We start from the raw sequence: 89,743 nt of genomic DNA, 5'->3' as shown, positions 1-89,743 counted from the left end.
TATCCCCTGTGTGCCTTGCGGGGTGGCGGGGTCGAGCGTGACGAGATCTATCGCGGCGGAAGTGGAGGGAAGCGGGATGCCCGAGGCATCCGTCAGTCCCAGGTTTCGCACCGTCGGCGCCACGTCTTCGGGGACCGGCGTGCCCTCGGCGGCCGCGCGAGCGACCGAGGCGAGCTCGGTCGCGGTCAGCCCCTGCAGGGCCCGTGCGACGAAGGACGGCTCGGTGAGCGCGTCCGCGGCGTCGAAGTAATCGCGCCAGGCGGCAGTGGGTGAGACTCCCCGCGCCGCGAGCAGGGCGGCGAACTCCGAGTCGTCGAGGGTCGCGAGGCGCGCGGCGAGCTCCCTCGTTCCCTCTGTCATGGTCGGCTCAAGACGAAGCCTGATTCGCGCGCTTGCGGCGCACCCAGGTGATGACGAGGAGCGTGATGATCAGCACGAACGCGAGCGGAAGCCCGATGTTCGGCAGGATGGCGACGAGCGGCCAGATTCCCGACGAGAAGTCCTCGCGGGACATTCCGGTGGCCGTGCCGATGATGATCGCGAAGAAGCACACGATCGATAGGAGCGCGATTCCGAGCGACATGAACGCGAGGATGCGTTCGGCGCGCCCAGGCGGCACCTGTGAAGAATCGGGAGACGTGCTCATTCGTCCGAGCCTAGTGGGCGGGGCGCTCGTATTGATCGCGCACGTCGGGAAGTGGTGCCGTAGGCTGGGATGTCGGGGGTTTCCCCGGATTCTTCAGCGCCCGCGGGTGCCAGACGCAACGAGGTAGTTCACGATGCCCACCGGCAAGGTCAGGTTCTTCGACGAGGAGAAGGGCTTCGGCTTCATCTCCACCGATGATGGCGAAGACGTCTTCCTGCACGCCACCGCACTGCCCGCGGGAACGCCCGCCCCCAAGCCCGGCACACGCCTGGAGTTCGGGGTTGCGGACGGCAAGCGCGGCCTGCAGGCGCTGTCGGTGCGCGTCCTCGAGGCGCCGCCGAGCCTGTCGAAGGCGCAGCGCAAGCCCGCCGACGACATGGCGATCATCATCGAAGACCTCGTCAAGCTGCTCGACGGCATGGGCGGGGATCTGCGTCGCGGCCGCTACCCGAGCAGCTCGCACAGCAAGAAGATCGCCGCGGTCCTGCGTAAGGTCGCCGATGAACTCGACGCCTGAGTCCGAGCTGCCCGACCCCGAACTGCTGGGTGCGCGCGATCTCGCGCTCGCCGCGCTGCGCGAGATCACGGAAGAGAAGACGATCGGCGAGGCCGCCGGGTATCGCCAAGAGCCCGGCGGTGCGCTGTCGCTCCGGTTCGCCAACCGCATGGTCGGCTACCCCGGGTGGTTCTGGACCGTCACGCTCGCGCGCGTCGAGGGGTCGGCCCCGACCGTGCTCGAGGCCGAGTTGATGCCCGGCGACGGTGCGCTCCTCGCGCCCGAATGGACGCCGTGGGCCGAGCGCCTGGCCGAGTATCACGCCCACCAGGCCGAGCTCGACCAAGAGGCGCTCGCCGCCCAGGCATCCGGCGACGAGTCCGGCGACTCGGACGACGATGACGCCGAGGACGACTCGGACGATGACCTCGACGACGACATCGATGACCTTGATGCGGCCGACTTCGACGAGGACGGCTCGCCGATCCTGCACTCGGGCGACGTCGACGGCGTCGACATCGACAACTTCTCGGACGACGCGGAGTCGGACGACGATGACGACGACGACGATGAGGACGCCGACTCCGACGATGAGTCGGATGAGGATGACGAGTCGGACGATGACGACTCTGACGACGAAGAGTCAGATGACGAGGACGACTCGGACGACGACGACTCGGACGACGACGAGTTCGACTACCAGGACCCGCGCGTCGACCGCAGCTACTAGGCCTTCGGCATCCGTTCGAGCGTGTACTCGATCGCGCCGATGAGCTGACGCACGTCGTCGGGCTCGATCGAGACGAACGTCGCGATGCGCAGCTGGTTGCGTCCGAGCTTGCGGTAGGGCTCGGTGTCGACGATGCCGTTGGAGCGGAGCGACGCCGCGAGGGCGGCGGCATCCACGCTCTCGTCGAAGTCGATCGTGACGACGACCTGCGAGCGGTCGGCCGGGTCGGCGACGAACGGCGTGGCGACGGCGGATGCCTCGGCCCAGTCGTACAGCGCAGCCGACGACTCGGCGGTGCGCGCCGAGGCCCACGACAGTCCGCCGTTGTCGACGATCCACGACAGCTGTTCGCGCAGCAGGAACAGCGTCGCGAGGGCGGGGGTGTTGAGCGTCTGGTTCAGGCGCGAGTTGCTCACCGCGTTGACCAGGCTGAGGGAGTCCGGGATGTACCGGTCGGACTTGCCGATGCGTTCGATCCGCTCGATCGCGGCGGGCGACGCGAGTGCGAGCCAGAGCCCCCCGTCGGATCCGAGGTTCTTCTGCGGGGCGAAGTAGTAGACGTCCGTCTCGGCGATGTCGACGTCGACGCCACCCGCGGCGCTCGTCGCGTCGATCACGGTCAGGGCTCCGTCGTCGCCGTGCACCCGTGTGACGGGGGCGAGCACGCCGGTCGAGGTCTCGTTGTGCGGCCAGGCGTAGACGTCGACTCCGGCGACGACCTCGGCGGTAGTGCGCTGACCGGCGGGTGCATTGCGCACATCCGGGGCCTCGAGCCAGGGCGCCTTCGCCGCGGTGGCGAACTTGCCGCCGAACTCACCGAACACCAGGTTCTGCGCGCGGCGCTCGATCAGGCCGAAGGCCGCGGCATCCCAGAAGCTCGTCGATCCGCCGTTCGCCAGCAAGACCTCGTAGCCCTCCGGAGCGCGGAACAGCTCGGCGAGCAGGGAGCGCACGTCGCCGACGAGGTTCTTGACGGGGGCCTGGCGGTGCGACGTGCCGAGCAGCTCTGCTCCGGTGGTCGCGAGGGCCGCCAGCTGGGCGGGGCGAACCTTCGATGGTCCGCACCCGAAGCGTCCGTCGGTGGGCAGGAGTTCGCTCGGAAGAGAGACGTGGGGCATGCCCTCGATTCTAGGGTCGCGCGTGGGGTGACTCAGGCCGCGTTACGGCCCACTGGGTTAGGCTTACCTTCGCAACCCGGACGCGAGGAACCAGCCGCCATGACCGATCTGATCGATACGACAGAGATGTATCTGCGTACCATCCTGGAGCTCGAGGAAGAGAACATCATTCCTCTGCGCGCGCGCATCTCGGAGCGCCTCGGCCACTCGGGTCCGACCGTCTCGCAGACCGTGGGACGCATGGAGCGCGACGGGCTGGTCGTGGTTTCGGAAGATCGTCGACTCGAACTCACCAACGCGGGTCGCCAGAAGGCCATCGATGTCATGCGCAAGCACCGTCTGGCCGAGCGGCTCCTCTCGGACGTGATCGGCCTGGATTGGGCCTACGTCCACGAAGAGGCGTGCCGCTGGGAGCACGTCATGAGCGAGCAGGTCGAGCGCCGGCTCGTCGAGCTTCTCGGGCACCCCACCGAATCCCCGTACGGAAACCCGATCCCCGGGCTCGATCAGCTGGGCGATGTGCCCGCGGCGGTCTTTTCACAGGGAGTTGTCGGACTCGTCCGTCACCTGAACGAGGTCGGCGGTCCGGTCGAGGGCACCGTGCGCCGTCTGGCCGAGCCGGCGCAGGTCGATCCCGAATTGCTCGAACAGCTGCGCAGCGCCGGGGTTATGCCGGGTGCGCGGGGCAAGTACCGCTACAACGAGGGATACGTGCTCGTCGAGATGGACGGATCGGACGAGGGTCTCGAGCTTCCGGTCGAGGTCGCCGCGCACATCTTCCTGGTCGACACGTCTGTCTGAATCGGATGCTCGAGGGCGCAATTCGTCCACAGCGCCCGCCTGTCGAAGTGACAGAACCGTTACCTTCCGGTAATCTCGAAAAGTCCACCGCCGAGAAGCCAGGCGATGGAACTCCCGGCCCGAACGCCCCTCTAGGCTCGTCCACTCGGCCGGCTGAACCACGAACATCGTGGCGACGAGCCAACACCCCTACGCGGGGTGCCGGGGCAGGAGGAAGCGTTTGGCTGAAGAGAATGACTCGCCTGTTAGCGCACCCGACGCGCAGGTAGCGAGCCGAGACCGCAGGGGACGGTCGGCTCGGAGCGAGACACAGAAGCCACCCCGCCTCGATCGATCGACGCGCCGAGCGACCAAACTCGAGCGTCGCGCCGCGCGTGCAGAGCGTGCCCCGAAGACTCAATCCGGACGACGTGGGCCGGTTCGCAGCATCCTGACCCTCGCGGTCGTCACCGGACTCTTCGCCACCGTCGCGATTCCGGCCTATGCGGCCTGGCAGCCCGAAGCCGACGCGATGACGTTGCAGCAGCTCGCCACCGACGGTGCACAGACGCTCGTCGTCGCGTCGGACATCACCGACTCCACCCTGGCCCGCGGCTCGTATTCGGCGACGACGCCGGACGAGATCTCGAAGAAGAAGGCCGAAGAGGCCGCCGCAGCGCGGGCCAAGGCCAAGGCCACTCGGGCCAGCGCCTCGTCGTACGCGATCCCCGCGGGTGTTCCGCTGGTCGCACCGGGTTCGGGCATCGTCCGTCGCCCGCTGCCCTACTTCAACAACTTCGGAGCGCCCTACGCCGGTCACCGCGGCACCGACTACATGGTCGAGCGCGGCACGCCGATCTACTCCGTCGCCGATGGCGTCGTCACGGCATCCACCGACGGTGGCGGGGGACTCGGCGTGACGATCACGATCATGCACAACATCAACGGCCACGCCGTGCAGTCGGTCTACGGACACATGCTGCCGGGCAGTCGCACCGTGGGTGCCGGGGCGACCGTGAGCGCGGGTCAGTTGATCGGACAGGTCAGCGATACCGGCCTGGCGTTCGGCACGCACCTGCACCTGATGATCCATGTCGACGGCACGCGTGTCGACGCTGAGGGCTGGCTCGCCGCGAACGCGGGTTGATCGACTCTTCCGTCATGCCTGACAAGCTGCCGACTGACTCTCCCCAGCACACGAGCCTGGAGTCGGCGCAGCCGAAGGGTTCGCTGTGGCGCAAGCTGCGGGTTCCTCGAGCGGCTGCGACCGCCGCGGTGGGTGGTGTGCGTCGCCGCCCGGCCCGCAGCATCCTGACTCTTGCCGTCGTTGCGGGGCTGGTGGCGACCGTCGCGATCCCGGCCTATGCGGCGTGGCGGCCCGAGACCGGGCCGAAGACGCTGCAGCAACTCGCTGCGGACGGGGCGCAAGAGATCGTCGTGGCGTCGGATGTCGGGGACTCCACTCTTACCCGCGGTTCGTATTCGGCGACCACGCCCGAAGAGATCGCGAAGAAGAAGGCGGCGGAGGCCGCCGCGGCGCGCGCCAAGGCCGCGGGCAGCATGATGAACATCGATCTGAGCAGCATCCCGGCCGGATCGGGCGCGATCGGATGGCCGCTGCGCAACATCTCGAACATTAGCGACCGCTTCGGCGCGCGAGGCGGGTCGCACAAGGGCGTCGACATGCTCGCCCCGGCGCTATCACCCGTTTACGCCTCGGCGGACGGCGTGGTCAGTCAGTCGACCGAGGGCGGCAGCGGCGGCTACGGCGCGTACGTCCGCATCGAGCACGTGATCGACGGCACGCGCATCAGCACGCTCTACGCGCACCTGTCGTACGGCACCCGCACGGTCGAGCCGGGTCAGACGGTGACGCGCGGGCAGGTCATCGGGGGAGTGGGGCGCACCGGGTACGCGACCGCGAACCACGTGCACTTCGAGGTGTTCGTGAACAACGCCAAGGTCGACCCGATGCCGTGGCTCGGGCCCTACGGCACCTGAGCGCACGACACGGATGAACCTTCGGCATCCGTGAATCTTGCACCCCGAATCGTGGGGTAATCTGACCCCGAACGCTTGCTCGAGCGATTGGAAAATGCCGATGGACACCACGCCTCGCATCCGAACCCGGAATGCGCACGGTCGTTACGTCCTTCGGCATCGTGTGGACGGATGCCGCGGCGTGACCGTGGCCGCGAGGCGCTGCCCCTAGGGGCAGCGCCTTTTTTCGTCCTCGCAGCCTGTCGCGCCCGCGGGCGTTGCTGTATCGAATACCGCTGAAGCCGTCACGGGCTATTCGAGAGGACACCCGATGCGCACTCTGGTGCTGAACGCAGGATACGAACCGCTGGCCGTCGTGTCGTTCAAGCGAGCTCTGGTGCTCGTGATGAACGCGAAGGCGACCATCATCGAGCGTGTGGAGGGTGATCCGGTATGGGGCGCCCGCGGTGCGGTCGATCGCCCGGCGGTGATCCTGCTGACACGCTACGTCCGCGTTCCGCAGTCGCGTCGCGTGCCGGTCACCCGCCGGGGCGTGCTGCGTCGCGACGGCAACCGCTGCGCGTACTGCGGCAAGGGTGCCACCACGATCGATCACGTGCTGCCGCGCTCGCGCGGGGGAGCGGACTCGTGGGAGAACCTGGTGGCGTGCTGTCTGCGGTGCAACAACCTGAAGGGCGACCGGACGCCCGCCGAGATGCGCTGGGACCTGCGGTACGCGCCCCGGCCGCCGCACGGCGCGCAGTGGACGGTGCGTGGCACTGAGCGCGCGGACCCGCGGTGGGAGCCGTACCTCGAGCTCGCGGCGTGATCCCTTCGGATCCGGATGCTCGGGCTCGGTAGACTTGGTGGCCTAGCCTCTGTAGCTCAATGGAAGAGCAGTTCCGTCCTAAGGAAAGGGTTGGGGGTTCGAGTCCCTCCAGGGGCACTGCTGTGATGAGTCGTGACATAGGAGACATCTGAGTCGTGACATAGGAGACGTCAGAAGAAGGAGCCCGGCCATCGGCCGGGCTCCTTCTGCGTGTTGCGCCAGTAGGTTTTGTTGGGGTCGATGTTGTTGGTGGCGATGATCTCGCCGGTGTCTAGGTGGACGACGGTGACGGTGCGTTCGTCGGCGATGAGGATGCAGCGTTTGCCCCGGTGGTCGGCGCCGATGCCGAGGTGGTGCATGCGGGCGGCGCGGCGGAAGCTGATCTTTCCGTTGGCGCCGACGTGGTCGTGACGGACCCGATAGTGGGCGCGGTCGTGGTGTCCGGCGGGGACTGCTTTCGGTGTTGTGGCGTAGGCCGTGGCGGGGGTGGTCCCTCGGGCGCGATGCGGCCGGTGGTGGTTGTAATGCTCCCGGAATAGGTCGAGTTGGGCCTGCAGTTCGGCGATCGTGGCCATGTGGGGTCGGGCGGTCAACCATCGTTTCAGGGTCTGATGGAACCTCTCGATCTTCCCTTGGGTCTGGGGGTGGTTCGGGGCTCCGTTCTTCTGGGTGATGTTCAGCGCGGCGAGGACGTATTCGAACTCGTTGCGTCCGCCGGCATGGCGGGCAGTGTAGACGCGGCCGTTATCGGTCAACGTGGACGCGGGTGGGCCGTAGGTGTCAACGACGTTCCGGCCGGTCACGGGTCGGTGAACGGTGCAGGACAGCAGGAGTCGGGAGTGGTCGTCCAGCCAGTTCAGGATCTCCACGTCCGAACCGTCGGCGAGACGCCAGTGGGTGAAATCCGACTGCCAGGTTTCGTTCGGTTGCGCGGCTTCGAGCCGGACGTAGGAGGACTTCGGTCGTTTGCGGGGTTCGGGGGTGATCAGTCCGGCCGCGTGCAGGATGCGTCGGATCGTGGACGTCAACGGGACGGTCAGTCCCTCTTGGCGCAGGTGCCAAGCGACCGTGACCGGACCTGCATCGGTTCCTGCGGCGGTTAATGCTTGCCGGAGCTGCACGACCCGCGCACGGACCCTGTCGGTGGTCACGTTCGGGTTGGTCAGCGGGGCTCGGGATCGTGCGTTAAGCCCGTCGAGGCCCTCGTCTCGGTAGCGGGTGAGGAGCTTGTGCAGATACTGACGGCTCATTCCGTACTCAGCCGCCGCGGCGCTGACCGATAGTCCTCCGGCGATGATCTTCAACATCACTACCCGATGCTTCGACGACATGAACCACTGTCGCCTATGACGCGACTCACGTGTCGCCGATCACCTGTCGCCTATGTCGTGAACCCGCACACCTCCAGGGGCACTGTCTCTTTTGGATCTGACCAGGAGTTCTTCTGGGGGCAGATCTCGCGAGATCCGGGCGAACTCCGTACCTGACGCTGAACGACCTGTGCCATGGGAACGCCCGGCCGGACTGGTCGCGACCATCGTCGCGACCAGCCGCAAGGGTCAGGTCAAGGACGGCAGCCTCCACCCGCGGCAGTTCGCGGGTTGTCTCTTCAGATTCAGGCCTCAAGCCGGGTGAGGCGGTATCTCGGGTCTGGATGGAGCGGGACTCATACCGGCCGCTTCTTCCATCTCGATGACGCTGAATGCGATGCAACGGATATCAGCGCGCTTCGGTGTATGCCAAGATCGAGAGCGGGGAGCCGTCATCGCGCCCGGGTTAGGGTCCGGCTTCGCGAAGCGCAGAGATCTATCGCGGCGGGAGGCCTTGGTGCGCAAACTCGCTTTGGTGGTCGCGATTCCTAATCCAGGCGGTCTGGGCGACGACAGATACGAGTCGCTGGAGGACTTTTGTCATCACGTTGACGGGGTCGCAGATTCCCTTTCGGACCTGGGGTACGAGGTCAATGTTCCCTCTTCGACGTGGAGTTGGGGTGCTGAAACGCTGGCCGCACACGCTCGGGACTTCTTGGGTCAAGGCGACTCCGCCGATGTCCGGCTCATACACATTCTTTCGCACGGAGAAACCAAAGTTGGCGGCTTATTTCCGGTGGGCGCCGATGGTGTAACTCACCGCGACGGAAATGTTGACGAGTGGCTGCGCGGTATCGAGCACGACGGGCCCAAAGCGCCCTCGACCCTGGTTGTCCTCGATATGTGCGGGAGTGGCTTAGCGGCGAGGACTACATGGGGAATTGAAGTTCTCCCCGAGGAGCGACGTAGCTGGGTTTTCGCGGCGTCGGCACCCCACCGAGCGGCCTACGATGCGCGCCTCTCGATCGCTTTCGGAAGTGTACTCCGGGCCATATTCAATGGAGACCTGGACGTTCATTCGGAAGTTGAGTGGATTCCATGGTCACTGGTGCAGAGGACTCTCAAGGCGGAGGTCCGAGAACTCGCGCAGGGAAGTATCGAGCAGCGTTTGCACTCCACGCTGATCGAGACAGACGAAGACGCTCGAGTGAGGTTCTTCGAAAACCCGGCATATAGGCCGCCCGGAGAAGTTGCGCGGGCTTTGCGGGATGCAGAGCCTGGAGTTCGGGAACTCATTGAATCTTCGGGCAGGTTGGACGAGGGGCACTTTGTCGAGCGCGCAAGCGGGAGACGGGTGCCTGTGGCAGCCGGCGCGTTCTCGGGGCGCGAAGCCCAGTTGAACGCAATTGTCGATTGGATGGAGGCTGCGCCGCCAGATGACAGCGTCCGTGTCGTGACTGGGAGCCCGGGGTCCGGGAAGTCGGCCATTCTGGGCATCGTGGTTTGCGCTTCTCGACGCTTCCTCCGCAATCGCACCGAATCCATTTGGAGGCATGCTGGTGCAGCGCCCGGACCGAAACGCTTCGTCGCGGGAATTCATGCCAGAGGCTTGAGTGCCGCAGTGGTTGTCGACTCGATCGCGACACAGTTGGAACTGTGGCCAGACGACACCGATAGGCGGTTTCCTCCCGAGCTATTGCCAGGGGCGATTGCCGAGCTTCCAGAACCGGCTTGGGTGATCATTGATGCAATCGATGAGGCCACCGCGGCGATGGACGTGCTCGACATTATTGACGCGCTGAAGCAATCTCGCCGGAGCGACGGTCGGCCAGCCTGTTTCGTGTTGGTGGGTACGCGGTCAGGCGGTAGCTGGCAGCAGATCGAAAAGTGGATGGAGAGCCTTCCTCCGACTGCGATGCTGCACCTCGACCACGTAGCTCGCGAGCAAATCGAAGCTGATCTCGCTGGCTACGTTGCCCGGATCATGGCGGCTGAGGGAATTGAAGTTCAGGAAGGATTCCCAGGCGATCTGGCGCAGAAACTTACTGAGGAACCGGGCGCGGAGTGGGGCTCATTCCTGGTTGCGTCTTTGTATTGTCAGGTGCTCGTTGATCGCGGATTCAACGGATCATCGAGCGAGATCGAGATGGTGATCTCCAACGTCCCGCGCTCACTTCCGGATGTACTCGAGCTTGACCTGAACACAGCGAAAGACGGTCCGCTGAGGCGCGCAGTTCTCACTTGTCTGACCTGGGCGCACGGCGTCGGCATGCCGCAATCTATTGTGCAGGCGCTCTGCGAGGACGTTTTCTATGACGATCGGGCGACGCCGCAAGCCGTGAGAGATGCTCTGGACGGTGTGCTGTTCTATTTGCGCTCATCACCAGATGTTTCCGGGGAATCGCTCTACCGTCCGTTCCACCAGGGTCTCGTTGACGTCTTGCGGGGGACCACCGTCGGCGCGGACACAATGCCATTAAGGATCCTCGAAGCGCTGCTGGCGCGGCGCGAGAGCGACGATGGCATGCGGCTCTGGGATACAGCGGAGACATACCTCTTGCGCCACGCCCCTCAGATGGCGTTGGAAGCGGGAAGCCCGGACGCGGTTCTCGGTGACGTTGAATATCTGGCCCATGGCGATTTGGGCGAGGCTCTGGCGGCTTTCCACCGAGTCGAGGCAGGCGAACAGGAAGAGGGAATCGAGGGCAGTGAGCGGCTGATGCTGCTGCGCGCGATTCTTGCCGCGTCCGTTCACATGACCAAGAGGATGGTGCCGCCTCTTCGCCGGCAAGTAATGATGGTCGACGCTGCCCGCTACGGCACGTCCATATCCAGTCTCGATACCGTTCGTAGGTTGGGGAACTCGTTGCTCAGGATTGACTGGGCGACTGGGAATGGAGTTAGCCCGGCTCTCGTTGCAGAGTTCACTGGCGCATCTGGAGACGCGGACGCCGTGACTATGGCTCGCCGTGCGGATGGCCGCTACGTGTCGATTTCAGGCGGACGCGACGGGACGCTTCGGTTCTGGTCGCTCGACGCTCATTCCCTGATCGCGCAAGATTCGGATGCGCATGCTGGTCCAATCAATGCGATTGAAGCGGTCCCAATCGCTGGCGTAATGACAGCGGTATCGGCGGGAGAAGATGGCCACCTGCGGTTGTGGGATGTTGACAAGCTTCGGGCGGTAGGAGCTATTGACCTTGGCGAAGGCCCGATCGTGTGTTTCAGCGTCGCCAATGTCGCTGGCGAGCTTGCGGCGATCTGCGGATACGAATCGGGCAGAGTTACGGCCACGTCGCTATCCACGGGCGCGCGTCTCGCGGTTCTTCCGGCCGGGCCGTGGGAGGCTTCGGAAGGCGTCGCGGCCATCGCGGTCGTCGGGGGCACCTTCGAGGGGATCCCTGTCGTTGCGGTAAGCAGAGTCATGGGCAGAGTTGAAGTGTGGGATCTCCTTGCGGGAATCTGCCTTCGAGTACTTATTGACGAGACGGCGGCGGGAAGGATGGTCTCGTGTTCGGCACTTGCTGTCTTGTACGCGGGCGGGAAGATGCGGCTAGTCGCGGGTGGCGTTGATGGCTTTTTACGTCTTTGGGATGTCGCCAACAACAAGATTATTGAGCGCTCGAGTGATTCCCACGACGGCCCCATCTCGTCCGTCCGGATCACGAGCGTAGACGGCGGACACACAATTGTTTCCGGCGGCGACGATGGGACACTTCGGGCCTGGACGGTGGAACTCGGACCGACAGTACAGGGCCTAGTGGGGTTCAGTGCGGCCGTGCTCAGTATGGGCGCTACTGGACAAGTGGGGACGATCGCCACTGGGGGAGCGGACGGAACGCTAAGCATCTGGTACCTAGGCCATCGGGGCGAGGTGGGTATGCGGGTCAGTGTTCATCGTGGCTCAGTGCTCAACGCGCGTCTCTCTATGTATCGGGCGCACGAGAGAGTCTTGACGGTGGGTGCCGACGGCACGATCCACTCATGGACAGCGGATTATGGCGAGGCTCTTGAAGAAGTCAGGGCCCATGGCATGGGATTGAGCGCCTTCGTAGTTGGCAATCTCGATGGCAAGTGGCTTGCCGTCTCGGGAGGAGCCGTTGGGAACATCCGGCTTTGGGACGCGAGCACGCTGGAGCCTATCGGTCCAGAGTTGACCGCGCTGGATGGAGTCATCCGCGTTCTGGAGATTGTGCAAGCGGGGAGTCGCGCGATTTTGCTGGTTGGAGGAGAGCGCCGGGGCATCGAGCTTTGGGATGTGACGGCATGGGTGAGTTTGCGGCGGCCCGTCTCCCCGAATGACTTCGGTGACCACTCCACGGTCCTGACTGTCGTGGATGGATTTCCCGTCAGCGTAGATGGCGCGTGGGATCTGAAGGCTCTACGGGAGGAGCTCCGTCTGGGGAAACTTGATTCGGACTCGATCTTGTCTGCCGCCGCATGCGAAGGCTCGGCTGGGACGATTGCATGTCTTGTCGGCTCGGACGGCGCGCTGACCGCGTGGGACCTCGAACATCGGACGACAAGGTGGCGATTTCAGCCGGAACGTAGTCGGGTGTCGAGCGTCAGCTGTGTCGCGCTCGAGGACCGGGCGGTGGGAGTTGTGGCACTTGAGACCGGAGAAATGCGGGTAATCGACCTCGCCGACGGCCAACAGATCGTTGAGTCTGTCGCGAGTGCCCATGATGGAACATTCGTCGTTAAGGTCGTTGTCCCGTACCTTGACTCGACTCCAGTAGTTGTGACGGGTGGCTCTGACGGAGTGGTGCGCGTTTGGACGTGGGAAGATTCGCTCATCGAGGTTGACTAGCACGCTGTGCCAGATGTGGTCACATCCTTGGACATCGTTTCTGGGCGTAGGTTATTGGCGGTTTGCGGCCCGGACCTTCTTGTTTTCTCGCTTGGGGATGTGCGACGCCATCGCTAGCTCCGCGCGAGCTCGCGATCCAAGATTGCAGCCACCTCGGGCGATTCGAGGTAATAGCTAACTCGATGGCATTCGAACGGATTGATCGAGATCTCCAATTCTTCGTCGACTCCCGCGAAGAAGGTTGACAAGCCTTTGGGTACGGCGACAACGTCGCCGACATCCGTAACGTTGATCCAGCGGGTTACTCCCGGGGGCTTGGTGTTGGCGTTCGCGGCCTCGGGTAGGAAGCTCCCCCTGAATGCGCCCGGGAGGGCCAGCGGCGATCCAATTGTTAGTAGGCAAGGCACCGTCAACCCAGCTGCCGCCCAGAGAGCCTCGTAGGCGACGACAGACCCCAGCGAGTGTGCGATCACTATTCTTGGTTGGTGCGTACGGATCGCCTCCGCCACTATTTCCTTGGCATTCTCACGTGGTTCGGTGTTGCTCAAATCCAGGTATGTCGCGACCTCACGAATGATCGATTGGGTCATCGCCTTCGTGGCTCCCCGGGCCATGCCGCTCAGTATTAGCCAATCGAGCGAGTCTCGCACCCACGCTGTTAGTCGCCCCTGAGCGACGGCGCCCGGCGCCCCAGCTGCCAGGAGCCACTGCGCGGCGAGCGCGGCTTCCTCTCTGTTCAGTTCGACAATTTCATCGCCCATAGCGGATGCCCGATGAAGCGTGGGCGCGAAATAAGCGAGATCCAACTCCGCGTCGATTCCCGAGCGTTCGAGGCTAGCCCTCCACAGATTAGTGAGAATCTCTGGATCGGAATGGTACTTGTATTGAAAGATTCCGTGGATGCCAATTATGTCGGTCACTACAGATTGATATCACGGCAGACAAGGAGCTTGTTCTCCCGCCTTTGTTGACGAGAGATCCAAAGCCGGCGCTCGAGCTCGACCCGGCTGCTGGCTCGGAGCTTACGCGTCCTCCGTGGAGTGGTCGGATTCGGGGGCGCTCGACGGAAGTCCCCTGCAAGCTCGGGGAGATGCCAACACCGTTCTACGACTGACCGACGCGTTTCGCGCAGGTTGCTTCATCTGGGGCGAGCATCCTCGCGTGGGGCGACCGGGTCAGCAGGTTGGCCGCAGTCCGGTCGGTCATGGCAAGGCCGTTACGCCTCGTGACGGCAACGCGTTGAGCGGCGTCGTGGAGGGCGACGGGCAACGGTTTACAAAACGCGGCAAGCCTTTCGCTCTAATCGGCGGCAGCCTGATGGTCACCAGCACTCGCGGGCGGCTCGAGCGCCCCAAGGAGCTCCTCGAGGGCACGGGCCTTGCTTGAGGCGTCTAGATAGTCCTGGTATTGGTTCTTGGCAGAGTCGATCAGCGCGTCGTACTGAATCGGCCTGACTTTCGTTCCTATCGGGAGCCTTGTCCAGCAGGTGCCGGATTGGCTGATTCCAGGTCAGCGTAGTACGCGTCTTCGACCTCGATCGGGGTGCGCATGTCGAGCTCGCCGTGGAGGCGCTGATTGTTCCACCACCACACGTACTCAAGGGTTGCTAGCTCGACCTGCTCGACGGTTCGCCAGGGGCCGCGCTGACGGATCAGCTCGGTCTTGTAGAGACCGTTGACCGCCTCCGCGAGGGCGTTGTCGAACGAGTCGCCGACGGTCCCGGTGGAGGGTTTCGCGCCGAGTTCCTCGATCCGATCGGTGTAGACCACGGCGAGGTAGTTCGATCCGTGATCGGCGTGATGAACCAGGCCGTCGAGGCGTCCGCCGGCGTCCCAGGCGGCCATATCGAGCGCCCGTAGTGGCAGGATGTCGGACTTGAGCGTGGCTGCGACGTTCCAGCCCACGATGCGACGCGAATAGACATCGGTGACGAACGCGACATACGCGAACCCGGACCATGTTGCGACGTATGTCACGTCAGCGACCCAGAGGCGGCGCGGGCCGGGGGCAGTGAACCGGCGTTGCACGAGATCCTTCGGCTTCTCCGCTGCCGGGTCGGACTTCGTCGTGAACATCCGCTTGGACCGCTTCACGCCCTCCACCCCGGCGAGCCGCATGAGCCGTTCGGTCTGATCGCGACCGATCTCCCACCCTTGCCGCCGCATGAGTGCGTGCATCTTCCGGCGTCCGTAGACGCCGTAGTTCTCCGCATGTAGGCGAGCGACCTCCGGCACCAGCAGGTCGTCGCGCAGCTGCCTCGCTGACGCCGCACGGCTGACAGCGGCGCGGTAGCCGCGCGCGGTGAGGAAGCCCTGGACTGCCGGTTTGAGGACCCGGCAGATGAGCTCGACCCCGAAACGATCCCTGTGTTCATCGATGAACCGGACCATCTCGGTCAGGGGCGGTCGAGCTCCTTCGCGAAAAACACGCTCGCAGCCTTGAGGATCTCGTTGGCCTTGCGCAGTTCGGCGTTCTCCTTCTGCAGCCGCTTGATCTCCACCGCCGCGTCCGTCGTCAGCCCGGGCTTGACACCGGCGTCGACCTCGGCCCGGCGCTGCCACAGTCGCAACGTCTCCGGGCTCATCCCCAGCAGCCCAGCCACATGCCTAACCGCGCTCATCATCGTCGGGTGCGACGGCCGCGTCTCCGCGAGCATCCGCAACGCCCGCTCACGCATCTCCGGCGAATACTTCCTGTTCATCGTGTTCCATCCTTGCTTGAAGAACGGAACGAAAGTCAGGCCGATTCATACAACCTAAAGGAGCCACGGGAGGACTGGAACGTCGCTTCGTAGAACTCCTGCTCGGTCTGTGCGGGGCCCTTACCTTGGGTACCCGGTTTCTTACCGAGTACAAAAACGACCTCTATGTTGGGAATTTCGAATTCGCGCTGTGTCTGAGTGAGGACGCTGGCCAGTGCGATCGCATACTTCAGGCCCTGCTCTGCGAGCACCCGCGCATCTACTGTCAACTCATACCGCTTGAGTTCGACAATCACGTGTCGGCCACCGACTGTCGCATACCGAATGTCGATGCGCCCAGTGACCTCTTTCTGCTCATCGTTCATGGCGAAGATGCCAGGCTCGATTTTCCGGAGGTTTTCTTCCATTCGAGGCTGAATCGTTGCCCGTTCCCACGAGGGGTCGAGCAGCCAGAGGTGTTCAAACAAGTGTTGCTGGAGAACCTTCTCTTTCTCGTTTGCGTCAGTCAGGTCCTGAAGTTTGTCGATCGCCTCAACGCGCGACTTCAGGATGTCAACCCAAAGACCAGCTTCGTAAGCGTCCTGTTGGCCGAGGAGGGGGAGTAGATCCTCCGCGGTGACGTTCGAGAGCAGATCAAGCTGCTCAGTGCTCTTGCGTAGTCCAACGCGCTCGAACGCGAGAATCCCGGAGCGGAATAGGTCGCGGCGATCGGACTCTTCAGTTCCCTTTTCGGACAACCCTGCGGAGGACCTCGCTGGTGCTCTGGCCGCCCCGTCGTCCGGCGGGCGTGGCACGCTGGAACCATGAAACGTCCCGCACTTCGCGCGCGGCTGCTCACCGCGCTCGCGGGCGATCCGGATGGCACGCCGCGGTGGGTGCGTGACATCGCCAATGGCGATGACGACGGGTACTTCCCCGATGGGGGCGCGGCCTGGACGGTCCACGCGGGAACCGCGACTTTTGTCGCTGGCATCCGGGCGCTGCTCATTCAGGCCCTTCATCCCGGCGCAATGGCCGGCGTGCACGACTTCTCGCGCTATCGCGAGGATCCGATCGGGCGCCTGACCGGTACCGTGCGCTGGATCATCTGCGTCACGTACGGCTCGACGGCGCAGGCGCAGCAGGAGACGGCGCGTGTCGGACGGATGCACGAGCGAGTCGCGGGGACCTATGTGACGGATGCCGGCGCTCGTGCGTATTCCGCGTCGGACGCCCGCCTCGTGGAATGGGTGCATCTCGCGTTCACCGAGGCGTTCCTGGGCGCGCACGAGCGTTGGGGCGGTCCGATCCCCGGAGGCGCCGACGCGTATGTGCGCGAGTGGGCGACCGCCGGGCGTCTCATGCACGTGGCGAATCCGCCCGAGACCGAGGCCGACCTGCGCGAGAGGATGCGCGGATTCCTCGTCAGCGGAGAGCTCCGCCGCGACGAGCGCGTCGACGAGGTGGTGCGATTCTTGCGTGACGTGCCCTTCACCGGCTCGATGCGAATTGCCTATCGCGTGCTGTTCGCCGCAGCTGTTGCGAGCCTGCCGCGGGAGTTTCGACAGCTGCTCGGTGTGCGCCGCACGGTCCTGCCCGTCGTGACGGCGACGCGCCTCGTGCTCGCGATATCGCAACGCGCTCTCGGCTCGGGTCCTCGCGCACAGGACTTCGCTCGAGAACGGCACCGCCGCCTCGCGCTCGAACGTGCCGGGGTTCATCCCGCAGGGTCGCCCCTGAGCGAAGGTTAGCCGCGGTCAATCGGGCCGAACGAGTCCGGATCGTGTCCGGGCGCGCTCAGGGCGCCGAGCCGGGGCCGCTGGCTGATCCGTGACGGATCCCGGAGTCTTTCCCCGCCTAAGGAGCGACTCGGTTCGGCGGCCAACGGAGTCTTGTTGACGATGCTGTCGTAGGGCAGTGGATCTCTACCGTGAGGCGTCGGAGGTCCGGCTGGGGTCATCGCGGATCGATGGGGGTCAGCATCCTCACATGCGACTCGATCGCTTCGGCAACGCCGAGGCAGCTCTGCTCGCGAAATCCCGCACCGATCACCTGAACTCCGATCGGCAGTCCCTGTGCGAAGCCGCCGCGAACTGCGACGGCAGGAAGGCCGAGCGCGTTGCAGGTGCTGGTGATCGACATCCGGGCGAAGGTCGCGGCGACATCGGCGAGACTATCCCGAGCCGCGAAGGGGAGGCCTCCGTAGACCGGAGCGACGACGACTCGTCCGCCGGCCAAGAACTCGCCCCATGCTCTTTGCAGGCGTTGCCGTGCGACGTACGCCTCCAAGGTCACGGCCGGTGCGGGCGGTTTCGACAGCGCGAAGAGCCGTTCGACGAAGGTCGCCTGCTCGCGGCCCCAGGGCGGCTGCAGCGTCTCCATCGCGGTGCTCATGTCTGATTTCAGGATGTCGAGCCAGACGCCAGCCGCCTCCTCGATGCCGGGTGGCTCCGCTTCTTCGACGACATAGCCGGCATCCGCCAGCGCCGCGCCGATCTTGCGGAGGGCCTGCTGGATCTCCGGGGCCGTCCCCCCGGGCAGGGGATCGGCAACGAGGGCGATGCGCACCGGCTGGTCGTCGGCGGCGGTATGCACCGGCACCGGCACCGACCAGGGGTCGCGCCAGTCCTCGCCTGCCATGACCTCGAGCGCGGTGCGCAGATCGGACACGCGGCGGGCGAGGGGCCCTTCGGCGAGCATCAACTGCAGACTGATCGGCTGTTCCGCCGGCGCCTGCATCGCCGCGCGGGGGATGCGCCCGAGCGTCGGCTTCAGCGCCGCGATCGCGCAGCACGAGGCCGGCCACCGCAGCGAGCCGCTGAGGTCCCCACCGACGCCGAGCGGGCTCATGCCCGTCGCGATGGCGACGGCCTCGCCTCCGCTGGATCCCCCGGGTGTCACCTCGGGGTTCCACGGGTTGCGCGTGGCACCGTGCAAGGTGCTGATGGTGTGCCATCCGATGCCGAAGTCAGGACAGTTCGTGCGCGCGATCGGAATGGCGCCTGCGGCGCGCAGGCGCCCGACGTGCGGTGCATCGGCCGATGGAATGGCATGGGCGAGCGCCGGCACGCCCTGTGTCGTAGCCGAGCCGGCGAGGTCGATGTTCTCTTTGACGGTGAACGGCACGCCGTGCAACGGCCCCATCGGGGCCCCTTCGGCGACCACTCGATCGGCCCTGTCGGCAGCGTCCCTCGCTTGATCGACGAAGACCACGGTCGCGGCGTTGACGTCTCCGTTCACGGCGGAGATGCGGTCGAGATGGGCATCGACGACCTCGCGCGACGAGAACTCGCGCGCTCGGATGCCAGCCGCCAGTTCCGTGGCGCTCAGTCGCCAGAGCTGCCTCATCGGGTCGGTCATCGTTCGTCCTTCGTCGTGGCATACGAAACCTCGTCGAGTGCAGCGCCGGAGGCGATCATGTCGACGAAGGTCCGCACGAAGCGCGCTGCGGCCGCTCCGTCGACGATGTCGTGGTCGAGAGCGACCGTCACGCACATGTGTTCGCGCTCTCGCACCTCGCCGTCGACGAGCACGAGCCGTCGGGCGATACCGCCCAGCGTCACCTCGACGCTCATCGCGCTCGGCGCGAAGCCCCACCCGGGCACGCCGCCGCTTCCGGCCCCGACGTTCGAGATCGCGATGACACCCGACTCGGCGAGGAACCGGGGATTCCGCGCGAGATAGCGCACGGCGGGTCTGAACAGGGCCACCGGCAGATGCCGCAGAACTCGCGGAGCCGGGGCACCGTGAGCCTGCCCAGCGCGCAGCCGGGAAGTGAGCTCGCGAACCGAGGCCCGATCGGCGGTGCGCAGGGTCAGGAATCCGACGGTCGGTTCACCTTGATGCATCCGTTCCAGGTAACAGACCACGTTGACGTCTTCGCACAGCACCAGCTTGCGACCATGACGTGCGGAGTTGAGCGCTGGATGCTGTGCGATCGCCCGTGCCAGACACGCGGCGGCATACGCCGTGAGCGAGACCGATTCGCCGGTGTCGCGCCGACTCTCGCGAATCATCCGCCGCGGCTCGGTCACGTCGGCCTCGGTGAAGGCCAGGATGAGCCGGCGCCGGCTCGCAACGTGCATGAGCGCTGACATCACACGGCGGCCGCGAGACAACGCGACGATGCGATATCTCGCTGCGTGGATGCCGATCGCTTCCGGTTCCCTGCTGTCCGACGCTCTCACGAATGCCCCCGATCTGAGCGACGGCCCAGCCAGCCGTCTCCGAGCAACGATTCAAGTCCGCTCGTCGCGTCTGCCCCAGGGCCGAAGGTCCCGAGCGGTCGACCTCACCGCTTGACCCCGACAACCCCTGGTTGACAGTTCTCCCGCATCGGCGCATAGTAGCTCCCAGATTCCAGCACACGTCCTTGGCGGCGAGAGCATACGGGTCAGCCATCCTGGCGTGATCTCCGTGGCTCGAAAAGGGAATGCATCCGCATTTGCCAACGCCAACAAGGAGACGTGTCATGGCTGCTCATCCGTCCGGTGACGGACCCTTCTCATCAACCCCTCAGACTGGTTCTGCGCGAGAGTCTCTGCGCCCGGCCTGGGTGGCCCTGCTCGGCCTCTCGGCAGTGTTCCTGTTCGAGATGCTCGACAACTCGATCCTCAATGTCGCGCTGCCCACCATCGGCCGGGAGTTGCAGGCCTCCACGACGGGACTGCAGTGGGTCACGGGTGTCTACTCCGTCGTGTTCGGTGGCCTGATGCTGTTCTTCGGTGCGCTCGCCGACCGCGTGGGACGGCGACGCATCATGTTGATCGGACTCCTGCTGCTCGGTCTCGCGAGCCTCGCCACGGCGTTCGTGGCGACAGCCGAGCAGTTGATCGCGGTGCGAGCGGTGATGGGTGTCGCCGCCGCGATGACCACCCCGGGTTCACTCGCTCTCGCGTTCCGCCTGTTCCGCTCCGACGAGGCCCGCGTGCGCGCCACGACCCTCATCTCGACGGTCGGTCTCATCGGACTCGCGATCGGCCCCGCGGTCGGCGGCTTCGTGTTGTCGTTCGCGCCGTGGCAGGTGCTGCTTCTCGTCAATGTCCCCGTTGCGATATTGGCTGGCACCAGCATCCGTGCGGGTATCGCCGCTGACGACCCCACCGACCTGCACCGAGTCCCGCTCGATGTCGTGGGGGCTCTCGCGGGTACGGTCGCGGTGATCCTTCTGCTCGCCGCGCCGACGTTGTTCGTGCAAGAAGGTGTCACCGCGCCACTGCCGTGGGTGCTCCTCGCGGCCTCCCTCGGCGCACTAGCATTCTTCGTGATGCGCGCTCGCAGGGTCCGCCATCCGATTCTCGATCTCGAGCTCGTGGCGCGGCCGCTGGTCTCGAGTGGCCTCCTCTACAAAGCCGCCACGGGCCTCGCGGCTGCGGGCATCGGTTTCTATGTCACGCTGCAGCTGCAGTTGGACTGGGGGTGGTCGCCGTTCTGGGCGGCGATCGGGATGCTGCCGCAGGTGGTCGTGCTGCTCGCCGGTGGCCTGTTCGTCAGTCCCATGGTCCGCCGCCTCGGTCTCGACCACGTCGCGTGGCTCAGCGCCGGTGCTGTCGTGGCGGGTTTGGCGATCTTCGCCGTTCTCGGTCACTACGGGTACCCGTGGGTCGCGCTGGCGCTCGTGCTCGTCGCGTTCGGGATTCGCCTCAACGGTGTCGTCGCGGGCACCAACGTCATGAAGGGGATGCCGAGCAACCGCACCACGATAGGTGCCTCGCTCGTGGACACCGCCACCGAAGTCGCCACCGGAATCGGCGTCGCCGTTGCCGGCACCGTGCTCGCGGCGATCTTCACCGGCAGCGTCGCCGCCGACAGCTGGACGCCCGCGCAGGACGCCGAGTTCGAGACCGCAACCACGATCGGTGGCCTCATCCTCACGCTCCTCGCCGCGGGGCTCGTCGTGTGGGGATACCGACGGTCGCGTGCCGCCGCCACATCCGTTTCGGCGACTCGCCAAGAAGCATGAGCGGGAGTGGCGGGGGAGACGCAGCTACTGCGCCCGCTCCGAGACGAAGGTGCCTTGATGAAAGCGCATCTGTAATCGCCCCTCGTCGACCCTCCAAATCGACGAGTGGCGGCTGTCCCCGCTCGCGCCATGAATGACATAGGTGACAAGGCCGAGCCCGGGTGCGAGCTCGATGAACCTCCACTCGTCAGTGGCGGGCGCGTCACGATCACCTTCGGCAGCGAGAGTGGCGATGATCTCGTCGCGCGTCCAGCGACGCCCCGAGCGACCGATCTCGACGAAGTCCGGGTGCAGCAGTTCTCGCATCCGCATTGAATCGCGACGACATGCTGAACTGAGAAGCTCCATCTCTGCAGCTTGTATGGCAGACAGTTCCATAGCTCTAGATTCTCACTGGCGTCTACCTATTTCGTCGGACTCTCCTCCGCTGACTCCGTCATCATGGCTCGCCGGCGGTCAGATCTGGCGCGAGGCGAGAGCGAGGAACCATCGACGCGCGCGGATGCTCTGTCAAGCGCTTTCTCGAGACGCCGGAGCGCGCGACCGTAGCGCGTTCGGGCGGTGGATTCGTTGATCGCGAGGAGGCGCGCAGCATCGGCGATTGCTTGAAAAGCCGTTCCCAAAATTGGACGAGCGTTTTACGAAGTTTTCACGGGATCGCCTGTCGAGAGACGCAACGGCCTTTCTGACCTCCGATGCGCGCATGCTCGCTTCGGCGGTCGTGTCCGCCGCATTCCCATGCAGCGTCGTGTCGCGCAGTTGATCGCGCAACTCGTCGGCTAGAGCGAGGCGCTTCACGGTATGCCGAAAGTGCTCGCGGAGGACATTGCGTGCGATCCCGAAGCACCACATTCTCGCGTCCGTGTCGCTCGTGGGGACCCGTGAGCCGTTCTGCCACAGCGCGAGGAGGACGTGCCCCAAGAGGTCCGCCGCCTCCTCGGGTTCGGCGACGCGTCTTCTCAGGTAGCGGAGGACGTCGTCAGCGTTGTCGTCGACAACGACCTCGATCCAGTCGCGAAGTTCTTGAGGAAGAGGAGCCCGGCGCATCAACGCAGCCGTCCCGTGCAGTCCGAACTTCCGCCGGCGAACTGGCCTTCCTGCTGCAGCTCGGCAGGGATCTCGGCCCAAATCAAGTCAACTGCGCGAAAGAAGGAGAAGCTGTCGCGGGTCTCCTGGTTGTCGACTTCCCAGTCGTCGTCAGGTCCGGGGACGAAGGGATTGGCAATTGCTTCGTCATAGATGCGCTGGCCGATTCCTGTCCAGTCGTGCTTCTGGACGAACTCGGCGAGCTGCTCGTCGGCAGCGGTTCGGTTGACGGGGTCTCCGAAGTAGATGCCGAAGCGGCAGCGCACATCGACGCCGGTATCGGTGGTGTAGATGATCGGGATCTCTGTATCAGGATCGACCCACGTGTCGTTGATTCCCATACTGAGGGGAACCACGAGGGCAGCTCCGGTGAGCGCCACGACGCTGGCGATCCCGAGGGGAATCATCGTCCGTCGCCGCCGCCACCACGGTTTGCGCCCACGTGCATCCGCCGTGGCCGCTTCCCGGGCCTCAGCGGTCATTCGCCCCACGGGACCATCCAGCATCGCATCGTCGCTCCCCGCGAGGGGATCCGCCGACTGGAGGTCGGACCGCAGCCAATCCTTCATCATGAGCTCCCTCTGTCATCGTCACTCACATAAGGCATGACAGAAAGGCGCCGGATCGTCTCACTTTCTCCCAAGTGCGTCCGGTTGCTACCCAGGCGAGTGAATCTGTCGGCGCTGCACCACGTCCAGCTGACTTCGCGTAGATCGTAGGCGGCAGGAGCGGAGCGCCACGCTCCCCGCTAACGATGAGGGCTACGCAGACGGGCCGTCGTCTGCTCGCGATTCGAGGATCCAGGCGTTCACGTCGAGCTGTGTTCCCCGAAACGGCCAGACCTCGGTGCCGCGGAGTCGGAAGCCGGCACGCTCACAGAGTCGGTTCGACGGGACGTTGCTCGTCGCCGGGAAAGCGGCGAGAGGTCGACCGTCGCCATGGCGGGTCACGTCGTCGATCGTCGACGCCAGTGCCGACGCCGCCACGCCCCGTCCCTGGGCTTGCGGGATCACGAACCAGCCCGTCTCGTACATGGGCGCGTCTCGCCACGTGATGTCCCACCATCCGATCCCGCCGACAGATCCGTCGTCGACGATCACGAACATCCGCGCAGACCCCTGTTGCCACAGGCGCAAGTACCGGTGATGTCGCTCGATGAGCACCTCATCACGCTCGGGACCGCCCAGGTGCTCATTCATCGAGGGTTCGTTTCCTCGTCGGAGCAGATCGAGGTCGCCTTCCGCCCAGCGTCGCAGGAGTACCATCCAGGCACCCTATCCGGATCTCGCGGAGAGGCGCGGGGCGTCGCGAGCGAATCGGACCGCAAAGATCGGGTGTCGACGAGGATCGACAAGCAGGCTGGACGGTGAAGGGGGAGAACCGTGATTGCAGCTCTCAACCAGGTCATCGAGCACATCGAGGAACACCTCGATGACGAGCTCGACATCACCGCCATGGCGACACGCCTCGGCACGACGGAGTACCACCTACGGCGGATGTTCTCGTCGTTGGCCGGCATGCCGCTGTCGGAATACGTCCGCCGACGCCGGATGTCGGTCGCCGCGGCCGAGCTCGTGGGTGACGGCGACCTGCTGGGCATCGCGGTGCGCTACGGCTACGGCTCGACCGAGGCATTCGCTCGGGCGTTCCGGGCCGTGCACGGGGTGAGCCCAGCCGACGTGCGCCGCGACGGTGGCCCCCTTCGCATTCAATCGCAACTCAGGTTCCGCCTGACCGTAGAAGGGAACATCTCCATGGACACTCGTATCGCAGACCGGCCCGCTTTTCGGCTCATCGGCCATTCCGCCCGTGTGCCGCTCATCCACGCGGGCATCAATCCGCGCATCCAGGCGCACATCGCCTCGATCCCGGCCGCCGAGCACGTTCGCCTCAAGGGAATGAGCAACAGCGAGCCGGCGGGCCTGCTCCAGGTGAGCGCCGACGTCGACCCCGACTACACCGAGGGCACCGACCTGACATATCTGCACGGCGTCGCGGTCGACAACGCGACACAGGTACCCGAGGGCCTCGACGCCATCGAGGTTCCGCACGGTACGTGGGCGGTCTTCCGCACCTCGGGCGAGTACCCGGCAGCGCTGCAATCCACGTGGGCAGCGACCGCCACCGACTGGTTCCCCTCGAACCCGTGGCGGTTGCGACCTGGCCCGTCGATCGTGGCGGTCCTCGACCGGGCCGAGGACTTCAGCACGGCTACGTGTGAATTGTGGCTATCTGTCGAGCTCGCGTGACCGTGACCCGGGCACCGGGGATGAGTCATTCCGCAGGGGGAGGGATTCAGATCTCGTGCGCGATCGAGCGCGTCGAGGAGTTCGTGGAAGGCCCTACCAGATCGTGCCTCCGCCGATCGAGATGCCGCCCCACGTCAGCGCGATGAAGATCGCGGCGAACACCACGGGCGCGATGCCCGTGCCGCTGCGGGCCAGTCCCTTCAAGAGAGCGATCACACCGAGAATCGCGGCGACGATGGAGAGGCCACCGCCCAGGATCAGGCCGATGAACAGCGGGATGGGCATGAGCACAAGGCCGGCCAACGCGATCCAGAAGGCAGCCCAAGCAGACGGATTGGAACGGCGTTCGACGGAATATGACATGCGTTCGATTATGAACGACTTGGCCGGCATGCGATCTCCGCCAGGACGCCGATTCTCCGCATCAGATGCGCGACGAGCGCGTCCCGCATGCCGGCCGCAGCGCCGAGCGGGCCTACTGGCTGGGCAAGAGCTTCAGCGCTTAGCGGCTCTCGGACGCAGCGCCGACCTATGGAAGGTGCTGTGTGGAACGCCGATAGGGCAGCGGAACCAGCAGTTCGTTCGTTGCTCCGAGCGCGTCCGCCGCGCGTCTCGGCCAGTACGGGTCCTTGAGCATGGCGCGCCCGATGAACGCGAGGTCGGCGGCCCCGGACCGGAGCGCTCCATCCGCTTCGTCGGCCGCGATGATCTTGCCGACCGCACTCGTGAGAACGTCGGCGGATCGGCGGATCGTGCGGGCGAATTCGACGTGATACATCGGCGCTTCGGGGATCGACTCGCCGGGGACGACGGCGCCGCTCGAGCAGTCGATCAGGTCGACGCCGGCATCCTTCAGCCACGAGGCGATCTGGATGCTGTCATCGATGTCGAGTCCACCCGGTGCCCAATCGACCACCGACAGGCGGACGAAGAGGGGCAGGTCGGCAGGCCAGGCGTCTCTGACCGCTTCGATCACCCGCAACGGGAACCGCGCGCGGTTCTCGAGTGTGCCGCCGTACTCGTCGTCGCGGTGGTTGGCGAGCGGCGAGAGGAACTGGTGGAAGAGGTAGCCGTGACCGAAGTGCAGTTCGAGCACCCGGAATCCCGCGCGCGCGGCGCGTTCCGTCGCCGAACGGAACTGCTCCGTCACAGCATCCATGTCCGTCCGATCCATCGCTCGCGGCGGTGACCAGTCGGGCTTGAACGGAACGGCCGACGGCGCGAGGCGCTCGCCCCACTGGCCCGGAGAGAGGGGCAGGTTGCCCTCCCAGGGCAGTGTGCGCCCGCCCTTGCGCCCGGCATGCGCGAGCTGGATGCCGGGTACCGAGCCGAGGCTCGAGATCAAGCCCGCCAGTCGGGCATGCGCATCTTCCTGAGCCCGATTCCACAACCCGAGGTCGCCCAGGGTGATCCGCGCGTCCGGCGACACCCCGGTGGCCTCGACGAAGACGAGCCCCGCCCCACCGACCGCGCGGGAGCCGAGATGCACGTCGTGCCAGGGAGTGGGGACTCCGTCCGTGCCCGCCGAGTACATGCACATGGGCGAGACGACGACGCGATTGGCGAGGTCGACCGATCGGATGCTGAGCCCGTCGAAGAGCCCGGCGGAATCGGCCGTGCCGACGTAAGGCATCGCGGTGCAGGAGACGCCCGAATGCCGTCGCTGCGCTCGCCTCCGCGTTCCAGCTCAACGGGCGAAGGTAGGACGGATCCCCGGGGCCCCACGATCCTCCGGCGTATGACGCCAGCGTCCCCTTCGTGTCGGTGCCCTGAGGTGCCTCGGCCGTCCAGTCGACGACGACCACACGTTCGACGATGCCCCAGGTGCCGTCGCGCTTCTCCCAACGATCGATGTAGCGACCTCCACTGATGTCGACAGAGGGCTCGTCGCGCTTCCAGAGCACGAAGAGGACGTACACCTCCGAATGGGCACGATCCCCATCCAACTCGATCGTCGGGTTGGCGAGGAAGTGCTGATGACTGCGGGTATGGGTACTGTGCAGGTCGTTGCCCCACGTGCTGAGTTCCTGAGGGCCGCGCATACCGTCGCCGTGGTGGTCGACCCCGTCGGCGTGGAAGGCGCTTTCGATGAGCGCCTCATCGTGCCGGTCGATTCCGCGCGTGTAACGCGTCAGCGCCTTCACGATCGCGTTCTCGTCCAGCAGCGCCTGCAGTTGGGATTCGAGTGTCTGGCTCATCGGCCTCACCTGTTCTGTCGATGCATCGTCGCGTTGACGAACGAACTCCCGCCTCGTTGCGGGCGAACGGATTATCAGCCTGCCTGATTATCGGTGCCGGGGTCAACCCTTCACGAGGAAACAGGATCGGGTGCAATTCAGCTCTTGACAATCATCAGTCTTTCTGATGATCTGTCCTCAGCCAGACTGATGAATTCGCGCCACGCCCATCGTCCGTCTCGCACCGCCTGCTCATCGACGAACAGGCGGCTTTCATGGCGTCATTGGAGACACTTATGAGCACTCAAAACTTCGTCCGCCGTTCGCGTCCGTTGATCGCCCTCGCAGCGGGGGCATCACTCTTGATGGTGGCCGGATGCGCCAGCTCCGGCGGAGCCGAACCCAGTGGATCGACCACGCCCGCGGGCGGGAACGAGACGATGGATCAGAGCATCCATGATCTGCTGCCCGAAGACGTGCGGTCGAGTGGGGTCGTCACGATCGGAGTGACTCCCGAGGATTCGCCCTTCCTGTCGAAAGTCGACGGAGAGTACGTCGGGATCATCCCCGAACTCATGGACGAGGTGAGTGCGGTGATGGGCGTCGAGTTCAAACTCGAGGAGCTCCCGTTCCCGGGCCTGATCCCGGCGATCCAGGCGGGCAAGATCGACTACGCATGGACATCGATGTTCGACACCGTCGAGCGCGAAGAGGTGCTGGACTTCTCCAGCTACGCGGCCGCGAACTTCGGGTTGCTTGTGCAGAAGGGCAACCCGAAAGACATCAACTTCCTCGAAGACCTCTGCGGAACCGTCGCGTCGACGACGAAGGGCACCGTGATGGCCACCGCGCTCGAGGAGCAGAAGGCGAAGTGTGCCGCCGAGGGCAAGCCGGACATGCAGATCAGCCTGTACGACAGCCAGAGCGCGGCGCACGTTCAGTTGAAGGCGGGTCAGGTCGACTCGTTCCTCGGCACCGCGACGCCCTTGACCTATCTGGCGGAGAACGCCGAGGGCGGTGCGGTCTTCGAGATGGCGGAAGGGTCGTACCCGGCCGGATATCTCGCCGTCGGGTCCAGCAAGACCGAGAAGGGATTCGCCGAGGCGATGACCGCGGCGCTGCTCGCGATCGAGAAGGACGGCGCCTACGCCGCGGTCTTCGACAAGTACAGCGCTGCGAACGATGTTCTGCCGACGGACCTCATCGTGGTGAACGGTCGTACCTCGGGAGTCCTGAAGTAATGAGCTCCGCACCCACACGACGTCGAGCGCACGCATCCCCCGGGGACGCATCGTCGGTCGACGCGTTCGTTCCCATCCACTCCGTACCCGTCCGGCACTGGGGTCAGATGGCCACGGCCGCGATCATCGTCGTGCTGGGTGCGGCTTTCGTCTACTCGCTCGCCGAGAATCCGAATATCGCCTGGGATGTCGTCTTCGAGAATCTGACAGCGACCGATGTTCTGGAGGGACTCGTCGTCACCTTCCAGCTGACACTGGTCGGCATGGCGATCGGTCTCGTCCTCGGTGTTCTGCTGGCGATCGCCCGCCTGTCCAACAACCGCGTGCTGCAGAGCATCAGCGCGACGTACGTCTGGTTCTTCCGGGGCGTTCCTCTGCTGGTTCAGATCCTGATCTGGGGCAACTTCGCGCTGCTGTTTCCCCGGCTCGGTCTCGGCATCCCGTTCACCGACATCATGTTCTTCTCCGTCGACACGAACGTGGTGCTGACGACGTTCGTCGCCGCCTGCGTCGCCCTCGGACTGCACGAGGCCGCGTACATGGCGGAGGTCGTGCGCGGTGGCATCCTCGGGGTGGACACCGGGCAGGCCGAAGCGGGAGTCGCCCTCGGGATGACCAGCGCACAGTGCATGCGACGGATCGTCCTGCCACAAACGATGAGGATCATCCTTCCGCCGACGGGCAACCAGTTGATCACCCTGCTCAAGTCGAGCTCGCTGGTGTCGGTCATCGCGGGTCAAGACCTGATGACCGCCGTCACCAGCATCGGCGCCACGAACTACCGGGTCATCGAGCTGCTGTTGGTCGCGACGTTCTGGTACCTCGTCATCGTGTCGATCCTCAGCGTGGGTCAGCGGATGCTCGAGAAGCGAGCCTCGAGGGGGCACCACCGATGAATGCAGATGTCCAAGCCCAGGATCGTCGCGAGTTCATGGTGTCGGCGGAGGGCGTGCACAAGCAGTACGGCAGCAATCACGTGCTGCGCGGCATCGATCTGCGGGTCGCACCGGGAGACGTCACGTGCGTGATCGGACCTTCCGGTTCGGGCAAGTCCACGCTGCTTCGGTGCATCAACCGCCTGGAGGTCCCCGACGCCGGACGGATCTACGTCAACGGCGAATTGATCGGCTACCAGGAACGCGATGGACGTCTCTACGACCTGGGTCCGCGCGCCCTCGCAAAGCAGCGCCGGCACATCGGGATGGTGTTCCAACGGTTCAACCTGTTCCAGAACATGACGGCGATCCAGAACATCATGGAGGCGCCGATTCACGTCGCCGGTGCGTCCAAGAGCGATGCGCGCGATCGAGCCCGGGCGGCGCTCGACCGGGTCGGCATGCTCGACCACCAGGATCACTACCCCCTACAGCTCTCCGGGGGCCAACAGCAGCGCGTCGCAATAGCTCGAGCGCTGGCGATGGACCCCGCGTTGATGCTCTTCGACGAGCCGACGTCCGCACTCGATCCCGAGCTGGTCGGGGAGGTGCTCGATGTGATGCGTGGCCTCGCCGACAGCGGAATGACGATGATCGTCGTCACCCACGAGATCGGATTCGCCCGTGAGGTCGGCGATCAGCTCGTCTTCATGGCCGACGGTCGCGTGCTGGAGAAGGGCGACGCCCGAGAGGTGCTCGCTCACCCCGACAACCCCCGCACACAGCAGTTCCTTCGCGCGGTGCTGCCGTGATCCCGCGCAAACCCGCGAACGCCGTCGGACGACGACAGGCTCTTCTGGAACGAGACTCCACAGTTCCAGAGGGGCTCGACGCTCACGCCGGCCAAGCACGGGCGCGGACCGATGACGTTGGTAGCTTTGACGGCGTGGATCACGTCGCAGCGGAGGCGCCCCAACAAGCCGGGTTCATCTACATCATCAAGCAACTCGAGCTCGGGTTGAGGCCGCGGCTCTTCGACGCGTGCGCCTCGTCCGGCCTCACGGGTGCGCAGTACACCGCGCTCACGGTGCTGAACAGACGAGCCGGAATCACGGGTGCGGAATTGGCGCGGAGGTCCTTCGTACGGGCTCAGACGATGTCGACTACTCTCCAACCACTCCTCGACGCGGGCCTCGTTCGACGCGAGCACGATGACGCCGACCACCGGCGCATCCGTCTCTACATCACGGAGAAGGGCTCCGAGGCGATTGCCGAGCTAGACCCTCGCGTGATGGATATCGAAGAGCTGCTCGTCTCGCAGCTGTCGAAGCGGGAGCGGCGACAGTTCGCCGAGTACCTGCGCAAGTGCCGGAGCGCGTTGGACGCGGCGGGTCACCGGAACGAGGAGTAGGCGTAGAGCGTGATCGAGGCTCTGCGCTTCGCGTTGGCGCGCCATACCGTTCTTTTTCGATCGTCTTGTCGATGTCGTCGGTGCGTGGTTGGGTGACGAGATGGAGATAACGACATCCGCGGATGGAACGGAGATCGCTTTCGAGCAGGTCGGCGATGGCCAGCCCGTCGTCATCGTCGGTGGCGCTTTGTCGACCGCGGCCGACGGCGCCGCCCTCGCGGCAGCGCTCGCCGACCGTGGTTATCGGGCGATCACGATGGACCGGCGGGCGCGTGGATCGAGTGGCGACAAGCCTGGATCGACCCCCGACGACGAGGCGGACGACCTCGCCGCCGTCATCCAGGCGGTGGGCGGCGACGCGGTCGTCGTCGGCCACTCGTCAGGAGCCGTGCTCGCGCTCTACGCGGCCTCGCGTGGCGTGCCGGTTCGCGCGTTGTTCCTCTCCGAGCCGCCGTTCCGATTCGGCGATGACCGGCGCAGCCCGCTGCTCGCGGACCGACTGCAACGACTTGTCGACTCGGGGCGGAGCGAGGACGCGGTCCTCACATTCCAGCTCGAGGGCGTGGGGCTCCCGCGCGACATGGTCGAGTCGATCCGGCAGAGCGACATGTTCCCCCGGCTCGTGCGGCTCGCGCAGTCGACCGTCTATGACGCGCGGCTGACCGCGCAGGTCTGGACACCGTCATCCGAGATGCTGTCGGTGTCGCGGCCGGTCACGATCCTGCGCGGGGAGCAGACGTTCCCGTTGCTCGTGACGGCCGCCGATCGACTGGCCGAGCGGATGGATGCGGCCGAACTCGTGATCGTGCCCGAGTCGGTCATGCACAGGGTCGATCCCGTCGCGACGGCCCGGATCGTAGGGGAGCGGGTGGTGCGGGGTTGAGTGCACCCCGAGACTTCTCCGGATTCCGTCACCGGGCCGGGGTTCGCGTCGGTGTCATGCTCGCGATCTTCGTCGTCGTCACCGTCCTCACGGGGGTCGCGGGGTCGTGGGTGTTCGCACCGGCGGTCGGATGGATCGTGGCTGCCGGCTGGCTCGTCGTGTGGGTGTGGGTGGCCATCATCCGGCTCGGCCCGGAAGAGACATCCCGTCACGCCACGCGAGAGGATCCCACCGAGGCCGTGGCGCAGACGCTCCTGATCGCGTCCAGCCTGGCAAGTGTCGGCGCCATCGCCCTGCTGCTCGTCGAGTCTCAGAGCCTGCAGGGCGGCGCGCGTTTCGGACTTGCCGCTGCCGCGCTCGCGACCGTCGCGGCATCCTGGTTCGTCGTCCACGTCCTCTTCACCCTGCGCTACGCCGGGATCTACTACCGGTCCGGGGGGACGGGGATCGACTTCAATCAGGCCGAGCCGCCGGAATACCGCGACTTCGCGTATCTCGCCTTCACCCTGGGCATGACCTACCAGGTCTCGGACACGAACATCACGAGCTCGCTCATCCGTCGAGAGGTCTTGCGGCACGCCCTGCTGTCGTTCCTCTTAGGCGTGATCGTGCTCGCCGCGGCCATCAACCTGATCGCCGCCCTCGCACGCTAGTCGCACCGATCAGGCGACGCGGCGGTAGCGGATGTGCGTCGCCAGAGGCGAATGCAGCACCTCGACCGGCTCGAACCCGAAGGACTCGATCCCGGAGAAGATGCTCTCGCCTGACCCGAGCAGCACGGGCGCGATGTCGAGCGTGAGCTCGTCGACGACCCCGGCCGCGAGTGCCTGACGGGCGGTCGACGCGCCGCCCGCGATGTCGACACCCGCGTCTCCGGCGACCTCGAGAGCGCGGGCATAGGCGGCATCGAACCCCTCGGTGACGAAGGCGAAGGTCGTGCCGCCCTTCATCTCGATCGGATCGTGGGCGTGATGCGTGAGCACGAAGACGGGTGCGTGATACGGCGGCTCGTCGCCCCACCGTCCGCGCCAGTCCTCGTCCCACTCGCCGCGGATGGGTCCGAACATGTTGCGGCCCATGATGTACGCACCGCGCGGGCGCCCGAGCCACTCGCTCGCGGTCGCGTCGGCGTCGGTGGCGCGGTCGTCACCCAGGTGCCAGCGGTGCAGCTCGAGTCCGCCGACCCCGAGCGGGTTCTCGCGACTCTGATCCGGCCCGGCGATGAACCCGTCGAGCGAGATCGAGACGTGGCAGGTGGTGTCAGGCATTGCCAGCCGCCCTGCGGATGTGCTCGGCGATCGCCCGCTCCGTTTCGGGTGTCAGCGCGATGAGCGCGAAGGACGTCACCCACAGGTCGCCGTCGTCGAGCTGCGCCGCTTCCTCGAAGCCCAGGGTCGCGTACCGCGTGGTGAACTTCGACGCGGCCTTGAAGAAGACGACGACCTTTCCGGCGGCGTCGGTGTACGCGGGGAAGCCGTACCAGGTCTTCGGCATGAGGTGCGGAGCGACCTCGGAAACGATGCGGTCGATGCCCTCGGCGAGAACGCGGTCGTGGTCGGGCATCGCCGCGATCGCCTCACGGACGGCCTTCTCGCCGGCCGCGCGTGACTTGCCGGCTTTCTCTTCGGCACGCAGCTCGGCGGCGCGCTGCTTGACGGCTTCGCGCTCCTCCTGGGACAGCCCAGCGGTCTTCTCTGCCATGTTCGCTCCTCATCCGTTGCTTGCGGGCGCCTCTGCCCATCAACACGCTACGACGTTCGCTCCGCAAGCACTTCTCGAATCCTGATCGATCACGAGCCGACCGGCGGAAGCCGAACCGTCACCCGGGTGCCGACCCCCGGCTCTGACGCGAGCGCGATCGTACCGCCGTGCGCGGAGATGATCGCCTGCGCGATCGCGAGCCCGAGTCCCGTCCCGGTGCGGCGATCACCCGTGACGAAGCGGTCGAAGGCGCGTCGGCGCAGGGCCGGCGGGATGCCGACACCGTCGTCCGCGACCGTCAGTTCCACGCCCTCCGGCCCCTCGGCGAGAGTGATCGTCACCGACGCGGTGGCGCCCGCATGGACCACTGCGTTCCCCACGAGATTGCGCACGACCTGCGTGAGCGCGTGCGGATCGCCCCGGACCTCCACGCGTTCGGGGGAGTGCACCTTGATACGGCGCTCCGGCGCGAGGAGGGCCGCATCGTCGGCGGCGGCGCGGCACACGGCGGCGAGGTCGACGGGCTCGGAGATCGTCGGCGCGCCCTCGGCACGGGCGAGCTGCGCGAGCCGATCGACGAGAGAGCGCATGCGCTCGGACTCCTCGACGATGCTGGCGAACGCCCGCTCCGTCGTCCGGGCGTCGTCGGGGCTCTGGAAGTGCAGTTCCGCCCACCCCTGAATCGTGGTGAGCGGGGTGCGTAACTCGTGCGACGCATTGGCGACGAAGTCCCGCAGCTGATGCTCCGTGGCATCCCTCCGCTCGTCGAGGCGCGCGATCGCAGAAGAGATCGCGCGGGTTTCGGAGTACTCGGCGGCGGGGGATGTGACCAGTGCCTCGAGCCGGCCCCGTTCGACCCGCTCCGTGAGGTCGGTGAGTGCACGGGTCGTGCGCGACACGACCAGCGTCACGACGCCCCACACGGCGATCAACACGACGGCGAGGGTGCCCGCTGCGGCAAGCGCCAGGGCGGCCACGAGGCGGTCGGATCCCTCCACGCCGATGCCCACGAGGGCGCGCTCGACCGGCGTGCGTGCACCGTCGTCGACGACCGTCCCCGCGGGCAGAGCGATATCGGTGAACAGGATCGTGCGTCCGCCGAGGTCCGCGCGCACGGAGCGGCTCTCGCTCGCCTCGGCGGCGACGCGTTCGAGCGCGGCGACCGTGACGGCGGGCGCGGAACTCGCCGCGACTACCCCGCCATCGGAGTCCAGGAGTGCAACGACGGTGGACAGGGCGTCGACATCCGCCAGCCGCCCGCTGTCGATGACCCGGTCACCGCCCTGGTCGGTTCCCCAGGTCGCCACCGACTGCGCGGCGATGTGCACCTGTCGTTCGGCGTTGAGGTCGGTGACGATCCGGATGCCCCACACGCTCGCGATCCCGATGAGCACCACCGCGACGGCGACGACCGCGAGGATGCGGCGCCGGAGCGCACGCACCATGGACGCCGGCGCACGTGCCGGTGTCATGCGCGCTCCGTGCGGAGGCAGTACCCGAAGCCCCGCACCGTCTGGATGAGGGGTTCGCGTCCCGCGTCGACCTTCTTGCGCAGCGTGGAGATCGCCTTCTCGACGACGTCGGCACCCGTCGAGAGGTCGTACCCCCAGACGTGTTCGAGCAGCTGCCCGCGCGACAGCACGCGCTCGGCGTTCTGCGTGAGGAAGGCGAGCAGCCTCAGCTCGGTGGGGGTGAGCGTGAGCACCTCACCCGAGCGTCGGGCGCGACGGCCCGCCAGATCGATCATCAGGTCGGCATACAGGAGCGTGTCGGACTCGTCGACGCCCGGCCGACCCCGCCGGCGCACGGCGTCGATCCGTGCGATGACCTCCGACACGTGGAACGGCTTCGTGAGGAAGTCGTCCGCGCCCGAGCGCAGCGCCGCGACCCGCGCGTCGACGTCGTCCACGGCGCTGAGCAGGACGAGCGCGGCGGCCGGAGCGGCGGCGCGGAGCGTGGGGATGATCTGCACGGCATCGACCTCGGGCAGGAACCGGTCGAGCAGGATCGCGTCGAACGACTCGGCGCGCGCGAGCCTCAGCGCGTCGGCGGCGTTCGCCGTGCCCACCGCGTCGAACCGCGGTGCCGACAGGATCGACTGCAGCAGGAGCCGGATGCCGTCGTCGTCGTCGACGATCAGCACGCGCACGCGTTCGTGCGTGTCCGGTGGATGCTCCATCCGCCCATGGTAGGCACGCCGACCCGTCGTGCTCACGGTCGCCTGCCTGGCGCGGGGATCGTCAGGAATCCGTCAGCCTCGCGTCCGATTCCCGGGAGCTGAGTCCGCTGGGGTGGCTTCATGCTCACCCGCCGCTCCCGGTCCTGGATCATCGCGACCGCCGTCGTCGCCGTCTCGCTGGTGGCGATCGGCGTGATCGGCGAGGTCGCCCTGCGCGGGCGGCTGTCGGAGCGCGTCGACACGCTCGCGGCGACGATGCCCGGGGTGGACGTCTCGCTCGCCGGTCCTCCCGTGCTGTGGCAGATGGCCACGGGGCGCGTCGAGATGGAGCTGACGGCGACGGATGCTGCGCTCGACGCTCTCGCGGCGTGTTCGAGCGAGCAGGAGCTCGGCGTGCGCGCCGTTCCGGGAGGGCTCGTCGTGTCGCTCTCGCGCACCGTGCGGGGCATGTCGGTGCCGATCGACGTGATCCTCGTGCCCCACCGCGAAGCGGACGGGGGATGGGTGCTCGTCGCCGACTCGGTGAGCGCGGGCGGCATCACCATTCCCGCCGAGCGGGCCCTGAACCTTCTCGAAGGACGGGACGGGGCATCCGCCGGCTTCGCCGCCCGCCTGCGTGACGGCATCCGACTCCCGCACGACGCCGACACGGAGGTGACCCACGTGGAATTCACCGAGGGCGTCGCCCGTCTCGACCTCGCGCTGCCCGTGACCCCGAAAGAGGACGCCGAGGACGGTGCGCTGTCGCGCATCCGCTCGTGCGTGGACGACCCCGAGAGCCCGGAGGGCTGACCATGAAGAAGACCGTCTCGACCATCGCGCGTTTCTGCGCCCGTCATCGCTGGGGCACGCTCGTCTCGTGGCTGCTCGTCGTCGCGGCGCTGTTCGGCACGGCCTGGCTCGTGGGCCCGTCGCTGCAGGACGACGTCGAGGTCGGTGGCAGCGACAGCAGCGCCGCGGCGCAGCTGCTGTCCGATCGCGGAGATGCCGACGCCGACGCGGACGCGGAGGGCGATGCCGTGTCGAGCCGGATCGTGCTCGCCGGGCCCGACATCGCCTCGCACGCGGAGGTCGTGGCGGACGTCGCCGCAGGCTTGGCCGAGGCATCCGGGAGCGCCGTCGACGACCCTCTCGAAGACCCGGCCGCCGCCGCCCGCGCCGGCACGATCGCGCCCGATGGCAACGCGCTGCTGCTCACGGTCACGGGCGACCCCAAAGAGGAGGGCAAGGACTGGCAGCGCGCCGTGGACGACGCGCTCGACCCCGCACGGGAGGCCGGGCTGGAGGTGGCGATCGGATCACCCCTCGGTACCCAGCTGGATCGGGCCGGCACCGTCAACAGCGAGCTCGTCGGCGTCGTGGCCGCGCTCATCGTGCTGTTCATCGCGCTCGGCTCGGCGCTCGCCGCCCTCGTCCCCGTTGCGACCGGGGTGATCGCCGTGGCCGGCGGGGTCGGCACCGTGTGGCTGCTGAGCCACGGCTACTCGATCCCCGAGAGTGCGGTCACGCTCGCCGTCATGGTCGGGCTCGGCGTGGGCATCGACTACGCCCTGTTCCTCTTGTCGCGGTTCCGGCGCGCGCTGCGCGAAGGGGCCGACGTGGTGGACGCCGTCGCCGAGACCGGACACGACGCGGGCGAGGCCGCCATGGTCGCCGGGCTCACGGTCGCCGTGTGCGCGACGGGGCTCGCGATCTCGGGCGTCGAGTTCGTCGCCTGGCTCGGGTACGCCACCGCGATCGTCGTCGTGGTGGCCGTCGCATCCACGCTCACCCTCACCCCCGCCGTGCTCGCGCTCGTCGGCCGGCGTGCGCTGCCGCGTCGGGAGCGCGCCCCGCGCCGCCGCCGCGTGCGGCGTGCCGACAACATGCCGGACGGGACTCCGGACGAGACCGCGCCCGCGTCGCCCCGAACCGGCGTGTGGGACCGGCTCGCCCCGCGCCTGACCCGTCATCCCGTGGCCGCCGGTCTCGCCGCGCTCACGATCCTCCTCGTGATCTCGCTGCCGGCTCTCGCACTCCAGCTCGGACAGTCGAGTGCCGGGAACGCCCTGCCCGGGTCGAACCAGCGCGTCGCGTTCGATCTCACCGCGGAGCACTGGGGCGCCGGGCAGAACGCGCCCCTGCTGGTCGTGGGAGAGGGTGACGACGCCGCCGCCTGGGCCAGCATGCGCGAAGACGTCGCGGGCCTGGACGGCGCCGCGTCCGTCACGCCGCCCGTCGTGCAAGACGGGGTCGTGACGATGCAGGTGCTCCCCGAGACGGGGCCCAGCGACCCGGCCACGGCCGACCTCGTCGCGACGCTCCGCGCCGACACGATCCCCGCGAGCGGCATCGACGCGCACGTCGGCGGGGCGGTCGCGACGCGCATCGACCTCAGCGACCGCATCGCCGAGCGTCTGCCCTGGCTCATCGGCGTCGTCATCGCCGCGGCCATGGTGCTCGTGGGTTTCACCTTCCGATCCATTCTGCTGCCGATCAAGGCCGCGCTCTGCAACGCACTTTCGATCACGGCGGCATTCGGCGTCATCGTGTGGGTGTTCCAGGAGGGGCACGGCGTCGAGCTGTTCGGGCTCGACGGGCCGGTGCCGCTCGACCCGTACGTGCCGATGATGCTGTTTGCCGTGCTCTTCGGCCTGTCGATGGACTACGAGGTGTTCCTGCTCGCCGCCGTCCGCCAGGCCTGGGTGCGGGGGGCGACGCCGAAGGATGCCGTGACGCGAGGACTCGCCGAGACGGGTGGCGTCATCTCGGCTGCGGCGATCATCATGATCGCCGTGTTCCTGAGCTTCACGCTGAGTCCCAACCCGGTCATCAAGGTCTTCGGCGTCGGTCTGGCCGTCGCGGTGTTCGTCGATGCCACCGTCATCCGGCTGCTCCTGGTTCCGGCCGTCATGACCCTGCTCGGTCGTGCCGCCTGGTGGTGGCCGGGCAGACGCATCCGCGGTCGAAATATTCACGGCCCGCGACCCTTCTCACCCGATCCGGGAGCGGGTTCACTGGGAGCATGAGCGCGCCCGCGTTCCTCGATCCGATCGCGACGTCCCGCCGCCGCGGGGGCGTCGTCGTCTTCCTCGCCGTCGCATTCGCGGTGACGTGGGCGATCTGGCTGCCGATCCTCGTCCAGGCCCGAACGGCCGGACTCGACGGCATGCCGTGGACGTTCTTCCTCGCGTCGATCGGCCCCGCGTGCGGCGCCGTCGCCGCGGCTCTGTGGGAGGGCGGCCCGCGTAACCTCGCCGCGTGGGCACGGCGTGCCTTCTCTCTCCGGTTCCCGCGGGTGTGGTGGCTCGCGGGAATCGGCATGCCCGTCGCGTACTACCTGATCGGGTTCGGCGCGGCCGCGGTCGTGGCGGGGGGATGGCCCGATCCGGAATCCTTCGGAACCACCGCGAAGCTCCCTGGCCTGGGGTGGCCCGTCGTGGCAGTCGTCTGGCTGCTCACGTTCGGGTTAGGGGAGGAGGCGGGATGGCGCGGGTGGCTTCTGCCCGCGCTATCCCGCCGTTCGTCCGTGTTCTGGTCGGCGCTCGTGGTCGCCGGGATCTGGATTGCGTGGCACGCGCCCGCGTTCTTCTTCAACCCCACCTACACGCAGATGGGCGTCGGCATCGTGGGATGGATGCTCGCCCTGGTGTGCGGGTCGTACCTGCTCGCGTGGATGACGCTCGGCGCCCGGTGGAGCATCGTTCCCGTTCTTCTCTGGCACGCCGGCTTCGACCTGCTGACCGCGGCCGATCAGTCGGCGGGTGTCATCGCCTCGACGATCAGCGCGATCGTCATGGTGCAGGGCGTCGTCTGTGCGGGACTGCTCTGGCGACGACGCGGCTCCGCTCAGGCCACGACGGTCGGTGCGCGGCCGCTTCTCGGATCCTGATCGTCCGCGCCGAGATCCGACGCCGCCGCGCGACCGGCCTCGATCAGCCAGCGTCGGGGATCGGCGATCGCCGCCCGGGCCGACCCCGCAAGGTCGGCGAGTTCGACATACCAGCAGGGCGGCGGCTCGGAGGCCGTGCCGACGATCGCGCCGACCGTGACCGGGCGCTCTCGTGCCGCCGTCAGGATGCTGCCCACGACCTTGCCCGTGAGCGACTGCCGATCGAACCGACCCTCGCCGGTGAGCAGGATGTCGCATCCGTCCATGAGCGTGGAGAGGTGCGTCGCCTCGGCGACGAACGCCGCCCCGCTCGTGAGTGTCGCGCCCCACGTACTCAGGGCGAACCCCACGCCACCCGCGGCGCCCGCGCCCGGTTCGTCGGGGTCGCCTCCGAGCCGCACCGCGGCCCGACGCAGCCGCTGCTCGAGCACGGCTACGTCACGGGCGGAAGCGCCCTTCTGCGGTCCGAACACGGCGGCCGCCCCGTGCGGCCCGAGCAGGGGAGCGGTCACGTCGGTCAGGACGAGCGCTCCGCCGTGCGGGGGCATCCGGTCACCGATCGCGTCGAGCATGGGCAACCCGGCATCGGTGGACGCCGAGCCGCCGATGCCGATCAGCAGGTGCCGGGCGCCGCTGTCGATCGCCGCGCGAATCACCTCGCCGAGCCCGCGCGACGTCGCGCCGAGACTATCGAGCGGATGCATCAGCGGAAGGCCCGACATCTGCGCCATCTCGACGACCGCGGTGCCGTCCGCGAGCTCGAGCCATTCGCCCGGTACGGCCCGCCCGTCCGGCCCCGTCACGGGTCCCGCGCTGCGCCGGATGCTGCCCGGGTTCGACGCCTCCAACGCGTCGAGCGTGCCCTCGCCGCCGTCCGCCTGCGGCGCCACGACGAGGTCGTCGTCGGCCCGAACCGAGCGCCATCCGTCCGCGATCGCGCTCGCCGCCTCCTGCGCCGTCGCCGATCCTTTGTACGAATCGGGAGCAACGATGACGCGCAGCGTCCGGGACCGGGTCAACGACCCGACCGGCGCAGCGCGGTGCGCAGGCTGCGCAGGAGCAGCAGCAGACCCCCCAGCGCCACGATGCTGCCCAAGAACCCGAACGTGGGGACATCCCCGGTCAGCATCGGGCCACCGTCGTCGACGCTCAGGCTGATGCCCGCGATCACCAGCGCGATGCCGATCGCGGTCATGGTGATGCGGCCGAGCAGGCCGTCGATCCACGAGCGTTCGTCGGTGCTCTCGAAGGTCCGCAACCGCACCGACAGCGTTCCCTCGTCGAGGGACTGGGTCAGGTTCTCGAGGCGCCGCGGCAGCCTGCGTGACTGCTCGATGAGCAACGCAGACCACGTCTGCGCGGTGAGCAGCGCCTTCGTCGGAGACAGGAGCGACCGCGCCAGGCGCGGCGCGATGTGCAGGGCGCGTCCCACCATGTCGTAGTCCGGAACGAGCTTACGCAGCGTGCCCTCCAGCGAGGCGAGCGTGCGGAACACGAGAAGCAGCGACGGTGGCAGAGCCATCCGGTTCCGGCGCAGCACGTCGAGCAGGAGTCGGAACACGTTTTCATCGGCGCGCGCGCTGTGCAGCCGGGTCAGGATGACCCCGACGTCGCGTTGCAGCGCCACCGCGTCGAAGTCCCCGGAGGGTCGTCCGCACATCAAGAGGGCGATGTCGGTCACGGCGACGTCGTCCTCGTTGGCCATACCGACCAGCATCGGCACCAGCAACCGACGCATGCTGCTCTCGACGATGCCGACCGAACCGAAGTCGATCAGCGTGATCGTGGCGGCACCGTATGCGTCCGGCTCGTCATCGAGGATGAGATTGCCGGGGTGCAGGTCGGCGTGGAAGATCCCGCGAACCGCGATCTGGTCGACCACCGCATCCACCAGGCCGTCGGCGATCCCGACGGCGACGTCGTGGGGGAGCGTGCCGGGTTGGAGCCGGCTGAACGGGGTGCCGCCCACGAACTCCTGCACGATCATGCGATCCGTGCAGTACTCGCCGAAGACCTGCGGGACTCGCAGGAGTGAATCCCGGGCCCCGGCGATCGCTGCCCGCAGCATCTCGCCGTTCGCAACCTCGGTGCGATAGTCGAGTTCTTCGCGCAGCCCCCGCGCGAACTCGGTGACGAGTGCGTGCAGACCGTAGTCCTTCGCCCAGTCCGTGCGGGCCTCGGCGTCCGCCGCGAGCCGATCCAGGATGTCGAGATCGGTCGTCACCTGCGCGCGCGCCCGCGGGCGCTGGATCTTGACGATGACGTCCTCGCCGCTGACGAGCCGTGCGGCGTGGACCTGGGCGACGGATGCTGCGGCCAGAGGTTCCGGGTCGATCTCGGCGAACACCTGCTCGAGCGGGACTCCGAGCTGGTCGATGATCGCCGCCCGGGCCTCGGCCCACGGGATCGGCGACGAGTCCATCTGGAGCGTCGAGAGCGCGTCGATGAGCGCGGGTGGCAGCACATCCTCCCGGGAAGACAGCACCTGACCGAGCTTGACGAATGTCACCCCCGCCTCGTTCATCGCCGAAACGAGCGCCGTGGGGAGTTCACTGTCTCCGTCGCCGCGCCGTCGGCTCTCGTAGAACGTCAGCCCATGGCGTGACCCGATCGCGACGATCTGTGCGTAGCGCCGCGCTCGGTCGCGTCGACGGATGGCATCGCGCACCACACCGATCGGGTTGCGCATGCGGTGCGAGGGCCACAGGAATTCGAGCGTGAGCACCGCGATCACGACCACGGCGAACATCCATCCGACCGTCACCGCGACGAAGCCGACGGCCACCGCCCCGGGCGCGACGAACGCTCCATCGACGTAGACCTCCGCCTCGCTCAGTGTCCAGATGGCGAGCGGAGAAGCGAGCAGGAAGACGACGAGCGCCGTCAGGAAAGCGCGCAGCCACCCGACCTCCACGTCGAGCAAGCGGCGGACGATCCACGCCGCGACGAACGAGAAGAGGACGATCACGATAACGAAGACGAGCCAGTTCGGCATGAGGCGATTCTGTCAGCCGATGCGACCGCGCGGGAGCATCTGGGTCGGCGGCGCGCGCGTCCTCCACAGGCACCGGGCGCGAGCCCTCCGGAGCCCTATCATCGGTACGGGTCGTCAGGGCGACGGTCAAGAACGGCAGGCACGGCATGACGGGACTCCGAGGCGAGCAACGACGATCTGCGAATCGTTCCCGAAAACGCCGTCGTCTCGCCGCGATCATCGTCTCGGCGACGGTCGTCGCGTTGATCGCGGCCGGTGCGATCATCTGGCTTCCATGGCGTTCATCCGAGGCGACGTCGCCCACGGCGGCAAACCCCGCGGTCTCGCCGGCGCCCCTGAAGCCCACGCCCTCCCCGACGCCCCTGACCCCGGCCCAAGCCCTCTTGGCCGGCACCGACGATCCGAACGCGTGCGCCGTGAGCTTCGCGGGCGAGGGCATCGCCGACGCGCCGATCCTCCAGACCGTCGACACCCTGTACACGGGCCTGCCGGTGCCCACGCGCGACGGCGCGGTGTTCGCAGGCTGGTACGCGAGCGACGCGGACGCCGCAGCCTTGACGACCGCACAGCGCCTCAATGGTTCGAAGCTGGTGGCGTGCACGGACCAGCAGACCACCCTGCACGCCGGGTGGACGACCCCCGAGGCGAACGTCGCCGAAGCCGCGCGCATCCCGATTCTGATGTACCACCAGTTCACGACGAATCCGAATGGCGAGAGCGGATGGCTGCGCGGCAACTACGCGTACATCGGGGACTTCGACGCGCAGATGAGCTACATCGCCGGCGGCGGCTTCTACCAGCCGACCTGGGATGAGCTGAGCGCCTTCATCGACGGCAAGCTCTTCTTGCCCGGCCACTCCGTGATCGTCACCGACGACGACGCGGATCAGACCTGGTTCGACCTCGCCGCCCCCGTCGTCGACAAGTACCACGTGCTGGCAACGTCGTTCATGATCACGGCGTACCGGCAGGATCCACCTCCGAACAGGTACGTCCTGCGGAGATCCCACACGCACGACATGCACAAGGCCGGGGCGAACGGGAAGGGCGAGATGGTCAACCTGTCGGCCGAGCAGATCGCCGCCGACCTCGAGACATCGGCCGGAGTCCTGGGTGCGAAGGAGGTCATCGCCTACCCGTACGGCCACTACAACGACACGGCCAAGCAGGGCGTGGCGCAGGCAGGGTTCGAGATGGCGCGCACCGTCGAACCCGGCTACGTCAGGATCGGCACCGACAAGCTGGCCCTTCCCGTGCAGCGCATCAACTACGGCATGGGCGTCGACGTGCTGAAGAGCATGATCGGATAGACCGCGACGAGCCGGGCCGGGATTATCAGGCCTCGACGTCGCTTCGCCAGGCACCGGTCTCGGTACCCTGCGACTCGATGAACTCCTTGAAGTTCTCGAGGTCCTTCTTGACGGCGTGCTTGCCGACACCGAGCGCCGCACCGGCCATCTCGACGAAACCCTCGGGCTCCCAGTCGATCTGTGCCGTCACGCGCGTCTCGTTGTCGCTGAGCTTGTGGAAGGTCACGACACCGCCGTGATGCGTGTCACCACCGACGCTGTGCCACGCGACGCGCTCGTCGGGGTGCTGCTCGGTGATCTCGGCGTCGAACTCACGCTCGAACCCGCCGATCTTCACCTTCCAATGCGTGTGCGTGTCATCGATCTGCGCGATCGACTCCACCTCGCTCAAGAACTTCGGAAAGCTCTCGAACTGGGTCCACTGGTTGTAGGCGGTGCCGACGGGAACGTTCACGTCGGTGGTCTCGATGATCTGTACCACGCGTATCACTCCTTGCCATCGTGTTCGGAATTCTGTCCGGACGTGCGTCTGGGCAGGTTGAGGTCCTCGGGATCGACGTCGATGTCGCCGACGTCGTCGGGTCCGCCCGTCCCGGGTACGACATGCACGTCATCGGGGTCGATGTCGTCATCGATCGTGTCGGGCAGCGGATCCTCTTGCTTGCGTTCCGTTTCGCTCTCGCTGGCGGGGCTGTACGAGCGGTCCTTGCGGATGGCATCCGCCTCGGACAACCCGCTGTCAACGGGCGCCGGGGACAGGTTGTCCGTCTCGCCCGCGCCGAAGCGCGCCGTGTGTTCGGGGTTCATCGGAAGTCAGCCTCCGGAGGGATTGTCGACGGGCATCCCGTGCGAATCGGTCGTCTGGGGCTGGTCGGGTGAGACATCCGATGCGGAGCCGGAGTCCGACTCGAACTCGGATCCGGATGCAGAGTCCGGTGTGCCGGGGACGTCTTGCTCGTCCGGCTCGTCGTTCGCGTTGTCGCTCATGTCATTCCTCTCCGCTCGAGGACACCGTCCGTGCGAACGATGCTGCGCAACCGTAACCCCCTGAGGCGCGATCTCTCGGGGGGTTGACAGTGCCGTGATTCACCGCGATATTGCGCGATAGCTGGCGGACGCACGGGCGCGGGATGTCGGCCTCGTACATCACGGGCGCCGCTGCCTGTCAAGCCCCTGCGCTCGCGCGGGGCGCGGGTGCACGCTGAGTGGACGCACCCAAGGAGTGTCATGAAGACCACGATCACGACGGATGTCACGATGCATCCGTTCTCGTTCGCCCCGCGCGGGCAGCTCAGCGCTCACCTGATGGCGATCCTCGCCGAGGAACCCGGATCGACCGAGGCGGGCGACGTCGTCGGGCGCGCCGAGCGCGCGCTGGCCGAGGCACCCGATGTCATCCGTGACGACGACGTGCAACTCACCCTGTTCCTGCTGTACGCGAGTCACTACGGCTCGCTCGACGTCATCGATGCCGGATGGGAGTGGCATCCGATGCTCATCGCGACCCGCGGTGTGCTCGAGCGCACCTTCGAGGCGGCTCTGCGCGAGCGCGTTCCAATGCCTGCCGCACCCATGCCGACGCGGGATGAGGTGGCGCGTGCCCTGTTCGCCCTGACGGCCCCGACTCCGGGGCCGAGCGTCGCGCGGTTCATCGCCAAGAAGGCGACCGTCGAGCAGGCCCGGGAGCTGCTCATGCACCGAAGCGTGTACACCCTGCGCGAGGCGGATCCGCACTCGTGGGCGATCCCGCGTCTGACGGGACTGGCCAAGGCGGCGCTCGTCGAGATCCAGTCCGACGAGTACGGCGGGGGCGATGTCTCGCGCATGCATTCGCGGATCTTCGCCCAGACCGTGCGCGGGCTCGGACTCGATGACACCTACGGCGCCTACGTCGACGTGGTGCCCGCTGTCACCCTCGCATCGCTCAACACGATGTCGCTGTTCGGCCTCAATCGGCGCCTGCGCGGCGCGATTGTCGGGCACTTGGCCGCGTTCGAGATGACGTCGTCGCTGCCCAGTCGGATGTACGCCGACGGGTTCCGACGCCTGGGGTTCGGGCCCGACGTCACCTGGTATTTCGACGAGCACGTCGAGGCGGATGCGGTGCACGAGCAGATCGCCGGGCGGGACCTGGCCGGGGGGCTTGCCGTGGACAGTCCCGATCTGCTGCCCGACATCATGTTCGGCGCCGCCGCTTGCCTTGCCTTGGACGGCTGGGTAGGCGACGAGATGCTGAACGCCTGGGATGCGGGGCACAGCTCCTTGCGCGACGCAGAGACCGCGAACCGATGACGGTCGCCGAGAACGCCCGGCGCGCGTCGATCGAGTCCTATCCCGACGGCCCGCTCATCGTTCGCGGTGATGTCGAGGTGCTGGACGAGCGGGGCGAGCCCATCGAGTCGCAGCGCCGAACGCTCGCCCTCTGCAGGTGCGGGGCATCCCTCATCAAGCCGTTATGCGACGGCACGCACAAGACGACGGGTTTTCGCACGGATCCGGCCGTCGCGGACTGATCCCTCGCAGGCACGCACAAGGCCCCCGTCTCCAGCGTGGAGAGCGGGGGCCTCTTTCGTACGTGCGCGTCAGCCCTGGACGGCGAGAGCGAAGCGGACGGACCCGTCCTGCTCCATCTGCGCGTCGAGGACCTTGTCGTCGAGCGCCAGTGCGGCTCCCGCGTCGAGAAAGACACGTGCGCCCTCGACCTCGACAACGGCGTCCGTCGTCTCGGGCTGCGGCGATACGCCGAGCTCGAATCCTGTCTCGGCCGATCCCGTGTCGCGGATGCGCAGTCCCCCGGCGGGGGCGTCGGGCACCTGCTCCACGATGGACTTGACCGCCATACTCGCGTTCTCGGTGAGTGTCAGCATGCTGCTCTCCTTCCGTTCGTCGAGGTGGCCACGATTCCGAGAATCGGGGCGGCATGCAACCTCACACGCGCACGTGGAGGAGATTCCCAAGGTTCGCTCTCAGGGGTCGGCGAACGGGAATCCGGGCGCGGTGCGGGCTCAGGACCCCTGCGCGGCCTCGAACGCCTCGATGACGCTCGCCGGAACACGACCGCGATCGGACACCTGGTGGCCGTTGTCGCGGGCCCACTGGCGGACGACGCCCAGGTCCTGCTGGCCGGAGCGCCGACGGGCACGCGCGCCCGCGGTCTGCGAACCCGAGGCCCTCGACGAGATGGGGCGGCCCGCCGCCACGTAGGGCTGCAGCGCGTCACGCAGCGCCGCGGCGTTCGCCTCGGTCAGGTCGATCTCATACGCGATGCCGTCGAGCGAGAACAGGACGGTCTCGCCCTCTCCGCTATCGAGAACGGTGCCGTCGAGATCGTCGACGAGCTGATGTACGATTCTGCGGGCCATCAGGCCACTTTAGCGCGTGCGGCCCCGTGGTCGCGGGTGCGCAGGGGTGCATCGGAGTATCGCGTCGATGGCGACGGATGCCTGGGGTCAGGGCAGCAGCCCGCTCCGGCGGGCCTTGGTCACGGCGGCGTGCCGAGTCGAGGCATCCAGCTTCGCCATCGCGCTCGACAGGTACGCCTTGACCGTCCCCTCGCGCAGCGAGAGCTGGGCGGCGATCTGAGCGTTCGTCGCACCGATCGCGGCGCACGCCAGCACATCCGTCTCGCGCGGGGAGAGCGACACGGACGACGTGAGTTGCGCCGTGTCGTCGTCGCCCGAGAGCGCCGCCAAGCGCTGTTCGACGTGCGCGAGCCGCGCACGCACGTCGGGGTCGGTGATGGCCGCGGCGATCGTGCGCAGCTCGGCGTAGCTCTCGCGCAACTCTTCGCGGTGGGCCGCGGGCAGCGACGGATGCGGTTCCGTCGGCGTCGCCGCCCCGCCCTGCGCACGGGGTGAGGCAGGTCCGAGGGCCCCGCTCGCCGGTGCGGTCGCGCCATCCAGCGTCGCGAGGCGGCGCTCGACCTCGTCGCGCACGCGCAGTTCGGTGGCCAGGGCATCCGCCACCTGGAATGCGGGTTTCATCACCACCTCACCGACGTTCGCGGACGCCCACGCGCCCCCGTAGAGCAACCCGCGGACCCGCCCGCCGACGATCACGGGGACCGCCAGGAGGGTCGAGATGCCCTCGCCCAGGATGTGACGGTCGTAATCATGCGTGATGTGCCGTGCCGCGCCGTAGTCGGGCGTCGCCCGGGGTCGTATCTCCGCCATCACCCGGCCGCCGAGCCCGCGCATCACGCGCACGTTGAGCCCATCGAGGCTGCGCGTGCGGCTGCCGTGGATGGCGCTGATGTGCGCGTTGCCGCCATCGACGAATCCACCGAACGACACCGGAAAGTGGGTCCGTCGCGCCAGTTCGCGCACGGCACCCGTCAGCGCCGAAGCTTCTGAGTCGATCCGATCCGGGGTAAGCATCACTACCAACTTTCGGGGGTGACGGCATCGTCGCCGCGTTTCGTAGCGTCGACCCTACACCTGCCGGAGCGAAAAAAGCGCTCGGATCGGGGCAATCCGTCGCGCCTCCCGTGGCGGCACTCGGTCGTCTTTTCTGGCTTCGCGCGGGATCCGCACTGATGGCAAGGAGGCCACATGAGTGATCCGAAAACCGAGACGGTCCCGCCCGGCGGGATCGACTATATAGCGGTCGAGGAGTCCGCTCCGTTCCAGGAGCTCAAGCGGACGCAACGCAGCTTCGTGTTCCCCCTCGCGGTCGCGTTCCTCGTCTGGTACTTCGTCTACGTCCTGCTGTCGTCGTTCGCCACCGACTTCATGGGTACGCGCGTCTGGGGCGACGTGACCGTCGGCCTCATCTTCGGGCTGGGGCAGTTCGTCACCACCTTCGCGATCACGATGACCTACGTCGCGTTCGCGAACCGCAAGCTCGATCCGAAGGCCGCGGCCATCCGTGATGCCCTCGAGAAGCAGGAGCCCACCTCGTGAACGACATCTTCGCGGCGCTCGAGGCCGCCTCCACCACCGTCGAGAACAACCCCGTCCTCAATATCTCGATCTTCGGTGCGTTCGTGGCGATCACGCTGTTCATCGTGATCCGCGCGAGCCGCAACAACAAGACCGCGGCCGACTACTACGCGGCCGGTCGCTCATTCACGGGGCCGCAGAACGGCTTCGCGATCGCGGGCGACTACCTGTCGGCCGCATCCTTCCTCGGCATCTGCGGGGCGATCGCGCTCAACGGATACGACGGGTTCCTGTACTCCATCGGGTTCCTCGTCGCGTGGCTCGTCGCGCTGCTGCTGGTGGCCGAGCTCATGCGCAACACGGGCAAGTTCACGATGGCGGACGTGTTGTCGTTCCGGCTCGCTCAGCGCCCGGTCCGGATGGCCGCGGCGATCACGACCCTCGCCGTCTGCTTCTTCTACCTGCTGGCGCAGATGGCGGGGGCAGGCGGGCTCGTCTCGCTGCTGCTCGGCATCGACGACCAGCTCGGGCAGTCGATCGTGGTCGCCGTCGTCGGCGTGCTCATGATCGTCTACGTGCTCGTGGGCGGCATGAAGGGCACGACCTGGGTGCAGATCGTGAAGGCGTTCCTGCTCATCGGCGGCGCCATCGTCATGACGATCTGGGTGCTCGCGATCAACGGCTTCAACATCAACACCCTGCTGGGAGCGGCGGTGGATGCCTCGACCACGACGCCCCCGGATGCGATCCTCGCCCCCGGCCTGCAGTACGGCGCCAACCCGTGGGACTTCATCAGCCTGGCGATCGCCCTGGTGCTCGGCACGGCCGGTCTGCCCCACGTGCTGATGCGCTTCTACACGGTGCCGACCGCGAAGGAGGCGCGTCGTTCGGTCGTGTGGGCGATCTGGCTGATCGGTCTGTTCTACCTGCTCACGCTCGTTCTGGGCTACGGCGCCGCGGCGCTGGTCGGACCGGAAGCGATCCGCGAGGCCCCGGGCGGGGTCAACTCGGCGGCCCCGCTGCTCGCTCTCGCGCTCGGCGGCCCGCTGCTGCTCGGGTTCATCTCGGCGGTCGCCTTCGCGACGATCCTCGCGGTCGTGGCGGGCCTGACGATCACAGCGGCCGCGTCGTTCGCGCACGACATCTACGCGAACGTCGTGAAGAAGGGCAATGTGCCGCCGGATGGTGAGGTCAAGGTGGCGCGCCGCACGGTCGTCGTGATCGGTGTGCTGGCGATCATCGGGGGCATCGGCGTCCAGGGTCAGAACGTCGCGTTCCTCGTGGCGCTGGCATTCGCGGTGGCGGCCTCGGCGAACCTGCCGACGATCCTGTACTCGCTCTTCTGGCGCAGGTTCACGACCCGTGGCGCGGTATGGAGTATGTACGGCGGCCTGGGGTCGGCCATCATCCTGATCGTCGCGTCGCCCGTGTTCTGGGGCACCGAGACGAGCGTGTTCCCGGTCGGCACGGCCCTGTGGCCGCTGAACAACCCCGGCATCGTGTCGATCCCGCTCGGGTTCTTCCTGGGCTGGCTCGGGTCGGTCACGTCGCGCAAGGCCGAGAACCGACGCCTCGCCGCCGAAATGGACGTGCGCTCGCTCACCGGCTACGGCGCCGAGAAGGCCACGAGTCACTAGCGGCGCTGGTCTGCCCCTGCCCGTGCTGCAGCCCGCGCGCCTGCCGCTGTCGCTCCGCGTGACCCCCCCCGTGTGACACTGCTGCGTGACTTGGGGCGTCAGGATCCCCTTGGGGCGCGGAATCCCGCGCCCCAAGGGGATTTCAACGCCCCAAGTGATGCGGCGGGCTGCCGTCAACGCCGTCGAACGCCGTCGGGCGCCGTGGGCCCCGTGGGCGCGGTGGGCTGCCGTCGGGGTGCTGTGGGCGCGGCGGGTTACCGCAGCCACCGTGGGCGTCGTGGGGCGCCGTCGGGCATCGCCGGCGCCGCGGGCGGGTGGACCGAACGGTCTAGGCGGGCCAGACGCCGCTCGACCCGCGACGGTGACTGCCCACGAGGTGCGTGTCGACGATACCGACGGCCTCCATGAGCGCGAAGGCGGTCGTGGGCCCGACGAAGCGGAAGCCGCGCGCCTTCAGCGCCCTGGCGAGAGCCCGCGATTCATCGGATGTCGAGGGGACATCGGCGTAGCTCACGGGTGTCGGAGTCGCGTCCGGCTGGAACGACCACACCAGCTGCGCGAGCCCGCCATCGGAACGGAGAGCTACGGTGGCCTGTGCGTTCGCGATCGTGGCCAGGATCTTGGCGCGGTTACGCACGATCGCGGCATCCTGCAGCAGGCGCTGGACGTCTTCTTCCGCGTACGCCGCGACCGCGTCGGGGTCGAAGTCGGCGAACGCCGCGCGGAACCCCGGGCGCTTGCGCAGGATGATCGCCCACGACAGCCCGGATTGGAACGCCTCGAGGCTCAGCCGCTCGAACAGACCGCGCTCGTCGCGAACGGGCATGCCCCACTCGTCGTCGTAATACGTGCGGAGGAGCGGGTCGCTCGCCGCCCACCGGGGCCGGGCGAGCCCGTCCTCGCCGACGACCAGGTCGGCTGGGCGAGGGGTCGCGGGTGCGTCGGTCACGGCAGGACTCCTTCGATACCGGACTCGAGCGCCAGCAGCGCCCGCTTGACTTCGGGTCGCCCTCCGTATTCGCCGAGCGATCCGTCGGCGCGGACGACGCGATGCACGGGGATCACGACCGAGATGGGCGTGTTGGCGCACGCCGTTCCGACCGCTCGCGCCGCTCGGGGCGCGCCGGCCGTGATCGCGACCTCGCCGTAGCCCGCCGTCTCGCCGTAGGGGATGTCGCGGATGGCCTCGAGGGCCGCGCGGGTGAAGGGGGCGAGTCCCGTGAGGTCGAGGTCGATGTCGAACCGCCGCCGTTCACCGGCGAAGTACTGCTCGAGCTCGATGACGACGGGTGCGAGCGCCTCGTCATCTCGCGCGGCAGGTTCGCGTCGCCAGGCCATGATCTGAGCCAGCATGCTCTCGGGAGAGCCTTCCGCGAAGCGGAGGGCGACCAGGCCCCTGTCGGAGGTCACCGCGAGCGCGGTGCCGATCGGGGTGAGTGTCGTGGTGTAGTGCAGCGTCGTTCGGCTGATCGATGTCGAGTGCGGCGGCATATCGCCCATCCTGCCGCGCGCGGGCGACATCCCGGCCTCGAGGGCGCAAATGGGGGGATGGATGCCTCGATGCGCGGGCGGGGGAGGAGAGATGGCCTGTCCAACCCGGCAATCCCGCGAAACTCGCCGCGCTTGCCCCGCCCGCGCGCAGTCCGCACGTAGGGTGACCGTGTGTGGCGAGCAGACGGCAGCGCCGTGGACCTGGGCGAAGACGAGGCCCCGTCGCTCGGCGCGCCCGATAACCGCAATATCTCGCCCGATCAGCGCAGTGTCTCGCCCGATGACCTGAGTGTTGCGGAACCCGGTGTGCAGATCGCGCACATCGCCGATGTGCTGCGCTCACGGCTGCGAGCCGAAGCATCCGAACTCGGTGGGCGCTCGCCGCTGCTGCAGTTCGTCGACGTCGCAGACGCCGGAATCGACATCACCAACGCGCACCCGGGCAGCCTGCCGCAGTTCATCACGGGGCAGTCGACGCTGCTCTCGGGGCTGTTCCGCGACGAGGTCGCCTTGCGCACGGCACGCCTCGCGGCCGAGGCGATCACGGCGAAGAACGTCGAACTGCGCACCGTCCGCTCGATCGAGGCCGTGCATCTGGCCGTCGGCCTCGCCGGATGGCGCATCGGTGGGGTCTCGTACAGTGCGCCCGTTCTGCTTCGTCCCCTCGCGATCCGTCGCCACGGCGCCGACTTCGAGCTGAAGCTGCACGGCGGCTTCCACATCAACCCCGAGCTCGACTCGGTCGCGCGCGAGCACTTCGGTATCGCGTTGGATGGCCCCGCGCTCGCCGCGCTCGCCCACGAGGGCGGCGTTTTCAAGCCACAGCGGGTCATCGACCGGCTGCGATCCGTCACATCCCACATCGACACCTTCACGGTGCATCCTCGCCTGATCGTCTCGACGTTCGCCGATGTGGCACGCGGCATGGCCCGCGATGCCTCGCGCGCCGGGGGACTTGTGCTGAACGCCCTGGCGGGGCACCCGGCCGACCGGCAGACGCTGGCCGCGCAGCCGGGCGAAGTCGCATCGGTCGGGCCCGATGACCGCCCGCCCGCCGCCGACACCCTGCTGCTCGACGCGGACTCCGAGCAGGAGCGCGTGCTAGCCCAGATCACCGCCGGACGCTCGATCGCCGTCGCGACCCTGCCCGGAACGGGCGGCACGCAGACCGTCATCAACGCGATCGGCGCACTCGTGCACGAGCACCGCCGCGTGCTCGTCGTCAGCGCTCGTCGGTCGACGATCGAGGGTGTGCGGCACCGGCTCGGTCAGGTCGGCCTGCCGGGCCTGGCGTGCTCACCGACGAACACGGCCCGCGACTTGGTGCGCGCGATCGCTCGCAACGAGAAGGCCACGGCTCCGCAGCTCGGCGATGTCGACGACGCGCTCGTGCGGTTGCGCGCGCTGCTCACGTCGTACCGCAAGGCCCTCACGACGACGGTTCCCGGCCTCGACATCAGCCCCCTCCAGACACTCCGCGCGCTCGCCGCCCTCCCCGTGAGCGATGGGTTCGCCCCCGTCGACACCCGGTTCGACTTCGCGACGCTGTCGAAGCTCGCGAACGACCGCACCGAGGCTGCACGGATGCTCGAGCTCGCCGCCACGCTCGGCGAATTCCGCTTCGGCCCGGGCGATTCGCCCTGGTACGGCGTCAACTTCGCAAGCACGGATGCCGCCCAGGCGGCTCACGCGCTCGCCCAGCGCCTGCACACGACCGAGGTTCCCCGGCTGCTCGAGCGCGGCTTCGAGCTGATCGCCCAGACGCGCATGCGTCCGTTCGCCTCGATCGACGAACTCGGCGAGTACCTGCGCCTGCTCATAGACATCCGCGACTCGCTCGACCGCTTCAGCCCGACCGTCTTCGAGCGTCCCCTCGCCGACCTCATCCGGGCGCTCGGTCCGCGCCGGGACGCGGCCGGCATGAAGGCGGGGGAGCGTCGGCGCCTGCGTCGGCTGGCCCGCGAGTACGTCCGCCCGGGCGTTCACGTCGCCGACATGCACGAGGCGCTCGTGCGCATTCAGCGTCAGCGCTCGCAGTGGCAGCAGTTCGTCGACATCGGCGTCGCGCCCGAGGTTCCGCTGGGGCTCGCCGACGTACACGTCGCGTGGCAGCGGGTGACGGCCGAGCTCGCAGAACTCGACACCCCGCTCGGGCGAGATCGCGACAAGCGCCTCGCCTCGCTGTCGGTCAAGACCCTGGTGCGTACTCTGGCCGGCCTGGCCGCAGAATCCGATGTTCTCGACAATCTGATCGAGCGCACCGCCCTGCGCGCCGAACTCGCCCGACTGGGGCTGGGCGGGCTGCTCGCCGAGCTGTCGGTGCGGCACGTCCCCGCCGATCGCGTCGCGGCCGAGCTCGAATACGCCTGGTGGCAGTCCGCGCTCGAGCACATGCTGCGCACCGACAAGTCGTTGCTCGGGGCGAACACGAGTGTCGTGGACCGCCTGGAACGCGACTTCCGGCTCGTCGACGAGGCGCACGCCGCGGCATCCGGATCGATCCTCTCGTGGCAGCTCGCGCGCGAATGGAAGATCGGCATCGTCGATGAGCCCGGCGAGGCCGAGAACCTCAAGGCGCTCCTGACCCGTGGTACCGCGACACCCGCGACGCTCACTCTCGGGGCACCCACCCTCGGTCGCGCGCTGGCGCCGGTCTGGCTCGCATCGCCCTACGAGGTGCCGCGGATCCCCGATTCGGTCATGTTCGACACCGTGATCATCGCGGATGCCGGGGCCATCTGCCTGGCCGAAGCGGCACCCGCGATCCGACGCGCCCGTCAGGTCGTCGTGCTCGGCGACCCCGTTACGCAGCGGCCCTCGCCCTTCACTCTCGCGGCCGGGTCTGCGCCGCAACCCGAGGCCGACGTCACGTTCGACGATGTCTCGGTGTTCGAGAAGCTCGCCGACCTGCTGCCCGTGTACACGCTGACCCGCAGCTACCGTGCGGGGGGCGAAGACCTGGCCGAGCTCGTCAACGACGCGTTCTACGGTGGCGAGATCGTGTCGTGGCCGTGGGCCGGTTCCTACCTCGGCCGGGGCAGCCTGACCGTCGACTACGTCGAGGGCGGATTCGGTGCCCCCGATCCGATCAGCGGCGCCGTGGAAAGCCCCGACACCGAGGTCACGCGCGTCGTGACCCTCGTGCTCGAGCACGCCCTCAACCGACCCGACGAGTCGCTCATGGTGGTGACCGCCAGCGTGCGGCACGCCGAACGCGTGCGCGCGGCCGTCAACGCGGCGTTCGCGAGCCGGTCGGATGTCGCAGAGTTCGCCCTGCGCGACACGGCCGAGCCCTTCGCCGTCCTCACGCTCGAACAGTCCGTCGCCGAGAGTCGCGACCGCGTGATCTTCTCCCTCGGCTACGGCCTCACGAAGCACGGGCGTGTGCTGAGCGACTTCGGCGACCTGTCGACGCCCGACGGCGAGCGGCTGCTCACGGTCGGCATGACACGGGCGCGCCGCTCGATGGTGATCGTGTCATCCATCCGTCCGTCCGCCTTCGACGACGGACGCCTGGAGTACGGCGCCGCGACGCTCATGACGATCCTCGGCGGCATGGCCGCGCGCCAGCGCGATGCCCGCCTCGAAGACCTGGCCGACCCGCTCACGCGCCGCCTCGCCTCCGAGCTGCGCCGCTTGGGGGTTTCGGTCGACGTGCACTACCGGGGTCTGCTGCCGCTCGTGGCGCAGCACGCGGGCAAGGCCGTCGTGGTCGAGAGCGACCCCGAGACGCACGACGAGTCCCTGCGCGAATCACTGCGGCTGCGTCCGCAGTTGCTCCGCCGACTCGGATGGCACTACGTGCGGGTGCACTCGTTCGATCTGTACACGGATGCTCCGGCCGTCGCCGCGCGCATCGCATCGATTCTCGGTGTCGAGCCCGACGCGCCCGCCGTCGAGGCGTCGACGCAGCCGATCGATGGCCTCGGCTGACGGTTCCGGCGAGGCCCCGGACGAGCACGCCGGTGGGCGCCAGCGCGTCGTGAAGGTACCCGGGGCGCGGCGGGCCAAGCTCACGCCCGCGCCCGGTGCGACACCCGAGCCGGCGCCGCGGGACGAGGCATCCGATCCCCGTCCTGCACCGGATGCCGCGACCGCGGGCCCTAACGACGACCGCCTACGCCAGGACGTGCCCCCGCATTACTGACCGGCAGCACGGCAGGCCGCTGCATCCGATGTCCCACTTCTACTCGTTATGCCGGTGTCTTAGCGGCTCAAAGTGGGACACAATGCGATGGAAGTGGGACACGCGGGCATGATGGGGCGCGGGGCGCTGGGCGCTCGGCGCTGGGCGCGTGCGGGGGAGAGGCAGGGGAGAGGTGCGGGGTGAGGAGGGTCAGGCGCGCGGCGAGGGGCCGGACTGCTGCTTCTCGAGCAGGTCGCGGATCTGAACGAGGATCTCCTGCTCGGTCGGGAGCTGAGGCTCTTCGGGAGCCTTGTCGAGACCGGCCTTCGCTGCGGCGCGCGCCTTCATGTGGTTCATCGGGTAAACGAACACGAAGTACACGATCGCGGCGATCGCGACGAAGTTGATGACCGCGCCGATGATGGCGCCGATGCCGATCGTCGACACGCTGCCGCTGATCGTCGGGATCTCGATCACCCAACCGCTCAGGTCGCCGACCTGGAAGATCGCGCCGATGAGGGGGTTGATCAGCTGCTCCACCATCACCGCGACGATCGCGCTGAAAGCGGCGCCGATGACGACGGCGACGGCGAGGTCGATGACGTTGCCGCGGAGGATGAACTCCTTGAATCCCTTGATCATGCGATGCTCCTTACCGCGGGCACGGGGGCCCGGTTCACGAACCCGTCGAGGCGGGCGAGGATTTCGTTGCCGATGTCGATCCCGACGATGTCGATCCTGACGAAGACGACGACGATCCGCCACCCGCGCTCGATCCCGAGTCCGACTTCGATCCGGAGCCGGACGTCGAACCGGCATCGGACTTCGACGGAGAACCGGACGAGCCCGAAGGTGCTTTCGCATCGCCCGAGCGTGAGTCCGTGCGGTAGAAGCCGCTGCCGTTGAACGTGACCCCGATCGTGCCGTACTGCTTGCGCAGCGCGCCGCCGCACTCGGGGCACTCGGTCAGGGTCGGATCGGTGAACGCCTGGACGGCGTCGAAATGGTGGCCGCAGGACTTGCAGGCGTAGGCATAGGTGGGCATCGTGCTCCTGGTTCAGGCGTGAATCAGCGCGCGGGGGGCGCAAAGGTGACGGTTCGGGACGGGGTGACCACGCCCGAGACGGGCTGGTCGTGCACCTCGCTGGGCACCTCGTCGACGAGCTCGGAGTCGAAGATGACGGCGTAGACGGGCGGGCAGCCCTCCATCGAGCCGATGGTCTTGTCGAAGTATCCGCGTCCCCACCCCATGCGCATGCCGGATGCGTCGACGGCCGCGGCGGGGATGATCATCAGATCGACATCGTTGACGGCGATGGGGCCCAGCAGTTCGCCCACGGGTTCGGGAAGCCCGAACATCCCCTCGGCGACGTCTCCACCCTCGACGGCGACGGACCAGTCGAGAAGGCCGTCCGCGCGCGTGACGGGCAAGAGAACGCGGATGCCTCGGGCTACGGCACGATCGACGAACTCGCGCGTTCCCGGCTCGGTCGACATCGACAGGAAGCACGAGATCGAGCGCGCTCCGAGCTGGTCGACCAGCTGGTCGAGGCGGTCGGCGATGGCGTGTTCCGCCTCTGCTCGTTGCGCGTCGGATCGCAGCTGACGACGCTCGCGCAGATCGGCGCGAAGCGCCCGCTTGACGTGATCGACGTCTGAGGACACGCGCACCATCTTAGGCGGGGGTGTGGGGGAGCCGGCGCGACAGCGGACCCTGTCCCCCATCCGGCGGGGGAGAATCCGCCTCCCTTCCCGTTACGATGGCCGACATGCCTCCTATGAAGTTCAAAGCCGTCATTCCCGCCGCCGGTCTCGGCACGCGCTTTCTTCCCGCCACCAAGGCGATGCCGAAAGAGATGCTGCCTGTCGTCGACAAGCCCGCTATCCAGTACGTCGTCGAGGAGGCTGCTCAGGCGGGCATCGACGACATCCTCGTCATCATCGGCCGCAACAAGAACGCCGTCGCCAACCACTTCGACTCGGTTCCCGAGCTCGAGGTCAAGCTGAAGGACAAGGGCGACCACGATCGTCTGCGTCGCGTGCTCGAGTCGAGCGACCTCGCCGACATCCACTTCGTCCGTCAGGGCGAGCCGAAGGGTCTCGGCCACGCGGTGCTGCGTGCCAAGGCGCACGTCGGCTCGTCATCGTTCGCCGTGCTGCTCGGTGACGACCTCATCGACGAGCGCGACATTCTGCTGACGACGATGCTGGCCGAGCACGAGCGCACGGGTGCCGCGATCATCGCCCTGATGGAGGTCGACCCCGACCAGATCCATCTGTACGGCGCGGCCGACGTCGAGGCCACCGACAACGCGGATGTCGTCAAGGTCATGGGTCTCGTCGAGAAGCCGAAGCGCGAGGATGCCCCGTCGAACCTCGCCATCATCGGCCGTTATGTCCTCAGCCCCGCCGTTTTCGATGTGCTCGAGCACACCGAGCCGGGCAAGGGCGGCGAGATCCAGCTGACGGATGCCCTGCAGGAGCTCGCGGCAGACCCCGACGGTCCCGGCGTGTACGGCGTCGTGTTCCGCGGTCGTCGCTACGACACCGGCGATAGGGTGGACTACATCAAGGCCATCGTGCAGCTCGCCGCCGACCGCGAGGATCTCGGTCCCGAGCTGCGTCCCTGGTTCAAGGAGTTTGCGGCGGGTCTGTAGGGCTCACGTTTCGAGGATTCGCCGCCCGCAAGAGGGAGTGGGCATGGAGTTGTCCCTTCCGCGCGAGCACGGACCGATCTCGATCCGGCTGATCAAGTCCCGCGACTCCCGCGTGCTGCAGCAGGCCCTGCTCGACAATCGGGGTTGGCTCGAGCAGTGGGAAGCGACGAGTCCGGACGGCGTCGTCTCTCTCGACATGAGGCTCGGCATCCGTCGACTCCTGCAGCAGTACCGCGACGGGCTCGGGGTACCGCTGGTGATGGAGTACGACGGCGAGGTCGCCGGGCAACTGAACGTGTGGGGCATTGCGCGGGGTTCGCTCGCATCCGCGACGATCGGATACTGGGTCAGCGAGAGCTTCGCGGGGCTCGGGATCACCCCGACGGCGGTCGCCCTGGCGACCGACCTGTGCTTCACCGAGCTGCGGTTGCACCGGATGGAGATCTGCATCCGCCCCGAGAACGCGGCCAGCCTGAGGGTGGTCGAGAAGCTCGGCTTCCGTTACGAGGGGCTGCGCCGTCGATACATCCACATCGACGGCGACTGGAGGGATCACTACGCGTTCGCGCTGACGCGGGAGGACGTGCCCTACGGGGTTCTCGAGAGGTGGGTCTCGGGCCAGGCGCCGCGCGACGCCGCGAACATCCCCCTGGCCGATCGGAATGCCGCCGCTCCGGAGTCATAGGGGTCGGCCACCTCAGCGACGCGACACGCCCGGAGCATCCCGATCTTCGACGCGCCCTCGCATACCGTTGTCGGCATGGGTGGGCAGGTATTGGGCGGTGGAGTGATCCTCCTCGTCGCCGTCGCGCTCTGGCTCGTCTATCTCGTACCGACATGGCACAGCCGGCATCAGTACTACTCGGCCGAACGCAACGCCGTTCGGCTCAATCAGGCCATCCGCGTTCTCGCCGAGACCAGCGAGACGCCGGGTGAAGTCCACCTCGAACTCAACGCCCGCACGGCCCTCCAGCAACAGCGTCTCGCACGTCGTCTGCAGGCCGAACATCAGTCCGCCGAGCTCGAGGGCCTGCGCGAGCAGGTCGCACAGGCGCGCTCGGCCCCGCTCGCCCGCCGCGCCCGCGCGCGTCGACGCGCGCGGCTCGTGGCGACGACTCTTCTGCTGATCGGCCTCGGTGCCATCGGGTTCGGCATCTGGCAGATCGTCCAGGGCGGCGCGCAGACGTTCCTCTGGACCGGCGCCGTCTCGACAGGCCTCGCGATGATCGTGCTGCAACGGATGGCTAAGGTCGCGGCGAAGGCGACGGTCGCCGTGGAGCAGCCGATCATGGTGCGGCGCGAGGCATCCGTTCAGGACCTCGCACCCATCGTTCCCCAACGCCAATGGACGCCGCGGACGCTCCCGCAGCCCCTCGTGTCGTCCAACGGCTCGCGCGCCGCCGCCCAGCTCGACGCGGCCGAGGCTCGAGAGGCGTTGCGCCAGGCCGCCCGAGAAGAGGCCCTACGCACGCCGAGTGCGCCCGAGCGCCCCCAGCGCCTGCAGCCGGCGGCGCAGGCCCCGGCGGCGCATCCCGTCGCGCCGGCCGTCGCTCCCGCGGCGAGCTCGGGCACGGCGCGCTCGCCCTACGCGGGCATGGGTGTCGTCGACGATGCCGAGATCGAGGCGCACGTCCGCGCCCTCCTGCGTCAACGTTCCGCCTGACCGACGTCGGTCTTCGTGCGTTCGTTCGCCGGCGGCCCGCGCCGCACGCGAAAGCGGCCCACCCCCGTGCCGGGTGCGGGCCGCTTCACGGCGTAGGCCGCGTCTGCGCTGAGGGGACTAGTTGTTGAAGGCGTCCTTGACGTTGTCGCCGGCCTTCTTCACATCGGCCTTGGTCTGGTCCGCCTTGCCCTCGGCCTCGAGCTTTTCGTTGTCGGTCGCCTTGCCGGCGGCCTCCTTCGCCTTGCCGGTGAGGTCTTCGGCGCCGTGCTTGATCTTGTCTCCGATACCCATGAGGGGCTCCTTTCGGTTTCTCCTCACACCCTGCTCCCGTCGGGATCGAGATGTCAGTGGGTTGTTCTGAGTGGGGCGAAGGTGCTACGCAGCGTGTTCGTACCCGACGACCGCGGGCCGGCGGCAAGCGTGGCCGAAGGACCGTGATAATCTGTCGGAGGTTCTCGGGCCTGTGGCGCAGTTGGTAGCGCGCTTCGTTCGCAATGAAGAGGTCAGGGGTTCGAATCCCCTCAGGTCCACCAAACGATAGACGCCCCCCTGCGGGGCGTTTTTCGTTTGTGCGTGTTTGCGGAGCATCTGCCCCGTATCCCGACGAAGAAGAAGGAACACCGTGCAGCAGCGACCCATCGGATCCCGGACCGTCAGCGCGATCGGCCTCGGCGGCATGCCGATGTCGATCGAGGGGCGGCCGGACAGGGACCGCTCGGTCGCCACGATCCACGCCGCACTCGACGCGGGCGTCACGCTGATCGACACGGCGGATGCGTATCACGAGCACGCCGACGAGGTCGGTCACAACGAGTCGCTGATCGCCGAGGCGCTGCGCTCGTACGGCGGCGACACGTCGGGCGTCCTGGTCGCGACCAAGGGCGGCCACCTGCGTCCGGGTGACGGCAGTTGGACCGTCGACGGACGCCCCGAGTACCTGAAGGAAGCGGCAAAGGCATCCGCTCGTCGACTCGGCGTCGAGGCGATCGGCCTGTACCAGTTCCACCGGCCCGACCCCTCGGTGCCGTATGCCGAGTCCGTCGGGGCGCTGCGTGAGCTGCTCGACGAGGGCGTCATCGAGATGGCGGGAATCTCGAACGCGACCGTCGCGCAGATCGACGAGGCCAACCGCATCCTCGACGGACGGCTCGTGTCGGTGCAGAACCAGTTCTCGCCCGCCTTCCGCTCCAGCCTCAACGAGCTCGAGCACTGCGCACGTCTCGGCATCGCCTTCCTGCCGTGGTCGCCCCTCGGCGGCATCACGCGGGCGGCCGACGTCGGCGCGCAGCACGATGCTTTCCAGACCGTGGCGGATGCCCGGGGTGTGAGCCCGCAGCAGATCGCTCTCGCGTGGGAGCTCGCTCTCGCGCCCGTCGTGATCCCCATCCCCGGCGCCTCCCGGCCCGCGAGCATCCAGGACTCGGTCCTCGCCGCCGAAATCGAGCTGAGCGCAGACGACATGGCCGCCCTCGCGGGCGACCGCTGAGCATCGACGGAGGACGGACATGAAGAACATCACCCTCGGGGGTACGCCCGCGCCGAACGTCGTGCTGGGCCTGATGCGCATCCAGGACAAGACCGACGACGAGGTGCGCGCACTGGTTGGTGCGGCGAGAGACGTGGGCATCGACTTCTTCGATCACGCCGATGTATACGGTTCGGACCTGCACGGGTGCGAGCGGCGGTTCGCCGAGGCGATGCGGCTTACGCCCGCCCAGCGCGACGAGATCACCCTGCAGACGAAGTGCGGCATCGTGCCGGACGGCCCGTACTTCGACTACTCGTACGAGCACATCGTCACATCGGTCGAGGGTTCGCTGCGCGCGCTCGACACCGATCGCATCGACATCCTGTTGCTGCATCGGCCCGACGCCCTGGTCGAGCCGGAAGAGGTCGCCCGCGCGTTCGACGAACTCGAGGCATCCGGCAAGGTCCGCGCCTTCGGTGTCTCGAACCACACCCCGCGCCAGATCGATCTGCTGAAGTCGGCCGTCACGCAGCCGCTCGTCGCGAACCAGCTGCAGCTGTCGATCACGCACGCGCCGATCGTCGTCCAGGGGCTCGCGGGCAACATGCAGGGGCTCGACCAGTCGCTCGTCCGCGACGGTGGGGGGATCGTCGACTACTGCCGTCTGCACGGCATCACGGTTCAGGCGTGGTCGCCGTTCCAGGCCGGATTCTTCAACGGCGTCTTCCTCGGATCGCCCGACTATCCAGAACTCAACGCCGTGATCGACCGGCTCGCCGCCGCCTACGACGTGCCCGCCATCGCGATCGCCACTGCCTGGATCACGCGCCACCCGGCCGACATGCAGGTGGTTCTCGGTACGACCTCACCCGAGCGGGTGGCGGGCGCGGCCCTGGGCTCCGACATCCCCCTTACACGAGCCGAATGGTACGAACTCGTGCGGGCGGCCGGTTACCGGGTGCCCTGAGCGACCGCCTCGGACACATCCGCGCGTGACCAACCGATCGCGGGGGCGATCTCGCGAGCGATCGTCTCGAGCATGCGGGCGTTGTACGCGACGCCGAGTTGGTTCGGGACGGTCAGCAGCACGGTGTCGGCGGCCTGGACCGCGGCATCCTGAGCCAACTCGGCCGCGATCTCGTCCGGCTCGCCGGTGTAGCTCTTGCCGAAGCGTGCGCGCACACCCTCGAGGATGCCGACCTGATCCTGGCTGTCTTCGCGCGAGCTGAAGAGTTGGCGGTCGAGGTCGCTCGTGATCGGGATGACACTCCGGCTCACGCTGACGCGCGGTTCGCGGTCCCAGCCCGCTTGCGCCCACGCGTCGCGGAACATCTGGATCTGTTCGAGCTGCAGCTCGTCGAACGGCACGCCGGTGTCTTCGACCAGCAGGGTCGACGACATCAGGTTCATGCCCAGCTCGGCAGTGCGCACAGCGGTCTCGCGGGTGCCGGAACCCCACCAGATGCGGTCCGGCAGCCCGGGGGAGAGGGGCTGGATGGCGAGCGCTCCGTCGCCGCTCATGCGCGGATCGGCCCGGACGATGCGCTCGCCGCTGATCGCGGTGCGGAAGAGCTCGGTCTTGCGCCGGGCGAGGTCGGCGTCCGTGTCGCCCTCGGCCGGGACATACCCGAACGCGTGCGAACCGTTGAGCGCCGGCTCGGGTGAACCGCGGCTGATGCCCAGCTGCAGCCGTCCGCCGCTGATCAGGTCGGCCACCGCGGCCTCTTCGGCCATGTAGAGGGGGTTCTCGTACCGCATGTCGATGACGCCCGTGCCGAGCTCGATGCGACTCGTGCGCGCCGCGGCGGCGGAGAGCAGGGGGAACGGGCTCGCGAGCTGGCGGGCGAAGTGGTGCACACGGAAGTAGGCACCGTCGATCCCGAGCTCCTCCGCGGCCACGGCGAGTTCGATCGACTGGAGCAGGGCGTCGGCCCCGGTGTTCGTCTGGCTCGAGTGGTGGGGGTGCCAGTGGCCGAAGCTCAGGAAGCCGATCCGTTTGCGGTGCATGCCTGGTCAAACGCATGCTGGCGCATGGACATTCCCGGGCCTTCACGTTCGGATGAACGGGACGATTCGCGGGCCGCGACGGCACGGTGCGGCACCGGGGGCGTCTGAGGTGCACCGTGCATCCCCGATCGCTTGCCATTGAGGGTATCGCCGGTGCGCTCGCCCCCCGAGGCGCGTCTATGGTGGGTCCGTGACCGCAGAACTCTCGCCCCGCAGCAGAATCGTTGCCGACCGCCTCGCCGAGGCAGGCATCCCGGGTCAGATCGTGGTGCTGCCCGACGCAGCCTCCACCGCGGCTCTCGCCGCGGCCGCCCTCGGGGTCGAGGTTGGTGCGATCGCCAACAGTCTCGTGTTCTGGAGCGATGGCGAGCCTTTGCTCGTCATGACGAGCGGCTCGCACCGCGTCGACACGGCCGCACTCGCGGAGCGCATCGGTCGAGGGTCCATCGTCCGTGCGACGCCCGAGCAGGTGCGCGAGGCGACCGGCCAGGCGATCGGGGGAGTCGCACCGACCGGCCACCCCGCCCCGATCACCACGATCGTGGACGAGCACCTTGCCACGTATCCGCAGCTGTGGGCCGCGGGTGGCACGCCGCACACGGTCTTTCCGCTGTCGTTCGACGAGCTCGTACGCATCACCGCTGGGGCCGTCACGAAGGTCGATTAGGCCCGGTTGTTCGGCCGGAAGGTCGACTACTCCGAGTCGCGCGGGATGTCGTAGGTCCAGCGATCAGGGACGGATGACTCGAGCCCGCGCCAGTCGTCGATGTCGAAGTCGAACACCGCCACGGCGCACGTCGGCATGTGCGGGATTGCGCCGTCCGCGGGGAATCCGGACCAGTGCCGCACGAGGTCCGACAGGCCCGGGTCGTGCGCCACGACGACCACGGCCGACTCGGACCGGGCCGCGGCGAGCTCGACGATGCGACGCGGCGAGGCGCCGTAGAGACGTTCGTCGAGCCGCACGGTCGTGTCGAGGGCGTCGGCGAACGCGTCCGCGGTGGTCGCCGCGCGGAGCGCCGTGCTGGAGAGCAGAGCGCCGCCGCGCAGCTCGGGATGCTCGGTCGCCAGACGCGCGGCCATCCGGGGAGCGTCGCGCACGCCGCGTTCGTTGAGCGGACGATCGTGGTCGTCGATGCCGGGGTGGTCCCAACTCGACTTCGCGTGGCGCACCAGCGCAAGCGTCTTCATGCGGCCACCTTACGAGGTCGGGCTGGTCCCTTCGAGGAGCTCAGGGAGCGTGGTCTGCGTGGCGCGCACTGATATATCGCCGAGGTGGTGGACGGACCCCTCATCGGTGCGATACCTATGGAGAGCACCATCTGCGGAGCCGTGACCAGCTCGCGACTTCCCTGAACCGCCTGCCGAGCCGCCCGTCGGACCCGAACCGACTGACGCCGGACGGCAGGTCCCCGCAATACGAGTGGGGGGCAGGGGTGCGATCTCGAGGCGCCCCCTCCCCGAGGTTGCACCCCTCGGCCCCCGTGCTCGGCGGGCTGCGCCGCGGGGTCACCGGGCGACGTACACCCAGGCGTCGCGTCCGCTGCCGAGCGTGACCGACACCCGGTTGTACTGCTGGACCTCGTACTCGTCTGCGGCTTCGAGCTCGTCCTCGGTGATCCAGAGCAGCACGCCGACGACCTTGTCGAGTCGGTTGCCGGTTCGGCGGATGATCGGATGCACGTCGCGCCCGCTGAGCCCCACGACACGGGCATCCTCGATCTCGAGATAGTCGATGGTGAATCCGGGCAGCACATCGGGCTCCCCGGTGAGCAGGCGCCCGAACGTGTCGAGCTGCACCGCGGGCACGCGCAGGGTGCCGTAGCTGAACAGCGCGACATCGGGAATCGTCGCCGCAGCGGATGGCTCGGTCACGGCATCAGGCTACTGACCTGACCCTGCGCGGGCCAGGCTTTTCGCCGCGCCGACGTCACGCGCCGAAAATCGCGTGCGCGATCGTGAAGATCGTCAACCCGGCGAGGGCGCCGACGATCGTGCCGTTGAGGCGGATGTACTGCAGGTCGCGGCCGACCATGAGCTCGATCTTCTCCGTGGTCTCTTCGGGGTCCCACCGCTCGATCGTGTCGGTGATCACCGACGCGATGTCGTGGCGGTAGCGATCCACCGCGAACGTCGCCGCATCCGTGACCCAGGTGTCGACACGGCGTTGCAGGGCGGGCTCGGACGCGAGACGCCCGCCGATCTCGGCCAGTGCCGCGCGCGCACGCACGCGCAGTCCGCTCGCGGGGTCGGCGAGCGACGACAGCAGCCCGTTCTTCGCCGTATCCCACAGCTGCGCCGCGAGGTCGCGCACGCGCGGGCTGTCGAACACCGTGGCCTTCGCGTGTTCGAGCCGGGCGATCGTGTCGGGGTCGTGCTGCAGGTTGTCGGCGAGGCGCGACAGGTAGCCGTCGATCGCGACCCGCGCGGGGTGTTCGGGGTCGGCTCGCACGGCGGCAACGAAGTTCACGGCCTCTTTGTAGACGGTGTCGTCGACGAGTCGGTGCGCGATCGAGGGCACCCAGCCGGGCAGTCGCCGCGAAACGAGTCCGGCGAAGGCCGAGCGGTTGCTCTCGAGCCAGGTCGCGATCGAGTCGGCGGCGAGGTCGACGGCGTTGTGGTGCGCGCCGGTCTCGACGATGCGGCCGAGCCAGGCGCCCGCCGCAGGCCCCCACTCGGGCTCGATCACGTGCGAGCGCGCGAGGTCGGCGATCAGGTCGCGCACATCGTCGTCGCTGACCGCGCGCAGCACGGCCGAGGCGATCGCCGAGCCCTCGGTAGCGACCCGTTCCGCATGCTCGTCGTGCGAGAGCCAGGTGCCCAGGCGCGAGGCGACACCGATGCTCTCGAGCTTGTCGCGCACGACCTCGGCCGACAGGAAGTTCGTCTCGACGAACTCGCCCAGGGTGCGGCCGATCTCGTCCTTACGATGGGGGATGATCGCCGTGTGCGGGATGGGGATGCCGAGCGGATGCCGGAACAGCGCCGTTACCGCGAACCAGTCCGCGAGCGCGCCGACCATACCGCCCTCGGCCGCCGCGCGGACGTATGCCAACCACGGCACGTTCTGCTGGAACGCGAAGGCGAAGACGAAAACGACGGCCATGAAGAGCAGGGCCCCGAGCGCGACCGCCTTCATGCGCGTCAGCGAGCGACGTCGAGCTTGGTCTGCGGGACTCAGCAGGGCCAACGGGGTACGTGCCATCCGGTCATCCTCGCACGGTGAACGGATCATCAGGCGGGGGTTGCGTCGTCCGCCCTCCAGCCGCACGGCGGTAACCTGGGCGCGTGATCGATGACATCAAGAAGCGCGCCCTGCACCGCACGAGCATCCTCGAGGGTCAGTTGCGCGGGCTGACGAAGATGATCGAGAACGAGGAGTACTGCATGGACATCATCGGACAGTCCCGCGCGATCGAGAAGGCGCTCGAGTCCCTCAACCGGCTGCTGCTCGAGAACCACCTGCGCACCCACGTGACGACGATGTTCGAGCAGGGCGGCACCGAGCGCGAGCAGGCCGTGGCCGAGCTGCTGCGCGCGTTCGACTTCGACAAGCGCTGAACCCCGGGCCTATTCGGGCTGGCCCACTCAGGCGGGCTCGCCGCGCAGGCTGGTCCAGTTGCGGTCGAAGCTGCGCGCACCCTGCACGCGATCGGCGAAGTCGTCCAGGCGCGTCATCGTCTCGGCGTCGAGCGTCACACCCACGCCACCGAGCCAGTCATTGACGTGTGCCGCGAATCGCGAGCCGGGAATGGGTGAGATCGGGATGCCGAGGGCTCCGGCGCGCGTGAAGAGCCACGCGAACGCGAGCTCGGCGCCCGTGAGGCCCGCGTCGCGCGCGATCCGCAGATACTCGTCGCGGAGTGCCGCGTTCGCCGCGAGGTTCTCCGGGGCGAATCGCGGGAAGTTCGGGCGCATGTCACCCGGTCCGATGCGCGCCGCGTCGAAGTCGTCGCCGAGCCAACCTCTGCTCAACGGTGAATAGGACACGAAGCCGGTGCCGGTTTCGATCGCGGCGGGGATGACGGCACGCTCGACGTCGCGGCTGACCACGCTCCACTCGGTCTGGATCGCGGCGATCGGGTGGACGGCGTTGGCACGCCGGATTTCGTCGGCCGTCGCCTCCGAGAGCCCGAGGTGGCGTACCTTGCCCGCCACGACCAGCTCGGCCATGGCCCCGACGGTCTCCTCGATCGGGACGTCTGGGTCGACGCGGTGCTGGTAGTAGAGGTCGACGTGGTCGGTGTCGAGGCGCTGCAGGCTCAGGTCGATCTGCTCGTGCACGTATGCGGGCGTGCCGCGCACGCCGCGCCTTCCGGCCGTGCCGCCGTGGATCCCGAACTTGGTCGCGAGCACGACGTCGTCGCGCCGGGTTCGCAGGAGCCGCGAGATGATCCGTTCGCTGCGCCCGTCGCCGTACACGTTCGCCGTGTCGACGAAGCGAATGCCCGAATCCACCGCGTGGGTGAGGGTCGCGAGCGCGGTGTCGTCATCGACCGGGCCGTAGACATCCGTCAGACTCATGGCCCCGTAACCGAGGGCGGTGACGGTCAGTCCGTCGCCGAGATCGACCGGGGGCAGGGCTTCGGCACGCATGCTTCCGATCCTGCCACGGCGAACCGGCACGCGCGGCGGGGTCAGCGCGCGATCGGCCCGAGCCAGGCGGTTGCGACCGTCGCGTGCGCCGACTCGGGATCGGAGGGATGGAACTGACCCGCGAGCACGTCGCGATACAGGCGTGCGAGCTCGGAACCCGCGAAGTACGACGACCCACCGGTGACGAGGATCGCGTCGTCGACGACGGCTTTGGCGGCCACCACCGCGCGGTGCTTCAGCCCGGCGAGCAGCGAGAACCACTTCGCGCCGTGGTCGGCGAGGCCATCGATGTCGGCGGCCAGCGCGGCGACCTGCGGCGGCAGTGCTTCGTAGGCGAGGGCCATATCCGCGATGCGCCAGCGGATGTCGGGGTCCTGACTGTAGGTCGTGCCCGTCTTCTTCGAAGTGCGGGCCTGGGCCGTCGCGACGGCGACGTCGAGTGCGCGGCGGGCGAGACCCGTGTACACCGAGGCGAGCAGGATCTCGAACACGCTGAAGATGCCGAACACGAGAGGGTCGGGCTGGGGGCCCGGGTCGATGCGCCGGACGACGCGATCCGCGGGCGCGGCAGCCGCGCGCAGCTCGGTCGTGCGGCTCTGCGTGCCGCGCATGCCGAGGGTGTCCCAGTCGTCGCGCGTCGTGATGCGGCCCGCCGCCTCTTCGTCCCGCGAGACGAAGGCGTAGACCATCTTCGGGCCGTCGGCAGAGGTCGTGTCGAGGCCGTGCAGTCCCAGGTGCGACCAGACGGGTGCGAGCGAGGTGAAGATCTTCGTGCCCGTGAACGTGTAACCGCCATCGGGGAGTGGTGCAGCATCCGTATCGCTGCCGAACAGGACGAGGTCGTTGCCGGCCTCGCTGATGCCGAAGGCGAAGACCTCACCCGCGCCGGCGCCGGCCTGCACGAACGCGAGGTCGTCGATACCGCGGTCCTGCAGGACCTTCGCGACGCCCGTCCAGACGAGATGCATGTTGATCGCCAGGGCCGTCGCGGGCGCGGCCCCCGCGAGACGCTGTTGCAGGACGGATGCCTCGGCGAGCCCTAGCCCGGCCCCGCCCCGGTTTGTCGGGACCATGATCGCGAGGTAACCCGCGGCGCGCAGATCGGCCAGGTCGTCGTCCGGGAACGTGTTGTCGCGATCGTGCGTCGCCGCCCGTGCGCGGATGCGCTCGATCAGATCGTCGGGCAGGTGGACGCTGGGGTCGAAGTCGGGCACGCCTCTATTGTCCCGCCGACCGGGGTGGGGCGGGTCGGTTCGGTCAGTCGCCGAGCACGCCGAGGAGCTGTCGAACCGTCTCGTCGGGCTCGTCGCGGTGCGGCGAGTGGCCGGCGCCGGCGACGACCGACATCGTGAAGCGCGGGTTCGCCGCGAGCACGCCCGCCGCGATGTCGCCCGTGAACAGGCTGTAGACCTCGGGGTCGGCGCCGATGACGTGCGTCGGGACCGTGACGCGCGCGCAGTCGTCGCGGACGTCCCAGTCGGGATTCTGAACACTGACCTGGTCGATCGCCCACCGGCTCGCGCGCGCGACTGCGTCGATCTTCAGCTCGATGTCCTGCGGATGCCACCCCGGATGCTCGGCTCGCACCAGTTCTTCGCGATTGTCGGCGAATGCCTGCTCCTGGCCGGCACGGACCGCCTCGGCGTCGGCGCCGAGGACCACGATTCCCGGGTCGATCAGCACGAGTCGCCGCGCCCAGGTGGGATGGGCGGCCGCCGCGACCACCGCCGCTGCGCCCCCGAGCGAGTGCCCGATGACGAGGTCCCACGGTCCGCCGTGCGGGGGAGCGGTGGCCGAGACATCCGCTGCGAAAGCGCCGATCGTGTAGTCCAGAGCGCGCGGCGCAGAGCCGTGCCCGCGTAAGTCGACGGCCGTCGCGGCCCAGCCCGCTTCGGCGAGGGCTGCGCCCAGGCGCCACATCAGCGCGCCGCTCGACCCGAGGCCATGGATGAGGAGCGCGCGGCGGGGCGCGTCGGTGGCGCCCCACGTCAGGGCGGGCAGCGCGAGGGGTGCGGTCATGGCGTCCAGCCTACGAACGTGGGGGACGGATTCGGGGTCGTCGGGGGAGTTCGGCAGGATCTCGGCGCCGATCTGGCATAGCGCCTACGCGCGTGCGGCGGCCGTGAGTCCCTCGAACGCGGCGACGAAGTGTTCAGGATCGCGCGGTGCGGCCTCGCTCAGCCAGGCTTCGAGGATCCCGATCGACCCGTTCGCGATGAATCGCGCCGTGCTCTCTTCGACGAATCGGGTCGTGGCGCCGTGCGCGTGGAAGGGGGGACGGATGGCGCCGACCGCTTCGAGTTCTCGCACCGAGTCGCGAAAATGCTCGGCCAGCATGGCGTGAAGATCGCCGCCCCCGGCGGAGAGGAGACCGCGCTGATAGATCGTGTAGTGGGATTCGACGTGGGCGAGGACGGCGCGGCTCGTGTCGGCTGCGGCGTTCGGGGCGGCGGATCCCGCGCCGGTCAGATACCGGGCGCGGATGTCGTCGAGTTGTTCGCGCAGCGCAGCGCGCAACAGATCAGCAGCGGATGCCGCGTACTCGGCGAAGGTGGAGCGATGCACCTGCGCGGCGCGGCAGATCTCGGCTGCGGTGAGGTCTTCGACCGGGCGCGTCGCCGCGAGGTCGAGAACGGTGGCGTACAGACGTCTCTTCGCGTGCGGTGGTGCGGCCATGCATCCTCCGTTCCACCCCGGTCATTCGAGGCGTAGGCTCACATTATCCGACATATGTCGGATATCGGTCAACGCGCACACCGTGCGCAGACAGGAGTATGGGACATGGCTACCTACGATGTGTCCGGACGTTCGGCAATCGTCACCGGCGGGGCATCCGGAATCGGCCGCGCGGTCGCGTTGAGTCTCGCCGCGAGCGGTGCGAAGGTGCTCGTGGCAGACCTGCGCGACGACGCCACGCAGAAGGTCGTCGACGAGATCACGGCCGCGGGCGGTACGGCTGCCGCTTTCGTGGGCGATGTAACCGACCCCGACGCGGCGATCGGCATGGTCGCCCGCGCCGGCGAGCTCGCCCCCCTCGGCATCGCCGTAAACAACGCCGGCATCGGTGGCGCGGCCGCGACCGTCGGCGACTACCCGCTCGACGACTGGCGGAAGGTCATCGAGATCAACCTCAACGCCGTCTTCTACGGCATGAAGGCGCAGCTGCCCGCGATGGTCGCCAACGGCGGTGGCTCGATCGTCAACATGGCGTCGGTGCTGGGCTCGGTCGGCATCCCGATGTCGTCCGCGTACGTCACGGCCAAGCACGGGCTGCTCGGTCTGACGCAGAACGCGGCGCTCGAGTACGGCGCCCAGAAGGTCCGCGTCAACGCGGTCGGACCCGGCTTCATCCACACGCCCCTGGTCGACGCGCACCTCGACGCCGATGCGCAGGCCGCACTCTCTGCACAGCACGCCCTGGGACGCCTCGGAAACCCCGAAGAGGTTGCCGCCCTCGTGAGCTTCCTCGCCTCCGACGCCGCATCCTTCATCACGGGCAGCTACCACCTCGTCGACGGCGGCTACGCGGCCCACTGACCGACGGCGCGGGGCCGGGCTCGCTCGGGCCCGACCCCGGTTGCCATCCGGCGCCGGCGCCGCCGGGCGCTGTGACAATGGATGCATGATCTCGACCGAGCTGGCGATCGCGCTGCGCGAGACGGGACTCGTGTGGCACCCCGCCTCGGGTGATCGGTTCCAGCTCGACGAGCCCGAGTTCGAGGCCGACGTCTTCACGGTCAGCGAGATGACGATCGAGCCCCGGCAGTACCCGACCGGCGTCATCCTGGCTTTCAACGGCACGACCGAGTGGGCGCTGGATTCCGTCGCGCTCGAGGACGCGCTCTGGCTCCCGCGCGAGGATCAGCTGCGCGAGCTGCTGCGCGGCACCTTCCGTGCGCTCCGCCGCCTGGCCGACACGCACGAGGTCGAGATCGAGATGGCCGGGACGACGGCCGTGTTCGCGCATCCGGCACCCGCGGATGCCTACGCCCTCGCGCTCCTGCACGTGCTGCGCCGCATGGCCTGAGCGTCACGTGACGGTGTGCACGGGCTCCGTGTCGGGCATGGGGCTCGCGTCCCGGCCGCGCAGATCGGGGAACGAACGCACCCAGACGACCGAGACGATGACGCCGAACAGCGCGAAGATCGCCGCGGCCCAGTAGGCGGCCGTCGGTCCGGCGCCGTCGATCACGAAGCCCGCGATCGCCGAGCCCGCGGCGGCGCCGATGAGCTGCCCGGTGCCGATCCACCCGTAGGCCTCGGCGGTGTCGCTGAACTTCACGCTCGCGCTCGTGATCGCGAAGACGACCGCCAGGGCCGGGGCGATGCCGATCCCGGCCAGCAGCAGGGTGCCGCCGATCCAGAAGACGTTGAGCGAGATCGTGGTCAGCGCGAGGCCGATCGTGACGACCGTGAGGCGGCGCGCCATCGCCCACGACCCGATCGGGATGTGGCCGAAGCTGAGGCCGCCCGTCAGGCTGCCGATCGCGAAGAGGGCGAGCACGATGCCGGCCTCGAAGCCGCCGTGACCGAACGTCGCGACGACACCGGCCTCGACCGCCGCGCACGCGCCGATCAGGAGGAACCCGACGACCGTTGCCAGCAGCACGGGCGGCTTGGCCAGGACCTTGCCGATCTTGCGACGACTGCGCGGGATGCGCACACGCCCGATCTCGGGCGACATGATGAACCACGCGCAGCCGCCCAGCAGGATCACGACGATCAGCAGCATGGCGGTCGTCGTGCCGGCCTGCAGCGCCACGAAGGTGATGACGACGGGCGCGAAAACCCAGATGAGCTCTTGCAGCGAGGCATCCAACGAGAAGAGGGGCGTCAGCTGCCGGGAGTTGACCATCTTCGGATAGACCGTTCGCACCGCGGACTGCACGGGCGGGGTGGCAAGGCCCGCGACGAGACCGAACGCCATGGTCAGCGGGAGCACCATGGGGAAGAGCCCCAGCACCAGGATGGCGGTGGCGCAGACCAGGGTCGTCAGGGTGAGGACACGGCGCATGCCCCAGATGCCCATCCAGCGGCTCGTGACGGGTCCGGCGACCGCCTGACCGACCGAGGTCGCAGCCAGTACGAGGCCCGCGGCACCGTACGACCCCGTCAACTGCTCGATGTGCAGAAGGAGTGCGAGCGAGATCATCCCGTTCGGGAACCGCGCCGTCAGCTGCGCGGCAATGATCCGGCCGACGCCGGGCGTCTTCAGCAGTTCCCGATATGCGCCCACGAGAGGTCAATGGTAGTCGCGGTGTGCGACACGCCGGCACGGGGTGCGACACGCCGTGTCCGCGTTGTCCACAGGAATCCGGATGTCGGAGGCCCCCCATATCGTCGGCCCTGTGGATAGCTCGGGCCGAGGCATCCGAATGTGGCGTTATTCAGCGATTTTTCAGGTTCGAAATCGATCCGCTCCCTGTGGATGAAACGGTGGACAACCTGTGTTGTTAAGGGGAGAGGCGGTGGAGAACTACACGAATGTAACTACTACCCCTTGTGGTGCCGCCCGGTGTCGGCACCCATATGTAGTATTGGACTCCCGGTGGGGGGACGCCGGCTCAAGCAACCGATTAGACCGATGAATAAGGGGATGAAGGCCGAAATGGCAATCACCGTTTACACGAAGCCGTCCTGCGTTCAGTGCACCGCTACCTACCGCGCCCTCGACTCGAAGGGCCTCGAATACGAGGTTCTGGACCTGTCGCAGGACCCGTCCGCGCTCGAGCAGGTCAAGGCCCTGGGCTACCTCCAGGCGCCCGTCGTCATCACCGACGGCGACCACTGGTCGGGCTTCCGTCCCGACAAGATCGACGAACTCGCAACGCGCCTGGCCTGAGGCCGGACGCACGGGAGGTGCGACGTGAGCAAACTGGCGACACAAGCGCCACTGCTCGTCTACTTCTCGAGCCTCTCGGGCAACACGGCTCGATTCGTCGAGAAGCTCGGGCTGCCGGCGATCAGGATCCCCTTGCAGGGGAATCAGACACCGGTCGTAGACGAGCCGTTCGTGCTCGTCACCCCCACCTACGGCGGGGGACAGGGACGCGGCGAAGAAAAAGGCGCCGTCCCCAAGCAGGTGATCCGCTTCCTCAACGAGGAGCGCAATCGCCAGCTGATCCGGGGAGTCATCTCCGCCGGCAATACCAACTTCGGTGCGGCATTCTGCCTCGCCGGTGACGTCATCAGCCGCAAGTGCAACGTGCCGCACTTGTATCGGCTCGAACTGTTCGGCACGCCGGAAGACATCGATCGCGTGAGCGACGGATTGGAACGATGGTGGACACAGCACTAACGCAGGCTCCCCAGCAGACGCCCTTCAAGAACAACGCCGCGTTCGACGGGATGGACTACCACTCCCTGAACGCGATGCTGAACCTGTACGGCGCGGACGGGAAGATCCAGTTCGACGCCGACAAGCGCGCCGCGCGGGAGTACTTCCTGCAGCACGTCAACCAGAACACCGTCTTCTTCCACTCGCTCAAGGAGCGTCTCGACTACCTGGTCGAGAAGGAGTACTACGAGCCCGCTGTGCTGGCCAAGTATCCGTTCGAGTTCATCCAGGAGCTCAACGACTTCGCCTACGGCAAGAAGTTCCGCTTCGAGACGTTCCTCGGGGCGTTCAAGTACTACACGAGCTACACGCTCAAGACGTTCGACGGCAAGCGCTACCTCGAGCGGTTCGAAGACCGCGTCGTCATGACGGCGCTGGGCCTTGCCGACGGCGACCAGAAGCTCGCGACCCAGCTGGTCGAAGAGATCCTCTCGGGCCGTTTCCAGCCCGCCACCCCGACGTTCCTCAACACGGGCAAGGCGCAGCGCGGCGAGCTCGTGTCGTGCTTCCTGCTGCGCATCGAAGACAACATGGAGTCGATCTCTCGCGGCATCAACTCGTCGCTGCAGCTCTCCAAGCGCGGCGGCGGCGTCGCCCTGCTGCTCTCGAACATCCGCGAGGCGGGCGCTCCGATCAAGCAGATCGAGAACCAGTCGTCGGGCATCATCCCCGTCATGAAGCTGCTCGAAGACAGCTTCAGCTACGCCAACCAGCTCGGTGCGCGTCAGGGCGCGGGCGCGGTGTATCTGCAGGCGCACCACCCCGACATCCTGCGCTTCCTCGACACCAAGCGCGAGAACGCCGACGAGAAGATCCGCATCAAGACGCTCTCGCTCGGCGTCGTCGTGCCCGACATCACGTTCGAGCTCGCTCGCAACGACGAGGACATGTACCTCTTCTCGCCGTACGACGTCGAGAAGGTCTACGGCGTTCCCTTCGGCGACATCTCGGTCACCGAGAAGTACCGCGAGATGGTCGACGACCCCCGCATCAAGAAGACCAAGATCAACGCGCGCGAGTTCTTCCAGACCCTCGCCGAGATCCAGTTCGAGTCGGGCTACCCGTACATCATGTTCGAGGACACGGTGAACGCGGCCAACCCGATCAAGGGCCGCATCAACATGTCCAACCTCTGCAGCGAGATCCTGCAGGTGAACACGCCGACGACGTACAACGAGGACCTCTCGTACGCGCAGATCGGCAAGGACATCTCCTGCAACCTCGGGTCGCTGAACATCGCGCTCGCGATGGACTCGCCCGACCTCGGCAGGACGGTCGAGACGGCCATCCGGGGTCTGACCGCGGTGAGCAACCAGAGCCACATCCGCTCGGTACGCTCGATCGAAGAGGGCAACGACCGCACGCACGCGATCGGCCTCGGGCAGATGAACCTGCACGGCTACCTCGCTCGTGAGCGCGTCTTCTACGGTTCGGAAGAGGGCATCGACTTCACGAACATCTACTTCTACACGGTGCTGTTCCACGCGCTGCGCGCCTCGAACGAGATCGCGATCGAGCGCGGACAGGCCTTCGAGGGCTTCGAGGACTCGAAGTACGCGTCGGGGGAGTTCTTCGACAAGTACATCGAGCGCGCGTGGGTTCCCGAGACCGACAAGGTCAAGGAGATGTTCGCCGGCGTCCACATTCCGACGCAGGATGACTGGACCGCGCTGAAGGCGAAGATCCAGCAGCACGGCATCTACAACCAGAACCTGCAGGCCGTGCCGCCGACCGGGTCGATCTCGTACATCAACAACTCGACGTCGTCGATCCACCCGATCGCCGCCAAGGTCGAGATCCGCAAGGAAGGCAAGCTCGGCCGCGTCTACTACCCGGCCGCGTTCATGACGAACGACAACCTGGAGTACTACCAGGACGCCTACGAGATCGGCTACGAGAAGGTCATCGACACGTACGCCGCGGCGACGCAGCACGTCGACCAGGGCCTGTCGCTGACGCTGTTCTTCAAGGACACCGCCACGACGCGCGACATCAACAAGGCGCAGATCTACGCGTGGAAGAAGGGGATCAAGACGATCTACTACATCCGCCTGCGTCAGATGGCCCTCGAGGGCACCGACATGTCGGAATGCGTCAGCTGCACGCTGTAGTCGCCCATCGAGCGCGCAGCGAGTCGAAACGAACCTAGGAAGAAATCATGTCCCCTGAACCGCTTAAGCTCCTCAGCCATGTCGAGGCCATCAACTGGAACCGCATCCAGGACGACAAGGACCTCGAGGTGTGGAACCGCCTGGTCAACAACTTCTGGCTGCCCGAGAAGGTGCCGCTGTCGAACGACATCCAGTCGTGGAACACACTCACCCCTCAGGAGCAGGTGCTGACGATGCGTGTGTTCACGGGGCTGACGCTCCTCGACACGATCCAGGGCACCGTCGGCGCCGTCTCGCTGATCCCGGATGCGATCACCCCCCACGAAGAGGCTGTGTACACCAACATCGCGTTCATGGAGTCGGTGCACGCCAAGAGCTACTCGTCGATCTTCTCGACGCTGTGCTCGACGAAGGAGATCGACGAGGCGTTCCGCTGGTCGGTCGAGAACCCGAACCTTCAGAAGAAGGCTCAGATCGTCATGGAGTACTACCGCGGCGACAGCCCGCTCAAGCGCAAGGTCGCCTCGACCCTGCTCGAGAGCTTCCTGTTCTACTCGGGCTTCTACCTGCCGATGCACTGGTCGTCGCGCGCCAAGCTGACGAACACGGCCGACCTGATCCGCCTCATCATCCGCGACGAGGCCGTGCACGGGTACTACATCGGGTACAAGTTCCAGAAGGGGCTCGAGAAGGTCTCGCAGGCCGAGCGTGACGAGATCAAGGACTACACGTTCTCGCTCATGTACGAGCTCTACGACAACGAGGTGCAGTACACGCAGGACCTCTACGACGAGGTCGGGCTGACCGAAGACGTCAAGAAGTTCCTGCACTACAACGCCAACAAGGCCCTGATGAACCTGGGCTACGAGGCGATGTTCCCCTCGAGCGTCACGAACGTGAACCCCGCGATCCTGTCGGCGCTCTCGCCGAACGCGGACGAGAACCACGACTTCTTCTCGGGGTCCGGTTCGTCGTACGTCATCGGCAAGGCCGTCGCGACCGAGGACGACGACTGGGACTTCTAGTCCCGATGTGGTTCTGTGGACAACGTGGAGTCCACAGAACCCGCCGAAGAGAAGCCGGATGTCGAGGCCACCGCGTACGGTGGACCCCAAACACCCGGGCTCGACCAGGAGGACCCTATGGCTCAGCAGGTAGCGACCGGACAGCATCTCGGAGATCAGCGTTCCGATGAGCAACGTGCTCGAGAACAGGTGATGGGCGAGGTCTCGGACGTTCTGTTGAACCTCGAGCACGCGATCAATCGCTCGAAGCGCGCCCTGGCGAACATCCGAAAGGCCGGGGGCTCACAGAACGAGGAACTCGTGTTGACCGAAACCCTGGAAGAGCTGCAGAAGCTGCGCAAGCGGCTGATGCAAGGAACGTACTACGCGGTCGAAACCCGGATGTTCTGATTCGTGGCGGACGGCGGGGTGCGTAGTGGCACCGAGATACAGGCCGCTCTCGCCGCGTTCGCCGCGAAGTGGCGTACGTACAACGGCAGTGAGCGCGCCGAGGCGCAGACATTCCTGAACGAGTTGTTCGCGGCTTACGGCACGGATCGCCAGGCCACCGGGGCGTTGTTCGAGGACTTCAAGAGTTCCGCCGGCTTCATGGATCTGCACTGGCCGGGCTCGCGATCTTCGAGATGAAGAAGCCGGGTACGCCCCTCGCCAAGGCCGCAGATCAGATCGAGCGCTACTGGCGCGAGTCGAGCGATGGCGACACGCCTGCCGCCCGATGGGTCATCGCGTGCAACTTCCACTCGTTCGAGGTGTGGGAGCCGGGAAGGTTCCCCAAGGCTCCTCGCATCACGTTCGCCATCGACGAGTTGGTCGATCACTACGATGCGTTGCTCTTTCTGCAGAACGACACACTCGAACCGGTCTTCAGCGAGCATCGACGGGAACTGACGGCCGATGCCGCACGTCACATCGCCGAGTTCTACCGCTCGATGATCGACCGGTCGGCGGCGCCGGTCGACGAGATCCAGCGCTTCACCATGCAGCTCGTGTGGTGTCTGTTCGCTGAGGACCTCGGGATGCTCGAGGGATACCCGCTCCAGGCCACGGTCGAATCACTCTTGAAAGAGAGCGAGCCCGACTCTGCGAAAGAGATCGGTTACCTCTTTGCGCTTCTCAATCAGAAGGGTGATCACAACCGCAAGGGGCGTTACGCGGGAACCCGATATGTCAACGGCGACCTGTTTACACAGCCCGCCTCGGTGTTCTTGTCCCGAGAAGAGCTGCTCCACCTGCGCGAGGCCGCCGAGTTCAACTGGCGAGAGGTCAACCCGACCATCTTCGGGTCGCTTCTCGAGGGAGTGCTCGGCGATGAGCGTCGCTCGGAGATCGGTGCGCACTACACGCACGAGGCAGACATCATGAAGATCGTCGCGCCGACGATCGTTCGACCGTGGCGCGAACGCATCGAGGCGGCGGCATCGGTCACGGATGCGGTCGCCGTGCTGCACGACTTGTGCGAGTTTCGTGTGCTCGACCCGGCCTGTGGCTGTGGCAACTTCTTGTACGTCGCGTATCGCGAACTTCGCACGCTCGAATACGAGGCAAAGCTGCGTATCAACGCGCTGGCCGCCCAGACCGGTGCGGCCAAGCCGACGGGACCCCTGCCGTATTACCCGCTTGCCAATCTCTACGGACTCGACATCGAGCGCGTTGCCGTGATGATCGCGCGGGTGACCCTGTGGATGGGGCACCGCCAGATGGTGGACCGTTTCGGAGAGGCAGAGCCGGTGCTTCCTCTCGTCGACTTGTCAAACGTGCGTTCCGCGGATGCGCTCCGCACGGAATGGCCCGAGGTCGACACGATCATCGGCAACCCGCCGTTCTTGGGGGCAAAGCTGATTCGCCCAAGTCTCGGCGATGATTACGCCGACTGGCTCATTCGTCGGTTTCACGTCGGAGTGAAAGACCTCTGCGTTTACTGGTTCCGTCTCGCTCACGAGCGCTTGGCGGTGGGCCATCGTGCTGGTCTCGTCGGCACCAATTCCATCAGCCAGACGGCGGGACGCTCCGCCTCACTGTCGTACGTGGTTTCTCAGGGTGGCATCATCACAGATGCGGTTTCTAGCCAGAAGTGGCCGGGGGACGCCAAGGTCCACGTCAGCCTCGTCAACTGGGTCAAGAAGCCCGATGACGTGCCGACCGTGTTTGAACTCGATGGCGAACCCGTTTCGGGAATCACCGCCTCGCTCACCGAGGGAAACGCGCACGACTGGGACGCGAAAGCTCTGCTCGCCAATCGTCAGCACTGTTTTTCGGGGGTCGTGCCGCAAGGCAAGGGGTTCATCATCGACGACGTCACTGCGGCTCGTCTGCTTGAACGCGACGATGCGGAATACGCTCGCGTTGTCCGGCGATTCCTCACCGGCGCCGATTTGGTCGAAGCGGTGGAGCAGTCGGCAGCACGCTGGATCATCGATTTTGGCTCGATGACCCTCGAAGCGGCGATGAAATACCCCGCGGCCCTCGATATGCTCCGCAGCACGGTCAAAAGGGAACGCGAAGACTCGCCAAACCGCGCGGTAGAGAAGCGCTGGTGGTTGTTTGGTCGACGGGTCGAGGGGATGCGCGCCGCCGTGGAGCCCCTGAGACGATACGCAGCGGCATCGGCGACGGGAAAGCGCCTGCAGCTCGCCTGGGTAGACGGCACGGTGTGTCCGAACAACGCCGTAATCGTGTTCGCATTCGACGATGACTACAGCATGGGGATCCTTCTCTCGAGTGCACACCACGCCTGGGCGTGGGCGCAGTCGTCAACGCTCGAAACGCGGCTGAGGTATACGAACGATGCCGTCTTCGAGACGTTCCCGTGGCCGGACCCCGTTACGTCAGCGCAGCGAGATGCGGTGGCCGAGGCATCCGTCGCCCTGTACGCGCGCCGAAGCGAACTGTGCGTCGAGCATGACATGGGCCTGACAAAGCTGTACAACCTGATGGACGACGGCGCGTTCACCGATCTCGCCGCACTGCACCGCCGACTCGACGAGGCTGTGGCCGCGGCCTACGGCTGGCCGAAGTCGGTTGCGCAGGACGCGCCCGAACTGGTTCGCCGTTTGTCCGCGCTCAATCGCGAGATCGCGGAGGGCGGCCGCGCATACGCGCCGTTCACGTAGCCCGGATGCCGTCAGCGGCGGGTCGAGAACGTGACCGTGAACTTCGACGTGCGGGCGACCTGGCGCGTCGGGCCGACCAAGCGCTCGAGCGGCTGGCGGTACTGCAGGGCCGAGTTCCAGACGGTCCACAGCTCGCCGCCCGGGCGCAGCACGCGCGCCGCGTCGGCGAACAGGTGTCGCGCGATCGTCTCGTCGATCGCCGCGCCTCGGTGGAACGGCGGGTTCAGGGCGATGAACGACGCGCTCGCGTCGGGCAAGGCCGACAGAGCGTCGTCGCGGGCCACGGACATCCGGCCGTCGATCCCGTTTGCGACCGCGGTGGCGCGGGCAGAGGCGACGGCGGCGGATGACTCGTCCGACGCGTAGACGCGGAGGCTCGGATACCGGAGCGCGAGCGTCGCGCCGACGATCCCGTTGCCGCACGCCAGGTCGATCGCGGCGTCGTCGTCCTCACCCGGGATCGTGTCGGGCAGGTTGTCGATCAGGAGTCGCGTGCCGATGTCGAGGGACGAACCCGCGAAAACACCCCCGAACGCGCAGACGATCACGCCGTCGTGCTGAGCGCGCGAGGCCACTGGGTCGCGCCCGTCGTGGGGGTTGCGAGCGATGAGCACCCGCGACTTCTGCCGGGCAAGAGAAACGTCGAGCGTCGCGAAATACTCGCGCAGCACGTCGTTCATGCCGAGGCTCATGTGCTTGAGGCGTCCACCTGCGAACACGACAACGTCGGGCGCGGCGTGAGCGGCGATGAGGCCAGCGATGTCGCGCAGCGCCTCGAGCGACCGCGGCAGCCGCAGCAGCACGACGCGGGCACCGCGCACGAGTTCCGCGTCGAGGGGCAGGGAGGCGACGGATGCTTCGAGGCCCGTCGATCGCGCGTTGGCCGCGAGCGCTCGCTCGGAAGAGAGGGGATCCTGGTGCACGCGGACCACACCGGGCGAGTCATCCGTCTCGCTCGCGACCGTGAGCGCAAGCGCGCCGTACGTGTCGCCGATGACGACGATGTCGTGCCGGCCGAGTCCCTGTCGCGCGGTGGCCGATTCGTCGAGCAGGAGTCGATCCGCCGCGTCATGTGCGCGAACGTCGGCATCGTCGGAATCGGGGAAGGGGCGTAGCGCGTCGAGGTCGAGGGTCACCGCACCCACGCTATCCCGGGCGCGTCATGCCGCAGACCACGCCCAGAACCGACCGGCCCGGCGTCGGAGCCCGGTGGCAGACTGACGCCATGCTGTTCGACGAACTCGCGGTGACGGCCGTCGCGGTCGGCGCGACACGCTCTCGGCTCGCCAAAGTCGAGGTGCTCGCGGCCTTCCTGCGCGCGCTCGCGCCCGACGAGATCGTCCCGGCCGTCGGGCTCCTGCTCGGCCGTCCCCGGCAGGGGAAGGTCGGCGTGGGCTGGCGGGGTCTCGCGGCGACTCTCGAGGAGGCAGCCGGAGCGCCGACGCTGACGATCGCCGATGTCGATGCCGCGTTTGCGGGCCTGGCCGAGGCATCCGGTCCCGGCTCCGCAGCGCGACGCGCGACGATCCTGCGCGAACTGATGAACGCCGCGACCGATCGGGAACGTGACGCGCTCCGCGGCGCGCTGCTCGGCGAGGTGCGGACGGGCGCCCTCGAGGGTGTGCTGACCGACGCGATCGCCCGCGCCTCCGAACGGCCGGTCGCGACGGTGCGCCGCGCCGCGATGCTCTCGGGCGACCTCGCGTCAACGGCGCTCGTCGCCCTCACGGGCACCGCCGAAGACCTCGCGAACACGGGCCTCGTGATCGGGCGCGCCATCCAGCCCATGCTGGCGAGCACGGCCCCCTCGATCGCCGAGGCCATCGCGGCTGCGGGTGAGGCATCCGTCGAATTCAAGCTCGACGGTGCCCGCATCCAGGTCCACCGCGCCGGCGAGGACGTGCGAATTTTCACTCGCAATCTCGCGGACATCACGCACCGTCTGCCCGAGATCGTGGATGTCGTGAGACGGATGCCGGTGCACGATGTCGTGCTGGACGGTGAGACGCTCGCGCTCGACGAGAACGATGCTCCGCGCGCGTTCCAGGACACGATGGCGCGGTTCGGGGCCGAGACCGCACGAGAGATCGCTCTGCGACCGTGGTTCTTCGACGTGCTGCATCTCGACGGGCAAGATCTGATCGACGAGCCCCTCAGTGCACGGCTGGCCGCGCTCGCGAGGATCGCGCCGGACCACCGCATTCCCGCCGAGATCACGGCGGACCCCGAAACGGCCGAGCGCGTCGGTCGCGAGGCGCTCGCCGCGGGACACGAGGGCGTCATGGTCAAGGGCATCGATTCGCTCTACGCCGCCGGGCGTCGCGGCGCGAGCTGGATCAAGGTCAAGCCGGTGCACACGCTCGACCTGGTCGTGTTGGCCGTCGAGCCCGGGTCGGGGCGTCGGTCGGGGCTGCTGTCCAACATCCATCTCGGGGCGCTCGACCCCGCCGGAGAATTCGGACCGCCCGGCGGGCTCGTCATGGTCGGTAAGACCTTCAAAGGAATGACGGACGAGACGCTCGCGTGGCAGACCGCGCATTTCCCGACGATCGAGGTGCGTCGCGACCCGTACGTGCTGTGGGTCGAGCCCGTGACGGTCGTCGAGGTCGCGATCGACGGCGTGCAGCGCTCGTCTCGCTACCCGGGCGGAATCGCCCTGCGCTTCGCCCGGGTCAAGGGCTACCGGCCCGACAAACAGCCGCGCGACGCCGATACGATCCAGACACTGCGCGGGATGCTGCGCGGCTGACCCGCCCGAAACGACCAGAATCGTCCACCGAAACGACCGAGGAGACACATGTCATTCCAGGCCTATCTCGACGCCGTCGAGACCAAGACCGGGCTCACGCCCGCCCAGCTCGTCGCGATCGCCACCGAGAAGGGTTTCGGCCCCGACACCAAGGCGACACCGATCGTCGAATGGCTCAAGGCGGACTACGACCTCGGCCGGGGTCACGCCATGGCGATGGTCCACGTCATCACGAAGGGTGACCGGATTTCGTCGAAGCACGTGGGGTCGGGTGGCACGCACTCGGATGAGAGCGATCGACTCTGGCTCGGCGGCAAGGACAGCAAACCCGCCGACTGGTAGCTCTTACGGCGGCGTCGGGGTCGCGGCATCCGAGGATCCGCCTCGCGGGATGTCAGACCGTCGTGGTCCCTGTCGAGGTCGCGGTCGAGCTCCTCGCCCTGCGCCGCACCATCAGCGCGCTGATCCACTCGACGAGCAGCCAGACCCAGCCGCCCACCCAGACGATGCCCGCGATGACGCTGATCGCACTCGAGACACTGCCGAGCCCGGAACTCGATGCTGCGCCGACCGTGTACATGAAGGCGGACCCCCAGTCGGTGTCGCTGCCATCGACGAAGAAGAACGCCGTGACGACGATGCCGACCGCGGTCAGCCAGGCGGCTGTCAGCGCACGCGTCCGCCCCGCGCTCGCGCGGAAGACCGCCCGTCGGGTCAAGAACCCGGTGATCGCGATGATGACCTGCACGACATAGCCGATCAGCAGCACCGGCGACACCATCATCACAAAGAAGAGCATCCATCCGGGCCAGGCGAGTTTGATCGCGAGTCCGACGAGTGGCAGAACGATCAGGGCGATGGCGGCCGCCGCCAGCGCGGCGTCGGTGCGGGCGGGAGCGGCAGGCGAACTCATGCCCCCGAGTGTGGCAGATGCGCCCGCCGGTTCAGCGCGCGACGGGCAGTTGCTGCAGCGTCCACGAGTTGCCGTCGGGGTCGTCGAACGTGACGAAGCGCCCCCAGGCCTGGTCGTCGACACCGGAGGCCTCGACCCCGACCGACCGCAGATGCGCCAGAGCCTCGTCGGCGTCGGACACGACGACCTGAATCGTGTTCTGCCGACCCGGCTCGAGGTCGATTCCGAGTCCGTCCCCGAACGCGATCGAACAGGCCGAACCCGGCGGCGTCATCTGCACGAAGCGCAAGCCCTCGAACGGCACCTCGTCGTGGTCGGCATTGAATCCGATCCGCTCGTAGAACTCCTTGGCGCGGTAGACATCCGTCACCGGCACGAAGATGAGCTCGATCTTCCAGTCCATGTCTTGTGTCCTCCCTGCGCATCCCCTCCGGATGCCTCACGTTCACGCTACGAAGAATCGCGGACATAGAGTGTCCGCATAAGGAACGGATGCCTCGGCCTCGCCATGATGAGATGGAGGTCCGATCCCGAGGAGTTCCACCGTGTTCCGCACCCCGCTCGCTTTGTTCCGCACGCTCGCCATCGCGGAAGCCATTTCGTGGACTCTGCTGATCACGGGCCTGATTCTGCGGGCCACCATGGACCTCTCCATCGCGGTGACGATCGGCGGGGGCATCCACGGGTTCGTGTTCTTGTCGTACGGAGCGACCGCCGTGCTGGTCGCCAAGAATCAGCGGTGGCATCCCGTCCCCACCGTCGTCGCGATCGCCAGCGCCATCGTCCCCTACGCCACCATCCCGACCGAGATCTGGTTGCACCGCAGCGGTCGTCTGCAGGGCGCCTGGCGTCTCGAGGCGGGGAACGATCCGCGTGATGCTGCCTGGCATGACCGCCTGATGCGGGCGCTGCTGCGCCGCCCGTGGATCCTCGCCGTGCTGGTCGCGGTGCTGGTGGTCGTGATCTTCGTCGTGCTGCTGATCGTCGGCCCGCCGGGCGGGCGCGGCTAACCAGGGCGGCCGCGACGAACGAGGGCGGACGCGACTAACCGCCCGACCCGGCGTACTGACCCGACGCGGTGAGTTCCGCCGACGCAACGAGCGACCGGGCCAAGACGGTCGACCCCGCGACCGCTGCGGGCATGATGAACACCGCGCCGAGCGGGACCAAGAAGCAGAGCTGCGTCGCGACGCCGAACCCGAGAGTGCGCGCGCGATGCGCCGCGAGCAGCGCGCGGCGCGCACGGGGATTGATTCCCCGGGCAGACAGGGCACGTGACGAGAGTTCGTCGGCCAGCAGCCATCCGGTCATCAGGACGCCGCCGACCGCGCCGGTGAAACCGCCGACGACCGGGATGAGCCCGAGCAGCCCGGCGGCGATCGCGATCGCGATACCGCGAGCGACGAACGAGAAGCCGTCGCCGACCGAACGCCAGAATCCGTAGGGGGCGTCCGCGGGAACCGCGCCGAGCTCTCGTTCCGCCGCACGCCAGATGCGGTCGTAGAACGGCTCGCCGACCAGCAGCGTCAGCGCGGTGAACGAGATCGCGATCACGACGAGCGCGGCGCCCAGCATCGCCGTGCCGACCGCGACGCGCACGACGCTCGCCCAGAGCCCCGGCCATCCGTCCGCGAACGGCGTGACGAACTCGGCGAGTCGCGGCAGGTGGAACGACAGGGTGACGAGTCCGGCGAACAGCAGGATGCCGACGATGGCCGCGGGCACGAGACCGAGCGCCATCGGGCCCGGAATGCGCCGCCAGAGTGCGAGGCCGCTCCCGAGCATCCGCACCCCGCCGATGAACTCCCGCATGCTTCCAGGCTACGGGCGCCCACCCGCAGATCCAGCCCTATGCTGGGCGGCATGAGCGCTCCCGGGTCTGCCACGCCTTTCGCGCCGACAACGCTCGAGCCGCCGGTCTCGATCCGGATGAAGCGCAAGCGCGAGTCCTCCGACCGCAAAGCGGCGGCGCTGCTGCTGATCTTCACGGCGCTCGCGATCCTGTGGGCGAACTCACCGTGGGGCTACACGTACGAGCAGTTCTGGGACATGCATCTGGATGTCTCGCTCGGCGATCTCGAGGTGTCGGCCACGCTGCACGGCGTCGTCAACGATGCCCTGATGGCGTTCTTCTTCTTTCTCGTCGGACTCGAGGTCAAGCGCGAGTTCGCGATCGGCGAGCTCACCGATCCGGCCCGCGCGCGGGTGCCGATCGCGGCGGCCGTCGCCGGGCTCATCCTGCCGGCGCTCATCTTCCTCACGTTCGCCGCGTCGACCGACTACGCCCACGCGTGGGGTGTGGTGATCTCGACCGACACGGCCTTCCTGCTCGGTGCGCTCGCGATCATCGGACCGAAGTTCCCCGCCCGGCTGCGGACCTTCCTCCTCACCCTCGCCGTCGTGGACGACGTGGGTGCGCTGCTCGTGATCGGACTCTTCTACAACGAGGGCATCCGCTGGGTTCCGCTCCTCGTCGCGGTCGCGCTCGTCGCCGCGATCGCGTGCGTGCGCTTCCTGCGCGCGGCACGGGGCCTGAGCTACGCGGTGCTGGGTGTGGGGCTCTGGATCGCGCTCGCGTACGCCGGCATCCACCCCACCCTCGCGGGCGTCGCCGTGGCCCTGCTCATCCCGGTGTTCGCGCCCCGGCGCGGCGACGTCGAACGCACCGCGCAGCTCACGCAGGCCTTCCGCGAGTCGCCGAACACGCTGTACGCGGCCGCCGTCACCCGGAGCCTGCGCGAATCGCTCTCGATCAACGAACGTCTGCAGACGGCCTGGGCCCCGTACATCTCCTTCCTCGTCTTGCCGATCTTCGCGCTTGCCAACGCCGGTGTACACCTCGACGGCCAGGTGCTCGCGACGGCGTTCACGTCCCCCCTCACCTGGGGCATCATCGCGGCCCTCGTCGTCGGCAAGTTCGTCGGCATCCTGGGCGGCACGGCCCTCGTGCGGGCTTTCGGAGGTGGCAAGCTCGCGCCAGGACTCGGGATGCCTCGGATCGCCGGGGGAGCGGCGCTCTCGGGCATCGGCTTCACGATCTCGCTCTTCATCGTCACGATCGCCATCGACGATGACGAGGCGCAGGATCTGGCGCGCGTCGGCGTGCTCGCGGCATCCGTCCTCGCGTTCCTGCTGGGCTGGGTCATTTTCACGATCGCCGACCGGTTCCAGCCGCCGCAGGCGATCGGTGCGAAGCTCGTCCGGCCCGTGGACCCCGAGCGCGACCACATCCGCGGACCGGTGGATGCCCCGTACACGATCGTCGAGTACGGGGACTTCGAGTGCCCGTTCTGCAGTCGCGCGACCGGATCGATCGACGCCGTCTTCGATCGTCTGCCCGGACAGGTGCGCTGGGTCTTCCGACACCTTCCCCTCGATGCGGTGCATCCGCACGCGGAAGGCGCGGCCAAGGCCGCGGAGGCTGCGGGGCTGCAGGGGCACTTCTTCGAGATGGCACGGACGCTCTTCGCGCATCAGAAGGCGCTGACCAAGGAGGACATCCGCGGCTACGCCACCGATCTCGGCCTCGATCTGGATCGTTTCGTCGTTGACTTCCGCTCCGCGGAGGTCGTCCGGCGCGTCGACGACGACCGCCTGGACGCCGAGATGATGGACCTGCACTCCACGCCGACGTTCTTCGTCGGCGAGAAGCGGCACATCGGTCCCTACGATTCCGAAAGCTTGATTCGCGCGCTCGAGGCGGCTGCGAAATCACCGGGAATAACCACGACCCCTCCACGTTCAACTTGATACGAACGCACTCAAGTCCTAAAGTTGAGTGCATAAGACTCACGTTTGATCAGGAGGCCTCGTGCCCAACGACGTCACACCCCCGAATGGCGACGGCTTCGACAGCGGTGCCGGTGCATTCGACGAATTCCTCTCGCGCTACATGGCGGGGGAGCGCGCTCGCGCCGAGCGGTCGATCGACCTCTCGCGGTTCCTGAGCGCCCGCACGCAGGACATCCTGCAGCGCGCCGGTCGCTATGCACTCGAGCGCGGCCAGCGTGAGCTCGACGCTCTGCACGTTCTGCGCGTGATCGTGGACGAATCCCCGGCCCGCGAGGCCGTGGAGCGCGTCGGCGCGAGTCCGTCCGCGATCGTGCGCGCGACCGAGGGTCGTCTGCCCGCCGCGGGCGATTCCGCGTCGGTCGACGCCGCCGTCATCACCTCGTCCGTGCAGCGCGCTCTGTTCCACGCCTTCCAGGTCGCGCGCTCGTCGGGCTCGACGTACGTCGACCCCGAGCACCTCTTCTTCGCGCTCGTGCTGGCTCAGGATGCCCCGGCCGGGCAGGTCCTCGCGGAGGCCGGCGTGACCGCCGAGGCCCTCACGCAGGGCGCCCGCGAGACGGTGGGCACGGTGGGCGAGCCCGCAGCCGCCTCCGACGACACGGACACGCAGTCCCCGATGCTGGACAAGTTCGGCACGGACCTGACGGAGCGCGCTCGCGCCGGTCAGCTCGACCCCGTGATCGGTCGCACCGACGAGATCGAGCAGACCATCGAGATCCTCAGCCGCCGCACGAAGAACAACCCCGTGCTCGTCGGCGAGGCGGGCGTCGGCAAGACCGCGATCGTCGAGGGCCTGGCGCAGGCGATCGTCGACGGCGGAGTCCCCGAGCAACTGCGCGACAAGCGCGTCATCTCGTTGGATCTGCCCGCGATGCTCTCGGGCACGCGCTACCGCGGCGACTTCGAGGAGCGCCTGACCAAGACGATGGACGAGATCTCGGCCCGCAAGGGCGAGGTGATCGTCTTCATTGACGAGGTGCACACCGTCGTCGGCGCCGGAGGCGGCGGCGAGGGCGCGATGGACGCGGGCAACATCCTGAAGCCCCGGCTCGCGCGCGGCGACCTGCACCTCGTGGGCGCGACCACGCTGAAGGAGTACCGGACGATCGAGAAGGATCCGGCGCTGGAGCGCCGCTTCCAGCCCGTGCGCGTCGGTGAGCCCTCCATCGAGGACTCGGTGCTGATCCTGCGAGGACTGCGCCCGGCCTACGCCGAGCACCACGCCGTCGAGTACACCGACGACGCGCTGCGCGCCGCGGTCGAGCTGAGCGACCGGTACCTGACCGAGCGCGTGCTGCCCGACAAGGCGATCGACCTGATCGACCAGGCCGGGGCGCGACTGCGCCTGCGGCTCGGCGCGAAGGTCGACGTGAGCGGCTTGCTGGAGCGTCTGGCTCAACTCGAGGCCGACAAGAACGCCGCCGTCTCGGCCGAGCACTACGAGGAGGCGTCGCGCATCCGCGACGCGATCACCGAGGTGCAGCAGCGGATCGAAGACGCGACGTCCCGCTCGATGGCGGGTGCCCGCGGCGACGCGGTCGTGGACGAGGCACAGATCGCGGCCGTGATCAGCCGGGCCACCGGCATCCCGGTGAACCGTCTGACCGAAACGGAGCGCGAGCGGCTCGCCGAGTTGGAGGGCGAGCTGCACGGGCGCGTGATCGGACAGGATGGCGCGGTCGAGGCCGTCGCCAAGGCCGTCCGGCGCAACCGCACGGGCATGGGCGACGCGCACCGGCCGATCGGATCGTTCCTCTTCCTGGGGCCCACCGGCGTCGGCAAGACGGAGCTCGCCAAGGCGCTCGCGTCTTCGATCTTCGACGACGAGTCCGCGGTCATCCGCTTCGACATGAGCGAGTTCG

92 protein-coding genes, 2 tRNA genes and 2 pseudogenes (1 of these 96 running past the window's edge) are annotated in these 89,743 nt (G+C 67.6%); 49 read left to right on the top strand and 47 right to left on the bottom strand.

All coding sequences use genetic code 11. The features are described from left to right. Both CGU35_RS11265 and CGU35_RS11260 read right to left on the bottom strand, forming a co-directional pair. Positions 1-360: pseudogene (locus CGU35_RS11265) on the bottom strand (helicase-associated domain-containing protein); the annotation flags it as partial. 7 nt (positions 361-367) lie between these two features. Continuing rightward, positions 368-646, bottom strand: a complete 279-nt coding sequence (locus CGU35_RS11260) for a multidrug ABC transporter ATPase (protein ID WP_100811645.1) — start codon at positions 644-646, stop codon at positions 368-370. Positions 647-779: 133 nt separating this feature from the next. Between CGU35_RS11260 and CGU35_RS11255 the strand changes: the two genes are divergently transcribed. Both CGU35_RS11255 and CGU35_RS11250 read left to right on the top strand, forming a co-directional pair. Then, complete coding sequence (locus CGU35_RS11255) at positions 780-1,163, top strand: cold-shock protein (RefSeq protein WP_100811644.1); 384 nt, start codon at positions 780-782, stop codon at positions 1,161-1,163. Then, positions 1,147-1,872, top strand: a complete 726-nt coding sequence (locus tag CGU35_RS11250) for a DUF3027 domain-containing protein (RefSeq protein ID WP_100811643.1) — start codon at positions 1,147-1,149, stop codon at positions 1,870-1,872. Before CGU35_RS11255 ends, CGU35_RS11250 begins: the two co-directional genes overlap by 17 nt. On the opposite strand, the gene serC is transcribed toward CGU35_RS11250, so the two are convergent. Then, positions 1,869-2,990 carry a phosphoserine transaminase gene (gene serC, locus CGU35_RS11245; RefSeq protein WP_100811642.1) on the bottom strand — a complete coding sequence of 374 codons (1,122 nt, stop codon included), beginning with the start codon at positions 2,988-2,990 and terminating at the stop codon, positions 1,869-1,871. The two genes, CGU35_RS11250 and serC, sit on opposite strands and share 4 nt — an antisense overlap. Before the next feature lie 99 nt (positions 2,991-3,089). Here serC and CGU35_RS11240 point away from each other — a divergent pair, with 99 nt between their 5' ends. From CGU35_RS11240 to CGU35_RS11220, 5 genes are all read left to right on the top strand, one after another. Beyond that, positions 3,090-3,791, top strand: coding sequence for a metal-dependent transcriptional regulator (locus CGU35_RS11240; protein ID WP_100811641.1), 702 nt, complete (start codon positions 3,090-3,092; stop codon positions 3,789-3,791). Between the two features lie 220 nt (positions 3,792-4,011). Beyond that, the gene (locus CGU35_RS11235) at positions 4,012-4,917 is read left to right on the top strand and encodes a M23 family metallopeptidase (RefSeq protein ID WP_100811640.1); all 906 of its coding nucleotides are present in this window, start codon (positions 4,012-4,014) and stop codon (positions 4,915-4,917) included. A 14-nt stretch (positions 4,918-4,931) separates the two neighbouring features. Further along, complete coding sequence (locus CGU35_RS11230; RefSeq protein ID WP_100811694.1) at positions 4,932-5,771, top strand: M23 family metallopeptidase; 840 nt, start codon at positions 4,932-4,934, stop codon at positions 5,769-5,771. Positions 5,772-6,081: 310 nt separating this feature from the next. After that, entirely contained in the window at positions 6,082-6,579 is a 498-nt protein-coding gene (locus CGU35_RS11225) for an HNH endonuclease (protein WP_100811639.1), read from the top strand. 45 nt (positions 6,580-6,624) lie between these two features. Continuing rightward, positions 6,625-6,696, top strand: a tRNA-Arg gene (locus CGU35_RS11220). A gap of 53 nt (positions 6,697-6,749) precedes the next feature. On the opposite strand, the gene CGU35_RS11215 is transcribed toward CGU35_RS11220, so the two are convergent. Then, a complete protein-coding gene (locus CGU35_RS11215; protein ID WP_100811638.1) occupies positions 6,750-7,910 on the bottom strand; it encodes an IS481 family transposase in 1,161 nt (386 codons plus the stop codon). Between the two features lie 514 nt (positions 7,911-8,424). Here CGU35_RS11215 and CGU35_RS11210 point away from each other — a divergent pair. Beyond that, positions 8,425-12,699 carry an NACHT and WD repeat domain-containing protein gene (locus CGU35_RS11210; protein ID WP_157813947.1) on the top strand — a complete coding sequence of 1,425 codons (4,275 nt, stop codon included), beginning with the start codon at positions 8,425-8,427 and terminating at the stop codon, positions 12,697-12,699. Positions 12,700-12,812: 113 nt separating this feature from the next. On the opposite strand, the gene CGU35_RS11205 is transcribed toward CGU35_RS11210, so the two are convergent. The 3 genes from CGU35_RS11205 to CGU35_RS11195 all read right to left on the bottom strand — a co-directional run bounded on the left by CGU35_RS11205 (position 12,813) and on the right by CGU35_RS11195 (position 16,194). Next, positions 12,813-13,619: a hypothetical protein gene (locus tag CGU35_RS11205; RefSeq protein ID WP_100811636.1), complete on the bottom strand. Its 807-nt coding sequence runs from the start codon at positions 13,617-13,619 to the stop codon at positions 12,813-12,815. Positions 13,620-14,162: 543 nt separating this feature from the next. Beyond that, positions 14,163-15,400 (bottom strand): IS3 family transposase gene (locus CGU35_RS11200; RefSeq protein WP_100809984.1). Its coding sequence is split into 2 segments (ribosomal slippage): positions 14,163-15,115 and positions 15,115-15,400, totalling 1,239 coding nucleotides; the frame shifts between segments, so codons are not numbered across the junction. 35 nt (positions 15,401-15,435) lie between these two features. Continuing rightward, the gene (locus CGU35_RS11195; RefSeq protein ID WP_157813946.1) at positions 15,436-16,194 is read right to left on the bottom strand and encodes a hypothetical protein; all 759 of its coding nucleotides are present in this window, start codon (positions 16,192-16,194) and stop codon (positions 15,436-15,438) included. Positions 16,195-16,203: 9 nt separating this feature from the next. On the opposite strand from CGU35_RS11195, the gene CGU35_RS11190 reads away from it, so the two are divergent. Beyond that, complete coding sequence (locus CGU35_RS11190) at positions 16,204-17,130, top strand: oxygenase MpaB family protein (RefSeq protein WP_100811634.1); 927 nt, start codon at positions 16,204-16,206, stop codon at positions 17,128-17,130. A gap of 205 nt (positions 17,131-17,335) precedes the next feature. Here CGU35_RS11190 and CGU35_RS11185 read toward each other — a convergent pair whose 3' ends face one another. Beyond that, positions 17,336-18,739 (bottom strand): amidase, encoded by a 1,404-nt coding sequence (locus tag CGU35_RS11185; RefSeq protein WP_100811633.1) that lies wholly within the window; start codon positions 18,737-18,739, stop codon positions 17,336-17,338. Beyond that, complete coding sequence (locus CGU35_RS11180) at positions 18,736-19,464, bottom strand: 2-oxo acid dehydrogenase subunit E2 (RefSeq protein ID WP_157813945.1); 729 nt, start codon at positions 19,462-19,464, stop codon at positions 18,736-18,738. Before CGU35_RS11180 ends, CGU35_RS11185 begins: the two co-directional genes overlap by 4 nt. A gap of 386 nt (positions 19,465-19,850) precedes the next feature. Between CGU35_RS11180 and CGU35_RS11175 the strand changes: the two genes are divergently transcribed. Further along, the gene (locus CGU35_RS11175) at positions 19,851-21,341 is read left to right on the top strand and encodes an MFS transporter (protein WP_100811631.1); all 1,491 of its coding nucleotides are present in this window, start codon (positions 19,851-19,853) and stop codon (positions 21,339-21,341) included. A gap of 24 nt (positions 21,342-21,365) precedes the next feature. Here CGU35_RS11175 and CGU35_RS11170 read toward each other — a convergent pair whose 3' ends face one another. The 4 genes from CGU35_RS11170 to CGU35_RS11155 form a co-directional block, all read right to left on the bottom strand. Continuing rightward, positions 21,366-21,719, bottom strand: a complete 354-nt coding sequence (locus CGU35_RS11170; protein ID WP_100811630.1) for a nuclear transport factor 2 family protein — start codon at positions 21,717-21,719, stop codon at positions 21,366-21,368. Positions 21,720-21,851: 132 nt separating this feature from the next. Next, entirely contained in the window at positions 21,852-22,388 is a 537-nt protein-coding gene (locus CGU35_RS18815) for a sigma factor (RefSeq protein WP_100811629.1), read from the bottom strand. Beyond that, positions 22,388-22,909 carry a hypothetical protein gene (locus tag CGU35_RS11160; RefSeq protein ID WP_157813944.1) on the bottom strand — a complete coding sequence of 174 codons (522 nt, stop codon included), beginning with the start codon at positions 22,907-22,909 and terminating at the stop codon, positions 22,388-22,390. The genes CGU35_RS18815 and CGU35_RS11160 overlap by 1 nt, the downstream gene beginning before the upstream one ends. A 279-nt stretch (positions 22,910-23,188) precedes the next feature. Further along, complete coding sequence (locus CGU35_RS11155) at positions 23,189-23,692, bottom strand: GNAT family N-acetyltransferase (protein WP_100811627.1); 504 nt, start codon at positions 23,690-23,692, stop codon at positions 23,189-23,191. Between the two features lie 117 nt (positions 23,693-23,809). Here CGU35_RS11155 and CGU35_RS11150 point away from each other — a divergent pair, with 117 nt between their 5' ends. Continuing rightward, the gene (locus CGU35_RS11150) at positions 23,810-24,676 is read left to right on the top strand and encodes an AraC family transcriptional regulator (RefSeq protein ID WP_100811626.1); all 867 of its coding nucleotides are present in this window, start codon (positions 23,810-23,812) and stop codon (positions 24,674-24,676) included. 93 nt (positions 24,677-24,769) lie between these two features. On the opposite strand, the gene CGU35_RS11145 is transcribed toward CGU35_RS11150, so the two are convergent. The 3 genes and pseudogenes from CGU35_RS11145 to CGU35_RS18810 form a co-directional block, all read right to left on the bottom strand. Continuing rightward, positions 24,770-25,039, bottom strand: coding sequence for a hypothetical protein (locus CGU35_RS11145; RefSeq protein WP_100811693.1), 270 nt, complete (start codon positions 25,037-25,039; stop codon positions 24,770-24,772). A gap of 166 nt (positions 25,040-25,205) precedes the next feature. Beyond that, positions 25,206-26,309 (bottom strand): NADH:flavin oxidoreductase/NADH oxidase, encoded by a 1,104-nt coding sequence (locus tag CGU35_RS11140; protein WP_100811625.1) that lies wholly within the window; start codon positions 26,307-26,309, stop codon positions 25,206-25,208. 232 nt (positions 26,310-26,541) lie between these two features. After that, positions 26,542-26,874: pseudogene (locus tag CGU35_RS18810) on the bottom strand (nuclear transport factor 2 family protein); the annotation flags it as partial. A 275-nt stretch (positions 26,875-27,149) separates the two neighbouring features. Here CGU35_RS18810 and CGU35_RS11130 point away from each other — a divergent pair. The 6 genes from CGU35_RS11130 (at position 27,150) to CGU35_RS11105 (ending at position 31,916) form a co-directional block, all read left to right on the top strand. Next, a complete protein-coding gene (locus CGU35_RS11130) occupies positions 27,150-28,094 on the top strand; it encodes a transporter substrate-binding domain-containing protein (RefSeq protein ID WP_157813943.1) in 945 nt (314 codons plus the stop codon). Then, complete coding sequence (locus CGU35_RS11125) at positions 28,094-28,990, top strand: amino acid ABC transporter permease (RefSeq protein ID WP_100811623.1); 897 nt, start codon at positions 28,094-28,096, stop codon at positions 28,988-28,990. The genes CGU35_RS11130 and CGU35_RS11125 overlap by 1 nt, the downstream gene beginning before the upstream one ends. Next, positions 28,987-29,781: an amino acid ABC transporter ATP-binding protein gene (locus CGU35_RS11120; protein WP_269800327.1), complete on the top strand. Its 795-nt coding sequence runs from the start codon at positions 28,987-28,989 to the stop codon at positions 29,779-29,781. The genes CGU35_RS11125 and CGU35_RS11120 overlap by 4 nt, the downstream gene beginning before the upstream one ends. A gap of 134 nt (positions 29,782-29,915) precedes the next feature. Next, positions 29,916-30,380, top strand: a complete 465-nt coding sequence (locus tag CGU35_RS11115) for a MarR family winged helix-turn-helix transcriptional regulator (protein ID WP_157813942.1) — start codon at positions 29,916-29,918, stop codon at positions 30,378-30,380. Positions 30,381-30,480: 100 nt separating this feature from the next. Further along, complete coding sequence (locus tag CGU35_RS11110) at positions 30,481-31,263, top strand: alpha/beta fold hydrolase (RefSeq protein ID WP_100811621.1); 783 nt, start codon at positions 30,481-30,483, stop codon at positions 31,261-31,263. Continuing rightward, positions 31,260-31,916, top strand: a complete 657-nt coding sequence (locus CGU35_RS11105) for a DUF1345 domain-containing protein (RefSeq protein ID WP_232711268.1) — start codon at positions 31,260-31,262, stop codon at positions 31,914-31,916. The genes CGU35_RS11110 and CGU35_RS11105 overlap by 4 nt, the downstream gene beginning before the upstream one ends. A gap of 9 nt (positions 31,917-31,925) precedes the next feature. Here the strand turns inward: CGU35_RS11105 and CGU35_RS11100 are convergent, their stop codons facing one another. The 4 genes from CGU35_RS11100 to CGU35_RS11085 form a co-directional block, all read right to left on the bottom strand. After that, positions 31,926-32,531: a dihydrofolate reductase family protein gene (locus CGU35_RS11100; RefSeq protein WP_100811619.1), complete on the bottom strand. Its 606-nt coding sequence runs from the start codon at positions 32,529-32,531 to the stop codon at positions 31,926-31,928. Next, complete coding sequence (locus CGU35_RS11095) at positions 32,524-32,964, bottom strand: hypothetical protein (protein WP_100811618.1); 441 nt, start codon at positions 32,962-32,964, stop codon at positions 32,524-32,526. Before CGU35_RS11095 ends, CGU35_RS11100 begins: the two co-directional genes overlap by 8 nt. Positions 32,965-33,053: 89 nt before the next feature. Beyond that, complete coding sequence (locus CGU35_RS11090; protein WP_100811617.1) at positions 33,054-34,436, bottom strand: sensor histidine kinase; 1,383 nt, start codon at positions 34,434-34,436, stop codon at positions 33,054-33,056. Next, a complete protein-coding gene (locus tag CGU35_RS11085) occupies positions 34,433-35,143 on the bottom strand; it encodes a winged helix-turn-helix domain-containing protein (protein ID WP_100811616.1) in 711 nt (236 codons plus the stop codon). The genes CGU35_RS11090 and CGU35_RS11085 overlap by 4 nt, the downstream gene beginning before the upstream one ends. A gap of 120 nt (positions 35,144-35,263) precedes the next feature. Between CGU35_RS11085 and CGU35_RS11080 the strand changes: the two genes are divergently transcribed. From CGU35_RS11080 to CGU35_RS11070, 3 genes are read left to right on the top strand one after another with little or no spacing between them, the layout of a single operon-like run. After that, positions 35,264-35,935, top strand: a complete 672-nt coding sequence (locus tag CGU35_RS11080; protein WP_100811615.1) for a hypothetical protein — start codon at positions 35,264-35,266, stop codon at positions 35,933-35,935. A gap of 2 nt (positions 35,936-35,937) precedes the next feature. Further along, the gene (locus tag CGU35_RS11075) at positions 35,938-38,151 is read left to right on the top strand and encodes an MMPL family transporter (RefSeq protein ID WP_100811614.1); all 2,214 of its coding nucleotides are present in this window, start codon (positions 35,938-35,940) and stop codon (positions 38,149-38,151) included. Next, positions 38,148-39,014, top strand: coding sequence for a CPBP family intramembrane glutamic endopeptidase (locus CGU35_RS11070; RefSeq protein WP_100811613.1), 867 nt, complete (start codon positions 38,148-38,150; stop codon positions 39,012-39,014). Before CGU35_RS11075 ends, CGU35_RS11070 begins: the two co-directional genes overlap by 4 nt. Here CGU35_RS11070 and CGU35_RS11065 read toward each other — a convergent pair. Both CGU35_RS11065 and CGU35_RS11060 read right to left on the bottom strand, forming a co-directional pair. Beyond that, entirely contained in the window at positions 38,972-40,033 is a 1,062-nt protein-coding gene (locus CGU35_RS11065; protein WP_232711267.1) for a glycerate kinase family protein, read from the bottom strand. The two genes, CGU35_RS11070 and CGU35_RS11065, sit on opposite strands and share 43 nt — an antisense overlap. After that, positions 40,030-42,009: an ABC1 kinase family protein gene (locus CGU35_RS11060; RefSeq protein WP_100811612.1), complete on the bottom strand. Its 1,980-nt coding sequence runs from the start codon at positions 42,007-42,009 to the stop codon at positions 40,030-40,032. The genes CGU35_RS11065 and CGU35_RS11060 overlap by 4 nt, the downstream gene beginning before the upstream one ends. A gap of 146 nt (positions 42,010-42,155) precedes the next feature. On the opposite strand from CGU35_RS11060, the gene CGU35_RS11055 reads away from it, so the two are divergent. Next, entirely contained in the window at positions 42,156-43,319 is a 1,164-nt protein-coding gene (locus CGU35_RS11055; RefSeq protein ID WP_100811611.1) for a polysaccharide deacetylase family protein, read from the top strand. Positions 43,320-43,344: 25 nt separating this feature from the next. Here the strand turns inward: CGU35_RS11055 and CGU35_RS11050 are convergent, their stop codons facing one another. From CGU35_RS11050 to CGU35_RS18170, 3 genes are read right to left on the bottom strand one after another with little or no spacing between them, the layout of a single operon-like run. Continuing rightward, positions 43,345-43,800, bottom strand: a complete 456-nt coding sequence (locus CGU35_RS11050) for an SRPBCC family protein (RefSeq protein WP_100811690.1) — start codon at positions 43,798-43,800, stop codon at positions 43,345-43,347. A 5-nt stretch (positions 43,801-43,805) separates the two neighbouring features. After that, positions 43,806-44,126, bottom strand: coding sequence for a hypothetical protein (locus tag CGU35_RS11045; protein WP_232711266.1), 321 nt, complete (start codon positions 44,124-44,126; stop codon positions 43,806-43,808). Between the two features lie 6 nt (positions 44,127-44,132). Beyond that, the gene (locus CGU35_RS18170; RefSeq protein WP_157813941.1) at positions 44,133-44,306 is read right to left on the bottom strand and encodes a hypothetical protein; all 174 of its coding nucleotides are present in this window, start codon (positions 44,304-44,306) and stop codon (positions 44,133-44,135) included. A 240-nt stretch (positions 44,307-44,546) separates the two neighbouring features. Between CGU35_RS18170 and CGU35_RS11040 the strand changes: the two genes are divergently transcribed. Continuing rightward, complete coding sequence (locus tag CGU35_RS11040; RefSeq protein WP_232711265.1) at positions 44,547-45,611, top strand: iron-containing redox enzyme family protein; 1,065 nt, start codon at positions 44,547-44,549, stop codon at positions 45,609-45,611. Next, positions 45,608-45,832, top strand: a complete 225-nt coding sequence (locus CGU35_RS11035; RefSeq protein ID WP_100811610.1) for a CDGSH iron-sulfur domain-containing protein — start codon at positions 45,608-45,610, stop codon at positions 45,830-45,832. The genes CGU35_RS11040 and CGU35_RS11035 overlap by 4 nt, the downstream gene beginning before the upstream one ends. Positions 45,833-45,901: 69 nt before the next feature. Here the strand turns inward: CGU35_RS11035 and CGU35_RS11030 are convergent, their stop codons facing one another. From CGU35_RS11030 to CGU35_RS11020, 3 genes are all read right to left on the bottom strand, one after another. Next, complete coding sequence (locus CGU35_RS11030) at positions 45,902-46,186, bottom strand: Fe-S cluster assembly protein HesB (RefSeq protein ID WP_100811609.1); 285 nt, start codon at positions 46,184-46,186, stop codon at positions 45,902-45,904. A gap of 138 nt (positions 46,187-46,324) precedes the next feature. Further along, positions 46,325-46,681, bottom strand: a complete 357-nt coding sequence (locus CGU35_RS11025) for a histone-like nucleoid-structuring protein Lsr2 (RefSeq protein WP_100811608.1) — start codon at positions 46,679-46,681, stop codon at positions 46,325-46,327. 87 nt (positions 46,682-46,768) lie between these two features. Then, positions 46,769-47,695, bottom strand: a complete 927-nt coding sequence (locus CGU35_RS11020) for a LuxR C-terminal-related transcriptional regulator (RefSeq protein ID WP_100811607.1) — start codon at positions 47,693-47,695, stop codon at positions 46,769-46,771. A gap of 174 nt (positions 47,696-47,869) precedes the next feature. Between CGU35_RS11020 and CGU35_RS11015 the strand changes: the two genes are divergently transcribed. Both CGU35_RS11015 and CGU35_RS11010 read left to right on the top strand, forming a co-directional pair. Then, positions 47,870-48,220 carry a DUF485 domain-containing protein gene (locus CGU35_RS11015; RefSeq protein WP_100811606.1) on the top strand — a complete coding sequence of 117 codons (351 nt, stop codon included), beginning with the start codon at positions 47,870-47,872 and terminating at the stop codon, positions 48,218-48,220. Beyond that, positions 48,217-49,836 (top strand): solute symporter family protein, encoded by a 1,620-nt coding sequence (locus tag CGU35_RS11010; RefSeq protein ID WP_198519564.1) that lies wholly within the window; start codon positions 48,217-48,219, stop codon positions 49,834-49,836. Before CGU35_RS11015 ends, CGU35_RS11010 begins: the two co-directional genes overlap by 4 nt. Before the next feature lie 328 nt (positions 49,837-50,164). On the opposite strand, the gene CGU35_RS11005 is transcribed toward CGU35_RS11010, so the two are convergent. Together CGU35_RS11005 and CGU35_RS11000 are read right to left on the bottom strand one after the other, a co-directional pair. Next, complete coding sequence (locus tag CGU35_RS11005) at positions 50,165-50,785, bottom strand: DNA-3-methyladenine glycosylase I (RefSeq protein WP_100811605.1); 621 nt, start codon at positions 50,783-50,785, stop codon at positions 50,165-50,167. Continuing rightward, a complete protein-coding gene (locus CGU35_RS11000; protein WP_100811604.1) occupies positions 50,782-51,327 on the bottom strand; it encodes a methylated-DNA--[protein]-cysteine S-methyltransferase in 546 nt (181 codons plus the stop codon). The genes CGU35_RS11005 and CGU35_RS11000 overlap by 4 nt, the downstream gene beginning before the upstream one ends. Before the next feature lie 171 nt (positions 51,328-51,498). Between CGU35_RS11000 and CGU35_RS10995 the strand changes: the two genes are divergently transcribed. Together CGU35_RS10995 and CGU35_RS10990 are read left to right on the top strand one after the other, a co-directional pair. After that, complete coding sequence (locus tag CGU35_RS10995; protein WP_232711264.1) at positions 51,499-55,260, top strand: DEAD/DEAH box helicase; 3,762 nt, start codon at positions 51,499-51,501, stop codon at positions 55,258-55,260. Next, positions 55,247-55,474 carry a hypothetical protein gene (locus CGU35_RS10990; protein ID WP_100811603.1) on the top strand — a complete coding sequence of 76 codons (228 nt, stop codon included), beginning with the start codon at positions 55,247-55,249 and terminating at the stop codon, positions 55,472-55,474. Before CGU35_RS10995 ends, CGU35_RS10990 begins: the two co-directional genes overlap by 14 nt. Positions 55,475-55,663: 189 nt before the next feature. Here the strand turns inward: CGU35_RS10990 and mscL are convergent, their stop codons facing one another. The 3 genes from mscL to CGU35_RS10975 are packed head-to-tail and all read right to left on the bottom strand — an operon-like array spanning position 55,664 to position 57,118. Continuing rightward, on the bottom strand, positions 55,664-56,095 hold the full coding sequence (gene mscL / locus CGU35_RS10985; protein ID WP_100811602.1) for a large conductance mechanosensitive channel protein MscL: 432 nt from the start codon (positions 56,093-56,095) through the stop codon (positions 55,664-55,666). A gap of 34 nt (positions 56,096-56,129) precedes the next feature. Continuing rightward, positions 56,130-56,498 carry an FmdB family zinc ribbon protein gene (locus CGU35_RS10980; RefSeq protein ID WP_100811601.1) on the bottom strand — a complete coding sequence of 123 codons (369 nt, stop codon included), beginning with the start codon at positions 56,496-56,498 and terminating at the stop codon, positions 56,130-56,132. Between the two features lie 23 nt (positions 56,499-56,521). After that, on the bottom strand, positions 56,522-57,118 hold the full coding sequence (locus tag CGU35_RS10975) for a 5-formyltetrahydrofolate cyclo-ligase (RefSeq protein ID WP_100811685.1): 597 nt from the start codon (positions 57,116-57,118) through the stop codon (positions 56,522-56,524). A 104-nt stretch (positions 57,119-57,222) separates the two neighbouring features. Here CGU35_RS10975 and galU point away from each other — a divergent pair, with 104 nt between their 5' ends. The 3 genes from galU to CGU35_RS10960 all read left to right on the top strand — a co-directional run bounded on the left by galU (position 57,223) and on the right by CGU35_RS10960 (position 59,773). Then, positions 57,223-58,110, top strand: a complete 888-nt coding sequence (galU, locus tag CGU35_RS10970) for a UTP--glucose-1-phosphate uridylyltransferase GalU (protein WP_100811600.1) — start codon at positions 57,223-57,225, stop codon at positions 58,108-58,110. Positions 58,111-58,153: 43 nt separating this feature from the next. Beyond that, positions 58,154-58,795: a GNAT family N-acetyltransferase gene (locus CGU35_RS10965; protein ID WP_100811599.1), complete on the top strand. Its 642-nt coding sequence runs from the start codon at positions 58,154-58,156 to the stop codon at positions 58,793-58,795. 75 nt (positions 58,796-58,870) lie between these two features. Next, positions 58,871-59,773, top strand: a complete 903-nt coding sequence (locus CGU35_RS10960; protein ID WP_100811598.1) for a hypothetical protein — start codon at positions 58,871-58,873, stop codon at positions 59,771-59,773. Between the two features lie 117 nt (positions 59,774-59,890). Here CGU35_RS10960 and CGU35_RS10955 read toward each other — a convergent pair whose 3' ends face one another. Beyond that, entirely contained in the window at positions 59,891-60,064 is a 174-nt protein-coding gene (locus CGU35_RS10955) for a CsbD family protein (protein WP_100811597.1), read from the bottom strand. A 166-nt stretch (positions 60,065-60,230) separates the two neighbouring features. On the opposite strand from CGU35_RS10955, the gene CGU35_RS10950 reads away from it, so the two are divergent. From CGU35_RS10950 to CGU35_RS10940, 3 genes are all read left to right on the top strand, one after another. Beyond that, positions 60,231-60,306 (top strand) — tRNA-Ala (locus CGU35_RS10950). A gap of 89 nt (positions 60,307-60,395) precedes the next feature. Then, positions 60,396-61,259, top strand: coding sequence for an aldo/keto reductase (locus tag CGU35_RS10945; RefSeq protein ID WP_100811596.1), 864 nt, complete (start codon positions 60,396-60,398; stop codon positions 61,257-61,259). A 19-nt stretch (positions 61,260-61,278) separates the two neighbouring features. Continuing rightward, positions 61,279-62,208, top strand: a complete 930-nt coding sequence (locus CGU35_RS10940; RefSeq protein WP_100811595.1) for an aldo/keto reductase — start codon at positions 61,279-61,281, stop codon at positions 62,206-62,208. Here the strand turns inward: CGU35_RS10940 and CGU35_RS10935 are convergent. Continuing rightward, positions 62,193-63,248, bottom strand: a complete 1,056-nt coding sequence (locus CGU35_RS10935; RefSeq protein ID WP_100811594.1) for an LLM class flavin-dependent oxidoreductase — start codon at positions 63,246-63,248, stop codon at positions 62,193-62,195. The two genes, CGU35_RS10940 and CGU35_RS10935, sit on opposite strands and share 16 nt — an antisense overlap. 190 nt (positions 63,249-63,438) lie before the next feature. Here CGU35_RS10935 and CGU35_RS10930 point away from each other — a divergent pair, with 190 nt between their 5' ends. Continuing rightward, positions 63,439-63,915 (top strand): YbaK/EbsC family protein, encoded by a 477-nt coding sequence (locus CGU35_RS10930; protein WP_100811593.1) that lies wholly within the window; start codon positions 63,439-63,441, stop codon positions 63,913-63,915. A 26-nt stretch (positions 63,916-63,941) separates the two neighbouring features. Here CGU35_RS10930 and CGU35_RS10925 read toward each other — a convergent pair whose 3' ends face one another. The 3 genes from CGU35_RS10925 to CGU35_RS10915 form a co-directional block, all read right to left on the bottom strand. Next, positions 63,942-64,439 carry a SixA phosphatase family protein gene (locus CGU35_RS10925; protein ID WP_100811592.1) on the bottom strand — a complete coding sequence of 166 codons (498 nt, stop codon included), beginning with the start codon at positions 64,437-64,439 and terminating at the stop codon, positions 63,942-63,944. Between the two features lie 318 nt (positions 64,440-64,757). Further along, entirely contained in the window at positions 64,758-65,123 is a 366-nt protein-coding gene (locus tag CGU35_RS10920) for a gamma-glutamylcyclotransferase family protein (RefSeq protein WP_198519563.1), read from the bottom strand. 55 nt (positions 65,124-65,178) lie between these two features. Next, positions 65,179-66,453, bottom strand: a complete 1,275-nt coding sequence (locus CGU35_RS10915; RefSeq protein ID WP_100811591.1) for a DUF445 domain-containing protein — start codon at positions 66,451-66,453, stop codon at positions 65,179-65,181. Positions 66,454-66,536: 83 nt separating this feature from the next. On the opposite strand from CGU35_RS10915, the gene CGU35_RS10910 reads away from it, so the two are divergent. Further along, positions 66,537-66,809: a metal-sensitive transcriptional regulator gene (locus tag CGU35_RS10910; RefSeq protein ID WP_100811590.1), complete on the top strand. Its 273-nt coding sequence runs from the start codon at positions 66,537-66,539 to the stop codon at positions 66,807-66,809. Positions 66,810-66,836: 27 nt separating this feature from the next. Here CGU35_RS10910 and CGU35_RS10905 read toward each other — a convergent pair whose 3' ends face one another. The 4 genes from CGU35_RS10905 to CGU35_RS10890 all read right to left on the bottom strand — a co-directional run bounded on the left by CGU35_RS10905 (position 66,837) and on the right by CGU35_RS10890 (position 70,520). After that, positions 66,837-67,844: an aldo/keto reductase gene (locus tag CGU35_RS10905; protein WP_100811589.1), complete on the bottom strand. Its 1,008-nt coding sequence runs from the start codon at positions 67,842-67,844 to the stop codon at positions 66,837-66,839. A 41-nt stretch (positions 67,845-67,885) separates the two neighbouring features. Further along, positions 67,886-69,058: an acyl-CoA dehydrogenase family protein gene (locus tag CGU35_RS10900; RefSeq protein ID WP_100811588.1), complete on the bottom strand. Its 1,173-nt coding sequence runs from the start codon at positions 69,056-69,058 to the stop codon at positions 67,886-67,888. Positions 69,059-69,101: 43 nt separating this feature from the next. After that, on the bottom strand, positions 69,102-69,863 hold the full coding sequence (locus tag CGU35_RS10895) for an alpha/beta fold hydrolase (protein ID WP_100811587.1): 762 nt from the start codon (positions 69,861-69,863) through the stop codon (positions 69,102-69,104). An 84-nt stretch (positions 69,864-69,947) separates the two neighbouring features. After that, the gene (locus CGU35_RS10890; RefSeq protein ID WP_100811586.1) at positions 69,948-70,520 is read right to left on the bottom strand and encodes a TetR/AcrR family transcriptional regulator; all 573 of its coding nucleotides are present in this window, start codon (positions 70,518-70,520) and stop codon (positions 69,948-69,950) included. 105 nt (positions 70,521-70,625) lie between these two features. On the opposite strand from CGU35_RS10890, the gene CGU35_RS10885 reads away from it, so the two are divergent. Together CGU35_RS10885 and CGU35_RS10880 are read left to right on the top strand one after the other, a co-directional pair. Continuing rightward, on the top strand, positions 70,626-71,381 hold the full coding sequence (locus tag CGU35_RS10885) for an SDR family NAD(P)-dependent oxidoreductase (RefSeq protein ID WP_100811585.1): 756 nt from the start codon (positions 70,626-70,628) through the stop codon (positions 71,379-71,381). Between the two features lie 85 nt (positions 71,382-71,466). Then, a complete protein-coding gene (locus CGU35_RS10880) occupies positions 71,467-71,871 on the top strand; it encodes a pilus assembly protein CpaE (RefSeq protein WP_100811584.1) in 405 nt (134 codons plus the stop codon). Between the two features lie 3 nt (positions 71,872-71,874). Here CGU35_RS10880 and CGU35_RS10875 read toward each other — a convergent pair whose 3' ends face one another. Further along, positions 71,875-73,080 (bottom strand): MFS transporter, encoded by a 1,206-nt coding sequence (locus CGU35_RS10875; RefSeq protein WP_100811583.1) that lies wholly within the window; start codon positions 73,078-73,080, stop codon positions 71,875-71,877. Positions 73,081-73,452: 372 nt separating this feature from the next. Here CGU35_RS10875 and nrdH point away from each other — a divergent pair, with 372 nt between their 5' ends. From nrdH to CGU35_RS10840, 7 genes are all read left to right on the top strand, one after another. Continuing rightward, a complete protein-coding gene (nrdH, locus tag CGU35_RS10870; RefSeq protein ID WP_036294795.1) occupies positions 73,453-73,686 on the top strand; it encodes a glutaredoxin-like protein NrdH in 234 nt (77 codons plus the stop codon). 24 nt (positions 73,687-73,710) lie between these two features. Beyond that, a complete protein-coding gene (gene nrdI / locus CGU35_RS10865; protein ID WP_100811582.1) occupies positions 73,711-74,142 on the top strand; it encodes a class Ib ribonucleoside-diphosphate reductase assembly flavoprotein NrdI in 432 nt (143 codons plus the stop codon). A 50-nt stretch (positions 74,143-74,192) separates the two neighbouring features. Next, positions 74,193-76,292: a class 1b ribonucleoside-diphosphate reductase subunit alpha gene (nrdE, locus tag CGU35_RS10860; RefSeq protein WP_442923048.1), complete on the top strand. Its 2,100-nt coding sequence runs from the start codon at positions 74,193-74,195 to the stop codon at positions 76,290-76,292. Between the two features lie 47 nt (positions 76,293-76,339). Continuing rightward, positions 76,340-77,317, top strand: coding sequence for a class 1b ribonucleoside-diphosphate reductase subunit beta (gene nrdF / locus CGU35_RS10855; RefSeq protein ID WP_100811580.1), 978 nt, complete (start codon positions 76,340-76,342; stop codon positions 77,315-77,317). Between the two features lie 117 nt (positions 77,318-77,434). Beyond that, positions 77,435-77,707 (top strand): hypothetical protein, encoded by a 273-nt coding sequence (locus CGU35_RS10850; protein ID WP_146047992.1) that lies wholly within the window; start codon positions 77,435-77,437, stop codon positions 77,705-77,707. 18 nt (positions 77,708-77,725) lie between these two features. Beyond that, positions 77,726-77,944: a type IIL restriction-modification enzyme MmeI gene (locus tag CGU35_RS10845; protein WP_157813940.1), complete on the top strand. Its 219-nt coding sequence runs from the start codon at positions 77,726-77,728 to the stop codon at positions 77,942-77,944. Then, complete coding sequence (locus CGU35_RS10840) at positions 77,941-80,427, top strand: DNA methyltransferase (RefSeq protein ID WP_100811577.1); 2,487 nt, start codon at positions 77,941-77,943, stop codon at positions 80,425-80,427. Before CGU35_RS10845 ends, CGU35_RS10840 begins: the two co-directional genes overlap by 4 nt. Before the next feature lie 11 nt (positions 80,428-80,438). Here CGU35_RS10840 and CGU35_RS10835 read toward each other — a convergent pair whose 3' ends face one another. Continuing rightward, positions 80,439-81,563 carry a class I SAM-dependent methyltransferase gene (locus CGU35_RS10835; RefSeq protein ID WP_100811683.1) on the bottom strand — a complete coding sequence of 375 codons (1,125 nt, stop codon included), beginning with the start codon at positions 81,561-81,563 and terminating at the stop codon, positions 80,439-80,441. Positions 81,564-81,652: 89 nt separating this feature from the next. On the opposite strand from CGU35_RS10835, the gene CGU35_RS10830 reads away from it, so the two are divergent. Together CGU35_RS10830 and CGU35_RS10825 are read left to right on the top strand one after the other, a co-directional pair. Beyond that, on the top strand, positions 81,653-83,176 hold the full coding sequence (locus tag CGU35_RS10830; protein WP_100811576.1) for an ATP-dependent DNA ligase: 1,524 nt from the start codon (positions 81,653-81,655) through the stop codon (positions 83,174-83,176). A gap of 48 nt (positions 83,177-83,224) precedes the next feature. After that, positions 83,225-83,518, top strand: a complete 294-nt coding sequence (locus CGU35_RS10825) for a DUF4287 domain-containing protein (protein WP_100811575.1) — start codon at positions 83,225-83,227, stop codon at positions 83,516-83,518. 52 nt (positions 83,519-83,570) lie between these two features. Here the strand turns inward: CGU35_RS10825 and CGU35_RS10820 are convergent, their stop codons facing one another. Together CGU35_RS10820 and CGU35_RS10815 are read right to left on the bottom strand one after the other, a co-directional pair. Further along, the gene (locus CGU35_RS10820; RefSeq protein ID WP_100811574.1) at positions 83,571-84,089 is read right to left on the bottom strand and encodes a hypothetical protein; all 519 of its coding nucleotides are present in this window, start codon (positions 84,087-84,089) and stop codon (positions 83,571-83,573) included. A gap of 31 nt (positions 84,090-84,120) precedes the next feature. Then, a complete protein-coding gene (locus CGU35_RS10815) occupies positions 84,121-84,492 on the bottom strand; it encodes a VOC family protein (protein ID WP_100811573.1) in 372 nt (123 codons plus the stop codon). Between the two features lie 142 nt (positions 84,493-84,634). Here CGU35_RS10815 and CGU35_RS10810 point away from each other — a divergent pair, with 142 nt between their 5' ends. Further along, positions 84,635-85,099 carry a DUF3817 domain-containing protein gene (locus tag CGU35_RS10810; RefSeq protein WP_100811572.1) on the top strand — a complete coding sequence of 155 codons (465 nt, stop codon included), beginning with the start codon at positions 84,635-84,637 and terminating at the stop codon, positions 85,097-85,099. Between the two features lie 34 nt (positions 85,100-85,133). On the opposite strand, the gene CGU35_RS10805 is transcribed toward CGU35_RS10810, so the two are convergent. Further along, complete coding sequence (locus CGU35_RS10805) at positions 85,134-85,901, bottom strand: EI24 domain-containing protein (RefSeq protein WP_100811571.1); 768 nt, start codon at positions 85,899-85,901, stop codon at positions 85,134-85,136. 51 nt (positions 85,902-85,952) lie between these two features. Here CGU35_RS10805 and nhaA point away from each other — a divergent pair, with 51 nt between their 5' ends. Continuing rightward, positions 85,953-87,839, top strand: coding sequence for a Na+/H+ antiporter NhaA (nhaA, locus tag CGU35_RS10800; RefSeq protein ID WP_232711263.1), 1,887 nt, complete (start codon positions 85,953-85,955; stop codon positions 87,837-87,839). Between the two features lie 61 nt (positions 87,840-87,900). Continuing rightward, positions 87,901-89,743 carry the 5' portion of an ATP-dependent Clp protease ATP-binding subunit gene (locus CGU35_RS10795; protein WP_100811570.1) on the top strand. 722 nt of this gene lie beyond the right edge of the window, so 1,843 of the gene's 2,565 nt are visible here — the first part of the coding sequence; it begins with the start codon at positions 87,901-87,903; the stop codon falls past the right edge of the window.

It is taken from the genome of Microbacterium sp. BR1, from assembly GCF_002812725.1.
Classification (GTDB): domain Bacteria; phylum Actinomycetota; class Actinomycetes; order Actinomycetales; family Microbacteriaceae; genus Microbacterium.
Note: the sequence above shows the minus strand (reverse complement) of the source record. Positions and strands in the feature narration are given on the sequence as shown.

Excerpts from the sequence above, each read along its gene's own strand:
- CGU35_RS11035 (WP_100811610.1), top strand. The coding sequence starts at position 45,608 with ATGACGGTCGCCGAGAACGCCCGGCGCGCGTCGATCGAGTCCTATCCC.
- CGU35_RS11255 (WP_100811644.1), top strand. The coding sequence starts at position 780 with ATGCCCACCGGCAAGGTCAGGTTCTTCGACGAGGAGAAGGGCTTCGGC.
- CGU35_RS10840 (WP_100811577.1), top strand. The coding sequence starts at position 77,941 with ATGAAGAAGCCGGGTACGCCCCTCGCCAAGGCCGCAGATCAGATCGAG.
- CGU35_RS10935 (WP_100811594.1), bottom strand. The coding sequence starts at position 63,248 with ATGCACCGCAAACGGATCGGCTTCCTGAGCTTCGGCCACTGGCACCCC.
- CGU35_RS10990 (WP_100811603.1), top strand. The coding sequence starts at position 55,247 with ATGGCCTCGGCTGACGGTTCCGGCGAGGCCCCGGACGAGCACGCCGGT.
- CGU35_RS11000 (WP_100811604.1), bottom strand. The coding sequence starts at position 51,327 with ATGCCGCCGCACTCGACATCGATCAGCCGAACGACGCTGCACTACACC.
- CGU35_RS10905 (WP_100811589.1), bottom strand. The coding sequence starts at position 67,844 with ATGCGTGCCGAAGCCCTGCCCCCGGTCGATCTCGGCGACGGACTGACC.
- CGU35_RS10895 (WP_100811587.1), bottom strand. The coding sequence starts at position 69,863 with ATGACCGCACCCCTCGCGCTGCCCGCCCTGACGTGGGGCGCCACCGAC.
- CGU35_RS11085 (WP_100811616.1), bottom strand. The coding sequence starts at position 35,143 with ATGGAGCATCCACCGGACACGCACGAACGCGTGCGCGTGCTGATCGTC.
- CGU35_RS11190 (WP_100811634.1), top strand. The coding sequence starts at position 16,204 with ATGAAACGTCCCGCACTTCGCGCGCGGCTGCTCACCGCGCTCGCGGGC.
- CGU35_RS11250 (WP_100811643.1), top strand. The coding sequence starts at position 1,147 with ATGAACTCGACGCCTGAGTCCGAGCTGCCCGACCCCGAACTGCTGGGT.
- CGU35_RS11225 (WP_100811639.1), top strand. The coding sequence starts at position 6,082 with ATGCGCACTCTGGTGCTGAACGCAGGATACGAACCGCTGGCCGTCGTG.
- CGU35_RS11025 (WP_100811608.1), bottom strand. The coding sequence starts at position 46,681 with ATGGCCCGCAGAATCGTACATCAGCTCGTCGACGATCTCGACGGCACC.
- CGU35_RS10915 (WP_100811591.1), bottom strand. The coding sequence starts at position 66,453 with ATGGCACGTACCCCGTTGGCCCTGCTGAGTCCCGCAGACCAAGCTCGA.
- CGU35_RS11075 (WP_100811614.1), top strand. The coding sequence starts at position 35,938 with ATGAAGAAGACCGTCTCGACCATCGCGCGTTTCTGCGCCCGTCATCGC.
- CGU35_RS11180 (WP_157813945.1), bottom strand. The coding sequence starts at position 19,464 with ATGCACGTTGCGAGCCGGCGCCGGCTCATCCTGGCCTTCACCGAGGCC.
- CGU35_RS10980 (WP_100811601.1), bottom strand. The coding sequence starts at position 56,498 with ATGCCCACCTATGCCTACGCCTGCAAGTCCTGCGGCCACCATTTCGAC.
- CGU35_RS11170 (WP_100811630.1), bottom strand. The coding sequence starts at position 21,719 with ATGGAACTGTCTGCCATACAAGCTGCAGAGATGGAGCTTCTCAGTTCA.
- CGU35_RS11015 (WP_100811606.1), top strand. The coding sequence starts at position 47,870 with ATGAGTGATCCGAAAACCGAGACGGTCCCGCCCGGCGGGATCGACTAT.
- CGU35_RS11125 (WP_100811623.1), top strand. The coding sequence starts at position 28,094 with ATGAGCTCCGCACCCACACGACGTCGAGCGCACGCATCCCCCGGGGAC.
- CGU35_RS11145 (WP_100811693.1), bottom strand. The coding sequence starts at position 25,039 with ATGTCATATTCCGTCGAACGCCGTTCCAATCCGTCTGCTTGGGCTGCC.
- CGU35_RS11045 (WP_232711266.1), bottom strand. The coding sequence starts at position 44,126 with ATGAACCCCGAACACACGGCGCGCTTCGGCGCGGGCGAGACGGACAAC.
- CGU35_RS11020 (WP_100811607.1), bottom strand. The coding sequence starts at position 47,695 with ATGCTTACCCCGGATCGGATCGACTCAGAAGCTTCGGCGCTGACGGGT.
- CGU35_RS11140 (WP_100811625.1), bottom strand. The coding sequence starts at position 26,309 with ATGCCTTACGTCGGCACGGCCGATTCCGCCGGGCTCTTCGACGGGCTC.
- nrdF (WP_100811580.1), top strand. The coding sequence starts at position 76,340 with ATGTCCCCTGAACCGCTTAAGCTCCTCAGCCATGTCGAGGCCATCAAC.
- CGU35_RS11110 (WP_100811621.1), top strand. The coding sequence starts at position 30,481 with ATGGAGATAACGACATCCGCGGATGGAACGGAGATCGCTTTCGAGCAG.
- CGU35_RS11040 (WP_232711265.1), top strand. The coding sequence starts at position 44,547 with ATGAAGACCACGATCACGACGGATGTCACGATGCATCCGTTCTCGTTC.
- CGU35_RS11215 (WP_100811638.1), bottom strand. The coding sequence starts at position 7,910 with ATGTCGTCGAAGCATCGGGTAGTGATGTTGAAGATCATCGCCGGAGGA.
- CGU35_RS11160 (WP_157813944.1), bottom strand. The coding sequence starts at position 22,909 with ATGACCGCTGAGGCCCGGGAAGCGGCCACGGCGGATGCACGTGGGCGC.
- CGU35_RS11070 (WP_100811613.1), top strand. The coding sequence starts at position 38,148 with ATGAGCGCGCCCGCGTTCCTCGATCCGATCGCGACGTCCCGCCGCCGC.
- CGU35_RS11185 (WP_100811633.1), bottom strand. The coding sequence starts at position 18,739 with ATGACCGACCCGATGAGGCAGCTCTGGCGACTGAGCGCCACGGAACTG.
- nrdE (WP_442923048.1), top strand. The coding sequence starts at position 74,193 with ATGGACTACCACTCCCTGAACGCGATGCTGAACCTGTACGGCGCGGAC.
- nrdH (WP_036294795.1), top strand. The coding sequence starts at position 73,453 with ATGGCAATCACCGTTTACACGAAGCCGTCCTGCGTTCAGTGCACCGCT.
- CGU35_RS11055 (WP_100811611.1), top strand. The coding sequence starts at position 42,156 with ATGACGGGACTCCGAGGCGAGCAACGACGATCTGCGAATCGTTCCCGA.
- CGU35_RS11175 (WP_100811631.1), top strand. The coding sequence starts at position 19,851 with ATGGCTGCTCATCCGTCCGGTGACGGACCCTTCTCATCAACCCCTCAG.
- CGU35_RS11080 (WP_100811615.1), top strand. The coding sequence starts at position 35,264 with ATGCTCACCCGCCGCTCCCGGTCCTGGATCATCGCGACCGCCGTCGTC.
- CGU35_RS10820 (WP_100811574.1), bottom strand. The coding sequence starts at position 84,089 with ATGAGTTCGCCTGCCGCTCCCGCCCGCACCGACGCCGCGCTGGCGGCG.
- CGU35_RS11120 (WP_269800327.1), top strand. The coding sequence starts at position 28,987 with ATGAATGCAGATGTCCAAGCCCAGGATCGTCGCGAGTTCATGGTGTCG.
- CGU35_RS10925 (WP_100811592.1), bottom strand. The coding sequence starts at position 64,439 with ATGAAGACGCTTGCGCTGGTGCGCCACGCGAAGTCGAGTTGGGACCAC.
- CGU35_RS11230 (WP_100811694.1), top strand. The coding sequence starts at position 4,932 with ATGCCTGACAAGCTGCCGACTGACTCTCCCCAGCACACGAGCCTGGAG.
- CGU35_RS10885 (WP_100811585.1), top strand. The coding sequence starts at position 70,626 with ATGGCTACCTACGATGTGTCCGGACGTTCGGCAATCGTCACCGGCGGG.
- CGU35_RS10850 (WP_146047992.1), top strand. The coding sequence starts at position 77,435 with ATGGCTCAGCAGGTAGCGACCGGACAGCATCTCGGAGATCAGCGTTCC.
- CGU35_RS11095 (WP_100811618.1), bottom strand. The coding sequence starts at position 32,964 with ATGGCAGAGAAGACCGCTGGGCTGTCCCAGGAGGAGCGCGAAGCCGTC.
- CGU35_RS18815 (WP_100811629.1), bottom strand. The coding sequence starts at position 22,388 with ATGCGCCGGGCTCCTCTTCCTCAAGAACTTCGCGACTGGATCGAGGTC.
- CGU35_RS18170 (WP_157813941.1), bottom strand. The coding sequence starts at position 44,306 with ATGAGCGACAACGCGAACGACGAGCCGGACGAGCAAGACGTCCCCGGC.
- CGU35_RS11260 (WP_100811645.1), bottom strand. The coding sequence starts at position 646 with ATGAGCACGTCTCCCGATTCTTCACAGGTGCCGCCTGGGCGCGCCGAA.
- CGU35_RS10965 (WP_100811599.1), top strand. The coding sequence starts at position 58,154 with ATGGAGTTGTCCCTTCCGCGCGAGCACGGACCGATCTCGATCCGGCTG.
- CGU35_RS11030 (WP_100811609.1), bottom strand. The coding sequence starts at position 46,186 with ATGCTGACACTCACCGAGAACGCGAGTATGGCGGTCAAGTCCATCGTG.
- CGU35_RS11155 (WP_100811627.1), bottom strand. The coding sequence starts at position 23,692 with ATGGTACTCCTGCGACGCTGGGCGGAAGGCGACCTCGATCTGCTCCGA.
- CGU35_RS10880 (WP_100811584.1), top strand. The coding sequence starts at position 71,467 with ATGATCTCGACCGAGCTGGCGATCGCGCTGCGCGAGACGGGACTCGTG.
- CGU35_RS10940 (WP_100811595.1), top strand. The coding sequence starts at position 61,279 with ATGAAGAACATCACCCTCGGGGGTACGCCCGCGCCGAACGTCGTGCTG.
- CGU35_RS10955 (WP_100811597.1), bottom strand. The coding sequence starts at position 60,064 with ATGGGTATCGGAGACAAGATCAAGCACGGCGCCGAAGACCTCACCGGC.
- CGU35_RS11100 (WP_100811619.1), bottom strand. The coding sequence starts at position 32,531 with ATGCCTGACACCACCTGCCACGTCTCGATCTCGCTCGACGGGTTCATC.
- CGU35_RS10825 (WP_100811575.1), top strand. The coding sequence starts at position 83,225 with ATGTCATTCCAGGCCTATCTCGACGCCGTCGAGACCAAGACCGGGCTC.
- galU (WP_100811600.1), top strand. The coding sequence starts at position 57,223 with ATGCCTCCTATGAAGTTCAAAGCCGTCATTCCCGCCGCCGGTCTCGGC.
- CGU35_RS11130 (WP_157813943.1), top strand. The coding sequence starts at position 27,150 with ATGAGCACTCAAAACTTCGTCCGCCGTTCGCGTCCGTTGATCGCCCTC.
- CGU35_RS10815 (WP_100811573.1), bottom strand. The coding sequence starts at position 84,492 with ATGGACTGGAAGATCGAGCTCATCTTCGTGCCGGTGACGGATGTCTAC.
- CGU35_RS10890 (WP_100811586.1), bottom strand. The coding sequence starts at position 70,520 with ATGGCCGCACCACCGCACGCGAAGAGACGTCTGTACGCCACCGTTCTC.
- CGU35_RS10960 (WP_100811598.1), top strand. The coding sequence starts at position 58,871 with ATGGGTGGGCAGGTATTGGGCGGTGGAGTGATCCTCCTCGTCGCCGTC.
- CGU35_RS11240 (WP_100811641.1), top strand. The coding sequence starts at position 3,090 with ATGACCGATCTGATCGATACGACAGAGATGTATCTGCGTACCATCCTG.
- CGU35_RS11060 (WP_100811612.1), bottom strand. The coding sequence starts at position 42,009 with ATGCCGAACTGGCTCGTCTTCGTTATCGTGATCGTCCTCTTCTCGTTC.
- mscL (WP_100811602.1), bottom strand. The coding sequence starts at position 56,095 with ATGATCAAGGGATTCAAGGAGTTCATCCTCCGCGGCAACGTCATCGAC.
- CGU35_RS11090 (WP_100811617.1), bottom strand. The coding sequence starts at position 34,436 with ATGACACCGGCACGTGCGCCGGCGTCCATGGTGCGTGCGCTCCGGCGC.
- nhaA (WP_232711263.1), top strand. The coding sequence starts at position 85,953 with ATGAGCGCTCCCGGGTCTGCCACGCCTTTCGCGCCGACAACGCTCGAG.
- CGU35_RS10830 (WP_100811576.1), top strand. The coding sequence starts at position 81,653 with ATGCTGTTCGACGAACTCGCGGTGACGGCCGTCGCGGTCGGCGCGACA.
- CGU35_RS10805 (WP_100811571.1), bottom strand. The coding sequence starts at position 85,901 with ATGCGGGAGTTCATCGGCGGGGTGCGGATGCTCGGGAGCGGCCTCGCA.
- serC (WP_100811642.1), bottom strand. The coding sequence starts at position 2,990 with ATGCCCCACGTCTCTCTTCCGAGCGAACTCCTGCCCACCGACGGACGC.